The sequence below is a fragment of the Cellulomonas aerilata genome (genome assembly GCF_007991755.1).
GTDB classification, from domain to species: Bacteria; Actinomycetota; Actinomycetes; order Actinomycetales; family Cellulomonadaceae; genus Pengzhenrongella; species Pengzhenrongella aerilata.
This window is the reverse complement of sequence record NZ_BJYY01000001.1, coordinates 510819-623923: the sequence shown is the minus strand read 5'-3', so window position 1 is coordinate 623923 and position 113105 is coordinate 510819. Positions and strand designations below refer to the sequence as shown.

Genomic DNA, 113105 nt, shown 5'->3' with positions numbered 1-113105 from the left:
GCCGGCGTGGTCGTGGCCGGCATGGTCGTGGTCGGCATGGTCGTGGTCGGCGTGCGGGTCGACGCGGTGCACCGCGCCCACCCCCCACGCCGGCTCGCGCGGACCCGCGTCCGGCACCCGGGGCTGCGCCGTGGCACCCCGGGCCCGGCGCCCGGTCGGGCGCGCCCCTGCGTCGGGCCCGGCGACCTGCGCGGACACCGCGCCGAGGTGGACCAGGGCGCCCGCGTCGGCGTGCAGCGTGGCGCGGACCGCGCACCCGGGCGCGTTCAGCGGAAGCCAGACGACGTGGTCCGGCATGTCGGTCACCACGACCGGCAGGACGACCGCGCCCGCGTCGGTCGACACCTGCACCAGCCCGCGGTCCGGCACGCCGACGCCCGCGGCGGTGGCGGCCGAGAGCCGGGCGACCGGGCGCTTGGCGGTGCCGGCCAGGAACGCCTCCCCGTCCTGCAGGCGCCCGGCGTCGAGCAGGGTGTGCCAGGACGCGAGCACCGCCTGCCCCGGACCGACGACGACCGGCTCCCGCGCCGGCTCCTGCGGTGGGGCGAGCCGGAGCCCGTCCCACGGGCCCAGGGCGTCCAGCTCGGCGTGGACGTCGGCCGTGGTGCGCAGGCCGAGGTCGACCCCCATCGCGTCCGCCAGCGCGTCCAGGACCCGGTGGTCGGCCATCGCGGTGGAGGACAGCGCCTGGGCGAACGCCCGGGGCCGGCCCTCCCAGTTCAGGTACGTGCCCGCCTTCTCCGACGGCGGCGCCACCGGCAGGACGACGTCGGCCCGCTCGGTGACCGCGGAGCGGCGCACCTCCAGCGACACCACGAACCGGGCCCGGTCCAGGGCGGCGGTCGCGAGCGACGGGTCCGGCAGGTCGGCCGGGTCGACGCCGCCGACCAGCAGCCCGGCGATCTCCCCGGCGGCGGCCGCGGCGAGGATCGCCCCGGTCGCCCGTCCGGGGGTGGCGGGCAGGCTCTCGACGTCCCACTGGGCGGCGAGGTCGACGCGGGCGCGGGCGTCGGCCACCGGACGCCCGCCGGGCAGCAGCGCGGGCAGCGCCCCCGCCTCGACGGCGCCCCGCTCCCCCGCCCGGCGCGGGATCCAGGCGACGCGGGCACCCGTCCGCTGCGCGAGGCGCAGGACCGCGGACAGCCCGCCCGGCACACCGGCCAGGCGCTCCCCGACCAGCACGACGGCACCCGGGGCGGCCAGTGCGGCCGCGGTGTCCGCGAGCGGTCCGGACGGCGCCCGGTCGGTCACCGCGTCCAGCACCTCCGCCTCGGTGCCCGGGGCGGCGGGCACGAGCGTCCCGGACAGCCGCTCCAGGCCCCGGCTGGCCAGCGGCGCGACCGAGAACACCCGGGTGGCGCCGGCGAGCACGCCCTTGCGCAGCCGCAGGAAGGTGACGCCGGCCTCCTCCTCGGCCTCGAGCGCGACCAGCAGCACCGCAGGTGCGGTCTCCAGGTCGGCGAACGTGACGGTCACACCGGCGCCAGCGACGTGCGCCCCGAGGAACGCCTCCTCCTCCGCGGAGTGCGGCCGGACGCGGTGGTCGACGTCGTTGGTGCCCAGCGCCACCCGGGCGAGCTTGGCGTACGCGTAGGCGTCCTCCACCGTCAGCCGCCCGCCGGGCAGGACCCCGACGCCGCCGGACCGGCGGGCCGCGGCCAGCCCGTCCGCGGCGATCTCGAGCGCCTCGGCCCAGCTGGCCGGGACGAGCTCGCCGGAGGCGTCGTCGCGCACGAGCGGGGTGGTGACCCGGTCCGGGGCGGACTGCCAGGTGAACGCGAACCGGTCCTTGTCGGTGATCCACTCCTCGTTCACCACCGGGTCGTCCCCGGCGAGCCGGCGCAGGACCACGCCGCGGCGGTGGTCGATGCGGATCGCGGACCCGCACGAGTCGTGCTCCGCGATCGACGGCGTGGAGACCAGGTCGAACGGGCGGGCGCGGAACCGGTAGGCGGCGTTGGTCAGCGCGCCGACCGGGCAGATCTGGATGGTGTTGCCGGAGAAGTACGAGGCGAAGGGCCGGCCCGACTCGTCCGCCAGCGCCGGGCCGCGCGGGGCGTCCCCGGCTGGGGCGAACGCGTCCGCGGTGGTCCCCTGCGGGACCTCGCCGACCGTCCCGGGCAGCTCCCCGGCGAACCCGAGCACCTCGGGGGAGAACGTGCCGATCTGCTGCGCGGCGCCGCGCTGCTGCAGGTCGATGAACGGGTCGCCGGCGATCTCCCGGGAGAAGCGCGTGCAGCGCTGGCACAGGATGCACCGCTCGCGGTCCAGCAGGATCTCGGTGGAGATGGCGATGGGCTTGGGGAACGTCCGCTTGACGTCGACGAACCGGGTGGTCGCGCGCCCGTTGCTCATGGCCTGGTTCTGCAGCGGGCACTCCCCGCCCTTGTCGCACACCGGGCAGTCCAGCGGGTGGTTGATGAGCAGCAGCTCCATCACCCCGTGCTGGGCCTTCTCCGCGACGGCGGAGCTGCGCTGGGTCCGGACGACCATGCCCGCGGTGGCCTCGAGCGTGCAGGACGCCTGCGGCTTGGGCATCGCCTTGAGGTTGCCCTCCCGGTCGGGCGTGGAGACCTCGACGAGGCACTGCCGGCACGCGCCGACGGGCGCGAGCAGCGGGTGGTCGCAGAACCGCGGGATCTGGATCCCGACCTGCTCCGCGGCGCGGATGACCAGGGTGCCCTTGGGGACGGCGACCTCGACCTCGTCGATGGTGAGCGTGACGAGGTCCCCCTGCGGGGGCCTGGCCGCGAGGGCACCGCCCTCGCCGGGCGCCGTCTTCGGCGTGGTGGTCGTGGTCATCAGTGCGCCGCCCCCGCCAGCTGGGCCCCGCGACCGGCCTCGCGCGGGGTGTAGGGGAACAGCGACGACCGCTCCGGCGGGAACAGGACCGACGCGGGCGTGTGCATGCCGGCCTCGAACTCCTCGCGGAAGTACTTGATCGCGGACGTGATGGGCGACGTCGCCCCGTCCCCGAGCGCGCAGAACGCCCGGCCGAGGATGTTGTCGCACGTGTCCAGCAGCAGGTCGATGTCCTGCGGGGTGCCCTGGCCCGCCTCGAGCCGCCTGAGCACCTGCTTGAGCCAGAACGTCCCCTCCCGGCACGGGGTGCACTTGCCGCAGGACTCGTGCGCGTAGAACTCGGTCCACCGGGTCACGCACCGCACGACCGACGTCGTCTCGTCGAAGATCTGCAGCGCGCGGGTGCCGAGCATGGACCCGGCCGCACCGACCGACTCGTAGTCCAGCGGGGTGTCCAGGTGCTCCGCGGTGAAGATCGGCGTGGAGGACCCTCCCGGCGTCCAGAACTTCAGCTCGTGGCCGGCCCGCACGCCGCCGGCCAGGTCCAGCAGCTGGCGCAGGGTGATCCCGAGGGGCGCCTCGTACTGGCCGGGCCGGGTGACGTGGCCGGACAGCGAGAACAGCCCGTGGCCGGCGGACTTCTCGGTCCCCATGGAGCGGAACCAGGCCGACCCGCCGCGCAGGATGCCGGGCACCGAGGCGATGGTCTCGACGTTGTTGACGACCGTCGGCCGCGCGTACAGCCCGGCGACGGCGGGGAACGGCGGCTTGAGCCGCGGCTGCCCCCGCAGGCCCTCGAGCGAGTCGAGCAGCGCGGTCTCCTCCCCGCAGATGTAGGCGCCCGCACCGGCGTGCACGGTGATGTCCAGGCTGTACCCGCTGCCCAGGATGTCCTCGCCGAGGTACCCGGCCGCGTAGGCCTCCTCGACCGCCCGCTGCAGGCGCCGGATCACGTGCAGGACCTCGCCGCGGACGTAGATGAACGCGTGCCGGCAGCCGATCGCGTACGACGTGATGATCGACCCCTCGACGAGCGACTGCGGGGACGCCAGCATGGTCGGGATGTCCTTGCACGTCCCGGGCTCGGACTCGTCGGCGTTCACGACGAGGTAGCGGGGGCCGCCGTCCGGCGCCGGCAGGAAGCTCCACTTCATGCCGGTCGGGAAGCCGGCTCCCCCGCGTCCGCGCAGGCCGGAGTCCTTGACGGTGGTGAGCACCTCGGACGGGTCCAGCGCGAGCGCCCGGCGCAGGCCCTCGTAGCCGCCGTGCTGCTCGTAGCTGGCCAGCGTCCACGAGCGCCGGGCGTCCCAGTGGGCGCTCAGCACGGGCGCGAGCGGGGTCGGTGCCGCCATCAGGACTCCTTCTCCGGGCGCGCCGGCGTCGAGCCGGGGGCCTGCGTGGTCGCCGCCGACGTGTCGGCCGGCGTGGTCGGGGGGCGTTCGGCGCTGGACTGCGGCTGGCCGGCGGCGGGAGCGCCGTCGGCCGGCGCGGCGGCGGCGTCGGCCGGCACGTCGAAGGACGGGGCGGTCCACCCGCGCGAGCGCGCGAGCTTCGTGCCCCGCAGCGTCGCCGGACCGGCGCCGACGCCCTCGTCGGCGCGGCCGTCCGGGAAGCCGGCCAGCACCCGGGACATCTGCTTGAACGAGCAGACGCTGCTCGCGCCGCGGGTGGGACGGACCTCCTCGCCCGCGATCAGCCGGTACACCGTCGACACGGCGCTCTGCGGGGTCTGGTTGTCGAAGAACTCCCAGTTCACCATCATCACCGGCGCGTAGTCGCACGCGGCGTTGCACTCGATCCGCTCGAGGGTGACCTTGCCGTCCGGCGTCGTCTCGTCGTGGCCGATCCCGAGGTGGTGGGTCACCTCCTCCCAGATCGCGTCCCCGCCCATGACGGCGCACAGCGTGTTCGTGCACACCCCGACGGTGTACTCGCCGTTGGGGTGCCGCTTGTACTGGGTGTAGAAGGTCGCCACCGCGGACACCTCGGCGTTGGACAGGCCCAGGGTCCGCGCGCAGAACGCGATGCCGGCCGGGCTGACGTACCCGTCCTGGGACTGCACGAGGTGCAGCATCGGCAGCAGTCCGGACCGGGGGTCCGGGTAGCGCGCCATGATGGCAGCGGCGTCCGCCCCCAGGCGCTCCAGGGTCGCCTCGTCGTAGCCGGCCATCAGCGGTCCACCCCTCCCATGACGGGGTCCAGCGACGCCACCGCGACGACGACGTCGGCGACCTGGCCGCCCTCGCACATCATCGAGACGGCCTGCAGGTTGTTGAACGACGGGTCCCGGAAGTGCGCCCGGTAGGGCCGCGTGCCGCCGTCGGAGACCAGGTGCGCGAGCAGCTCGCCCCGGGGCGCCTCGACGGACTGGTAGACCTGCCCGGCCGGGACGCGGAAGCCCTCGGTGACGAGCTTGAAGTGGTGGATCAGCGCCTCCATCGAGGTGCCCATGATCTCGCGGATGTGGTCCAGCGAGTTGCCCATGCCGTCCGCCCCGATCGCGAGCTGCGCCGGCCAGGCGACCTTCTTGTCGGCGACCATGACCGGTCCCGGGCCGCTCGCCTGCAGACGGTCCAGGCACTGCTCGACGATCCGCATGGACTGGTAGCACTCCTCGATCCGCAGCACGACGCGGCAGAACGCGTCCTCGTCGGTCGACGTCGGCACGTCGAAGTCGTACGTCTCGTAGCCGCAGTACGGGGACGCCTTGCGCACGTCGTAGGGCAGGCCGGTCGAGCGCAGCACCGGACCGGTGATCCCGAGCGCCATGCACGCCGACAGGTTGAGCTGCCCGACGCCGACCAGGCGGGCCCGGAAGATCGGGTTGGCGAGCATGAGGTCCTGCAGCTGGCCCATGTAGGTCCGCACCCCGACCAGCGCCTCGCGCACGGTGTCCAGCGCACCGGGCGGGATGTCCTGCGCGACGCCGCCGGGGCGGATGTACGCGTGGTTCATCCGCAGGCCCGTGATCAGCTCGAAGACCCTGAGGATCTCCTCGCGCGCGGTGAAGCCGACGGTCATGATCGTCGTCGCGCCGAGCTCGTTGCCGCCCGTCGCCAGGCACACCAGGTGGGACGAGATCCGGTTGAGCTCCATCATGAGCACCCGGATGACCGTGGCCCGCTCGGGGACGTCGTCGGTGATCCCGAGCAGCTTCTCCACCGCCAGGCAGTAGGCGGTCTCCTGGAACAGCGGTGCGAGGTAGTCCATGCGCGTGCAGAACGTGACGCCCTGCGTCCAGGTGCGGAACTCCATGTTCTTCTCGATGCCGGTGTGCAGGTAGCCGATGCCCGCACGCGCCTCGGTCACCGTCTCGCCGTCGATCTCGAGCATGAGCCGCAGCACGCCGTGCGTGGACGGGTGCTGCGGACCCATGTTGACGACGATGCGCTCCTCGCCCAGGCGCGCAGCCTCCTCCGCGATCTCCGACCAGTCGCCGCCGGCCGCCTCGTAGGAGGGCGCCGGACGGCGGTCGTCGACCAGTCCCGGCGTGGCACGGGTGCTGCCCGTGCGGGTGCTGCCGGCGCGGGTGCTGCCGCCGCGCGTGCCGCCGGTGCGGGAGCGGCCGCCCGTGCGGCCGGGGGTGGGGGACGGAGCCATCAGCTGTACGCCCTTCTCTGGTCCGCCGGCGGCACGGTGGCGCCCTTGTACTCCACCGGGATGCCGCCGAGCGGGTAGTCCTTGCGCTGCGGGTGCCCGGGCCAGTCGTCGGGCATCTCGATGCGGGCCAGGGCCGGGTGACCGTCGAAGACGATCCCGAAGAAGTCCCAGGTCTCGCGCTCGTGCCAGTCGTTCGTCGGGTACACCGACACCGTGGACGGCACGTGGGGGTGGGCGTCCGGGACGGCGACCTCGACCCGCAGGCGACGGCCGTGCGTCACCGAGACCAGGTGCATGACCGAGTGCAGCTCGCGTCCGGACTCGTGCGGGTAGTGCACGCCGGACACCCCGAGGCTGAGCTCGAACCGCAGGTCGGGGTCGTCGCGCAGCACCTGGCACACACCCAGCAGGTGCGCCGGGGTGACGTGGAGGGTCAGCTCCCCACGGTCGACGACGACCTTCTCGATCGCCGCGTCGAAGCCCGGACCGCCCTCGTCGAGCACCTCGGCGAGGACGTCGACGGCCTCGTCGAACCAGCCGCCGTAGGGCCGCTCGCTGGCGCCGGGCAGGGCCACCTGCCGGACGAGCCCGCCGTAGCCGGAGGTGTCCCCGCCGTCGGCGGCGCCGAACATGCCGCGCCGGACGTCGACGACCTCGATCGCCCCGCGCCCGCCCCGCTCCGGCGCGGCCGGCGCGTGCTCCTGCTGCGCGGCCTCCACCCCGGCGTGCACGACGGCGTCGCGCTCCACCGGCGAGGCGTCCACGTGCCGGCCGGCGGGCGGGGTCTGCGCCGGGGCGGCCTTCGCCGCCACCGGGTTGGCGGGGTCCACGGGCTGGTCGCTCACCGCAGCAGCCCCTTCTGGTGCGCCGTGGGGGTCGCCGCGAGGGCGGCCGCCTCGGCGGCGCGCGCCGCCTCGCGCCGGTTGGCGCCGAGCGGCTCCGCCTGGATCTGGTCGTGCAGCGCCAGGATCGCGTTGATGAGCATCTCCGGGCGCGGCGGGCAGCCGGGCAGGTAGATGTCCACCGGGACGATGTGGTCGACGCCCTGGACGATCGCGTAGTTGTTGAACATGCCGCCCGACGACGCGCACACGCCCATCGCGAGCACCCACTTGGGCTCGGGCATCTGGTCGTAGACCTGCCGGACGACGGGCGCCATCTTCTGGCTGACCCGGCCCGCCACGATCATCAGGTCGGCCTGGCGCGGGGACGCCCGGAAGACCTCCATCCCGAACCGGGAGATGTCGAACCGGGGCGTGCCGGTCGCCATCATCTCGATCGCGCAGCACGCCAGCCCGAACGTCACCGGCCACAGCGACCCCTTGCGGAAGTAGCCCGCCAGGTTCTCCACCGTCGTCAGCAGGAAGCCCGACGGCGCCTCCTCGATGCCCATCAGGCGTCCCTCCCTGTCCGCTCCATCGCCGACCCCACCGTCCTCAGTCCCACTCGAACCCGCCGCGGCGCCACTCGTAGACGAACGGCACGGTGATGAGCAGCAGGAACGCCATCATGGCGACGAGCCCGTACAGGGCGACGTCGGCGAACGCGACGGCCCACGGGTAGAGGAAGACCACCTCGATGTCGAAGATGATGAAGGTCATCGCCACCAGGTAGTACTTGATCGGGAACCGGCCGCCGCCGATGGCGTGCGGGGTCGGCTCGATCCCGCACTCGTAGGCCTCGAGCTTGGCCTGGTTGTAGCGCTTGGGGCCCACGAGCACGCTGCTCGCGACGCCACCGAGCGCGAGCACGGCCGCCACGGCCATCAGCACCAGGATCGGCAGGAACGGGTTCATCGTCGAACTCCTCGGGTCGTGCTCATGCCGCCGGGACCACCCGTGTGAGCCCGGCGATCACGCGGTCCACCATGTCGCCGCCGTGCGGCTCGTAGCAGTCGGACAGCAGCTTCAGCGTGAACCGCATGACGAGCGGCCGCGGCAGCCCGTAGCGGGTGCACAGCCGCATCACCTGCGGGTGCTCGATGATCCGCACGAAGTACCGGCCCAGCGTGTAGAACCCGCCGAGGTCCTCGCGCATCGTCCGGGCGTACGTCGCCAGCGCGCGCTCGCGGCCGTCGGCGGTGGTGCGGGAACGGGCCTGCACGACCGCGTCGGCGGCGACCCGGCCGGCCTGCAGCGCGTAGGCGATGCCCTCGCCGTTGAACGGGCTCACCATGCCGCCCGAGTCCCCCACGAGCATCAGCCCGCGCCCATACAGCGGCGTGCGGTTGAACCCCATCGGGAGCGCGGCGCCCTGCACCGGACCGACCTGGTTCTCGGGCGTGAACCCCCACTCGGCGGGCGCGTTCGCCATCCACCGCGCGAACAGGTCCTTGTAGTCGACCTTGGTGGCGTTCGGCGTCGAGGAGACGCTGCCCAGGCCGACGTTCGCGGTGCCGTCGCCGAGCGCGAAGATCCAGCCGTAGCCCGGCATGAGGTTCGAGCGCCCCGGGGCGCCGTCCCACAGCTCCAGGTGGCTCTCCATCCACGCGTCGTCGTGGCGCGGGGTGCGGAAGTAGGTCCGCACGGCGACGCCCATCGGGCGGTCCATCCGCTTCTCCAGGCCGAGCGACAGGCCCAGGCGCGCCGAGACGCCGTCGGCGGCGATGACGACGGGTGCGCGGTACTCGACGGCGTCGCCCGCGCGGCGGCCGGCGTCGTCGACGGGGCGGGCCGTGACGCCCACGACCCGGCCGGTGCGCTCGTCGACCAGCGGGCCGGTCACCTGGGTGCGCTCGAGCAGCTTGGCCCCGGCGGCGCGGGCGTGGTCCGCGAGCGCGTGGTCCAGGCTCATCCGGCTGCGCGCCAGCCCGTAGGACGGGTAGCTGGACAGCTCCGGCCAGGGCAGCTCGAGCCGGTGGCCGCCGCCGATGACGCGCAGCCCCTGGTTGCGGATCCAGCCGTCGCCCTCGCGCAGCGGGACGCCCATCGAGACGAGCTCCTTGACCGCCCGCGGGGTCAGGCCGTCGCCGCAGACCTTGTCGCGCGGGAAGGACGCCTTCTCCAGCAGCAGCACCGTGAGCCCCGCGGAGGCGCACCAGAAGGCGGCCGCGGACCCGGCGGGTCCCGCACCCACGACGATGACGTCGGCGTCATCGTTCCAGCCACCAGCCACGAGTCGCCTCACCTGTGAAGACGTTCACGAACTACAGCGACGCCCACTCTAGTCAGGCACTACGGCACTGTCTGCCAAGGCATGCCTCACCGCCCGGACGGACGACCGGCCGTGCCCGCGCAGTGCGACGCCAGTGCGACGTCAGCGCGACGTCAGCGCGACGCCGGCAGCGAGGACGCGAGCTCGCGCTCCACGCTCGGCACGACATCGCGCGCGACGGTGCGCCGGCCCACCGCCACGAAGGCGAGCCACACCGACAGGCCACCGACCCCGAATCCGGCGATCACGTCGACCACGTAGTGCCACCCGAAGTAGACGGTCGCGAGCGCCGTGAGGGCGACGAACACCCACATGGCGATGCGGACCACCCGCGGCATCCCGACCAGGTGGGCGATCAGCGCGGCGGTGAAGACGATCGACACGTGCAGCGACGCGAACGCGGCGATGCCGTGCACGGACTGGGTCGCGTGCGGTCCGGCGAGCACCTCCAGCCGGTTGTTCCAGAGCGCGTTCTGCAGGTCCGAGACGGCCGTGGAGGGCAGGTCGGCGAACCGGAACCGCTCGACGTAGATCGGCCCGAGGGACGGCACGGCGTAGTAGCTGACGGTCCCGATGATCCAGTTGAAGCTCAGCGCGGTCGCGTACCAGGCCCCGCGGGCGAGCTTGGTGGACCACACCAGGGCCGCGGCCAGCGAGAACGGCACGAACGTGAGGAAGAAGATGTAGACCCACGACAGGACGTCGGCGGCGACGCCCGTGCCGAGCAGCTCGTGCAGGACGTTGCCGGGCTGGTGCCCGAACGCGAAGAACGCGTCGGTCCGCACCAGGGTGGCGTCCGAGAGGTGCTGGCGCACGAACGGCAGGAAGCTCTTGAGGTTCCGGTAGGCCACGTAGGCCACGTAGAAGGTGGCGAGCCCGGCCGCCACGACGGCGAGCCGCGACACCGGCCACCGCTCGCGGAGCACCTCGAGGGTCGCGTCGCGCAGCCGCCGGCCGGCCGGACGCCGGTGCAGGACGCGAGGCACGACGTCGAGCGCGATCATGGCGAGGATGATGAGCGGCAGGCGCACGTAGCTCGGGCCGAGGAACCCGTCGGGGTCGCGCAGCGGCAGCCCGGCGAGCACCGCGACCAGCACGGCGAGCGCGCCGAAGCCGAGCGACACCGCGAGGCCGACGCCGAACAGGCTCAGCCAGGAAGGGCGTCTGTCGACGACTTCACGCATCATGGAACCTCTCTCATCGGCAGCAGCGCACGGTGCACCGCCCAGGTGACCGGTGAGTGCACCGGCCAGCAGGACGGCCGATCTCGGCCCCGTCCCCGGCACCGCAGGGAGCATCCGCTTGCACCAGTCCTTGATCCCATCGTCGCAGATGCATCGCGCTGTGGGGCGTCCGGGACCCGGACGGGTACGCGGTGTCGCCGCCGTGGTGGCCCTCTCGGCCGTCGTGTACCTGGTCACGTGCTGGGTGCTGCGCGATTTCGTGACGGACGACTCATGGATCTCGGTGCGCTACGCGGAGAACCTCGCGGCCGGTGCGGGCCCCGTCTGGAACCCGGGCGGGCCACGGGTCGAGGGGTTCAGCAACCCCCTGCTGGTCGGTCTCGAGGCGCTCGCCGCGGCCGCCGGCTGGGACGCGCTCGCAGCCGCGCGGACGCTCGGGGTGCTCTCCGGCCTGGCCTGCCTCGTGCTGGTCGCCGTGGGCGGGCGGGCGGTGGTCGGTGCCCGCGCCGCCGCGGTGGGCGGGGTGCTGACGGCGGTCAGCGCGCCGTTCGCCCTCTGGGCGGTCGGGGGCCTGGAGACGACCGCGACGGCGGCGGTGCTGACGGCCGGTGTCCTGCAGGTGGCCCGCCCCGACGGAGGGCGCCCCGTCCTCGCCGGCGCGGTGCTCGCCGTCCTGCCGTGGCTGCGCCCGGAAGGGCTGCTCGTGGTGCTCGCCGTCGCCGTCGCGGCCGAGGCCCCCGGGCTGCTGCGCCGCGCCGGACGACGACGGGCGGCACGGCGCCTGGCGCTGGTGGCCGGGCTGCCCGTGCTCTCGCAGGTCGTCCTGGAGCTCGTGCGCCTGGGTATGTACGGGCACCTCCTGCCGAACTCGGTGCTCTACAAGTCCGGCACCGGGGAGACCTTCGGGGTGCTGGCCAGGTTCGTCGGCCACTCCCAGCTCGTGCTCGTGCTGGCCGCCGTCGGGGTGCTGCTGCTGCGCCGGCGCGCGCTCGTGCTGGCCGTCCCCGCCCTGGTGCACGTCGCGGGGTCGATCGGCACGAAGGACAGCGCCAACTCCTGGAGCCGGTTCTTCATGCCGGTGTGGCCGCAGGTCGCGCTGCTCGCCGGGGTCGCGGTGGTCGGGCTCGCGGCCCTGCTCGCGCCCCGCGTCCGAGCCCGCCTCGCCGACCGGCCGTCGGGCACGTCCCTCGCCGTCACCACCACCCTGGCCGCCGTCGTGGCCGGCGCGGTGTCGCTCGTGCTGCCCGGCGCCGTCCCCGAGGTCGCGTCCTGGCAGGAGCGCTACACGGGCTGCCGGGTCGCCGCCCGCGAGGACGCCGCCCGGTGGCTCGTGACCAGCACCCCGTCGGACACGCTGTTCGCCGTCTCGGACGCCGGGTACGTCCCGGCACGGGCCGGCGGGCGACCCGCGGTCGACAGCTTCATGCTCAACGACCCGCTGATCCAGCGGACCGGCCCGCTCAGCTCCTCCGAGCGTGCCGACATCGTGCACGCGCGGCGTCCGGACGTCCTGCTGCTCGCCAGCCGGGACGCCGAGCGGTTCGACCCCGTCTACCCGACCGACCGCAGGATCGGCGAGCACCCCGACGCCGCCGCATTCACCCTGCGTCACGTGGCCGGCGGCACGGACTGCGGGTACCACCTCATGGTGCTGGCCCGATGACGCGGTGGCCCCCGGACGAGGCGCGGGCAGGTGGCGCGGCCGCCGTCGCGGGTCCGGTCGGCACGCTCGCGCGCCCCGGCGGCGCGACGACGCGGTCGGCGCCCCCGGCACGACCCCCACGCCCCGCCGGGCGGACCGCGTCGTCCGGCGACCTCGGGGCGGCGGCGGCCACGGTGCTGTGGCCGCTCGCCGTCCTGGCCCTCGTCCAGGTCGCGCTGCGCGCGGCCCTCGGGCCGGCGAACGACCTGGAGATCCTGTGGCGCGCCGGCCGCCGGCTCCTGGCGGGCGGGCCGCTCTACGACCCGGAGCACGCCTTCATCTACCCGCCGGTCGCCGGCTGGGTGCTGGCCCCGCTCGGCGCCCTGCCGTTCCGGGTCGCGGTCGCGGTCGTGGTCGTGGTGAGCACCGCGGCGCTCGTCGCTGCGGCGCTGCTGCTCCTGCGCCTGGTCGGCGTCCCGGCGCGGTCCCCGGTGACGGCCGGCGTCCTGCTGCTGCTGGCGGTGAGCCGCCCCGTGGACGGGCTGCTCACCCAGGGCAACCTCGACGTCGTCCTCGTGCTCGGCGAGGTGGTCGTCATCGCCTGCCTCGTGACGCGGCGCGACGTGGCGGCCGGGCTCGTGCTGGGTGCGGCCTGCGCCGTCAAGCCCACGCTGGCCCCGATGGTGCTCGGCACGCTCCTGCTGGGCCGGACCCGGGCGACGGTCGTGGCGGTGGCGTCGGCAGCGGGGCTCACGCTCCTGGGGTTCGCGACCGTCCGGGACGCCGGGACGTTCGTCGGCGACGTGCTGCCGCTGCTCGCCGACGGCAACCGCGCCGTTCTGCACCAGTACGACCGGTCGCTGCGGGGCGCCGCCGAGATCCTCGGCGTGCCGGACGGCGTCGCCCTCGCGGCACGGGCCGCCGTGCTCGCACTCGCGGTCGCCGTCGCCGTCGTGGTCAGCCGGCGGCGACGTCGTGGCCCGCTCGCGGCGCTGGAGGTCATGCCGGTGCTGCTGCTCGGCGGGCTGCTGGCGTCGTCGTTCAGCTGGCCCAACTACTCCCTGTACCTGCTGCCGCTGCTGGTCGCCGTGGTCCTCCCCGGCGCCCTGGCGCGGGCGTGGCCGGTCTGGGCCGGCGTGTTCGTGCTGTGGACCGCCGACGAGTGGCCGTCGCTGCAGCGGGGTGAGACGGTCGACGCCGTCGTCGCCCTGCGTCCGACCTGGGGGTGGCTGCTGCTGCTCGCGGGGTGCGCCTGGGCGGCGCTGCGCACCGCGGCCGGCCGGCCGCGCGCCGCCGGCCACGACAGGGAGCAGCACACCGCATGAGCACCAGGCAGTCCCTGACCGGGTGGGGCGGCACCGCGCCGAGCGTCGCGTGCGTCGTCGAGCCCGACGACGCCGAGGGCGTCGCGGCCGCGGTCGCCGCCGGCCGGGACGGGCGCGCGGGACGGGGCGGGCGCGGCGTCGTCGTCCGCGGCCTGGGACGCAGCTACGGGGACGCCGCGCAGAACGCGGGCGGCACCGTGGTGAGCCTGCGCGGCCTGCAGCGGGTGCTGTCGGTGGACGTCGAGGGCGCGGTGGTCGCCGTGGAGGCGGGGGTGTCGCTCGACCACCTCATGCGCACCATGCTGCCGCTGGGGCTGTTCGTGCCGGTCACCCCCGGGACGCGGCACGTGACCGTGGGCGGCGCGATCGCGGCGGACATCCACGGCAAGGACCACCACGTGCGCGGCAGCTTCTCCCGCCACGTCGCCGACCTGGACCTGCTCCTGGCCGACGGGACCGTGCGCCGCCTGACCCCCGAGCGCGACCCCGACCTGTTCTGGGCGACGGTCGGCGGGATGGGGCTGACCGGGGTGATCCTGCGCGCGACGCTGCGGATGCTGCCGGTCGAGACGTCGTCGGTGGTCGTCGACACCGAGCGCGCCACCGACCTGGACGACCTCATGGTCCGCATGACGCAGGACGACGACCGCTACACGTACTCCGTGGCCTGGGTGGACTGCCTGGCCCGCGGCGGTGCCCTGGGACGCTCCGTGCTGACCCGCGGCTGGCCCGCGCGACGCGACCAGCTGCCGGCCCGGGCGCAGGGCTCCGCGCTGCGGTTCGGTCCCCGCCGGCCGCCCGCCGTGCCGCTGACCGCACCCGTCCCGCTGGTCAACCGGGCCAGCGTCCTGGCCCTCAACGAGACCTGGTTCCGCAAGGCGCCGCGGACCCGCACGCGCGACGTGCAGGGCATCGCGCCGTTCTTCCACCCGCTGGACGTCCTGGAGTCGTGGCCGCGCGTCTACGGCGGCCGCGGGTTCGTGCAGTACCAGTTCGTCGTCCCCTTCGAGGCCGGCGACGTCGTCCGGCGGTGCCTGGAGGTGCTGCACCGGCACGGGGTCGTGGTGTCGCTGGCGGTGCTCAAGCGGTTCGGTCCGGGCAGCCCGGCGCCGCTGTCCTTCCCCATGCCGGGCTGGACGCTCGCCATGGACCTGCCGGTGGTCCCCGGCCTGGGCGACGTGCTGGACCGGCTCGACGGGCTCGTGCTCGGCGCGGGCGGACGGCTGTACCTCGCCAAGGACGCCCGCCTCGCGCCGGACGACCTGCCGCGCATGTACCCGATGCTGGACCGCTGGCGGCAGGTGCGCCGCAGCGTCGACCCCGACGGCGTGTTCGCGTCGGATCTCTCGAGGAGGCTGGGCCTGTGATGGACGCCGTCGGAACCCCGCAGTCGGTCCTGCTCCTGGGCGGGACGTCCGAGATCGGGCTCGCCACCGTCCGGGCGCTGGTGGCCCGGCGTCCGGCCCGGGTCGTGCTGGCCGCCCGCCCCTCCGCCGCACGGGACGACGCCGCCGCCGCGCTCGGCGCCGCGGGGCACGCGGTCACCGCGCTGGACTTCGACGCGCGGGACACCGGCACGCACCCGGCCGTGGTGGACGCCGCCTTCGCGGACGGTGACGTCGACGTCGCGGTCGTGGCGTTCGGCGTGCTCGGCGACCAGGAGCGGGCGTGGCAGGACCACGACGCCGCGCTGGAGATGTTCGCGGTGAACACCACGGCGGCGGTGAGCGTGGGCGTGCTGCTCGGGGCGCGCATGGCGGCGCAGGGGCACGGCGCCGTCGTGGCGCTGTCCTCGGTCGCGGGCGAGCGGCCCCGGCGCTCCAACTTCGTCTACGGCGCCAGCAAGTCGGGGATGGACGCGTTCTACACCGGGCTGCGCGAGGCCCTGCGGCCCGACGGCGTCCGGGTGCTCGTCGTGCGGCCCGGGTTCGTCCGGACGGCGATGACGGAGGGGCTCAAGCCCGCGCCCCTGGCGACCGACGCGGACGCCGTCGCGACGCTCGTGGTGGCTGCGCTGGTCGCGGGCAAGGAGACCGTATGGGCCCCCCCGCCGCTGCGCTGGGTCATGAGCGCGTTGCGCCACGTCCCCGCGCCGATCTTCCGGCGTCTGCCGATCTGAGGGCGGGGGCGTCGTTGGTGCCCGCGCCCTGGGGTCAGGTCACAGGGGCGGCGCGCTCGCGCGGCGGGAAGACGTAGGTGCGGAAGGTCCAGAAGCGGAACAGCGTCGCCAGGGCCATCCCCACCACGTTCGCCGACACGTTGTCGGCCACCGCGCTGCGCAGCCCGAGCACGTCGCGCGAGACCAGCAGGCACCCCACCTGGATCCCCCCGGCGAGCACGCTGAACAGCACGAACAGGGCGTACTCGCGGCCGATCCGGGACCCACGGCGGTGCCGCCAGGTCCACCACCGGCTGCCCGCGAACGCCACCGCGATCGCGGCGGCCGAGGAGACCACCTTCGCCAGGACCGACGGCGTCCCGGCGCCGAGCAGCAGGGCGTTGAAGAGCAGCACGTCGACGCCGTAGGCGGCGAGCCCGACGACGCCGAAGCGCGCCGCCTCGCCGAGCCGGACGGGGCTCACGAGGGGCTCGCCCCACGGCTCACGAGGCGCTCGACGGGGCCGCTCACGAGGCGCTCACGAGAAGGTCGCGGCCACCAGCGTGGCGGCCCACAGACCGCCGAGGACCAGCAGCATCCGGTCGTGCAGGATGATCTCCTCCGGCTCCTCGCCGTGACCGGCGTCGACGTTCACCGCGTAGCGCAGCAGCGCCAGGACGAACGGGACGATGGACACCATCCCCCACATCGAGTCCCGGTCGACCTGCACCTGGAACGCCCACAGCGCGTAGGTCGCCATGACCAGCGCCGCCGCCGCGGTCCACACGAAGCGCAGGTAGCTGAGGCTGTAGGACCGCACCACCTCGCGCACGACGGCGCCGTCCCGGTCGCCCCGCATGGCCTCGGCGTAGCGCTTGCCCGCCGCGACGAACAGCGAGCCGAACCCGGCCGCGAGGAGGAACCAGGCCGACGGCGGTATCCCGGAGCCGATGGCACCCGCGAGCGCGCGCAGGAGGAACCCGGACGCGACCGCGCCGAGCTCGAGCACCGGCTCGCGCTTGAGCCACAGGCAGTACGCCAGCTGGATGACGATGTAGGTCGCGCCCACCAGCACCAGGTCCAGGCTCCGCAGGGACGCGAGCAGGAGTCCACCGACGATGAGCGCGGCGGCGAGCGCGACCGCCGTCGACGGGGCGACCGCGCCGCTGGCGATCGGGCGGAACCGCTTGACCGGGTGCGCGCGGTCCACCTCGACGTCGCGGACGTCGTTGACCAGGTACACCCCGGAGGACAGCAGGCAGAACATGACGAAGGCGCATCCGACGCCGACGAGGGCGTCGGCGGTGAGGATGTCGGCCGCGGGGAGCAGCGGTGCCACCACGAGCAGGTTCTTGACCCACTGGCGGACGCGGAGGGCGGTGACCAGCCCCCCGCCGACCGGGATCGCGGTGGTCGTCATGAGGTCCACCTCCGTGCGGCGGTCGCGGTGACGGCGCCCAGCACGGTGCCCGCGAGCACGTCGGTCGGGTAGTGCGCCCCCACGACGAGCCGCGAGACCCCCATCAGCGGCAGGAGCACCAGCGTCGTCCGGGTGCGCAGGAGGCCGCCGAAGACGAGCGCCGCCGCGGTGGTCGAGGCGGCGTGCGACGACGGCATGCCCCACCGTCCCAGCCCGGGGACGACGCGCAGGTCCGCGTGCTGCGGACGGGCACGGCGCGTGAGGCGTTTGAGGAGGATGCCCGCCCCGTGCGCAACGACCACGACCCCCGTGCCGCGCAGCCACTCGTGCCGGCGGGGCCGGTCGACCAGCGCGCCGACGGCGCCCGCGGTCACCCAGGCGACGGCGTGCTCCCCGGCGGCCCCGAGGACGCGTGCGCCGGCCAGTGCACGCGGCCCCCCGAGCGCTCGTTGGACGGCGAGCAGGACCCGGAGGTCGGCGGTGGTGTGCGGCACTCATCCACGATCCCTGCTCCGGCTGGCGCACGCCACCCGCGGACGGGGTCGCTCAGCGGGATGGGTCGCTCAGCGGGCGGGGTCGCTCAGGCGGGCGGGCGCGTCCCGCGGTGCAGCGCGACGACGCCGCCGGTGAGGTTGCGGTACGCGACCTCGGTCCAGCCGGCCTGCCTGAGCCGCCGACCGAGCTCGGCCTGGTCCGGCCACGCGCGGATCGACTCCGCGAGGTAGGTGTACGCGTCGGTCTCCTTCGAGACCGCACGCGCCACCCGGGGCAGGGCTCGCATGAGGTAGTTCTCGTAGACCGTCCGGAACGGGGTCCAGGTCGCGTGCGAGAACTCGCAGACGACCAGGCGGCCGCCGGGTCGCGTGACGCGCAGCATCTCGGTGAGCGCCAGGTGGGTGTCGACGACGTTGCGCAGGCCGAACGAGATGGTCACGGCGTCGAACGACGCGTCGGCGAACGGCAGCCGGGTGGCGTCGCCGTTGACGAACCCGAGGTCCGGCCGGCGACGCTTGCCCACCTCGAGCATCCCGAACGAGAGGTCGCACGGGACGACCTGCACGCCGCGGTCCGCGAGCGGCGCGCTGGACGTCCCCGTGCCGGCGGCCAGGTCCAGCACGCGGTCGCCGGGGCCGACGTCCAGCGCCTTGAGCGTCGCGCTGCGCCACGTCCGGTCCTGCCGGAGGGACATCACGTCGTTCGTCAGGTCGTAGCGGCCGGCGATGCCGTCGAACATGCTGGCGACCTCGTGCGGCTGCTTGTCCAGGCTGGCGCGCGACATGTGCTCATCGTCTCAGGTCATGGGCGCTGCTCCGCGCCACGACGCCGTCGGGCCCGACATACGCTGGCGAGCGATGACCGCCGAACCGACCCAGGACGCCGTCCCCCAGCACCTCGTGGTCCGGACGGTGGCGGTCGACCATCCCGGTGACCTGCTGGACCTGCTCCCGGCGACGGCGCCGCTCGCGTGGGTCCGCCGCGGCGACGGGGTCGTCGGGTGGGGCGAGGCGCTGCGCATCACCGTCTCGGGCGTGGACCGCTTCGCCGACGCCGAGCGGGCGTGGCACCAGGTGCTGCGGCACGCCGTCGTGCGCGACGAGGTCGGCCTGCCGGGCACCGGCCCGATCGCGTTCGGGTCCTTCGCCTTCGACTGGCACGCTCCCGAGCCCACCGCAGGCGGGCTGGTGGTGCCCCGCGTGGTCGTCGGCCGCCGCGGCGGCACGACCTGGCTGACCACGATCGAGACCGGCGCGACCATCGGCGCCGCCCCGACGCTCGCCCGCGTCGCCGGGGGGCGCGAGCCCGTCCTCGCGCCCGGTGAGGTCGTGTACGCCGACGGCGCCGTCCCGGCGGACGGATGGCGCGACGTCGTCGCCCGCGCGGTCGGCGCCATCCGCGCCGGCCGCGTCGACAAGGTGGTTCTCGCGCGCGACGTCGAGGCCCGCACCGCCGAGCCGGTCGACCCGCGGTGGGTGCTGGGACGCCTCGCCGACGCCTACCCGACCTGCTGGACGTTCAGCGTCGACGGCCTGCTCGGCGCGACGCCGGAGCTGCTGGTCCGCAGCGACCGCGGTCTGGTCACCTCGCGCGTCCTGGCCGGCACCATCCGCCGCACCGGCGACGACGACGCCGACCTCGCCCGCGCGGCGACCCTCGCGCACTCGTCGAAGGACCTCGAGGAGCACGAGTACGCGGTCCGGTCGGTGGCGGACGCCCTGGCGCCGTTCTGCTCGTCCACCAACGTGCCCGACGTGCCGTTCGTCCTGCACCTGCCCAACGTCCTGCACCTGGCCAGCGACGTGACCGGCGTGCTGCGGGGGTCCGGCGCCGTCACGCCGTCGAGCCTGACGCTCGCCGGCGCGCTGCACCCCACGGCCGCCGTCTGCGGGACCCCGACCATGGCCGCCCGCGAGCTCATCACGGAGATCGAGGGCATGGACCGCGGCCGCTACGCCGGTCCGGTCGGATGGGTGGGCGCCGACGGCGACGGCGAGTGGGGCATCGCCCTGCGCTCGGCCGAGCTCGGCCCCGCCGATCCGCACCGGCTACGGCTGTTCGCCGGGTGCGGCATCGTCGCGGCGTCCGACCCTGCCGCCGAGCTGGCGGAGTCCGAGGCGAAGCTCGAGCCGATGCGGTACGCGCTGGGGAGCGACTGAGGCGCTCGGGTCCGGCGCGGCGCCGGCGGTGCGCGCCCGACTCCTGTCCACAGGTGGCCCGAGCTCCTGTCCGTGCGGCGGGGCCCGTTGGTACGGTCGCGGCCAGCCGTCACGGAGGGGTGGGCATGCACCTCAGTCGTCGCATCGCCGCGGGCGCGCTCGTCGTGGTGGGCGCGCTGGCTCTGGCCGGCTGCACCGGCGGCGAGCCGGACGCGCAGGCACCGACCACGTCCGGGCGCGGAACCGTCAGCCCCAGTCCGTCCGCCAGTCCCACGCCCAGTCCGACGGCAACTGCGACACCACCGGCGTCGCCTCCGCCGCCCCCGGCCGACCTGGCGCGGACGGACGAGGTGGGCGCGGCTGCAGCGGCGACGTACTTCCTGACGCTCTACGCGTACACGATGCAGACCGGTGACGTCAGCGCGTGGGATGCGATGAGCTCTCCCGGTTGCGGGTTCTGCTCGCGCACCCGTGACTTCGCTCTCGGCGTCTCGGCGGCGGGCGAGACCTTCACGGGCACGGATATCTCGGTGTCGAGCACGTTCGTCTACCCGTTGGACCCCTTGCTTGAGGCCTATCCCGTTGACGCGACCTTCACGCAGGCAGCCGGGGAGCACCGGAACGCCCAAGGTGAGCTGCTGAGCACTAGTCCGCCGGACAGCGGGACGTTCGGGGTCGATGTCACCCGCGTGTCCGGAGGCTGGAAGGTCCTGGCAGTGACTGCGCAGGACGACTGATGCGCGGACGTTTCTCCCGAATCGTGGCCGCCACCACGGCGACGTGGCAACTAGTCGGCGGGATGCAGCTGACAACGGTCGAGCCGCCGATCACCCGAACGTTCCTCGATCAGGACACCGCGGTGGTGCGAGCCCGTCAGGGGTTCTCGCCTACCGAGCACGGCAGGCCCGACGCTGGCCCGCGAACTGAGGAGTATCGCCGCTCCCCTGCGTTGATCTGCGGCATCGACAACGAGTTGCGAACGCTGCTTCGCTTGGTCGTCGACTGCACAGCTCCGGTCAACCGAGTCCTCTCGGCTGCGAGGTGCGCGCCGGGGGAGATAGCGCTGGACCCGCTGTTCCGCCGCACTCAAGACCCCAGCACGCCGGGCAGGTGGACGAACTGGGACATGATCGACTCCGGTTGCGTCTCGCAGGAGCAGATCAGCGCAGCGGTCGCAGAGGCGTTCCAACGCCTGCCCCTCTCACCGTCCCACCTGTCCGTCCAGCCGCCGTCCGGTTGGACCCTCGTGAACGCCGACACGGTGGCGTTCGCGGACGACGCGGAGCAGACGTTGCCGACCACGGTGCTGGGCCTCGCCGTCACGATCCGCGCCGTGCCCGCGACCTTCACCTGGACGTTCGGCGACGGCTCGGCGCCGCTCGTGACGACGGAGCCCGGTCGTCCGTGGCCGGATCACACGATCGCCCACCGGTACACCGCCGAGGGCACGCGGACCATCAGCCTCACGACCACCTGGACCGCCACGTTCCAGATCGGCGGGTCGCCCGAGTGGTCACCGGTCGACGGCACTGCGATCACCACCTCGGCTGCACCACCCGTCACCGTGTACGAAGCCCGCTCCCGACTCGTCAGCGAGTCGGCAGGCTGAGCAGCTGGGGCGCACCCGGACACCCGCCGGGTGCAGCCGTCCACAGCCGGCGCTCGGACCTGTTCCGGCGAGCGACCGGGTTGGTACCTTCGCGCCAGCCGTCACGAAGGGGTGGGTATGCGCCTCGGTCGTCGCATCACCGTGGCCGTCGTCGTGGGCGCTGTGACCCTTGCGGGCTGCACCGGTCGCGAACCGGAGGTGGTCGAAACCCGGGACACAGGAAGCGGGACCGTTGCACCCCGCCCTTCGCCCGGTCCGACCACCTCCCCGACCGCAACGCCGGCCACCCCCTCGCCTCCCGCTCCCCCTCCCGATCTGGCGCGAGCCGACGAAGCCGGGGCAGCCGCCGCGGCGCAGTACTTCGTGTCGCTCTACTCGTACACGATGCAGACCGGTGACACGGCAGCATGGACCCAGATGAGCGCGGACGTATGCGGCTTCTGCGGTCGCATCAAGGCGGACGCCGAAGCGATCGCCGCGAACGGCGAGACGTACGTTGGAGGCGACATCCTGCTGAGCGAGGTGACCGTTCTCCCGCAGGACGAACTGGTCGGAGGCTTCCCGGTGGACGCGTCATTCACCCAAGCACCGGCGCGCCACACTGATGCCGAGGGAACAGTGATCAACGAGACTGCGGGCGACTCGGGACCAGTTCGTATCGACACCCTCAACTCAGCCGGCTCATGGCGAGTCCTCGCCGTGGTGGTCGGGGGCTTGCAAGAATGACCAACTCTCTGCGCCTTGCCGTCAAGGTTGTGGCCGCTTCAGCTGCCACGCTGCTGCTCGCTTCGCCCGCAGCCGCCCTCACCGGAGACGACAACTGGCGGGCGAAGACCGACCGCGACGCATACCTGGTGGGCGGCACGCGGGCGGCGCCGTCGAACCAAGATAGCGGCTCGTCCGGTAGGTCCAACTCCGCATCCTCCGCCGAGTTTCGCCGCACCCCCATTTCGTTGTGCAGTCCCGGAAAGGAACTCGGGACCCTCCCCCGACTCGGCGTGGATTGCCCGGCCAGTTCGGCTTTGGTCATCACCGTCGACTGCGAACCCGACAGCGTTTCCGTGGACCCGCTCTTCCGTCGATCGCCAGATCCGTTCACTGCCGATGGCTGGGGTGAGTGGGAGATGGTCGACAACGGGTGCCTGTCGGTCGCCGACATCGGCGCGGCGGTCGCGCAGGAGTTCCGGCGGTTGCCGCTGACCCCGTCGACCCTGTCGGTCCAGCCGCCTTCCGGGTGGACGCTGGTCAACGCAGACACGATCGCGTTCGCCGACGACGACGACACGCAAACCCTGTTGACGACAGTGCTCGGGCTTGGCGTGACGATCCGGGCGACACCCGACACGTTCACGTGGTCCTTCGGGGACGGGTCCCCCGAGCTCACGACGAGCGATCCCGGTCGCCCATGGCCCGACCACACGGTCGCCCACAGGTACACCAGCGAGGGCATGCACGCCATCAGCCTCACGACGACGTGGGCGGGCACCTTCCAGGTCGCTGGGTCATCGACGTGGGCACCCGTCGACGGTACGGCCACCACGACGTCGACCAGCCCGCCCCTCACGGTGTACGAGGCGCGATCGCGCCTAGTCAGTGAATCCGCCGGCTGAGTCTCGGCCAGCGAACCCAATGCTGAAGGTTCGGCGCCGGCTCAGGACGACTTCGCCGCTGAGTCGCTCTTCTCCGCCGGTTTCACCAAGTTTCGCAACCTCTGACGCCATTCGTCCGCCACCCGCCCCCATGCGCCCTTCGCGTGCCGTCGTCCACACGGCTTCCTCGATCTCTCGATCATGTCAGTGGCCGCTCGTAGAATCGAACCCAGAGCAACGGCGAAGCGGCCGGTGAATCTTCGGAGCGCATCCGAGCCGTGGCGACAGGAGGGAGCATCGAGATGGCGGTCGATATGCCCCCTCCCCCGACACGCGAGGCACCATGGCGGGTGGATGCGTCTTGCCTCCCCACGGAATACGCGCACGCACTCGAGTCGATCCTCGCCGGGGTAGACGAATTGGCCGGACTGGGAACCGGCGCGTTGGACGGGCCGATGGCCGCGACCGTGACGACCGCTCTGGCTTCCCTGACGAGTCGGCTCGAGGTCCTGAGCGCCCGCATGCTGCCGGTGGTCGAGGTGGACGGCCTGTGGGCGCTCGGCGGTGCGCGTTCGTTCTCGCGCTGGGCGGCGACCGAGTACCGCTGGAGCCTGCGGACCGCGCAGGCGCGTGTGCGGCTGGGACGCGCCCTTCGTGAGGACCTCCCTCTGACTGCCCAGGCCGCGACGGCGGGGGACGTCGCGGCCGAGGACGCACAGATCCTGGCGGCCCTCGCTCCGACCACCGAGAGGCGTCGCGAGGCGCTCGCCGACCGGGAGAGCGAGTGCAACGAGGCCTTTCTCGTCGAGCACGCCGCGAGGATGCCGGTCGACCAGTTCCGTTTGCTCGCCCGCCACTGGTCGGCGGCCGTCGACCCCGATGCGGACGATCGCGGGTACGTCGAGGCGTCGGACCGCGAGTTCGTCCAGGTCGACCGGCTCGGCGACGGGTATCACCTGGCCGGGTACCTCACCGTCGAGCACGGCCAAACACTGAGGGCTGCCCTGCGCGCGATCACGCCGGTTCCGGCCGCCGACGACACCCGCACCACGGGCCAGCGCCGTGCGCAGGCCCTCGGTGACCTGGCTCGGGTGGTCCTCGACCACGGGCTGACGGGCACGGGACGGGCTGTGCGCCCTCACATCGGGGTGCTCGTGCCCTACGAGACCATGTGCGCCCTCGCTGCGGGAGCTGCTCGGGCGACGCCGGCGAGCCCGGAGGTCGGGTCGACCAAGGATTGGCGGGCGGTTCGCGACACGACGCTCAGGGCCGAACGTCCCGCCTCCCGGCCCGGGGTGCCGCAGCAGCGCTCCGCACCGCGGCTGACGGCCGACATGCTGATCGGCCTCGGTACCAGCTCGGGGCCGGAGTTCCAGGACGGCACGCCTGTCCCACGCGCGCTCCTGGACAGGCTGGCGTGCGACAGCGAGATCAACCGCTACGTGTTCGGACCGGACTCCGAGCTCCTCGACGTCGGCCGGCGACATCGGACCTTCACCGGCGCGCTGCGCACCGCCATCATCGCCCGAGACCGGCACTGTCGATTCCCGGGATGCCACGCGCCGCCCGCCATCTCCGAGGGACACCACGTCCAGCACTGGAGTCGCGACCACGGCAGCACGTCGGTCGAGAACGGGATCCTGCTGTGCTGGCACCACCATGACGTCGTGCACCGCAAACGCATCGAGATCCATCGACGCGGCAAGCGGTGGGTGTTCGTGGACGACGCAGGGCAGGAGCTGACGGAGTCGTAGCGACGCCGGTGCGGAGCGAGACAGCAGCCGACGCGCAGGGGTGATCCATGGGCGGGCGACCACCGAGGGGCTTGCGACCCGGTAGCAGTGGCATCAAGTACGCCGCTCCTCGGGGGAACACCGCCTCCCATGCGCCTCGACGCCACCGAGGGATCACCTCGATGGCGCCGAGGAGCGTGTGCCCTCAAATGCGACGTGAACCACCTGACCGACCGAAGCGCAATCCGACCGGGCGGGCGGCCCGCCAGGTCCACCCGGTCGGCCCGGTCGGCCCGGTCGGCCCGGTCGGCCCGGTCGGCGGGCGTCGCTCGATCAGCCCTGGTTGCCGAACGGGTCGGACGGGTCGATGCCCGATCCCGGGAAGCCCGGCAGCACGCCCCGGTCCGAACCGTCGTCGGACGAGCCGCTCGGCTCGTCGGCCGGCACCGCCGTCTCCCGCGCGGCGAGCGTGACGGTCACCTCCAGGGACTCGCCGTCGCGCACGACGGTGAGCTTCGCGGTGTCGCCGGCGGTGCGCTCACGGACGTACGCCGTCAGCGACTCCGAACCTCCGACGGCATCGCCGTCGATGGCGACGATGGCGTCACCGGCCTGCAGGTCGGCGGCCGCGGCCGGCGAGCCGTCGGTCACCTCCTGGACCACCGCGCCGCGTCGGGAGACGTCGTCGGCGGTGGCGGTGCCGTCGGTGAGCGAGACGCCGAGGAAGGCGTGCTCCGCGGTGCCGTCCTCGATCAGCTGCTGCCCGACGCTCTTGGCGAGGTTGACCGGGATGGCGAAGCCCAGGCCGATCGAGCCGGTCTGCGAGCCGCCGCTGGAGAGCGTCGCGATCGACGACGTGATGCCGACGACCCGCCCCTGGGCGTCGAACAGCGGTCCACCGCTGTTGCCGGGGTTGATCGCGGCGTCGATCTGGATGGCGTTGGTGACCACGACGTCGGACGTGCTGGTCGCCTCGGCCGACGACGCGGACACCGGGCGGTCCACCGCCGAGACGATGCCCGTGGTCACCGTGTTGGCCAGGCCGAGCGGGTTGCCGACCGCCATGACCGGGGCGCCGACGGTGACGCCGTCGGAGTCACCGAGCGCGGCCGGGGACAGGTCGTCCGGGGCGTCGTCGATCTGCACGATCGCCAGGTCGGTGGACGGGTCGGTGCCGATGACGGTGGCCTCGTACAGGCGTCCGTCGTTCAGCGTGACCTGGACCGTGTCGTTCTCGGCGCCGCTGACGACGTGGTTGTTGGTGAGGATGTGCCCGGCGTCGTCGATGATGACGCCGGAGCCCTCGCCGCCGCCGCTCGCGGTGGAGACCTGGATCGCGACGACGGACGCGGCCACGCTCGCCGCCACCCTCTCCCAGTCCGGGTCGTCCGCGGTGGAGCCGGCCACCGGCACCGTGTCGGTCGAGGTCTGACCGATGGTGGCGACGGAGCTCGCAGTGGGGGACGACGTCGCGCCGTCCGCCCCGAACGCTCCGGTCAGACCTGCGGTCGCGACGCTGGCGAGCAGCGCCGCGGCTGCGGCCGTCCCGACGAGCGGCGTCCAGCGGCCGCGACGCGTCCTGGTGGCGACCGGCGCCGGGTGCTCCTCCCACCCGGCGAGCGGGTCGGGCGTCGGGCTCGCGGCCGGCTGCTGCGGGGTCCCGCCGAGCCACGCGGGCGTCGGGGTGCCTGCCTGCTGCTGCGGGGGGCTGCCGAGCCCGGCAGGGGTCGGTGCCCCGTGCGCGGCAGGAGCCGCGAGGGGCAGGGCCTGCGTGGGGTGCTCCGGGCTGCGGAACCCGGGGTGCTCGGCGTGCGGCGCGGCGTGGTGCTGCGGCTGCGGCGCCGTGTCGTCCCCCGCGGGCGGCGTGAACGGGAGCGGCTGCGTCGGCCGGTCCGGGTGGGCGGGCGCGACGGCGTCCTCGACGTGCGGACCGGTGGTGATCCGCTCCGTGGGCTGGTCGGCGCTCTGCGGCGTCGTCGGGGCGCCTGCACCTTCTGCTGCCCGGGGGGTCTCGTCGTGCTGGTCGTGCTCGGTCATGGTGGCCTCCTTCTCGAGGACCATGAGAGGACGGTGACCTGGGGCGACCCTCCAGAGCCGCTGGGAGTTGTCTGTGAGACCGGCCAGCTCAGCGCACAGCGTCCCGGACCGCCACCGCGATCTGCTCCTGCAGCGCCCGGCGGCGCGAGCGGTCCACCCGCACCTCGACCACGCTCATGCCCGGTCCGGGGGTGGCCAGCGCGACGGCGAGCTCGTCGGTGTCCCGCACGACCTGGTGGCGCACGCCGTACCCGGCGCACAGCGCTCCGAGGTCGGCGCCGTGCGGCGTGCCGAACACCCGCTCGAACACCGCGGCGTGCTCGGGCGCCCCGTGCTCGAGGGTGGCGAAGATGGAGCCGCCGTCGTCGTTGGCGACGAGGAGCTGCAGGTCCGGCTCGGGCTCGAGCGGCCCCCGCAGGAGTCCGCCGACGTCGTGCAGGAACGTCAGGTCACCGACGAGCGCCCTCACGTGGCCGCTCCGACCGGCCGCGCGGACCGCCAGCGCGGCACCGACGGCGGTGCTCACGGTGCCGTCGATCCCGGCCAGGCCGCGGTTGGCCAGCACGAGCGGCGCGCCGTCGGGCCAGGCCGCGACCAGGTCGAGGTCGCGGACCGGGTTGCTCGACCCCATGAGGAGCACGTCGTCGGGGCGGCTGGCGCGGGCGACCTCCCGCGCGAGCTGCGGCCCGGTCACCCGGGGACCGCTGCGCGAGCGTCGGCCTCGCGGCGCCGCGTCGATCACCGCGTCGAGCGCTGCCGTCGCCGCGACCCCGGCGGCCCGCCACCGGTCGAGCCACTCGCCCGGCCGGGACACCGGCGTGACCGGCACGCCGTCCCGCTCGCCGACCAGCCGGGGCGGGACGTCGGCCAGCACCGTGCTCGCGCGACGCGCCGCGTCCGGCCACGTCGCGCCGCGCGGTGCGATGACCAGCACCTCGACGTCGTCGCGACCGAGCAGCGCCTGCACCGGACGGGACAGCGTCGGGCGACCGAGTACGACCGCACGCCGGACGGCGCCGCCCAGGCCGGCCTCGCCGAGCAGCAGCCGGTACACCGGGATCGCGTTCGGGCCGCCGTGGGCGCCGGACGACGGCTCGGCCAGGAGCGGCCAGCCGTTGACCTCCGCGACCCGGCGGGCCACCGGTCCGGCGCCGTCACCGGCGACGACGACGGTGGGCACCACGTCGTCGGGCTGGCGACCGTCGGCCGGTGCCTCGGCGAGCAGCGCGGACCCGCCGCGCTCGTCGGGTGCGGTGGTCACGGCGCCGAGCGCGCCGCGCGGCACCACGGACACCAGCCCGTCGGACGACGGCTCGGGCCACGGGTCGCGCCCGCCGGCACCCGCGCCGCCACCGGCACCAGCACCGCCACCAGCACCGTGCGGTGCCAGCGGCTCGCGGTAGGCCAGGTTGAGGTGGACCGGTCCGGGGTCGCCGGACCGGGCACCGCGGGCCGCCGCGACCGCTCGCCCGACCAGCTGGCGCAGGTCGCGGGACTCCCCCGTCCGGCCGTCGGGGGCGGGGACGTCGACCGCGAAGCGGACCGCGGACCCGTAGATCCCGACCTGGTCGGTCGTCTGGTTGGCGCCCGTGCCGCGCAGCTCGTGCGGGCGGTCGGCGGTGAGGACGACGATCGGGACGCCGGAGTGGTGGGCCTCCAGGACGGCCGGGTGCAGGTTCGCCACCGCGGTGCCGGACGTCGTCACGACCGCGACCGGCCGGGGTCCGGGTGTGCCGTCGCCCTCGACGGCGGCGGTCCCGCGAGCCAGCCCGAGGGCGAGGAACCCGGCGTCGCGCTCGTCGATCCGCACGTGCAGGCTCACCGGGGGCGCACCGGCCGGACGGTCACCGTCCGGGAGCGCCGCGGCCGCGAGCGCGTACGCGAGCGGGGCCGACCGGGATCCCGGCGACAGGACGACGTCGCGCACGCCGAGGCGGGCGAGGGTCTGCACGAGCACCCGGGCCGCCGTCGTCGCGGGGGCCGGGGGCGTGCTCATGCGACCACCGTAGTTGCCGGTGCGGGGCTCACCGGACGAGCGCCTCGACCCGCGCGAGCCGGTCCAGCCAGCGCTCCGCGACGTCGTCGGGCGCCCGCACCGCGTCCAGCGTGCCGAGGCCGGGAGCGGGCCGGGCGACCGTGATCGCGCCGTCCTGCGGCAGCAGCGACACGTCGACGACGTCCGCGGTGAGGAGCTGCGCGGTCGCGAGGCCGCACGCGTACGGGAGCTCGGGCAGCGCCGCCGCGAGCGCGATCCCCGCGGCCAGGCCCACCGAGGTCTCCAGCGCGGACGACACGACGACCGGCAGCCCGACCCGCTCCGCGAGGTGGAGGCAGGCCCGGACCCCGCCGAGCGGCTGGACCTTGAGCACGACGACGTCGGCGGCCTCGGCACGCGCGACGGCCAGCGGGTCGGCGGCGCGGCGGATCGACTCGTCGGCGGCGATCGGGACCGACACGGTGCGCCGCACCGCGGCGAGGTCGGCGACCGACGCGACGGGCTGCTCGGCGTACTCCAGCCCGCCCGCCGCGCGGTCCAGGACCCGCAGCCGCTGGACGGCGGTCGGCACGTCCCAGGCGGCGTTGGCGTCCACCCGGATCGCCCCGCCCGGACCGAGGGCGTCGCGGACGGCCTCCAGCCGGGCGATCTCCGCGCCGACGTCCTGACCGGGCTCGGCGACCTTGACCTTGGCGGTGCGGCAGCCGCCGGACCCCAGGACGATCCGGTGCGCCGTCTCGGCGTCGACGGCGGGAACGGTGACGTTGACCGGGATGCGGTCACGGACCGGGGCGGGGAAGCCGTCGGAGGCCGCCTCGACGGCTGCCCGCCACCACGAGGACGACTCCTCGTCGTCGTAGTCCCAGAACGGGCTGAACTCCCCCCACCCGGCCGGGCCCCGCACCAGCACGCCCTCGCGGACGGTGAGGCCACGGAACCGCGTGCGCATGGGGATCGCGTAGACGAACCGGTCCGCGGCGGGAGGGCGGGGCACGGGCACGAGGGGCTCGGGCACGAGGGGCACGCGGTCGAGGGGCACAGGATCCGGGTCGGGCGTCGCGGGCACCCGCCCAGGCTAGGTCGCGGCACCGACACCCCCGCCGCCCGCACGCGGCAGCGCGATTAGGGTGACCGCCGTGAGCGACGTCCCCTCCCCCGTGTCCGCCGGGTTCGACCCCACGCGCTGGCGCACGGTCGCCGGCTTCGAGGACCTGACCGACCTCACCTACCACCGCGGGGTCGAGCGGCACGACGACGGGTCCGAGCGGGACCTGCCCGTCGTCCGGGTCGCGTTCGACCGCCCCGAGGTCCGCAACGCCTTCCGACCGCACACCGTGGACGAGCTGTACCGGGCGCTGGACCATGCGCGGATGACCTCCGACGTCGGGACGGTCCTGCTCACCGGCAACGGCCCCAGCCCCAAGGACGGCGTCTGGGCGTTCTGCTCCGGCGGTGACCAGCGCATCCGTGGGCGGGACGGGTACCGGTACACCGGCAGCACCGACGCGCAGACCGCCGACGCCATCGACCCCGCACGCGCCGGACGACTGCACATCCTCGAGGTGCAGCGCCTCATCCGGACCATGCCCAAGGTCGTGGTCGCGGTGGTCAACGGCTGGGCAGCGGGCGGTGGGCACTCGCTGCACGTGGTCGCCGACCTGTCGATCGCGTCCCGCCAGCACGCCCGGTTCATGCAGACCGACGCCAACGTCGGGTCGTTCGACGGCGGCTACGGGTCCGCCTACCTCGCGCGGCAGATCGGGCAGAAGCGTGCCCGGGAGATCTTCTTCCTCGCGCGCGAGTACTCCGCCCAGGACGCCGAGCGGTGGGGCGCGGTCAACGAGGTCGCGGACCACGACGACCTCGAGGACCTCGCGCTGGAGTACGCCCGGATCATCGCGACCAAGTCCCCGCAGGCGATCCGCATGCTCAAGTTCGCCTTCAACCTGGCCGACGACGGCCTGGCCGGTCAGCAGGTGTTCGCGGGCGAGGCGACGCGGCTGGCGTACATGACCGACGAGGCGGTCGAGGGCAGGGACGCCTTCCTCGAGCGGCGCGACCCCGACTGGTCGCGGTTCCCGTACGCGTTCTGACCGGCGACCTCAGCCCAGCGTGACCGCGACCTCAGCCCAGCGTGACCGACCCGGTGCCGTTCGGCACCAGCTCGACCCACGTCTTCCCGGGCGCGAGCTGCACCGGCTGCCCGTCCGCCCCGACCAGCGCGAGCGGCGTGGCGAGGTCGTCCTTGCTCCAGGTCGCGGCGACCGTCCTGCCGCCGGTCGCGACGAGCGCCTCGCCCGTGCCGGTGAGCCTGGTCTCGGGGACGGGGCTGCCGGCCGGGTCGGTCGTGCCGGAGTCGATCAGGTCGACGCGCAGCACGACGACGTTCGTCGCCGCGAGCCGCGCCCCGGACGCCGCGTTCGCCGGCGTGCCGGACTCCGACCGCAGCCACGTGGCCGTGGCGGCGTCCCACGTCCACGAGGGCTGCGACGAGCGCGACATCGTCAGCGCGACCGTCCCGGCCGGGGTCCCGCTCGCCGCGGCGGTGGCCAGCTCGGGTCGCCGCGCGATCCGGAACTGCTCGCCGGGCGATGCCTGGTGCCCGGCGTCGGCCTGGGACAGGAACGTCGCCGGGGTGCCGAACACGTTGTGCGGCGCCGCGCGTCCCCGCGTCCGGTAGAAGCCCGGGTCGCCCTCGTCGTGGCTGACGATCTGCAGCCCGGCGTCGGCCAGCGCGCGCACGAAGCCCGGCTGACCGCCGGAGAACGCCATGACGCCGTGCAGGGGCGCGGCGATCGCCGGGTCCATCGGCCGGACGGAGCGGATCGGGCCGACCTCGTCGGGGACGACCGAGTGGTAGACCGCGACGAAGCGCGTGACACCGCCCTCGACGACCTGCTCCCAGACGACGTCGGCCTGGTCCAGGCCGGTCTGCGGACGCACCTCGGGCGGGTTCTCGATCTTGACCGCGAGCGCCGGGCGGTTGACGACGTCGGCGGCGGCGACCCCGGTGAGGGGCCATGTCGGCGGCACGACCGGCTGCGGCGGCGACACCTTGTCCGCGGCGATGTCGGCCGCCCGGGTGGAGGGCACCGGCGCCTCGGTCGGCTCGTCGGAGCAGCCGCCGAGAGCCAGGACGAGGCCCAGTGCTCCGGTGAGGAGCAGGCGGGGGGCGGACGTCCGAGCGAGGGTGTGCACGACGAAAGGCTCCTCTTCGTACCGACCCTGGTGCCGGCGGTCGGCGGTCACTCTACGACGGCCCCTACCCTGACCCGGTGACCCGAGCCCTGCGCGCCGTCCCGGCGGGGCTGGACCGCGTCGACGAGCTCACCGCCGCACTGCGGGCCGCGCTCGACGGGTCGGGCCCCGCGGTGCTGCCGGTCGCCGGCGCGACCGCGCCGGCCCCCTTCGCCGCGCCGGCTCCCTCCATCGCGCCGGCCCCCTCCACCGCGGCCGCCTCCACCGTGCCGGACGACGTCGCCGTCGTCGTCGCGACCTCGGGCTCCACCGGCACCCCGCGCGGCGTCATGCTGTCGGCCGGCGCGCTGCGTGCGTCCGCGCAGGCCACCGACGCCCGGCTCGGCGGCCCGGCGCAGTGGCTGCTGACGCTGCCGCCCGAGCACGTCGCCGGCCTGCAGGTGGTCGTCCGGTCGCTCCTCGCCGGGACCCGCCCGGTCGTGCCGGCACCCGGCAACTTCCGGCCCGACGCGTTCGCCGCGGCCACCGCCCGGCTCACCGGCGACCGCCGCTTCGTCTCCCTGGTGCCCACCCAGCTGCACCGCCTGCTCGACGACGCCGCCGGACGCGCCGCGCTGCTGACCTACGACGCCGTCCTGCTCGGCGGGGCCGCGACGCCGCCGGCGCTGCTGTCCCGTGCCCGCGACGCCGGCGCGGCGGTGGTCACCACGTACGGCATGTCCGAGACCTGCGGCGGGTGCGTGTACGACGGCGTCCCGCTGGACGGCGTGCGCGTGCGCCTGTCGGCCGACGACGCCGTCGAGCTCGCCGGTCCCGTGCTCGCGACCGGCTACCTGGGACGCCCCGACCTGGACGCGGACGCGTTCACGTTCGACCACGACGGCGTCCGCTGGCTGCGGACCTCCGACCTGGGCCGGTCGGACGGCGGGCGGCTGACGGTGCTGGGCCGGGCGGACGACGTCCTGGTGACCGGCGGGGTCAAGGTGGCACCGGCGGCGGTGGAGCGCGCGCTCGCCGAGCTGCCGGGCGTCGGCGAGGCCTGCGTCGTCGGCGTGCCGGACGCCGAGTGGGGGCAGGCCGTGGTCGCCGTCGTCGTGCCGCGCGCCGGCCGCCGGGCCCCGGACCCGGCCGAGGTCCGCGCGCACGTGGCGCGTACCCTGGGGTCGCCCGCTGCGCCGCGGCACGTCGTCGTCGTGGAGGGGCTCCCCCTGCGCGGTCCCGGCAAGGTCGACCGCCGAGCGGTCACCGACCTCGCCACCGCACGTCTGGGACGGCCCGGCCGGAGCGCGGGCACCTGACCGCACGCCCGAACGGAGCCACCATGCCCACCACCGCCGAGTGGATCGCGGGTGCACGCCCTCGCACGCTGCCCGCCGCCGCAGCCCCCGTGCTCGTGGGCAGCGGCGCGGCGGCGCACGCGGCGGACTGGGGCGCTCGCCAGACGCTCCTCGCGCTGCTCGCGTTCGGGGTCGCGGCGGCGCTGCAGGTGGGCGTCAACTACGCCAACGACTACTCCGACGGCATCCGCGGCACGGACGTCGACCGCGTGGGCCCGATGCGGCTGACGGCGTCCGGCACCGCGCGCCCCGACGCGGTCAAGCGCGCCGCGTTCGTGGCGTTCGGTGTCGCCGCCCTGCTCGGGCTGGCCGTGGTGCTGCTCTCGGGGCACCTGTGGCTGCTCGCCGTCGGGGCCGCGTCCATCCTCGCGGCGTGGTTCTACACCGGTGGACGCCGCCCGTACGGCTACCGCGGGCTGGGCGAGGTCGGCGTGTTCGTGTTCTTCGGCCTGGTGGCGGTCCTCGGCACCACCTACGTGCTCGTCGACACGGTGACCGGCCCTGCCGTCGCCGGCGCGGTCGGCGTGGGCCTGCTGGCGTGCGCGCTGCTCATGGTCAACAACCTGCGCGACGTGCCCACCGACTCCCTGGTCGGCAAGCGGACGCTCGCGGTGCGCCTGGGTGAGCACCGGGCACGGCGCGTGTACGGCGCGATGCTCGCCGTGCCGTTCGTGCTCGCCGTGGGCTGCGCGTTCGTCGCGCCGTGGTCGCTGCTCGTGCTCGCGCTCGTCCCGCCCGCCGCGCTGCTCGCGATCACCGTCCGGGCCGGCGCCCGCGGGGCCCTGCTCGTGCCGGTCCTGGCCGGGACGGGGATGCTCGAGCTCGGCTACGGCGTGCTGCTCGGGCTGGGCCTGGCCGTCAGCTGACCGGGGGGCAGCAGACCGGCGAGGCAGCTGGCCACCGAGGCCCAGCCCGGGGCGTCACCGACCGACCACGACCACCGGGTTGGTGAGGGTGCCGACCCCGGCGACGTCGACCGTGACGACGTCACCCTCCGCGAGCGTGAAGGAGCTGTCCGGGACCAGCCCGGTCCCGGTGAGCAGGACGACGCCGGCCGGGAAGTCCAGGGCGCGGGTCAGCCAGTCCATCAGGTCCGGGAAGGTGCGCTTCATCTGGTCGGTCGCGGTGGTGCCCTCGAACACCGTCTCGCCGGCCCGGTCGATCCGCACCGACACCCCGAGCGGCCCGTCCCCGAGCTCCCACGCCGGGACGATCCCCGGACCCAGCGCGCAGGACCGGGTGTAGACCTTGGCCTGCGGCAGGTAGAGCGGGTTCTCGCCCTCGATGGAGCGGCTGCTCATGTCGTTGCCGGCGACGTACCCGAACAGCTCCCCGCCGCTGTTCACCACGAGCCCGACCTCCGGCTCGGGGACGTCCCAGCCGGAGTCGACCCGGATCCCGACCGGCTCGCCGTCCGGCACGACCCGCTCGGGCGTGGACTTGAAGAACACCTCCGGGCGGTCCGCCTCGTAGACCAGGTCGTACATCGACGCGTGCGCGGACTCCTCGGCCCGCCCGTCGCGGCTGCGCCGGTACGTCACCCCGGCCGCCCAGACCTCCTGACGGTCCACGGGCGCCAGCGGGCGCACCCCCTCGGCCGTCCCGTCGCCCGGTCCGGCCGGGTGGGTCGCGCCCTCGACGACGGACCGCGCCTCGGCGAGCGGCAGGGCGAGGAGCTCGGCGAGCGTGACGGGCAGCGAGCTGTCGACCGTGGCGCCGTCCTGGGTGCGCCGCACCACCCACCGCGGTCCGTCGGCGGCCGGGAGCTGGACGAGGAGTGTGGTCACGAGGGAGAACCTCCGGTGGTGAGGACGTCGAGGAGCCGCGAGGCGGCCGAGGCGCGCAGGCGGCGCACCGAACCCGGCGAGAGCCAGGCGACATGGGGGGTCACGAGGACCCGGGGGTCACGCAGCAGGGGGTCGTCGGCGGCCGCCGGCTCCTGCCACCAGACGTCCAGGCCGACGCCGGCCAGCCGGCCCTCGGCGAGGGCCGCCTCGAGCGCGGTGCGGTCGACCAGCCCCGCGCGCGCGGTGTTGACGAGGAACGACCCGGGCGCCATGAGGGACAGCGCATCGGCGCCGACGACGCCCTCGGTCGCGGAGGTCAGCGGCGCGTGGACGCTGACCGCGGTGCTGCCCCGCCACAGGTCCTCGAACGCCACCGGCTCGGCCCCGGCCGCGCGGACGTCGTCGTCGGCGACGAAGGGGTCGTGGGCGAGCACCCGCATCCCGAACGCCCGGGCGCGGACGCCGACCTCCCGGGCGATCGCCCCGAAGCCGAGCAGGCCGAGCGTGCACACGCCGACCTCCAGGGGGTCGGGCAGGTCGCCGCGGACCGGCCACTCGCCGCGGGCGGCGGCGGCGGACCACGCGGGGACCCCGCGCAGGAGGGACAGCAGGAGCGTGGTCGCGTGGTTGGCCACCTCGGCCGAGCCGTAGTCCGGGACGTTCCGGGCCTCGATCCCCAGCGTCCGGGCGGCGGCGAGGTCGACGTTGTCCATCCCGATGCCGTACCGGAACAGGGCCTTCACGTCCGTGTCGGCCGCTGCCCGCAGCACGCGCTCGGTGATCGGGGCGTACTGCACGAGCAGCCCCACCGGGCGGTGCGAGCGCAGGGCCTCCAGGACGTCGTCCTCCGTCCGGCACTCCGCGTGCACCACCCGGTAGCCGGCCGGCTCGAGGGCCGCGCGCTCGAGGTCGGCCGGGCCCATGTCGTTGTCGGTGATGAGGACGGTCGGTGTCATGTGGGCGGCCCCTCCGTCGCGGCCGTGGTCGAGCGCTTGAGGAACGAACGTTCTCCGTGGACGGCGAGCTCGGCGAGCACCGCGTCCGGGTCGCCCGCCTCGATGACGTCGAGCAGGTGCCGGTGGCGGTCGACGTGCTGGGTCAAGGTCTCGAACTCGTGCTCGCGGGTGTAGAGGTTGCGCGCCATGCACAGCATCAGCTGCTGCTGGACGGCGGCGTAGGAGTCGTCCAGCCGACCGTGCCCGGCCAGCGCGACGATCGACGCGTGGAACACGTAGGCGTGCTCCACGAGGCTGCCGCGGTCCTCGTCACGCGCGTCCCGCTCCATGCGCTCGAGGGCGTCGCGGCACGCCGCCAGCCGTGCGGGGTCGCGCACCGGGATGCCGAGCTCGACCGCGAGGCGCTCCAGGGCGGACCGCAGCGTGAGGATCTCGAACACGTCCTGGTCGGTGAGGATCGTCACCGTCGAGCCGCGTCGCGGCCGGGTCTCGATCAGGCCCTCGTGCTGCAGCAGCCGCAGCGCCTCGCGCAGCGGCGGCCGGCTGATGCCCAGCTCCTCGGTGAGCCGCTCCTCGATGAGCCGGTCCCCGGGGGCCAGCCGCCCGGACAGGATCATCTTGCGGATCTCCTCGGCGGCCAGGTGCACGAGGCTCGGCGCGTCGATCCGGGGGCCGGCCGGCTCCCGGGGCGCGGTGAGCACGGGCGCCGTCAGCGCCGTGGTGGACCCCACGAGGGGCTTGGCGGTGGTGTTCACGGGACCTCCCACGGGCCGCGGGGACGACGGCGTCCAGGACGAGCGTGACGCAGATCCGGCCCTTGCGCCTCTTGTGTCGTCTGTTGTAGACAATAGGCCATAGCGCGACGGCGGGCTACACCCTGGGACTCCACTCCGGGGCGGACCACCGGCGCACGCCCGCCCCGCCCGAGAGGAACCCATGTCGCTCTCCGAGCACGTCATCGCCGAGGTCGCCAAGGCCGACCGCAACGATCTGAACAGCCTGTACAAGCACCTGCGGGTCGCCGACGTCGCCGACGCCCTGGACGGGATCGGCTACTTCAACCTCACGCTCATGTCGCCCGAGCTGCGGCCGCTGTGGAGCGGCATGCGCTTCTGGGGGCAGGCCGCGACCATCCGGTGCGTCCCGTCGAACAAGCCCATGTGGAAGCTCGACTCGACGCAGGACATCGTCGAGGCGCACCGCCTGTGGTTCGAGCGGTACGGCCACAAGAACCTCCCCGACGACCTCCCGCCCGGCCACGTGATCGTTATGGAGTCCGGCGGCGGCCCCGAGGTGGGGTTCTGGGGCTCGGAGAACACGATGGCCGCGGTCGGCAAGGGCGCGGTCGGCATCATCACCGACGGCTACTGCCGGGACACCGGCGAGGTCGTCCTGCAGCGCGGCCCCGTGGTCGCCCGGCACCGCGGCCGCACGATCATCCCGGGACGCATCGAGGTCGTCGAGGTCCAGGGGACCATCGCCTGCGGCGGCGTCCAGGTCCGCCCCGGCGACATGGTGGGCAGCGACGACGACGGCGTCGTCGTCGTGCCGCAGGAGGTCGCCGAGGAGGTGGCCACCCACGCCCGGGCGATCCTGCTCGCCGACATGCGTGCCCGGAGCCGGCACTACGCCGCCCAGGGCAAGCCCGCCGACGCGTCCATCGACGCCGACGCCGTCCTCGCGTACTACGCCGACCTCTGACCCGAGGGGACACCGATCTCATGGCAGCGTCGCCTGGGACCAGCAGCATCGGCTTCGCCGGGCTGGGCAACATCGGCCGCCCGATGGCGGCCACCCTCCTGCGCGCAGGATGGTCGCTCACCGTGCTGGACACCTCGCCCGAGAAGGCCGAGGCGCTCGAGCGTGACGGCGCCCGGGTCGCGGGCTCCGTCGCGGACCTCGGCGGGTGCGACACGCTCGTGCTCGTCGTCCCCGACGACGCCGCCGTGGGGTCGATCCTCGAGGGGCCGGACGGCTGGCTCGCGGCCGGCGGTGACGGGCGCACGGTCGTCGTGCACAGCACGATCATGCCGGAGACCGCAGCACGGCTCGCCACCGTCGCGGCCGAGCAGGGCGTCGCGTTCCTCGACGCCCCGGTCAGCGGCGGCGCCGAGCGGGCCGACAAGGGCGACCTGACCATCATGGTCGGCGGCGAGGCCGACGACCTGGAGGCCGCGCGGCCCCTGCTGGAGGCCATGGGCAGCGAGGTGCTGCTCGTCGGTCCGGCCGGGGCCGGGGCGGCGACCAAGCTGGCCAACCAGCTCATGATGCTGTCCGCGCTCGCCGGTGCCATGGAGGCCATGGAGCTCGCCGCCGCGCACGGCGTCGACGAGGACACCGTGCTGCGGTCGGTGGCGTCGAGCACCGGCGACTCGTGGGTCACCCGCAACTGGGGCTTCTTCGACCGGCTCGTCGAGTCGTACGAGGCGGGCGGGACCCCGCCGCGCGAGCGGCCGTGGAGCAAGGACCTCTTCGAGGTCGTCGCCGCCGCGCGCGCCGTGGACCTGCGCGTGCCGGTCGCCGCGCTGATCGCGCAGACCCTCGCCGACCGGGTGGAGACCCACGCCGCCCAGGCGCGGGCAGGCCGAGGAGGTGCGTCGTGACCACCAAGGACTCGAGGCTGACGGGCGCGGGCGTCCGTCGGCGCGGTGACCGGACCTCGGTGCTGCCCGACGTCGACGACCTGACCGACCCGGGCTCCTCGCACGGGCGTCGCGCGAGCGGGCAGGCGCGACGCGAGGCCCTCGCGGCGTACGGCTTCCTCACCCCGTGGCTGGCCGGGATGCTCCTGCTGACCCTCGGTCCGATGGCCTACTCCCTGTACCTGTCGTTCACGAGGTACAACCTGCTCACCCCGCCCGAGTGGCAGGGCCTGGCCAACTACCAGCGGATGCTCGTGGACCCGCGGTTCAAGGCGTCGGTCGGGGTGACGCTGGAGTACGTCGCCGTCGCCGTCCCGCTCATCCTGATCGTCTCGATGCTCGTCGCGATGGTGCTCAACCAGGGCATCCGGTTCCTGCCCTTCTACCGGGCGTCGTTCTACCTGCCGTCCCTGGTGGGCGCGAGCGTCGCGATCTCGATGCTGTGGCGCACCATGTTCGGCGGCGACGGCGTCTTCAACGCCTTCCTCGCCCGGCTGGGCATCGAGGGGCAGAGCTGGATCGGCAACCCCGACACCGCGCTGTACTCGCTGGTCGCGCTCAGCGTCTGGACGTTCGGCGCCCCGATGATCATCTTCCTCGCGGGCCTGCGGCAGGTCCCCAAGGAGCTCTACGAGGCGGCCATGGTCGACGGCGCCGGCCCCCTGCGGCGCTTCTTCAGCATCACGTTGCCGACGCTCACGCCGCTCATCTTCTTCAACGTCCTGCTGACGACCGTCAACGCCTTCCAGGCGTTCACCCCGGCGTACGTGATCAGCAACGGCAACGGCGGACCCCTGGACTCGACGCTCTTCTACACGCTCTACCTCTACCAGCGCGGCTTCACGCAGCTGGAGATGGGGTACGCGTCGGCCATGGCGTGGGCGCTCACCGTGGTCCTGGGTCTGTTCACCGCCTTCATGTTCGCCACCGCCCGGTTCTGGGTCTACTACGGAGACGAGAGATGACCACGGCCACCCCCAGCCCGACCTCCGCGACGCCGGCGCTGCTGCGCCCCGTCTTCCCGCGCCGGCCCTCGCGCAACCGGGTCGTCATCTCGCTCGCGCGCCACCTCAGCCTGCTGCTGGTGCTGGTCGTCGTCCTGTACCCCCTGCTCTGGATGGCCGGGGCGTCCGTGCGACCGAGCAACGAGGCGTTCGGGACGCTCGGCCTGTGGCCCTCGAACTTCACGCTGGAGAACTACGCGACCGGTTGGAGCTACGGCAGCCTCAACTTCTCCCGGTACTTCGTGAACTCCCTGGTGATCTCGGTGCTGTGCATCATCGGCAACGTCGTCTCCTGCTCGCTCGCCGCCTACGCCTTCGCCCGGCTGGAGTTCCCGTTCAAGCGGGTCATGTTCGCGCTCATGCTCGGGACGCTGCTGCTGCCGTACCACGTGACGCTCGTGCCGCAGTACGTGCTCTTCAACAACCTGGCGTGGATCAACACGATCCTGCCGCTGACGGTTCCCAAGTTCCTCGCCACCGACGCGTTCTTCATCTTCCTGATGGTGCAGTTCATCCGGACGCTGCCGCGTGAGCTGGACGACGCCGCCCGGCTGGACGGCTGCGGCCACGTGGGCATCTTCCGCCGGGTGATCCTGCCGCTGTCGCTGCCGGCCCTCGGGACCACCGCGCTGTTCACCTTCATCCGGACCTGGGACGACTTCCTCGGCCCGCTCCTGTACCTCAACGACCCGGCGAAGTGGACCGTCACCCAGGGGCTCAACGGGTTCCTGGACGCCACGGGCGAGTCCGCCTTCGGTCCCCTGTTCGCGATGGCGACGCTGTCGCTCGCACCGATCGTCGGCTTCTTCCTAGTCGCGCAGAAGCTGCTCATCGAGGGCATCGCCACCAGCGGGCTCAAGTGACCCGCACGCCGGCGTCACGCCCCGGCACCGTCCCGACCCCCTCCTTCCCGGCCGCTCGACGAGCCGCCGTCCGTGCACCACTCGAGAGGAAACGATGATGTCTCCACACACCCGTCCGCGGCGGCGCGCGCTCGGCCTCGTCGCCGGCGCGGCGACGTTCACGCTCGTCCTGACCGCCTGCTCCGGCGGCACCCGCGTCGGTGAGACGACGCAGGAGTCGGCCGCGCCCGAGGCCTCCGGCGCCGAGGCCGGCCTCGGCGACGTCGAGGGCACGCTCCGGATCGCCTACTGGGGCTCGGGGCCGCGTGTCGACCTCACCAACGGCGTCTCGGACCTGTTCGTGGCCGAGAACCCGGGCGTCACGGTCGAGCCCGAGTCCGCCGACTTCGCCGCGTACTTCGAGCGGCTCAACGTCCAGGGCTCCAGCGGCAACCTCCCCTGCGTGCCGCAGATGCAGGGTCGCCAGCTGGCCTCGTACGCCACCCAGGGCGCGCTCATGGACCTGGACCCGCTCATCGAGTCCGGGGCGATCACGGTGCCCGACATCCCCGAGGAGGTCATCGACACCGGCCGCGGCCCCGACGGGGGGCTCTACTTCATCCCCTACGGCGCCGCCTACGACGCCGTCGAGATCAACGCGACGCTCGCCGAGCAGGCCGGCGTCGGGCTCCCCGAGGAGGGCTACACCTGGGAGGACTTCGGGGAGTACATCACCGAGGCCCAGGGGTCGCTGCCCGAGGGCATCGCCGCCGCGAACCTCGGCGGCGGGCTGCCGAACTACTTCATCGCGTGGACCCAGGCCCGCGGGGAGGAGATGTTCGAGGACGACCAGATCGCGTTCTCCGAGGAGACCCTCGCCGAGTTCTGGACGTTCTGGGAGGACCTGCGCAACGCCGGCGCCACCAGCACCGCGCAGCAGCGCGCGGAGGAGCCGCCGCAGACCGAGCAGCGCTACGTCGCCCAGGGCAAGGTCATGCTCGACAGCGTCCCGGGCAACGCCCTGACGCCCGGGCAGGCGACCCTGTCGGGCCTGGCGCCGGGTCAGGAGCTGACCACCGTGGCGATGCCGTCCGGCGAGGGCGGCTCCGGGAACGTGCTGTTCACCTCGGGCTGGGCCATCTCGGCGAACTGCGACAACGTCCCCACCGCGGCGGCCTTCATCGACTTCTGGGCCAACAACGACGAGGCGGCCGCGCTGTTCGCGTCGAACAACGGCGGGGTGACGAACACCCGGCACCTGCAGCAGCAGCTGGACAACCCCGAGCTGCCCGCGCTGAAGAAGCACGAGCTCGAGCTGTACCAGCAGGTCATCGAGGCCAAGCCGCCGACGGTCAGCTACCCCGCGGGGTACCAGGCCAACTTCGAGACGGCGTTCAACCGTGCCTACGAGACGGTCTCGCTCGGCGGGACCAGCCCCGAGGACGCGGCGGCCGCCTTCATCGCCGAGGTCAACGCGGCCTTCGGGGCGCAGTGACGCAGCGCTGACCCGGTGGTCCGGCGCGCTCCGGCGCGCCGGACCACCACCGGCGGCACCGACCGAGTCGAGGAGAGGCACGAGTGGATCAGGACAACGGACCCGGGGCCGGCGACGGCGCCCTGGCGGGGATGGTGGTCCTCGACCTGACGCAGGTCATGGCCGGGCCCTACTGCACGATGGTGCTGGCCGACCTCGGCGCGGACGTGATCAAGGTGGAGAACCCGGACTCGGGGGACCAGACGCGGCGGTCCTGGGGGCTCTCCGGGATCGGCGAGGACAGCCTGGCGTTCATGGCGCTGAACCGGAACAAGCGCAGCGTCGCCCTGGACCTGAAGTCGGCGGAGGGCCTGGAGGCGTTCCTGCGCCTGGTGCGCACCGCCGACGTCGTGGTCGAGAACTGGCGGCCCGGCGTCGCGGCACGGCTCGGCGTGGACTACGCGACGCTGGCCGAGATCAACCCGGCGATCGTCTACGCCAGCATCTCCGGGTTCGGGCTCACGGGCCCGTACGCCGCCCGGCCGGGCTACGACCTCATCGCGCAGGCGATGAGCGGCGTCATGAGCATCACCGGGGAGCCCGGCGGCCGGCCGGTCAAGTCCGGCATCCCGGTCGCGGACCTCGGGTCGGGGCTGTTCTGCGCGATCGGCATCCTCGCCGCGTGGATCAGCGCCCGCAGCACCGGGCGCGGGCAGAGCGTCGAGGCGTCGCTGTTCGACTCGGCCCTCGCGCTCGCCGTGTGGGAGTCGACCGAGCTGTGGCAGACCGGTCGCACCCCGCAGAAGACCGGGTCGGCGAACCGCATGTCGGCTCCTTACCAGGCGCTGGCCACGAGCGACGGGTACGTCACGGTGGGCGCGAACAACCAGCGCCTGTGGCAGCGGCTGTGCACCGCGCTGGAGGTGGACGGGCTGGTCACCGACCCGCGCTTCGCCACCAACGTCGGCCGGATGCAGAACCTCCCCGAGCTCGTCGCGGCGCTGGAGGAGCGCACCACGCAGCGCCCCACCGCCGTGTGGGTCGACGTCCTGCTGGCTGCCGGTGTCCCGGCCGGTCCGATACAGGACTACCGGCAGGTGCTCGAGGACGACCCGCACGTGAAGGCGCGCGGCATGGTCGCGGAGATGGAGCACCCGGTGGAGGGGCGCGTGCGGGTGCTGGCCTCGCCGCTGCGGCTCAGCGCGACACCGCCCACGATCCGCCGCCCGCCGCCCCTGCTCGGCGAGCACAACGCCGAGGTGCTGGGCCGCGAGCCGGCCGACCTCGAGGCGAGCACCGAGCGATGACCGACGACGCGGACGGTGCGGAGCCCGGCGTCCGGGTGCACCGCGCAGGGGACGTGCTGCACGCCGTGCTGTCCAACCCGGCCCGGCGCAACGCGATCACCTGGGCCATGTACGACCAGCTCCTCGCGATGTGCGAGCGCGTCGACGCCGATCCCACGCTGCGCGTGGTGGTGATCCGCGGTGACGGTCCCGCGTTCGCGGCGGGGACGGACATCCGCGGGTTCCGCGACTTCACCGACGGGGCGCAGGGAGTCGCCTACGAGCACCGGGTCGCCCGGGTGCTCTCCGCGCTCCTGGCGCTGCGGGTGCCCGTGGTCGGGGTGGTGTCCGGTCCAGCCGTCGGCGCCGGGCTCGCGGTCGCCGCCACCTGCGACGTCCTGGTCGCGACGCCGGACGCCCGGTTCGGCGTCCCGGTGGCCCGGACGCTGGGCAACTGCGTCCCGGCCGCGGTGGTGGCCCGGCTGCAGCACCGGCTCGGGGTGTCCCGGGCGATGACCCTGCTGCTCACCGCGCGCCTGCTCGGCGCCGAGGAGGCGCGCGAGAGCGGGTTCGTGCACGCCGTGGTCGCGCCGGACGCGCTGGAGGAGACCGTCGCCGACCTCGTGTCCCGGCTCGCCGGCAACGCGCCGCTGAGCGTCGCGGCGATGAAGGAGATGGACCGGCGGCTGCACGCGGCCGCCCTGGCCGTGCAGGCCGACGACCTGCTCGAGCGCTGCTACGGCAGCGCCGACTTCCGCGAGGGCGTGGCGGCGTTCCTCGAGCACCGAGCACCCACCTGGAGGGGACGATGACCGAGAGCGGCCGACACCGGACCGTGGACGCGCACCAGCACTTCTGGGAGGTCGCGGCCGAGGAGCAGTCCTGGCGCACGTCCGCGCACGCGTCCATCGACCGCGACTACGGGCCCGACGACCTCGCGCCGGAGCTGGCGGCCGCCGGCGTGGACGCCACCGTGCTCATGCAGTCGGTCGACAGCGCGCAGGAGAACGACCGGCTCGCCGCCTACGCGGCCGCGACCCCCACGGTGGCCGGGGTCGTGGGATGGCTGCCGATGCAGGACGCGGACGCCGCCCGGCGCGAGCTCGACCGCGCCGGCGACGCCACGTGGTGCGGGGTGCGCTGCCTCGTGGCGCGGGACCCGATGGAGTGGCTGTCCAGCCCCGCGTCGCTCGCGCTGTTCCGCGAGGTCGCGTCCCGCGACATGGCCTGGGACGTGGTCCCGGTGACCGCCGAGCAGGTGGAGGCCGTGGTGCGGCTGGCCCAGGCGGTGCCCGAGCTGCGGGTCGTCGTCGACCACCTCGCGCGGCCGCCGCTGGACACCGGCGGCCGGCAGCCGTGGGCGGACCTGGTCAGCCGGCTCGCGGCCTGCCCGGGCGTCGCGCTGAAGGTGTCCGTCGGCATCGACGCGCTCACGGCGTGGCCGTCCTGGCAGCCGCAGGCCCTGCGTCCCTACGTCGCGCACGCGCTGGAGTCTTTCGGCCCGGACCGGCTGATGCTGGCCAGCAACTGGCCGGTCGTGCTGCTGCGGGCGACGTACGGCCAGGCGTGGTCCGACCTGCGCGGGGCGCTGGCCGAGGCGGGGGCGTCCGACGACGACCTCGCGCTGGTCGAGGGCGGGACGGCCGACCGCTGGTACGGCCTGACGGCGCGGGCTGCGGCCCACCCCGGGGCGCCGGCATGACCGACGGCGCAGGCGTCACCCCGGCCGTCGTGCTGCGGATCGGCGAGCGAGTCCCGGTCGTCGCCGCCGACGCCTGGGTCGCCCCGGGCGCGGTCCTCGTCGGCGACGTGCGCCTGGGCAGCCGGGCGAGCGTCTGGTACGGCTGCGTCCTGCGCGCCGACGGCGCGCGGATCGAGGTCGGCGACCGGTCCAACCTGCAGGACGGCACGATCGCGCACGCGGACGAGCACGGGGGCGTCGTCGTCGGCGCCGACGTGTCGGTCGGGCACCGGGCGGTGCTGCACGGCTGCACCGTGGGCGACGGCAGCCTGGTCGGGATGGGCGCCGTCCTGCTCACGGGCTCGCGGGTGGGCGCCGAGAGCCTGGTGGCCGCCGGCGCCGTCGTCCGGGAGGGCATGGAGATCCCCCCGCGGTCGCTGGTCGCCGGGGTGCCCGCCGTCGTGCGCCGCCCGCTGTCCGACGACGAGCTCGAGCGGCTGCGCGTGAACGCGCTCACCTACCTCGACCTGACCGCCGTGCACCGCAGCGCGCAGGCCCTGCCGACCTCCGGAGACGACCGTGACCGAGCCTGAGCGCACCCCACCTGCGGCCGGGGCCCTGCCGCCCCTGCCCCTGTTCGGGCTGCTGCGCGCCCCCCGGGAGATCCTCCTCGGCGTCGGGCAGCGGGCCGCGGTCCCCCGCGCCGTGCTGCGCCACGGCACGAGGGCGACCGTCGTCACCGACCCGCGGCTGGGCGCCGACCCCGCCCTGCGCGACCTCGTGGACGGCCTGCGCGCGGCGGGGGTCGAGGTGGACGTCTTCGACCAGGCCCTGCCCGAGGTGCCCGTCGACCAGGTCGAGGAGGCGACCCGGCAGGCCCGTGCGCACGCCGCCGACGTCGTCGTCGGGTTCGGCGGCGGCAGCTGCCTCGACCTGGCCAAGGTCGTCGCGCTGTGCCTCGCGCACGGCGGCCGCCCCCAGGACTACTACGGCGAGAACCGCGTCCCCGGTCCGGTGGTCCCCGTCGTCGCGGTCCCCACCACCGCGGGCACCGGGTCGGAGGTGACGCCGGTCGCGGTGCTGGCCGACCCCGAGCGCACGATGAAGATCGGGATCTCCAGCCCGCACCTCATCCCGGCGGCCGCCGTCTGCGACCCCGAGCTGACCGTGTCGTGCCCGCCGGGGGTCAGCGCGGCGGCCGGGGCGGACGCCCTCGTGCACTGCCTCGAGGCGTACACCGCCGTCCGGCGCCCCCCGACGCCCGACCTGTCCACCGACCGCGTGTTCGTGGGCAAGGGCGAGCTGACCGACGCGTTCGCGCTGCTGGGGATCCGCCAGGCCGCGGCCCACCTCGCCCGGGCGTGCTCGCACCCCGACGACCTCGCCGCCCGCTCGGGCATGATGCTGGCCGCGCTCGCCGGCGGCCTCGCGTTCGGGACGGCGGGCACCGCGGCCGCGCACGCCCTGCAGTACCCCGTCGGCGGACTGACCCACACCCCGCACGGCATCGGCGTGGGGACGCTCATCCCGTACGTCATGGCCTTCAACCTCCCCGCCCGCACCGCCGAGCTGGCGGAGGTCGGCCGGGCGCTGAGCTCCGGGGTGCCCGGGGGCACGCCGGCCGCCGCCCGGGAGGGCAGGGACGACGGCGACGGCAGCGACGACACGACGCGCGCGCATGCCGCCGTCACCGCGGTCGCCGACCTGCTCGCGTCCGTCGGCATCCCGCGGACGCTGGACGCGCTCGGGATGCCGGAGGACCGGCTCGCGTGGGCCGCGCACGAGGCGATGAGCGCCCGACGCCTCGTCGAGAACAACCCGCGACCGCTGGACGAGGCGGCCGCGCTGAGCATCCTGCGTGCCGCCCACCGCGGGGACCTGTCCCCGGCCGGACCGGTCGAGCAGCACGACGACGCAGCGCACGACGACGCCGTGCCGACCGGTGCGCGCCCGAGCCCGAGCAGAGGGGTGGCCTGACATGACGACCACGACCGGACCGACCGGCCTGCTGGTGGGCGGCGCCTGGCGCCCCGCGGCGTCCGGCGCCACCTTCGACGTCCAGGACCCGGCCACCGGCGCGGTGGTCGCCTCGGTGACCGACGCCGGACCGGACGACGCGCTCGACGCGGTGGAGGCCGCCGTCGCCGCGGCCGCCGGCTGGGCCGCGACACCGCCGCGGCAGCGGGCGGAGGTGCTGCGTCGCGCGTGGCAGCTGATGACCGACCGGGCCGAGGAGCTGGCGCTGCTCATCTCGACCGAGAACGGCAAGGCGCTCCCCGACGCGCGGTCCGAGGTCGCCTACGCCGCGGAGTTCTTCCGGTGGTACGCCGAGGAGGCGGTGCGGATCCCCGGGCGCCTGTCCACCGCCCCGAGCGGGGCGAACCAGATCCTCGTGCGGCACGAGCCGATCGGCGTCGCGGTGCTGATCACGCCGTGGAACTTCCCGGCGGCCATGGCGACCCGCAAGATCGCGCCCGCGCTGGCCGCCGGGTGCACCACGGTCCTCAAGCCCGCCGCCGAGACCCCGCTGACCGCGCTGGCCGTGGCCGACCTGCTCACCGAGGCCGGCGTCCCGGCGGGCGTGGTCAACGTGGTGACCACCACCGACCCCGGCCCCGTCGTGGACGCGATGCTGCACCACCCCGCGGTGCGCATGCTGTCGTTCACCGGATCCACCGAGGTCGGCAAGATCTTGCAGCGCACGGCCGCCGACCGGGTGCTGCGCTGCGCGCTGGAGCTCGGCGGGAACGCGCCGTTCCTCGTCCTGGCCGACGCCGACGTCGACGCCGCCCTCGACGGGGCGATGGTCGCCAAGATGCGCAACGGCGGTCAGGCGTGCACCGCGGCGAACCGGTTCTACGTCCACCGGTCCGTGCACGAGCGGTTCACGGCCGGCCTCGCCGCCCGCATGGGCGCGATCCGGGTGGGGGACGGCAAGCAGCCCGGGACCGAGTGCGGCCCGCTCGTGGACCGCCCGAGCGTGGACAAGGTCGTCCGCCTGGTCGACGACGCCGTGGCGCGCGGGGCCCGCGCGCTCGTCGGCGGCCGGGCCGGTGACGGGTGCTTCTACCCGCCGACCGTCCTCGTCGACGTGCCCGCCGACGCCGCCGTCCTGCGCGAGGAGGTCTTCGGCCCGGTCGCGCCGGTCGTCGTCGTCGACAGCGACGAGGAGGCGATCGCGGCCGCGAACGCCACCGAGTACGGGCTCGTGTCCTACGTCTACTCGGCCGACCTCGGCCGGGCGCTGCGGGTGGCCGACCGGCTGGAGGCCGGGATGGTCGCGGTGAACCGCGGGCTCGTCTCCGACCCTGCCGCGCCGTTCGGCGGCGTCAAGGAGAGCGGGCTGGGCCGGGAGGGAAGTGGGGAGGGGTTGCTGGAGTACACGGAGACCAAGTACGTCGCCGCGAGCTGGTAGGCGGCGCACCGAGCACGGCACGTCACGCACGACGACCACCACGCACGACGACCACGCACGACCCACGTCGAAGGAGACAGACGAGCATGACCACGACGAGCGACAACGGCACGAGCACGAGCCCCGCCACGGGGACCACCAAGACCAAGCAGGAGCTGGTGGCCCTGTTCCAGGGGCTGCGGGTGTCGGACGTCCGCGACGGGCTGGACTGGATCGGCATGCCCAACAAGGGCAGCGTGCACCGCGACATTCAGTCCATCGCCGAGGGCATGAAGTTCTGCGGGGCGGCGTTCACCGTGCGCTCGCGGGTCAGCCAGAAGCAGGTCCCGCAGATCGTCGGCGAGGACTACACCAAGTGGGCCCGCGAGTACTGGTACGGCGAGGTCATGCACTCCCCGTGGGACGCCGAGCTGGAGCCCGGCGACATCGTCGTGCTCGAGTCCCCGGACTGCGGCGTCGGGGAGATCGGGTCCTACAACTCCCTCGACTGGCACATCAAGGGCGCCGCGGCGGTCGTCACCTCCGGCGGCTGCCGGGACCGCGACGAGTGCCGGGCGCAGGGCGTGCCGATCTTCGCGCAGTACCGCAACCAGGCCATGACCCAGGGCCGGGTGGAGTACGAGGCCGCCAAGATCCCGGTGAGCGTCGGCGGGGTCCAGATCAAGCACGGCGACATCGTGCTCGGGGACGGCGACGGCGTCATCGCCGTGCCGTTCGAGGTGGCCGAGCAGGTGGCGCAGTACGCCCGGCAGGAGAACGAGAACGACAAGGCGGGCCGCCGGCGGATGTACCAGACGCTGGGCTGGGAGCTCGACGAGAGCGTCCGGTGACCGGACCGCACTGCACGCGGGTGCCCGCGTGACGCAGGGCGACAGCGGGCCGGGGCGCACCGAGCTGGTGCGCTCCGGACCGCTGGCCACCATCACGTTCGACAACCCAGGCCGGCGCAACGCCCTGACGTCGGCCATGTACGCCGACCTGCGGCGGCACTGCCTCGACCTGGCCGCCGACCCGACGGTCCGCGTCGTCGCCGTCCGCGGGGCGGGCGGGGCCTTCGCGGCGGGGACGGACGTCGCGGACCTCGAGGTCATCGCCGACGGGGCGGACGGCGTCGCCTACGAGGCCGAGATCACCGCCGTGCTGGACGCGGTGCGGGCGCTGCCGGTGCCCGTCGTGGCGCTCGTCGACGGACCGGCGGTCGGGGGCGGTCTGGCGATCGTGGCCTGCTGCGACCTCGTCTACGCGACCCCGGCCGCGGTCTTCGGGGCGCCGGTCGCCCGCACGCTCGGCAACTGCGTGTCACCGGCGACGACCGCCCGGATGCGCGCCGCGCTGGGACGCGCCCTGGCGACCGAGCTGCTGCTGACCGGGCGGCTGGCCACCGCGGACGAGGCGCTCGCCGCCGGGCTGGTGCGGACCGTCGCGCCCGCCGAGAGGCTGGACGCGGTCCTGGCGGAGCTGGTGGAGCGCGTCGTGGTGTGCGCGCCGCTGTCCGTCGCCGCGGCCAAGACCTTCGGCCGGCGCCTGGACGACCTGGCCGCGGCGGTGCGCTCGGACGACGTCTACACCGAGGTGTACGGCAGCGCGGACTTCCACGAGGGGGTGCGGGCCTTCCGCGAGCGCCGCCGCCCCGCGTGGGCCGCCGGGGCGTCCGGACCGTGAAGCGCCCGTCCCCGGCCGTCGTCCACCACGGCCGGCCGCAGCACTGGGTCGGGGTCAACTTCTGGTCCCGCACCGGCGGCCCGCTCATGTGGCGGTCCTACGACGGCGACGTCGTGCAGTCCGAGCTCGAGACCATGCGCGCCCACGGCATGACGGTGACGCGCTCCTTCTTCTACTGGCCGGACTTCCACCCCACCCCGGACACCATCGACGAGGGGCTCGTCGACCGCTTCCGGGACTTCCTCGACCGGCACAGCGCACTGGGGATGAGCAGCATCCCGACGTTCCTCGTCGGGCACATGTCGGGCCAGAACTGGGACCCGGCGTGGCGCGGCGGGCGGCACCTGTTCCGGGACGTGTGGTTCGTCGCCCGCCAGGCCTGGTACGTGCGCGAGCTCACCGCCCGGCTGCACGACCACCCGGCCGTGGCCGGCTGGCTGCTGACCAACGAGATCCCCATCTACGCCGACTGGCGCTCCCGCGGCGACGACGTCCTGGACCCCGACGAGGTGAGCAGCTGGTCGCAGATCCTCCTCGACGCCGTGCGTGCCGGCGGCGGGACGCAGCCGGTGAGCATCGGCGAGGGCGCGTGGGGCGTGGAGGTCACCGGCCGGGACAACGGCTTCCGCGTCCGCGACCTCGCCCCGCTCGTCGACTTCCTCGGGCCGCACGTGTACCGGATGGAGACCGACCAGTCCCGTCAGCTGCTGGGCGCCGCCTTCGTCTGCGAGCTGCTGCACCGCTCGGGCAAGCCCGTCGTCATGGAGGAGTTCGGGGTCACCTCGGACTACACGAGCGACGAGAACGGCGCCCACTACTACCGCCAGCTGCTGCACCACACGCTGCTCGCCGGGGCGACCGGGTGGCTGGCGTGGAACAACACCGACCTCGACCACCTGTACCGGCAGGCGCCCTACACCCACCGGCCGTTCGAGCAGCACTTCGGCCTGGTCGACGCCGCGGGCGTCCCCAAGCCGCAGGCCCGCGAGATGCGGGACTTCGCCGCGCTGCTCGAGCGGGTCGACGTCGCCCGGTGCTCGCGCCCGGACTCGTCGATCGCCCTGGTCGTGTCGAGCTGGCTGGACAACCAGTACCCGTTCACCGACCCGTCCGACGGCCCCACCATCGCCGCCACGCTGCGGCAGGCGTACGTCTCGGCGCGCCACGCGGACCTGCCGGTCGTCCTCGTGCGGGAGGCCGACGCCGTCCTGTGGCAGCCAGGCACCGCGCGCGACCTGGCCGACGGCGTCGCCCGCGGCGGGGTGCAGTACGGGCGCGCCGTCGTCCCGCGCGACGGCCGGGTGGAGCTCGAGGCCGGCCAGCTCGACCCGGCCGCCGAGGGACCGGGCCTGCCCGACGACGCCGCGCTCTACCTCGTCCCGTCCGTCAAGCACCTCACCTCCCCGACGTGGGTGCAGCTGGGCAGGCTCGCCCGGGGCGGGGCCACCGTCTACTGCTCGTACTTCACCGGCACGCACCCGAACCAGCGCGGGCCCTGGTGGCCGACGATGCACGAGCTGTTCGGGGTCCGGAAGCTGACCCGGTACGGCCTGGTCGACGCGATCGAGGACGACGTCGTGGAGCTCCGCTTCGAGACCCCGTTCGGCGGGATCCCGGCCGGGGAGACCCTGCGGTTCCGCACCGCGGGCACCGAGGACTCCCGGGCCTACCTGCCGGTCGAGCCGGTCGGCGCCGAGGTCGTCGCCCGGGACGGCCGGGGACGCCCCGCACTGCTGCGGCACCGGCTCGGGGACGGGCAGGCGGTGCTGTGCACCTACCCGCTGGAGCACATGGCGTCCCTGCTGCCGGCCGTGAACCCCGACGCGACCTGGCGCCTGTACGCGGCGCTCGCGGCGGAGGCCGGCGCCCAGCCGGCGGTCCGGGTGGACTCCCCGGACGTCGTCGTCGGCGAGCTGGTGCACGAGGACGGGCACACGCTCGTGTGGCTGGTCAACATGACCGACGCCGAGGCCCGCGTCCGGCCGGTGCTCGCCCGGGGGACGCTGGCGCCGCTGGACGGGGGCCCCGAGGTGACCACGGTGGAGCTGGCGGCCTACGGGGTGCAGGTCCTGCGGCTGGTCGTGCCGGACGACGTCCGCCGGCCCGGCTAGGGCCGGTCGCGGCCCGGCTCGTCGTCCGGGACGGGCGGCGCTGCGGCACCGGACCGGGCGGCGTCGTCCAGGGCGTCCTCGTGCGCGGCGTCGGACTCCGCCGCGGCCGGGAACCGGCGCCCGCCGCCGGCGCGCCGGGCGGCGCGCTCGGCCAGGTGGACGGCGGCCGCCTCCCGCTGCCGCGCCAGCAGCACGTACGAAAGGCCCCACGCCGAGAACGTCGCCACGAGGAGCAGCAGCCACGTGCGCAGCCCGGCCCAGTACCCGAGCGCGAAGCACGCGGCCAGCAGCCCCAGGCGGAGCGCGGAGTAGGTCACCAACGGCATCCGTTCAGCGTAGGCCCGTCACGCCGCCGCCCCGGACATAGTCTGGAGGCATGCGGAACCTGCTGTTCCTGGTCCTGGTGGGACTGGTGGTCTACACGATCATCGACGTGATCAAGAGCGACCGCGACGAGCGCTCGGGCGTGCCCGCGCCGCTGTGGATCCTGCTCATCGTCGTGCTGCCGGTGGTGGGCTCCATCGGGTGGCTGGTGGCGAGCCGGACCGCCAGGTCCCGCCGTCCGGACGGTGGTGCGGGCGGCGGCGGGGGCGGCATCGGCCCCACGCCGCCCACCCGGGGGCCGCGCCGCCCGAGCGGCCCGGTCGCGCCCGACGACGACCCGGAGTTCCTCTGGCGCCTGGAGCAGCAGCAGCGCCGCGCGCAGGGCGGCCAGCCCGGTGGCCCCGGCGGCGCGCACCCCGACGCGGCCGACGGCGACGCGTCCGGCAACGGGCACGACGCGCCCGGCCCCCGCACCAGCCCGTAGGGCTCGCGCTCAGGAGCCGGTCGACAGCCCCGAGTACGAGTGCAGGCCCGAGAAGAACAGGTTCACCAGCGTGAAGTTCGCGATCACGCACGCGAAGCCCACGACGACGAACCAGGCCGCGCGGCGACCGCCCCAGCCGCGCGTCGTGCGCGCGTGCAGGTACGCCGCGTAGACGGTCCAGATCACGAAGGTCCAGACCTCCTTGGGGTCCCAGCCCCAGTACCGGCCCCACGCGTGCTCGGCCCAGATGGCGCCGGCGATCAGCGTGAACGTCCACAGGACGAAGCCGACGGCGTTGAGCCGGAACGACAGCGCCTCCAGCTCGGTCGGCCGCGGCACGGCCTCGAGCCAGCGCCACCGGTTGCCCGCCAGCGCCGCCGACCCGTGGTCGCGCGAGTCGCGCAGGAGCTGCAGGACGCTCGCCGCGGCCGCGACCATGAACACCCCGGTGGAGGTGATCGCGACGCCCACGTGGATGACGAGCCAGTAGCTGTCCAGCGCCGGCTGGACACCGTCCGCGCGGATGTAGAAGACGAGCAGCCCCAGGGCGAGGGCCAGGACCGTGAAGCCGGACACCAGCACGCCGAGGAACGGCAGGTCCCGCCCGCGCAGCACGACGGCCAGCACGACCACGGCGACCAGCGTGCCGACCAGCGTGAACTCGTACATGTTCGCCCACGGCGTCCGCTGCGCCGCCAGGCCGCGCAGCACGACCGCCAGGACGTGGAGCACGAGCCCGAGCGCCGTCGTGGACCGGGCGATGCCGCGGGCGCGCGACCGGCGCCGTGCCTCGCCGGCCCCTGCGGTGCCGACCGTGCCGCCCGTGCCGACCGTGCCGACCGTGCCGGTGGGCGCCCGGTCGGCGACGAGCGTGCCGCCGGCGACGCCGGGCCGGGCGGCCGGACGTGCGGCCACGGCCCGGCGCGTGCGCGGGACGCGCTCGGCGAGCGCCGCGAGGTCGAGGGTGTAGGCGACCAGCGCGACGGTGTACACCGTCGCCGCCGCCCACACCAGGTTGGTGCTCAGGTCACCGAGCTCGGCGGGGGTCATCGTGCTCCTCGTGGTCGCGTCGCCGCGTGCTGCGTGTGGTCAGGTCCCTGCGTCGAACTGTCCCCGCCCGTGCCGGGGGACGCCAGCCCGTCGGAGCGGTCCACCGCCGCCCCGTCCTGCGCCACGGCGGCCATGACGGCGTCCAGCTCGCGCTGCAGGCCGACGTCGTCCCCGCGGGCCAGGGCGGCGCCGGTGACGTGCGTGCGACCGTCCGGCCCCGGGACCGCCCGCAGCCAGACCCGCCGGCGCGGCGTGAACAGCGACAGCGCCAGCCCGCCCAGCGCGAGCAGCGAGAACACCAGGACGAACGGGAGCGTCGGGTCGTGGCGCAGGTCGAGGGCGACGAAGCGCAGGGTCGAGTCGTAGGTGAGCGAGCCCAGGCCGTCCGGCAGGGTCACCGTCTCGCCGGGCCGGACGTACAGGGTGACCGTGCCGCCGTCGGCGTCCACCGCCTGCTCCAGCCCCGCCTCGTCGAGCTGGTAGACGTTCTGCGGCACGCCGTCGTCGAGCCCCAGGTCGCCGGACCACACCGACAGGACGAGCAGCGGGTCACCGGGCAGCGGGTGCACCGACCGCCACAGCCCGGGTGCGGACTCCAGCGCGGTCGGCAGCAGGAAGCCGACCATCCCGATCTGCGGGCCGGTGGACACGTCCGGCACCTTGATCACGCCGCGGGACGTGTAGACCTCGTCCTGCGGCAGGAACGGCACGGGGCCGGCGAACGCGACCTCGCCCGCGGCGTCCCGGACGGTCACCTCCGGTGCGTACCCGTTGCCCTGCAGGTAGACCTTCGCCCCGCCCGCGGTGAGCGGGTGGTTGACCCGGATGGAGTCGGCCCGCTGCGACCCGTCCGCCTCCCGGACGGTGACGTCGGCCCGGAAGTAGCGCGACGCCAGCGTCTGGGGGTCGAACTCCGCCGTGAACCCGTCCAGGGTCAGCGAGAACGGCTCCAGCGAGGCCGGGTCGAAGCCGGTGCCGCTCTCGAAGGTGTCGTAGCCGACGACGGCGTTCGCGAAGCCGCGGCCCTGCAGGACGATCGCCTGGCCGCGGTAGTGCAGGAACTGGCCGGTGCCGACCGACACCAGCAGCCCGAGCAGCGCCAGGTGGAAGACGAGGTTGCCGCTCTCGCGCAGGTAGCCGCGCTCGGCGGCGACGGTCGTGCCCGCGGCCTCGGGGCACACGTCGACGCGGAACCGCGGCAGCCGGCGCCACCGGCCGCGCAGCGCGTCGGTCGCCACCTGGGCGACCCGCTCCGGGGACGACGTCGTCTCCAGCGCGGCCTGGGCCGGGAAGCGGTCGAACCGCCGCGGCGTGCGCGGCGGACGCGCCCGCAGGCCCCGCAGGTGCACCGACGTGCGGGGGACGATGCAGCCGACGAGCGAGACGAACAGCAGCAGGTAGATCGCCGAGAACCAGACCGACGCGTAGACGTCGAACGCGCCGAGGCGGTCCAGCCACTCCCCCAGCGTGGGGTTGTCGGCGAGGTACTCGGCGACCCGGGCGGGGTCCTGCGGGCGCTGCGGGAGCACCGACCCGGGGACGGCGGCCACCGCGAGCAGCATGAGCAGCAGCAGCGCGACCCGCATGCTGGTCAGCTGCCGCCAGGTCCATCGCAGCCACCCGAGGACGCCGAGCCGCGGCAGGACGACGCCGTCGCCGGGGCCTCCGGGGGTGTCGGGGCTGCCTGGGTCGCGGGGGGTGCCGGACGTGTCCGGGCTCCCGGGTCCGCCGGAGCCGCCGTCCGCGTCGCCCGGGCCGACGAACGCGTCGTCGATGCCCTCGGGCCGGTAGGTCGCCATCAGACCACCGGCCGGAAGCCGGCGACGAGGCCCTGCAGGGACTGCGTCCAGGCGCCCCACAGGCCGGTGACCAGGGCGAGCCCGATGAGGATGAGGAGTCCGCCGCCGAGCCGGGTGATGGCCGGACGGTGCCGCCGCAAAAAGGTCAGCGCGGCCGAGCTGCGCTGCATGCCGAGCGCGATCGCGAGGAACGGCAGCCCGAGCCCGAGGCAGTACGCGACCGACAGGGTCGCCCCGCGCGCGGCCGACCCGTCCTCGAGCGACAGCGCGAGCACGGCGGCGAGCGTCGGGCCGATGCACGGCGCCCAGCCGAGCCCGAACACCACGCCGAGGACCGGCGCGCCCCACAGCCCCGCGGCGGGGCTGACGTGCAGGCGCCGCTCCTGCTGCAGGAACGGCACGAACCCGAGGAACGCCAGTCCCATGAGCACCACGACGACGCCCAGGACGCGCGTCAGCGGGTCCTCCCAGCGTCCCAGCAGGGCGCCGAGCGACCCGGCGAGCGTGCCGACGGCGACGAAGACGAGGGTGAACCCGGCGACGAACAGGGCGACCCCGGCGAGCAGGCGGCTGCGGCTGGCGGTCGCGCGCGCGGAGCCGTCCCGGCCCAGCCCGCTCTGGCCGACCGAGGCGCCGCTCATCCCGCCGAGGTAGCCCAGGTAGCCGGGCACCAGCGGCAGCACGCACGGCGACGCGAACGACACCAGCCCGGCGAGCAGGGCGACCGGGACGGCCAGCAGCATCGACCCCGAGAACGCGGTGGTCGCGAACTGGGAGCCGACGTCCGCGGCGGACCCGGCGAGCATCACACGCCGGCCGGTGCCGGCTCGGCGAGCAGGTCGTCCACCATCGCACGCAGCGTGGAGCCGTCGGCCAGGCCGAGCACGCGCCCGGCGACGCGGCCCTCGCGGTCCAGCACGACCGTCGTGGGGACGGCCTGCAGCGGCACCTCGCCCTGCAGCGAGGCGATCGCGGTGCCGTCGGTGTCCGCGAGGGACGGGTACGGCACGCTGAACGTGCGCTCGAAGGCCTGCGCCGCACCGGCGTCGTCGGTCCCGTTGATGCCGAGCAGGTGCACGCCCCGGTCGGCGTAGTCGGTCGCGAGCGCGACCAGGTCCGGCGCCTCGGCCCGGCACGGCGGGCAGGCCGCGTACCAGGTGTTCAGGACGACGACGTCGCCGCGCCAGTCGGCCACGGAGACGGGTGCCCCGGAGAAGTCGGTGCCGGCGACGACGACGGCGTCACCGCGGTCCTCCGGGGCCCAGGTGCGGGTGCTGCCGTCCCCCGAGACGTACCCCGCCTCGGCGCCGGTGTCCGTCCGGCCGTCGGCGGCGGGCTCGGCGGTGCAGGCCCCGAGCGTCAGCGCGAGGGCCAGGGCGAGGGGGACGGCGGCAGGGAGGGTGCGCGCACCGGCCCGCCGCCGGCTGCCGGTCCGGCTCATGCGCCCGGGACCTGGGTCGCCCCGGGCAGCAGGTCGGCCGCCGGCTCGGTGTAGTGCAGGCCGACCAGCCGGTCGTCCTCGAAGCGCAGGGAGGTCAGCGACGCCAGCGTGCACTCGCGCCGGCGCGGGTCGTGCCACAGCCGCCGCCCGGTCAGCGCCAGGCGCGTCACCCACACCGGCAGCTGGTGGCTGACCAGGACCGCCTCGTGACCGCGCGCGGCCTCGCGGGCGGTGTCGACGACGGCCAGCATGCGGGCCACCTGCGCGGTGTAGGGCTCGCCCCAGGACGGCCGCAGCGGGTTGACCAGCAGCGGCCAGTGCCGCGGGTTGCGCAGCGAGCCGTTGCCGACGCCGACGGTCAGGCCCTGGAACCTGTTCTCCGCCTCCAGCAGCCGCTCGTCGGTCCGGATCGGCAGGTCGAACGCTCGGGCGATCGGGGCGGCGGTCTCCTGCGCGCGCTCCATCGGCGAGGCGAGCACGGCCACGACGTCGGCGTGCTCGCCGGCCAGGTGCTGGGCGACCCGCTCCGCCATGGCGACCCCGCGCTTGGACAGGTGGTAGCCGGGCAGCCGCCCGTACAGGACGCCGGCGGGGTTGTGGACCTCGCCGTGGCGCAGCAGGTGGATCGTGGTCGCGACCATGGGAACAGTCTCGCAAACGCGCCCGGGTGCTGGACCGCCCGGGGACGTCCGCGGGGTGTGAGATCCGTCAGGCCGGGGTGAGCGCGTCGCGCACGGCCGACATCGCCTCGCCGAGGGCGCGGAGCTGGTCGTCGGTCAGCACGTCGACGAGGTGCGTGCGCACGGCCGTGACGTGCCCGGGGGCCGCGGACTCCAGCCGTGCGTAGCCCGCGTCGGTCATGGTGCAGTTCACCCCGCGGCCGTCGGCGGCGCACGCCTCCCGGCGCACCAGCCCGGCCGCCTCCAGCCGCCGGACGGTGTGCGTGATGCGGCTGCGCGAGTGCGCCAGCCCGTCGGCGAGCAGCGACATGCGCAGCGTGCGGCCCTCGGCCTCGGACAGCCGCACCAGCACCTCGTACTCGCTCAGCGACAGGTCGCTGTCACGCTCGAGCTGGCGCCCCAGCGCCTCGTTCAGCCGCGCGGTGCCCACGAGGAACGCGCGCCAGTGCTCCTGCTGCTCCGCCGTCAGCCAGTGGACCTCGCTCACCGACGTCGACATGTCGTGCGACCTCCCTCCGTCCCACCCGGGACCCTCTTCTGGACCGACCCTTGCGCTTGTCGAGCAAGCATAGTAGAAATGTCAACTATCGGGTCGTTGCAGATTCAACGATCCCCCACCACGTCCCCCGGAGGAACCATGAGCACCATCACCGCCCTGCCGACCGAGTCGCTCACCGGCACCTGGGTCATCGACGCGTCGCACAGCGAGGCCGGCTTCACCACCCGTCACGCCGGCATCGCCAAGGTCCGTGGCTCCGTGGCCATCACCGAGGGCACCATCGTCGTCGGCGACGACCTGACGACGTCGTCCGTCACCGCCGTGCTGGACCCGGCCACGATCGACACCCGTGACGCGAACCGCGACGGCCACCTGCGCAGCGGCGACTTCTTCGACACCGAGGCGTTCCCGACCTGGACGTTCACGTCCACGTCCGTCGTCGCCCAGGGCGGCGAGTACGTCCTCACCGGCGACCTCACCATCCACGGCGTCACGAAGACCGTCGAGCTGGCCCTGGAGTTCAACGGCACCGCGACCGACCCGTTCGGCAACGCCCGCGCCGGGTTCTCCGCCACCACCAAGATCTCCCGCAAGGACTTCGGCCTCACCTGGAACGCCGCGCTGGAGACCGGTGGCTTCCTGGTCAGCGACGACGTCAAGGTCTCCCTCGAGATCTCGGCCATCAAGCAGGCCTGAGCCCTCTCGACGGCACCGAGCAGCACCCGCACGACCGCCCGGGGGCGGGGAGCCGAGCGCTCCCCGCCCCTCGGCGCGTGGGGCCTCAGCCCAGGCGCTCGCTCTTGCGGCGGTCGTGGTAGGCGAGGATCTGCAGCTCCGAGCCCAGGTCGACCGTGCGCAGGTCGACGTCGGCCGGCACGCGCAGCGCCCGCGCCGCGAAGCACAGCACGCCGGTGACGCCCGCCGCGACGGCCCGGTCGCAGACCTCCTGGGCGACGTCCGCGGGCGTGGCGATGACCGCGATGGTGGCCCCGGTCTCGGCGACGACCGCCTCGAGCTCCTGAGCCGGACGGACGGGCAGGCCCGCCACGGTCGTGCCCACCACCCGGGGGTCGGCGTCCACGAGCCCGGCGACGACGAAGTCGCGCCCGGAGAACCCGGTGTAGTTGGCCAGCGCGTGCCCCAGGTGCCCGATCCCGATGATCACCACGCGCCGCTGGCTGGTCAGCCCGAGCGCGACGGCGATCTGCCGGCTCAGGTGCGCGACGTCGTAGCCCACGCCGTTGGTCCCGTGCGACCCCAGGTGCGACAGGTCCTTGCGCAGCTGGGCCGGGCCGACCCCGGCCAGCACCGCCAGGGACCGCGACGACGTCAGGACCACGCCCTGCTGGGCGAGCACGTGCAGCGCACGCAGGTACACGGGCAGCCGCGCGACGGTGGCGGGCGGCACCTCGCGGGCGCGGGCCGGGCGCGCCGGGCGCGCGGTCGGACCGGCCTCGCCCGGGCGGGGTGTGCTGACGGCGCTCACGGCGGCTCCCTCGCGCGGCTGCCTCGCCGCCGCAGCCAGGCTAGGGGCTCGGACGCGGGGCGGCGAGGGCCTTGCGCAGGCGACCGGCGTCGATCCGCCAGAAGCCCCGCGGCACGCCGTCGACCGTCACCACCGGCACCTGCTCGCCGTACTCGCGCTGCAGCGCGCCGCCGTCGTGCGCGGCCGCGGCGTCCACGTCGACCTCGGTCCAGGTCTCCCCCGCGTCGGCGGCGACCTCCCGGACCACCTCGCGGGCGGTGTCGCACAGGTGGCAGCCGGCACGGCCGTAGAGCACCACCCGGGGGGCGCTGGTCGTCATCGGGCAAGCCTAGGGCCGCTCGTTACAGTGATCGCGTGCCCGAGCCCACGCCCGCCGCGACGACGCCGGCCGTGGCCGCCTTCTTCGACGTCGACAACACGATCATCCGCGGGGCCAGCGCGTTCCACCTGGCCGCCGGGCTGCACCGGCGCGGGTTCTTCAGCCTGCGCGACCTCGTGTGGGCCGGCGCGATGAACGCCCGCTACCAGCTGTTCGGCGAGAACAAGGACCAGATCGACGAGATCCGGTCGTCCGCGCTGGGGATCATGACCGGTCACTCGGTCGCCGAGGTCGTCGCCATCGGCGAGGAGGTCTACGACCAGGTCCTGGAGCTGCGGATCTTCCCCGGCACGCGGGCGCTGCTGGACCGGCACCTGGCCTCCGGGCACCAGGTCTGGCTGGTGACGGCCACCCCGGTCGAGATCGGCGACCTGATCGCGCGCCGGCTGGGCGCCACCGGGTGCGTGGGCACCGTCGCGGAGCACCAGGACGGGTTCTACACCGGCCGGCTCGTGGGCGACCTGCTGCACGGGCAGGCCAAGGCCGGCGCCGTCCTGGCCCTCGCGGAGCGGGACGGCATCGACCTGGCGGCGTCCTTCGCCTACGGGGACTCCACGAACGACGTGCCGATCCTGTCCGCGGTGGGCAACCCGTGCGCGATCAACCCCGACGCGCGGCTGCGCCGGCACGCGAAGGCGGAGGGCTGGCCGATCCGGGAGTTCCGCGGCCGGCGTCACGCGGCCACGCGTCACGGCCTGCGCGGCGCGAGGTGGGCCGGGGCGGCGTGGGCGGTGGGCCTCGTGCTGCGCTCGGCCCGCCGGGCCGTGCGCGGCTGACCGCGGCAGGCCCGGCACGCCCTGCCGGCAGCCACCGGCAGCGCTCCGCCCGGATGCACCACGGGCGGGCACCACGGGCCCGGAGTGGGGCCCGGACACACCACGGGCCCGGCATGTCTGCCGGGCCCGGAGTCCTACTTCTTGTTGCGGCGCTGGTGGCGCGTCTTGCGAAGCAGCTTGCGGTGCTTCTTCTTGGCCATGCGCTTGCGGCGCTTCTTGATGACGGAGCCCATGGCATCCTCACAATCTCGGGTGTGCTGGTCGGTTCGACACGCGGCGCGGTCATGTCGTCCACGCACGGAAGTCCGGTGACACCCTACCCGCTCGCAGCCCGTCCCTGCGACGCAGCCCGGGCGCCCCCGCTCAGGACGAGAGCCGGTCACCCTCGATGTAGGCCGTCGCCAGGTAGTGGTCGAGCGCGTCCTTCGGCACCCGGAACGAGCGGCCGACGCGCACGGCCGGCATCTCACCGGAGTGCACCAGCCGGTACACGGTCATCTTGGAGACGCGCATGATCTCGGCGACCTCGGCCACGGTGAGGAACCGCACGCGGGGCTGGTCGCTGGACATGGGGCGCTGGGTCCTCCGGGACGTGCCGGCGCTCACGCCGACGGCAGGCGTCCCACCGACGGCGGGACGCGTCGATCACCCTAGGGCAGGTGGGGCTGGTGGGAAAGAGGAGGCCCACGGGGCGTGGGCCGGCCAGGTGACGGCACGGAGCCGGCCGGGGACGGCAGGGAACGGCGCGGGTGACGGCCCCCGTCACTTGCGCCGCTCAGTCGTTCAGCGGGTCCAGGCCGTGGTACGGGAAGACGGCCTGCCGGGTCGCACGGACCGCGCGGTCCAGGTCGTCGTCCGGGTTGTAGCCCCGGGACCAGGGCCGGTAGGAGAGGTCCGCGCCGTCGGTCATCGTGGTCGGCGCCGGGACGCCGGACAGGGTCTCCACCGTCCGCTGCCAGCCGTCCGGGATCGGCGTCGCCGGGTCGATGTCGGCGTGCGCGGCGATGGCGATGAGGTGCGCCCACACGCGCGGCACGACGTCGAACAGGTCGTACCCGCCGCCCCCGAGCGCGAGCCAGCGACCGTCCGACACGTCGTGGGCAAGCACGTGCAGGCGCTCGGCCACGTGCCGCTGGCCGTCGACGCTGACCGCCAGGTGCGCGAGCGGGTCGCGGCGGTGCGCGTCGCAGCCGTGCTGGCTGACCAGGACGTCGGGCCCGAAGGCGCGCACCACGGGCTCGACGACGGCATCGACGGCGCGCAGCCAGCCGGCGTCCCCGGTGCCGGCCGGCAGCGCGACGTTCACCACGGTGCCCTCGGCGCCGGCACCGCCGACGTCGGACGGGTGGCCCGTGCCGGGGAACAGCGTGCGCCCGCTCTCGTGCACCGAGATCGTCAGCACGCGGGGGTCGTCCCAGAACACCCGCTCCACGCCGTCGCCGTGGTGGGCGTCCACGTCGACGTACGCGACGCGCTCGGCGCCGTCGTCGAGCAGCCCGCGGATCGCGACCGCGGCGTCGTTGTACACACAGAACCCGGCCGCTGACCCGGGCATCGCGTGGTGCATGCCGCCGGCGATGTTGACCGCGTGCGCGGTCTCCCCCGCCCACACGGCACGGGCCCCGGCGAGGCTGCCGGTGACGATCCGCGCGGCGGCGTCGTGCATGCCGGCGAACACGGGGTCGTCCTCGGTGCCCAGCCCGCGGCTGAGGTCGTGCCGGCCCTCGCTCGACGCGGCCCGGACCGCGGCCAGGTAGCCCGCGTCGTGGACCGTGAGCAGCTCCTCCTCGGACGCCGGCTCGACGTCGACCATGCGCACGCCCTCGCGCTGCAGGACCCCGAGCGCCCGGGCGAGCGCGATGGTCACGTCCAGGCGCAGCGGGGACATGGGGTGGCCCGGTCCGAAGCTGTATCCCAGCAGCGCGGGGCACCACACCACGCGCACGGAGTCGGCCATGCGGTCACGGTAGCCGTGCGGCACGCCGGGCAGCACACCGACCGGTGCGCCCGGACCGCGGCGGCGTGCCAGAGTTGCCCGGTCATGTCGGTCGGCGCAGGTGGATGGCGGTGAGATGCGATGCAGCTGCCCCGCCTCGCCGTCGACAACGACCTGCGCCGGATGCGCGACCGCGTCCCCGGGCGCGACGGCCTGGACCGCCTGGCGCGGCAGTCACCGGCGCGGCTGGCCATCGGCGTCTTCGCCGCGGTCGTCGCGGTGTTCACCGCGCTGCTGTCGATGCCGATCGCCACGGCGGACGGCCACCGCGCGCCGTTCGTCGACGCGCTGTTCACCGCGACGTCCGCGGTGTGCGTGACGGGACTGGTCACGGTGGACACCGGGACCTACTGGTCCACGTGGGGCCACGTGCTCATCCTCATCGGCATCCAGATCGGCGGCCTGGGCGTGATGACCCTGGCCTCGATCCTCGGCCTGGCGGTCTCCCGGCGCATCGGCCTGACCCAGCGGCTGCTGGTCAGCGCGGAGACGAAGACCGGCCGGCTCGGCGAGGTCGGGTCGCTCCTGCGGGTCGTCATCCTGACGTCCACGTCGTTCGAGCTGGCCATCGCGGTGATCCTCGTGCCCCGGTTCCGGATGCTCGGCGAGGACTGGGGCGAGGCGATCTGGCACGGCATCTTCTACGCCATCTCGGCGTTCAACAACGCCGGCTTCATCCCCACCGAGGAGGGCCTCAACCCCTACCTGTCGGACTGGTGGGTGCTGATGCCGATCATCATCGGCGTGTTCGTCGGGTCCCTCGGGTTCCCCGCGCTGCTCAACCTCCTGCAGCTGTGGCGCACCCCGCGGCGCTGGAGCCTGCACGCCAAGCTCACGCTCACCACGAGCCTGGCGCTGGTGGTGTTCGGGTCCGTGGTCGTCGCCGCGTACGAGTGGACGAACCCGAGGACGTTCGCCCCGCTGGACTGGGACGGGACGCTGCTCGCGTCGCTGTTCGCCGGTGTCATGCCGCGGTCCGGCGGGTTCTCCACCGTCGACGTCGGTGCGATGCGCGAGGGCACCTGGCTCATCAACGACGCGCTCATGTTCGTCGGTGGCGGGAGCGCGTCCACCGCCGGGGGCATCAAGGTGACGACGCTCGCGGTCATGCTGCTGGCGATCGTCGCCGAGGCGCGCGGCGACCGGGACGTCGAGGCCTTCGGGCGCCGCATCCCGCGCGAGCAGCTGCAGGTCGCCATCGCCGTCTCGCTGGTGAGCGCGACGATCGTGCTGGTCTCGAGCCTGGCGATGCTCGCGATCACCGGGGAGACCCTCGACGTCATCCTGTTCGAGGTGATCTCCGCGTTCGCCACCGTCGGGCTGTCCACCGGCCTGACGCCGGACCTGCCGGACGCCGGCAAGTACGTCCTCGCCGCGCTGATGTTCGTCGGCCGTACTGGCACGATGACGCTCGCGGCGGCCCTCGCCCTGCGCAGCCGCCGCCGCGTGATCCGTTACCCCGAGGAGAGGCCGATCATTGGCTGACAGCACCCGGTTCGACCGCGGCAGCAGGAGCGCGGGCGCGACCGCGAGGTCCGGCAAGGACTCCGGCGTCCTGGTGATCGGGCTCGGCCGGTTCGGGTCGTCGATCGCCAGCACCCTGGACGGCCTCGGCCAGGACGTCCTGGCCGTGGAGCGCTCCCCGGAGCTGGTGGCCCAGTGGTCCGGACGCGTCCCGCTCGTCGAGGCCGACGCCACCAACCCCGAGGCGCTGGACCAGCTCGGCGCGCGCGACTTCCCGGTCGCCGTCGTGGGCGTCGGGTCCTACCTCGAGGCAAGCGTGCTGATCACCGGCAACCTCGTGGACCTGGGGACCCCGCAGATCTGGGCCAAGGCGATCTCCAACGAGCACGCCCGCATCCTGCAGCGCATCGGGGCGCACCACGTCGTCCTGCCCGAGGCCGACGCGGGCGCCCGGGTGGCGCACCTGGTCTCGGGCAAGATGCTCGACTACATCGAGGTCGAGGACGGCTTCACCATCGTCAAGATGCGGCCGCCGCGCGAGACGCAGGGCTTCACGATCGCCCAGACGAAGATCCGCGAGCGCTACGGCGTCACGGTCGTCGGCGTGAAGTCGCCCGGCCAGGACTTCGTCTACGCCGAGCCCGACACCCGGATCTCCCCGGACGACCTGCTCGTGGTGTCCGGGCACGCGGACCTGCTGGAGAGGTTCGCCGCGCGCCCGTGAGCGCACCGCGCACGGCGACCGCCCGCGCCCGGTCCGCACCAAGGTCGACCACCGCACGAAGCTTGACCACCGGACCACGCCCACGCACGACGGCGGCCCCGGGGGGACATCCCCCGGGGCCGCCGTCGTCGTGCCGGCCGGTCAGGCCGTCAGCACCGGGCCGTCAGCCGGCCGCCCGCGCGGGGCGGAACATGAACTGGTCGAACCGGTACAGGAACGCCGCCACCGCCTCCCGCGAGATCGACTCGGTGGGGCCGAACGTGCCGTCCGGACGGCCGGTCGTGATGCGCGCCCGGTCGAGCCACGCGATCGCGTCGGCGAAGTCGGACGTCGGCGAGACGTCCGGGAACCGCGGCGCACCGGCCACGGCCGGCTCGTCGGCGAGGCGGTAGAGGAACGCCGCCACCGCCTCCCGCGAGATGGGATCGGTCGGCCCGAAGGTCCCGTCCGAGTACCCCGTGGTGAGCCCCTCGTGCGCCATCCACTCGATGGCCGCGTAGAAGGGGCTCGTCGACGGCACGTCCGGGAACGTCGGGTCGGCGTCCGCGGCCGGCGTCCAGCCGTCACCGGCGTACCGGTGGAGGAACGCCGCCACGGCCTCGCGCGAGATCGACTCCGTGGGGCGGTAGAAGACCTCGCCCCCGACCCGCGTGCCCGTGCTGATCCGCCGCTCGGCCATCCACCGGATCTCGTCGTGGAAGTCATGGCCAGCCACGACGTCGACGAAGTCGGGCACCGGGAGGGCGTCCGGCTGGTACGCCGCGAGCAGGCGCTCGCGCTCGGTCCGGCTGATCGGGATGACCGTGCCGTGACGCGGGCTGGACGGCAGGTCGGCCGTCGGGATGGACGTCCAGTCGCCGGAGGCGATGTCGTTCGTCTCGAAGGCCATGTATCCCTGGCCGCCGTGGTACGAGGGCTGGTCGATGAACATGTACCAGTGCGACGGGTCCTTGTTGTCGCGGAACGCCAGGGGTCCCTCGCCCTGGGTGAACGTGCCACCCCAGGGGTTGGGCTGACCGACGCCCACGTTCTCCTTGACGAGCTGCCACGGCGACGAGGTCGTCGTCGGCAGGCTCCCGGTGACCACGGCGCTCAGGTCGGTCGAGCGCTCCTGCCGGACCGTGAACGGCCCCTCGTCCTTGATGAACCGGAAGTAGGTGTCGCCGTCCTGGACGATCGTCGCGTCGATCATGCCGCGGCCCGGGCCACGCCGGACGTCGACCCACGGCTGGGGCTCGCTGAAGGTCACGAAGTCCCGCGTGGTCGCGTACATCATCCGGTTGTAGGTCGTCGTCACGTCGCGCGACGCCTCGTCGGTCGTCTCGTACAGGTTCGAGGCCCAGTAGACGACGTAGTGGCCCGCCTCGGCGTCGTAGAACGCCTCGGGCGCCCACGTGTTGCCGGCGAAGTCGGACGAGACCTCCACCGCGCGCGGCTCGGACCAGCTCACCAGGTCCGTGGACTCCCACACGACGATGTTCTGGCTGCCCGACTCCTGCGCCCGGCCGAAGTCGAACCGGCCGTACAGGTCGTGCATGTTGAGGTCCGTCGCGATGAGGAAGAACCGGTCACCCTCCGGCGAGCGGATGATGAACGGGTCACGGACCCCCTCCTCGCCGACGTCGGACCGGAGCACCGACTCCTCGTCGTTGAGGGACTGCCAGCTGAGCGGGCTGTTGCCCTCGCTGACGGAGAAGTAGACCTCCTCGAAGGTGGTGTCCGTCTCCCCCTTGAAGAACGGGAAGAAGTACGCCTCCTTCTCCTCCTGCACGGGCATCGGCTGCACGACGGCGACCAGCGTCCGGGAGGCGGTGACGGTCCCCTTCGTGGCCGTCACCGTGAGGGTGACCTCGGTGGCGGGGCTGCCCGTCGCGGGACGGGTGACCACGCCGGTGGCCGAGACGACCGCCGGCGCGCTCGAGGCCCAGGTGAGGGTCGAGCCGTCCGCGCCCGTCGTCGGCAGCGTGATGTTGCCCCGGACGTCGGTCAGGTTCGGGACCGCCACGGCGGCGAGGTCGGCCTGGACCGCCTCGGCGTCCGTCGCCGCGCCGTACTCGGCCTGCAGCGCGGCCCACTCGGCCGCGGTGATCGGCAGGACGGTGCCGTGCCGGAGCCGGCTGCCGAACGAGTACTCGCCGTCGGGGACCATCGTCCACTCGCCGGTGCTGAGGTCCGTGGTGGTGAACGGCACGTACCCGCGCCCGCCGCCGGTGTACTCGTCGATGAACATGTACCAGCGCTCCTCGGTGTTCGACTTGAACACCAGCGGGCCCTCGCCCGCGCTGATCCCGGGGCTGGTCGCGGTCGCCGCGCCGATGCAGTCGGCGACGAGCTCGTAGTCGGTCGAGAGCAGGTCGGTCGACCTCTCGGCGGTGATGAACTTCGAGCAGGGCGTGCTCGAGGTGGTGTTCCGCTCGTCCTTCGTGAAGCGGTAGTACGCGCCGTCGTGCGCGATGACCGTGGAGTCGATCACGGAGTAGCCCGGGTCGATCCAGACCGTCGGCTCACTGAAGGTGTGGAAGTCCTCCGTGGTCACGTACAGCATGCGGTTGTAGGCGTCGCCCGCGTGCCGGGGGTCGTCCTCGGCGTACAGCTTCGACGCCCAGAACACGACGTAGGCGTCCAGCTCGGTGTCGTAGTACGCCTCCGGCGCCCAGGTGTTGCCGGCCTCGGCCGGCGCGACCTCGGCGAGGCGCCCCGGCGTCCAGTTCACGAGGTCGGTGGACTCCGAGATGAAGATGGACCGGCTGCCCTGTCGCTGCACCTCGTCCCAGCTGCCGCTGGCGCCCTCGAACATCCGCAGGTCCGTGGCGATCTGGAAGAACTTGTCGCCCTCCGGGGACCGGATGATGAACGGGTCGCGCAGGCCCTTCTCGCCCGCGTCGGACGTGAGCACGGGCTCGCCGTCGTTGAGCGGCGTGTAGTGCAGGGGGTCGTCGCCCTCGCTGAGGGAGTAGTAGACCTGCTCGCCCCGCTCGAGGCCCTCGCCCATGAAGTGCGAGAACAGGTAGCCCTCGTACTCGGCCTGCACCGGCAGCGCCGCCACGACGGCGGTGAAGGTGCGGGTCGCGACGCCGGTGCCGAGCGTCACGGTGGCCGTGAGCTCGACGGTGGCCGCGGCCGAGCCGGTGGCGGGACGCGTCACCTCGCCCGTCGTGGCGACGACGGCCGGGTTCGACGACGTCCAGGCGACGGTCGTGCCGTCGGCGCCCGTGGTCGGGAGCACGAGGTCCCCGCGCACGTCCTCGACGCCGTGCACCGCGAGCCCGGCGGCGGCCGCGTCGACGCGTGCCTGATCGGCGGGCTGAGGCACCACGGTGACCGTGAACTCGGCCTCCGCGGTGGCGCCGCCCCGGCTCAGGGTCGCCGTGAGCGTGGCGGTCGCGGCCGGCTGGCCGTTGGCCGGCCGAGTCACGACGCCCGCGGCGGTGACGACGTCGGCGTCCGAGGTCTCCCACGTGATCGCCGAGCCGCCGGGGGTGGTCGTCGGCAGGCTCAGGTCGCCGGTCACGGCGGACGTGTCACCGATCGTGAGCGCGGCGGCGTCGGCGGCGACCGCCGCTTCCGCGTCGATCCCGCCGAGCTCCGCGACCTCGTCGGGTGTCAGGGCGCGGTCGTAGATGCGGAAGTCCTGGACGGCACCCTTGAAGAACGGGTCGGCGGGGTAGAGCGACCTGCCGATGAAGTTCTCCGTCGTCACGCCGTCGCCGATGTCGCCGGGCGTGATCGTGATGTCCTCGTTGCGCGCGACCTCGACGCCGTCCTCGTAGAGGATGCCGGTGCCGTCGGCGAGCGTGTACGTGAGGTGCTTCCAGACGGCCCGCTGCAGGTTGCGCCCCGGCTCGGTGGTCTGCTCGGTCACCCAGTTCGCGGTCGCGATGCTCACTCGGAGCGGGTCGCCCTCCGCGAAGAGATACCCGTCCCCGAAGCCCGTCGCGGTGTCGGTGTTGCCGAGCCCGTAGATGAAGTAGGCCCCCGCCTGGGTCGGGTCGATGCGCACGTCCAGGGCGACGCTGATCGAGTCCAGGCCGGCCATGAGGTTGTCCGGCAGGTCGACGTAGTCGTCGACGCCGTCCAGCACGAGCCCGTCGGGGCTCAGGGTGGCACCGCCCATGAGGGTGGCGTCCTTGCCGTTGCCCGAGGCGTCCGGGACGGCTGTCCCGGTCCCGGTCCCGGTGAGCGCGTAGTGCGCGACCAGCCCGTCGGTGGGGGCCGCCGAGGCGGCGCTCATCGGGAGCGCGGTCATCACCCCGCACGCCATTGCCGCGGCCGTGAAGGCCGCTGTCCGTCGATGCTGCATCGAACGGGTGTCCTCTCTGCTCACACGTCGACGTGCGTCGTCGCACGTCGTAGGTCGTAGGTCCTGCGGGGCGTGCGCGCCGGCGCGCACGCCGACGGCCGGCCGGGCCGGCGGGTCACCCCACCGGCCCGGCCGGCGCGCGGTCACCCTGCCGGCGGCAGGGCGTCGTAGCGGTGCAGGAAGGCTGCGACCGCCTCGCGGGTGATGGACTCGGTCGGACCGAAGGTGCCGTCCGCCCGGCCCTCGGTGATTCCCGTGCCGGCCAGCCACGCGATCGCGTCCGCGAACGCGCTGTCGGCGGGCACGTCGGGGAACGACTCGGCATCCGGCACGGCGGGCGAGCCCGCCATGCGGTGGAGGAACGCCGCGACCGCCTCGCGGGTCACGGGCTCGGTCTGCCCGAAGCTCCCGTCGGCGTTGCCCCTCGCGTATCCCATGGACTGCATCCAGCCGATCTCCGTGAAGAACGTGTCCTCCGGGCGGACGTCGGTGAACGGCGGGTCCGTGGGCACGTAGCTCGGCGAGCCGGCGTAGCGGTGGAGGAACGCCGCCAGCGCCTGTCGGCTCAGCGCCGCCTTCGGCTGGAAGAGCGTCTGGCCCCCTACCTCGGACCCGGTCGACAGCCGGTTGTCGGCGAGCCAGCGGATGTCGTCGTAGAACGGCTGGCCCTCCACCACGTCGGCGAACGTCGGGCCGACGAGGTCGGACACGCCGAGCCGCAGGAAGGTGATCGAGTTCGCCGGGAAGCTGTAGGTGAACTCGGATCCCAGGCCCGTGATCTCACGGGACACCGGCACGACGTTGTCCGGGTCCTCCTTCGTGTTGGTGGCGGTCAGCGAGTCCGCGGTCATCTCGATCGCGGTGCCAGTGCCCTCCACCTCGACGTCGGTGATGCTCACGTCGGTGGCGATCGTGGCGGGCGACGAGTTGACCACCTTGACGAGCAGGTCGTCCGTCTCGGTGTCGCGCGTCACGACGTGGTGCAGCACCTCGGTCGGGACGGCGTCGGAGTACTCCAGGTGCAGCTCGCCGTCCAGGAACAGCCGGACGGTCGGGCCGTCGACCTCGACGCGGATGTCGTACGTCTGGCCGGTGACCAGCTGCACGTCCTCCTTCGCCGCGACCTCACCCTGGCGCGCGCCGTCGGCCCGCTCCAGGACGGACCGGGTGTTGCCCCAGCCGCCCAGGTTCCACCAGTAGAAGTCCTGCGCACCGTTGGCCGCGAAGCCGACGAGGAACCCCTCGTTGCCGGCGAGCTTGGTGGCCTCGAGCTCGAAGGAGTAGTTCGTCCAGTCCTGGCCGTAGGCGTCGGGCGCCAGCGAGCGGGCGTCCTCGACCGTGGTGGACGACTGCACGTACCGACCGTCGGTCACGGCCCAGGTGCCCCGCTCGGGCGTCCAGTCGGCGGCGCCGTCGGAGAAGTCCTCCGCGTACAGCACCTCGCCCGACTCGGCGGTGACCTCGAGGTTGTCGTAGGCGGCGCTCGTCGCCCACGTCGACAGGAACACGCCGCCCGAGACGTCCTCGGTCGGCACCTCGATCTCCTCGGTGTCGAACTGGCTCGGCACGACCTGGTCCCCGCGGTTCGTGGAGAACAGCTGCTGCACGTGGTAGTTAGGCGTGCCCCAGGACTCGTCGTTGTCGAAGTAGATCATGTTGGCGTCACGCCACTGCACGTAGTCCTCGTTGGCGAAGATCGGTGCGTAGGACGCCATCTTGACGATGTCGGAGTTGCGCTCGAGGCCCGTCATGTAGGCGGCCTCGGCCATGGCGTTGTAGAAGGTGTTGCCGCGCGACGCGTACTCACCGATGAAGACGCCGGGACCGCTGCGGTCGTATGAGTCGTACCGGTGGGTGTTGGCGAGGAACCAGTCCGGGTCGTTGTAGTAGTGCTCGTCGACCAGGTCCACCTCCTGCTCGGCGGCGAAGTCCCACAGCTCGTCGAAGAGCGCGCCCTGCGAGGCGAAGCTCGAGTTGGAGGCGATCTTCATGTCGGGGTACGCCTCGCGGATGGCGTCCTTGAAGAGCGGGAAGTTGGCGAAGTACTCCCGCTGAGAGTCCTCGTTGCCCAGCCCGATGTACTCGAGCCCGAAGGGCTCGGGGTGGCCGAGCTCGGCGCGCACGGCGCCCCACACGGTGTCGGCGGAGCCGTTCGCGAACTCGATGAGGTCCAGGGTGTCCTGGATCAGCATGTCGAGCGTCTCGGGGTCCGTCGTCGCGGGCGGGCCGCCGCAGGCGTTCGTGCCCACCGGCAGGACGGGCAGCGGCTCGGCACCGAGGTCCTCGGCGAGCATGAAGTACTCGAGGTAGCCCAGGCCGAACGTCTGGTTGTAGCCCCACCAGTTGAAGTTCGTCGCCCGCTCCTCGAGGGGACCGATGGTCTCCTTCCAGAAGTACGCCCGACGCCGGTCCTCGTAGTCGCTGTCCGCGTAGTTCGTCCACGTCCCGGCGATGACGCAGCCACCGGGGAACCGCAGGAACGACGGGTCGAGCGCGGCCAGCTTGTCGCCCAGGTCCTTGCGCAGGCCGTACTCGCCGTTGACGGGGCCGTCGAACTGCTCGTCCGGCATGAGGGAGACCATGTCGAGCGCGAGCGCGCCGGCCGCACCAGCGAGCACCGTGAAGCGCCCGGACGTCGTGGAGCCCGTGGCGGTCAGGGTCGCGGAGTACTGCTTCCACTCGTCCGACCCGTCGACGGCGACGGTGCCGGTCGCGTAGGTCGTGGTCCCGGCGGCGTCCTCGACGGCGACGGTCAGCGTCTGGGCTGTCGCGGACCGGGCCCACACCGAGAACTCGTAGTCGTTGCCGGAGACGACGGGGACGCCCTCGCGGGTGTTGAAGCCCCCGTTGCGGACGCCGGCGCCGGCGCCGGAGGTCTCCAGGTCGAGGTAGAACCGGTTCGTCTCGTTCAGGCGGCCCTCGTCCGACACCACGGCGGTGGTGGCCGCCGCGCCGTTGCGCTCGACCACGTCCCACCCGGTCATGCCGGTGTAGTCCTGGTTGTCCGAGCTGTCGAACTCGAAGGACCGGTTCCGGACGAGCTCGGCGTACAGCCCGCCGTCGCCCGCGTAGTTGATGTCCTCGTAGAACAGCCCGTACAGGTCCGGGCTCATCTCGACGTCGGTGGCGTCACCGTCGATGGTGAGCCCGCCGGAAACGACCGCGGGCGGCTCCGGCTCCTGGCTCGGCATCGAGGGCGCGGGCGTGATCGCGAAGTAGTCGAAGGTCACCGTGTGCGGCGCCGCGGCGCCCGCCGCGAAGGCGTACAGGCCGACCTGCGTGATGTCGAAGCCGACCGTCTTCTCGGCCGCCACGACCCAGGCGTCGTCGGCCCAGTAGCTCGTGGTGAGCGTGTCGCCCTCGCGCTCGAGGCGCAGCGTCTCGCCGGTGGATCCGGGACGCGAGACGAACGAGGAGGCGAAGGCCCCGCGGGTCTCGACGGCGCTCTCGATGACGACCGGACCCTCGGGGACCGTGTCGACGTGCGCAAGACCGGAGCGGACGTAGTTGTCCAGGTCGTCGAGCGCGAGGAATCCCGCGCCCTGGAAGTTCTGGTCCACCGCACCCTCGAACGAGGTCACCGCCGTGAAGTCGCCCACGGGCACCTCGAGCAGGAAGACGTTCGGGGCGGAGTTGTTGGTCTGGTGGGTGTCGCCGGACATCGACGTCAGGGTCAGCTCACCGGCCTCGGCGTCGCGGGACCAGTTGTCGGTGGACTCGTTCAGGACGGTCCAGTGCTCGTCGAGCGCCGCGGTGTCGAACTCGTCGACCCAGGCGCCGTCGGGCAGCACCTCGGCGGGCGCGGCCGCCACGGCGGCAGATGCGCCACCCAGGAGCGTGGCTCCCAGGGTGAAAACGGTCAGCGAAGCGAGACCGGCTGACGCGCGGACCCGATCGTGGGAAACAATCATGGTGCTCCTACCACTTGGCAAAGGTGTGCGGGGGCCCGTCGGCGGGCGTCGTGCGGGGGGTCTCCTCTCCGTGCGCGGTCACCGATGCGCGCCGGCCGCACGTCGGGAGGTCGCACCCTCCCGACGTGCGGCCGTGTGGCGCGGTGTCGGCGGACAGTCGGTCGGCGGACGGGTCAGTGCCGGCGGACCACCAGGACCCGCTGCAGGATCACGAAGGCGAGCAGCAGCGCGCCGATCACGATGCGGGTCCACCAGGAGCTGAGGGTCCCCTCGAACGTGATGATGGTCTGGATGAGGCCGAGGATGAGGACACCGAACACGGACCCGAGGACGAAGCCGCTCCCGCCGGTGAGGATCGTGCCGCCGATGACGACGGCCGCGATGGCGTCCAGCTCCATGCCGACACCGGTGAGCGAGTAGCCCGACCGGGAGCCGACCGCGAACAGGAAGCCACCGATCCCGGCGCAGGTCCCGCTGATCACGTAGACGAGCACCTTGGTGCGCGCCACGGGCAGTCCCATCAGGGTCGCGGACTGCTCGGCACCGCCGATCGCGTACACCGTGCGCCCGAACCGGGTGTGGTGCAGCACGTAGAAGCCGACCGCCACGACGAGGAGGGCGATGATGACGCTCGGCGTCAGCGACCACGTCTCCCCGAGCGGGATGCGCGTGCTCGACAGCCACACGATGGTCGGGTCGGTGATCGTGATGGACGACAGGCTGATCACGTAGGACAGGCCGCGGGCCAGGAACATCGCCGCCAGGGTGGCGATGAAGGGTTGGACGTCGAAGACGTGAATCATCACCCCGACCACGAGCCCGAGCACCGAGCCCACCACGATGATCAGCGGGATCACGACGGTGGCCGGCCACCCGGACTGCAGCAGCGACGCGCCGAGGATGCCCGAGAGGGCGACCACCGCCCCGACCGACAGGTCGATGCCGCCGGTGATGATGACGAACGTCAGACCCACCGCGAGCACGATGAGGTGGGAGTTGTTGATGAAGAGGTTCGACACCACGCGGCCGGACAGGAAGTTCTCGTAGCGGCTGCCGCCGCCGACGAGCATGAGCGTGAACACGACGAGCGTGCCGACGACCGGGAGGAACCGCCGGTCGAGTCCGCCGCGGCCACCGGCGAGGCCGGCGACACGGCCGAGCACCCCGGTCTTGCCGGGACGGACGAGCTGGTCTGCGGACATCAGGCCGCCACCTCCACGGGCTTGGACTCGACGGCGGCCGGACGCGGCCCCTGCGGGCGGCGTGACGCCATCGTGCGGCGCACGACCGGCGCCTGCATGAGCACGACCGCGATGACGACGATCGCTTTGAACAGCGGGGTGACGGACGGCGAGATGCCGAGGATCGTCACGGTCAGGGTGAGCGTCTGGATGATGAAGGCGCCGATGAGCGTGCCGCCGAGGGAGAACTTGCCGCCTGCGAGCGACGTGCCGCCGATGACGACCGCGAGGATCGCGTCCAGCTCGATGAACAGGCCGGCGTTGTTCGCGTCGGCGGCCATGACGTTCGAGCTGATCATGAGGCCGGCGATCCCGGCGAACAGGCCGGTCATCGCGTAGACCGTCCAGACGATGCTGCGCGACTGCACGCCCGCGAGGCGGCTCGCCTCCGGGTTGATGCCGACGGCCTCGATCAGCATCCCGAGCGCGGTGCGCCGGGTGAGCACCGCGACCAGGGCGAAGATCCCGCCGGCGATGAGGATGGACACGGGCAGCCCGAGCCAGAACCCGGAGCCGATCACCCGGTACGCCGGGCTGGTGATCGTCGTGATCTGGCCCTCGGTGATGAGCATCGCGATGCCGCGGCCGGCGGTCATGAGCACGAGCGTCGCGATGATCGGCTGTATCCCGAGCACGGAGACGAGGAACCCGTTCCACACCCCGAGGACGAAGCACAGCGCGAGGGCGATCCCGACCGCGACCAGCACGGTGGACAGCGCCTCGGGGTTCGGCGACGACCCGATGAAGCTCAGCGCCACGGCGCCGGAGATGGCCACCACGGCGCCGACCGACAGGTCGATGCCGCGGGTCGCGATGACGAGCGTCATCCCGAGCGCCACGAGGAGCAGCGGCGCGCTGTTGCGCATGATGTCGATGAGGGCGCCGAAGAGGTGCCCGTCCTGCACGCGGACGCTCATGAACGACGGCGTGTTGATGGTGTTGGCCACGAGGAGTGCCACGAGGGCGACCAGCGGCCAGAAGAGCCGGTGTCGTACGAGCTGCATCAGGAGGTCCCCCCACTGGCGATGAGCTCGACCACGTCATCGAGCGTGGTCGAGTCGTCGTTGTCGATCTCGGCGACCTTCCTGCGGTCGCGCATGACGGCGATCCGGTGGCTCAGCCGGAGCACCTCGTCCAGCTCGGCCGAGATGAACACGACGGCCATGCCGTCGGAGGCCAGGCTCGCGACGAGCCGCTGGATCTCCGCCTTGGCGCCGACGTCGATCCCCCGGGTCGGCTCGTCGAGGATGAGCAGCCTGGGCGCGGTGGCGAGCCACCGGCCGAGCAGCACCTTCTGCTGGTTGCCGCCGGACAGGTTGCGCACGAGCGCGTCCGGGTTGGCCGGCCGGATCCCCAGCGCGGCGATGTACTTCGAGACGACCTCGTCAGCCTTGCGCGCCGGGATCCGGCGGGCCCAGCCGCGGTCGGCCTGCAGCGCCAGCATGAGGTTCTCGCGGACCGTGAGGTCCCCGACGATGCCCTCGGCCTTGCGGTGCTCGGAGGAGAACGCGATGCCCTGCTTCATGGCGGCGCGCGGCCCGCGCATGCGGCCCTGCTTGCCCGCCACGGCGAGCTCGCCCGCGTCCGCGTGGTCGGCCCCGTAGAGCAGCCGAGCGAGCTCCGTGCGGCCCGAGCCGAGCAGACCGGCCAGGCCCACGACCTCGCCCTCGAACAGGTCGAGGTCGAAGGGTTCGATCGCGCCCCGGCGCCCGAGACCGATCGCCTGGAAGACCGGCTGGGCGCCGGTGCGGGCCGCCGTCGTGCGCCTGGGCGCGTCCTCGAGCTGCTCGAGTACCTCGAGCGACTGCCCGATCATCTTCGACACCAGCTGGCGGCGCGGCAGCTCGCCCACGAGGTACTCGCCCACGAGCTGGCCGTTGCGCAGCACGGTGAGGCGGTCCGAGATCGCGTAGATCTGGTCGAGGAAGTGCGAGACGAAGAGGATCGCGACGCCCTGGGCGCGCAGCACCCGCATGACCGAGAACAGCTGCTGGACCTCGCCCGCATCGAGGCTCGAGGTCGGCTCGTCGAGGATGAGGACCTTGGCGTCGACGACCATGGCGCGCGAGATCGCGACGAGCTGCTGGACCGCGAGCGAGTGCGAGGAGAGCAGCGACCGCGGGTCGATGTCCAGGCCGAGCTGCGCGAGGTAGGTGGACGCCTCGCGGCGCAGCCTGCGCCAGTCGATCCGGCCGCCGGTGCGGGGCTCGTGACCGAGCATGATGTTCTCGGCGACCGACAGGTTCTCGCAGAGGTTGACCTCCTGGTACACCGTGCTGATGCCCGCGGCCTGGGCCTGGGCGGGGCCGGTGAAGGTCTGGGGCACCCCGAAGACGGTGATGCGGCCCGAGTCGATCCCGTACACGCCGGTCAGGGCCTTGATGAGGGTCGACTTGCCGGCGCCGTTCTCCCCCATGAGGGAGTGGACCTCACCCGGGAACAGCCTGAAGTTGACGCCGTCGAGAGCCTTGACGCCGGGGAACTCGATCGAGATCCCGGTCATCTCGACCGCAGGCGAGGGGGTTGTCATCGTTGACCTTCCGTGCGGGGGGGGTGACGACACCCGACCGGCCGCGCGCGGCGCGGCGGCCGGTCGGGCGGGTGCGATCAGTACTCGCGGGTCGGCAGGGCCTCGGCGGCTGCGGCCTGGTCGAACGCCTTGTCCTCGACCACGATGCGCTTCTCCACCGGGTTGCCGGCGACGACGTCCTTGATGATGTCGGCGAGGTCCGGGCCGAGCAGCGGGTTGCACTCCACGATGTAGTTGATCTTGCCGTCGACGAGCGCCTGCATCCCGTCCTTCACGGCGTCGATCGTGACGATCTTGATGTCCACGCCGGGCTGGAGCCCGGCCGCCTCGATCGCCTCGATGGCGCCGAGGCCCATGTCGTCGTTGTGGGCGTAGACGAGGTCGATGTCCGGGTTGGCCTGGAGGAAGCCCTCCATCACCTGGCGGCCCTCGGTCCGGGTGAAGTTCCCGGTCTGCGAGGCGATGATCTTGATGTTCGGGTTGCCCTCGATGGCGGACTCGAAGCCGGCCTTGCGGTCGACGGCGGGCGCGGCACCGGTCGTGCCCTGGAGCTCGACGACGTTGAGCGGCTCGCTGCCGAGGTTGTCCACGACCCACTTGCCGGCGGTCTCGCCCTCGAGCACGAAGTCGGAGCCGATGAACGACTCGTAGAGCGTCTCGTCCTGCGAGTCCACCGAGCGGTCCGTCAGGACCACGGGGATGTCGGCGGCCTTGGCCTCCTCCAGCACGGCGTCCCAGCCCGACTCGACGACCGGGGAGAACGCGATGACGTCCACGCCCTGGGCGATGTAGGACCGGATCGCCTGGATCTGGTTCTCCTGCTTCTGCTGCGCGTCGGAGAAGCTGAGGTCGAAGCCGTTCTCCTCCGTCAGCGTGTCCTGGATGGACTTCGTGTTGGCGGCGCGCCAGCCGCTCTCCGCGCCGACCTGCGAGAAGCCGACCGAGATCAGGTCGCCGTCGCCGCCGCCGGAGTCGCCGCCCGCGCCGGCGTCGCCGCCCCCGGAGTCGCCGCCGCCGCACGCGGTGAGGCTCAGCGCCATGATCCCCGCGGCGCCGGCCGCGAACATCCGCTTGGTGAAGTTGGTGGTCTTCATGCTTCTCCTCCTCGAGACGCGTCTGCCGGCTGGTTCATCGATGACCCGGTGCGCACGGCAGCGCGGTGTCTTCTGCGACCCGCTGCGGTCATGTTAACGCTCACATAGGTGGGGTCCAACCCCTCTGGGTCACGGCTTCGTAACGCCGCGGGCGGCCACCGTCGGGGCTGCCCCCCACGCCGGACGCACGTCGGACCCGGACCGCCGCAGCGGTCCGGGTCCGTCGTCCGTGCGGGCGGGGAACCAGGGGGCCGACCCCGCCTACAGCCTCTGCGCGAGCCGGTAGTACGCCTGGTTGGTGCGGACCTCCCGTGCGAACGACCGGCGGGTGGTCTCCTCGTCGATGACCAGCAGCTCGGTGCGGGCGATCTCGGCGAAGTCCTCGAACACCTCGACGCCGACCTGGGTGGTGAGCACGGTGTGGTGCGCACCGCCGGCCGTCAGCCACGCCTCCGCGGACGTGGTGAAGTCCGGGCGCGGCTTCCACACCGCACGCGCGACGGGCAGGTTCGGCAGGTCGGCGTCCGGCGGGACGACGTCGACCACGTTCGCGGTGAGCCGGAACCGGTCGCGCATGTCCGCCATCGCGACCACCACGCCGGGGCCGGCGTCGGTGTCGAAGACCAGGCGGACGGGGTCCTCGCGGCCGCCGATGCCCAGCGGGTGCACCTGGAGCGAAGGCCGCGCGGTGGTCAGCGTCGGGCAGATCTCGAGCATGTGGGCCCCGAGGATCTTCTCCTCGCCGGGCACCAGGTCGTAGGTGTAGTCCTCCATCAGCGAGGCGCCTCCGGCCAGCCCCTGCCCCATGACCTTTGCGGCGCGGACGAGGATCGCGGTCTTCCAGTCCCCCTCGGCGCCGAACCCGTACCCCTGAGCCATCAGGCGCTGCACCGCCAGGCCGGGCAGCTGACGCAGGCCGCCGAGGTCCTCGAAGTTCGTCGTGAACGCCCGGGCCCCCAGCCCCTCCAGGAAGGTGCGCAGCCCGGCCTCCTGCCGCGCGCCGTAGCGCAGCGACTCGTGCCGCTCGCCGCCGGACCGCAGCTCGGGGACGACGTCGTACAGCTCCTCGTACTGGGCGACCAGCGCGTCCACCTCGGAGTCGGCGACGGCGTCGACCATCTCGACGAGGTCGTTGACGCCCCAGGTGCTCACCTCGACGCCGAACCGCAGCTGCGCCTCGGTCTTGTCGCCCTCGGTGACCGCGACGTTGCGCATGTTGTCGCCGAAGCGCGCCAGGCGCAGCTCGTGGGTGGCCTTCCACCCGGCGGCGGCGCGCACCCAGGTGCCGACGCGCGAGCGCACCGCCGGGTTCGACACGTGACCCGCCACGGTCTTGCGGGCGACGCCGAGCCGGGTCTGGATGTAGCCGAACTCCCGGTCGCCGTGCGCGGCCTGGTTGAGGTTCATGAAGTCGAAGTCGATCTCCGCCCACGGCAGCTCCACGTTCGCCTGCGTGTGCAGGTGCAGCAGCGGCACGCGCAGGGCGTCGAGCCCCGCGATCCACATCTTCGCCGGCGAGAACGTGTGCATCCACGCGACGACGCCCAGGCACCGGTCGTCGGCGTTGGCCTCCAGCGCGAGGCGGCGGATCGCGTCCGAGCTCTTCAGCACCGGCTTCCACACGACCTCGACCGGGACCTCGTCGGACTCGCCGAGCGCGCGGGCGATCGCCTGGGACTGCTCGGCGACCTGGCGCAGGGTCTCCTCGCCGTACAGGTCCTGGCTGCCGGTGAGGAACCAGATCTCGCGGTCGGCGTAGGGCTTGGTCATGGGTGCTCCTGGCTGGGCGGGCGGGGCGGGCGGGCTGGCTGGGTGGACGGGCGCGGGTGGGGTGGTCCGACGGGGCAGGCTCAGGCCTGGCCGTAGACGTTCTGGTAGCGCTCGTACAGGGAGTCGACGTCGGACTGCGCGATCGCCAGCGGCTCGCCGAGCTGGCGGGCGACGTGCACCGTGCGCGCCACCTCCTCCGCCATCACGGCGGCCTTGACCGCGGCCCGGGCGTCCTTGCCGATGGTGAACGGGCCGTGGTTGCGCATGAGCACGGCCGGCGACCGGCTGCCCTGCAGCGTCTCGACGATGCCGCGACCGATGGAGTCGTCCCCGATGAGCGCGAACGGGCCGACCGGGATGGGGCCGCCGAACTCGTCGGCCATCATCGTCAGCACGCACGGGACCTCCTCGCCGCGAGCCGCCCACGCCGTCGCGTAGGTGGAGTGCGTGTGCACCACGCCGCCGACCCTCGGCATGTGCCGGTAGACGTACGCGTGCGCCGCGGTGTCGGACGACGGCGACCCCTCGCCGTCCACCAGCCCACCGTCCAGGTCGCACACGACCATCGCGGCGGCGGTGAGGTCGTCGTACGTCACGCCGGACGGCTTGATGACGAGCAGGTCGTCCGGCCCGGGCCCGGCGGCGGGGTCGACGACGACGCGCTGGGACACGTTCCCGGCCGTCCACACCACCAGCCCCCAGCGGGGCAGCTCGGCGTGCAGGGCGGCGACGACGTCACGGGTGCGCGCGACGGCGTCGCGGACCTCGCTGCCGTACGCGTCCAGCGTCTGGGCGGTCATGGGCGGTCTCCTGCCTGGGTGACGGTCATGTCGGTGGTCGTGCTCAGAGGTCGATCGCGGCGGCGGCGCGCTCGATCGGCAGCCCGGCGACGAAGCGCTCGCGGAACGTCGCGAACCCCTCGACGTCGCCGCGGTCGGGCTCGACGACATCGACGGAGGCCTCGGCGAACACCGCGGTGCGCAGGTAGGTGCCCAGGTCCTGCTCGCTCGCCGCGCAGAGGTAGGACGCGAGCAGGGCCATCCCCCACGGTCCGCCCTCGCTCGCCGTGCGGGAGACGCCGACCGGGGCGCGGACCGCCGCGGCGAGGAGCCGCTGGGCGACGCCCGCGGTCCGGAACAGGCCGCCGTGGGCGAACAGCGTGTCGACCTCGACGCCCTCCTCCTCCAGGACCCGCATGCCCAGGCTGAGGGTGGCGAACGCGCCGAGCACCTGCGCGCGCACGAGGTTCGCGAGCGTGAGCCGGCTGCCCGGGGTGCGCACCACGAGCGGGCGGCCCTGGTCGAGCCCGGTGATGGGCTCGCCCGCCAGGTAGTTGTAGGCGAGCAGGCCGCCGCCGTCGGCCTCGCCGTCCAGCGCCTCGCGCAGCAGCGTGCCGAAGACGGCGTCCGGGTCGGTCGGGTGCCCCAGGGCGGCGGCGAACCGGCCGAACACCTCCGCCCACGCACCGAGCTCGCTGGCGCCGTTGTTGCAGTGCACCATCGCCACGGGGTCGCCGGCCGGGGTCGTGACGAGGTCCAGCTCGTGGTGCACGCGCTCCAGCGGCCGCTCGAGCACGACCATCGCGAAGATCGACGTGCCGACGCTGACGTTGCCGGTCCGGGGCGCGACCGCGTCGGTCGCCACCATGCCGGTCCCGGCGTCGCCCTCCGGCGGGCACAGCGGGACGCCGGCCTGCAGCGTGCCGGACGGGTCGAGCAGGGCCGCGCCCTCCGCGGTCAGCGTGCCGGCCCCCGTCCCCGCGACGAGGACCTCGGGGAGGAGGTCCCGGAGCCGGAACCCCGGGCGGCGCGCGGCCACGTGCTCGTCGAACCGGGCGAGCAGGCGGGCGTCGTAGTCCCTGGTCGCCGGGTCGATCGGGACGACGCCGGACGCGTCCCCGACGCCGAGGACGTCGCGGCCGGTCAGCCGCCGGTGGACGTAGCCGGCCAGCGTCGTCAGCGTCCGGACCTGCGGGACGTGCGGCTCGTCGTCGAGGATCGCCTGGTAGAGGTGCGCGATCGACCAGCGCAGCGGGATGTTCTGCCCGAACAGCTCGGTGAGCTCGCTCGCCGCGCGCCCCGTGCTCGTGTTGCGCCAGGTGCGGAACGGCACGAGCAGCTCGCCGTCACCGTCCAGGGCGACGTAGCCGTGCATCATCGCGGACACGCCGAGGGCGCCGACCGTCGTGGGGCGCAGGCCGTGCCGGCGCTCGGCGTCGTCCAGGAGCGAGGCGACGCAAGCCCGCAAGCCGGCCCAGACCGCGTCCACCGCATAGGTCCACGTGCCGTCGACGAGCGCGTTCTCCCAGTCGTGGCTCCCGGTGGCCAGGACCGTGCCGCGCGGCCCCACCAGGCATGCCTTGATGCGGGTCGAGCCGAGCTCGATCCCGAGGGCGGTGTCGCCCCGGTCGATCGCCCACGACGGAGTCGCGGTCGAGGAGGAGGTGACCGAGGGCGGGGTCGCGCTCGGGTCGCTGCCCGGGGTGTCGACGGCCATGTCGCTCCCGTCCGTGTCGGGGTGGGCACCCGGTCGCGGCGGCGCGACCGACGGGTGCGCCCCGGCGGTCACCGGCGGGGCACGACGATGTTAGCGCTCACACCAGCGTCGTCCAAGCGCCGACGATCAGCCGTGCGGCGGCCCGGAGCTCTCCCGGACCACGAGCCGGGGCGCGACCGTGTCCGGATGGGGGTCGCCCCCGTCGATGAGGTCGAGCAGCACGGCGAGGCACCGGGCGCCGAGCTCGCGGAAGTCCTGCCGGACGGTGGTCAGCGGCGGGACGAAGTGGGCGGCGCCGTCGACGTCGTCGAAGCCGACCACCGAGACGTCCCCGGGGACCCGCACCCCCGCCTCGGCGAAGGCGTGCAGCAGGCCCAGGGCCAGCTGGTCGTTCGCGGCGAAGACCGCGGTCGGCAGCCCGTCGGCCAGCAGCCGCCGGCCCGCCCGGTAGCCGCTGTCCGCGCTCCAGTCCGCCGGCAGCGCCGGACCCGGCTCGACGCCCGCGGACCGCAGCTCGTCCTCCCAGCCGCTGACCCGACGGCGCGCGTCCAGCCAGTGCGCCGGACCGGCGACGTGGACCACGCCGGTGTGGCCCAGGTCGAGCAGGTGCCGCACCGCCGCCCGGGCGCCGGCGTACTGGTCGACGGCGACCGTGCGCGGTCCCGGCCCGGGCAGCACCGGCGGCCCGACCATGACGACCGGCACCGCCGAGGCGAACCGGCGGACGGCGTCGACGGCGTCATCGTGCCCCGCCACGACCACGACCCCGTCGACGCCCTGGTCCAGGAAATGCTCCAGCGCGCGGCGCATCGCCTCGGCCTGCCACCGGGCGACCGTCGCGACGCTGACGAACCGGCCCGCGTCCCGTGCCGCGTTCTCGATCGCGATGAGCGTGCTGGTCGGCCCGAACAGCGCGGACCCGGACGTGACGACGCCGATCGTCCCCGTCCGCCGCGTCACCAGGGCACGCGCAGCCGTGTTGCGCCGGTACCCGGTGGCCTCGATCGCGTCCAGCACCCGCTGGCGCGTCTCCTCCCGGACGGACGGGTGGTCGTTGAGCACCCGGGACACCGTCTGGTGCGAGACGCCGGCGACCGCGGCGACGTCGCTCATCGCCGGTGGGCGGGCGGACGGGCGGACGGGCGGGCGGACCGACGGGCGGACGGCCGCCAGGTCGGACGAGCGGGCGGGAGGGTCGGCGGCGGGGCGCGGGGCGACGGGCGTGGACATGCCGGCTACTGGGCGCCGAGCTCGACGGACCGGTCCCGGGCCGCCTCTGCGGCGGCGATGAACGCCGCCCGCACGCCATGGGCGTCGAGCTCGCGGACGCCGGCGACCGTGGTGCCACCCGGGGACGACACCCGCTCCCGCAGGACGACCGGGTGCTCGCCGGTCTCCTGGACCATCGCCGCCGAGCCGAGCACGGTGGCGACCGCGAGCTCGCGCGCCCGGTCCCGGGTCAGGCCCAGCAGCACCCCGGCCTCGGCCATCGCGTCGATCACGTAGAACACGTACGCAGGGCCGGAGCCGGAGATGGCGGTGACCGCGTCCAGGTCCTTCTCCGGTGCGCGGACCACCAGGCCGGTGCGGGCCAGGACCCGCTCGGTGACCGCGAGGTGCTCCTCGCCCGCGTGGGTACCGGCGCTGATCGCGCTGGCGCCCCGACCGATGACCGCCGGGGTGTTGGGCATGACGCGGACGACCGGCGTGCCGTCCGGCAGCCGCGCCTCGTAGAACGCGCATGTCAGGCCCGCGGCGACGGAGACGACCAGGGTGCCGGGCCGCAGCACGTCGCGGATCTCCCCGAGCACGCCGGCGACGTCGTGCGGCTTCAGCGCGACCAGGACCACGTCCGCCCAGCGGGCGACCTTCGCGTTGCCGTCCGCGGCCCGCACGCCGTAGCGCTCGGACAGCTCGTTGGCGCGGACCGCCGAGCGCTCGGTCACCCGGACGTCCTCGTCCGTCCACCCGGCGCGCAGCGCAGCGGACACGACCGTCTCACCCATGACCCCGCCGCCGAGCACGGCCAGCCGGGGTGTCGTCACGTCGTCCATCTCGTCCCTCCCACCGCGCGCCGCCCACGCCCGGGCGGGCGCGACGTGCGGGCCCAGACTAGGTGCGGCCCGGGTCCTGGGCGGCGCTGCGGCGTGGGTCGGTACACGAGGGTCAGTGAGCGAGCGTCAGTACGGGTAGGCGGCGTAGACGTCCCGGACGACGTCGGCCGGACCGGTCGCCTGCAGCACCACCGTGCCGTTGGACCACGTGACCGTCCCGCTGCCGTCCGCGGCCTGGGTCAGCGTCCAGCCCCCGACGACGGCGCCGCCCACCTGCACCTCGCCCGACGTCGGCCCGCCGTCGGTCACCGGGACCGCGGTCGCACCGGCGGCGGTGGTCGCCGCCGCGAGCGCGGTCGCGGCGTCGGCGTCGGACTCCCACTGCCCGGCGGTGACGGTGACCGTGCCGGCCGCGCCGTCGGAGTAGTCCAGGCGGTACCCCTCGAGCGCCCCGGCCGCGAGCAGGGCCGGCTCCTCGACGAGCGACGTCAGCGCGTACCCGAGGACCGAGCTCGGCAGGGAGTCCGCGAACGGGCTCACCGGCGCGCGCTCGACGGGCGCGATCGTCGGCGTCGGCGACGGCAGGACGACCGTCTCGGGCGCGACCGCTCCCGGCTCCCGGTCACCGTCCAGCAGGCCGAGCGCCAGGGCCGTCCCACCCACGACGACGAGAACGCCGGCGAGGACGGCGAGCAGCACGCGGCGGCGCCGACGGCGCGGCGGCCCGGGGGTGGCTGCGGCGGCGTCCGGGGCGGAGCGGTCCGGGGTGGCGGACCCCCGGGTCGTGGGGTCCCCGGTCACGGGGTCCGGGGTCGTGGGGTCCGGGATGGCGGCGCCGTCGCCGGCCCCCGCCGCGGCGGAGCCGCCGGGACCGCCCCTGGCCTTGCTCATCGCTCCCCTCCCGGGTGTGCCGGGGTGCTCGCGCCCGGTCCACATCGGCGCGAGCCTACGCACCCCGTGCACCGCAGCTGTGCACCCTCCGCGGCCATGTCGGACGCGGCGGCTACCGTCGGCGCCATGGCTTCCCCCGCGAGCACCCGGCGCACCGACCGCACCCCCCGACCCGGGTACCGGTGCGCCGAGTGCGGCTGGACCACGTCCAAGTGGGTGGGCCGCTGCGGGGAGTGCCAGGCGTGGGGCAGCGTCGCCGAGGAGGCCGGCCCGGGTGGCGGCGCACCGCGGACGGCCACCACCGCCGCGCGCACCCCGGCGCTGCCCATCGGCGAGATCGACGTGGAGCTGGCCCGGGCTCGGCCGACCGGCGTCGAGGAGCTCGACCGGGTGCTCGGCGGCGGGCTCGTCCCGGGCGCGGTCGTCCTGCTCGCGGGTGAGCCGGGGGTCGGCAAGTCCACCCTCCTGCTCGACGTGGCGGCGCGGGCCGCCCGCGGTGGACGGCGGGTCCTGTACGTCACCGGGGAGGAGTCGGCCGGTCAGGTGCGGCTGCGCGCGGAGCGGATCCGGGCGGTCGACCCGAACCTGCTGCTCGCAGCCGAGACCGACCTCGGCACGGTGCTCGGGCACGTCGACCAGGTCGCCCCCGACATGCTGGTCGTCGACTCGGTGCAGACCATCGCGTCGGCGCAGGTGGACGGAACGGCGGGGGGCGTCTCGCAGGTCCGTGAGGTCGCCGCGGCGCTCATCGCCGTCGCCAAGGAGCGGGACATCCCCACGGTCCTCGTCGGCCACGTGACCAAGGACGGGTCCATCGCCGGCCCCCGCACCCTCGAGCACCTCGTGGACGTGGTGTGCCAGTTCGAGGGCGAGCGCCACTCGCGCCTGCGGCTCGTCCGGGCGACCAAGAATCGCTACGGACCCACGGACGAGGTCGGCTGCTTCGACCTGTCCGAGACGGGCATCGTCGGGCTGACCGACCCGAGCGGGCTGTTCCTGTCCCAGGCGCTGAACCACGTGGCCGGCACCTGCGTGACCGTGACCCTCGAGGGGCGCCGGCCGCTCGCCGCCGAGATCCAGTCGCTCGTGGCCACGAGCGGGCTCGCCAACCCCCGCCGGACGACCAGCGGCGTGGACTCCAGCCGCCTGGCGATGGTGCTCGCGGTGCTGCAGCAGCGGGTCGGGGCGCGGCTGGCGGAGTTCGACGTGTACGTCTCCACGGTCGGCGGCGCCCGGGTGGTCGAGCCGTCCGCGGACCTCGCCGTCGCCCTGGCGACGGTCAGCGCACGGGAGAACGTGCCGCTCAAGCCCGGCATGGTCGTCATGGGCGAGGTGGGCCTCGCCGGGGAGATCCGGCCGGTCACCGGGGCCGCCCGGCGGCTGCAGGAGGCGGCCCGGCTGGGGTTCGTACGGGCGATGGTGCCGCGCGGGTCGCTCGCGCCCGGCCAGGCGCCGGCCACGATGGCGGTCACCGAGGTCGCCGACCTCCACGAGGCGGTGCTGCTGAGCAGCAAGCCGCGGGACGCCTCCGCGGCCAGGCGACCGGCAGCCGGGCCGGTCCGACCCCGGCTCCACCAGGTCGACAGCGGCCCCGCGTAGGATCCGGACGTGGCCACGCCCTCCCTCACCCCCGACGACCTGCTGCGGACGACGCTGGCCGCCGTCGCGCCGGGCGGGGAGCTGCGCGACGGGCTCGAGCGCATCCTGCGCGGGCGCACCGGGGCCCTGGTCGTCCTCGGCTTCGACCGGACGGTGGAGTCCATCTGCACCGGCGGCTTCGTCCTGGACGTGGAGTTCTCCGCGACCCGCCTGCGTGAGCTCGCCAAGATGGACGGCGCCGTCGTCCTGGACAAGGACGCCACCCGCATCCTGCGCGCAGCGGTGCAGCTGCTGCCCGACCCGTCGATCGAGACCACCGAGTCCGGCACGCGGCACCGCACGGCCGAGCGCGTCGCCAAGCAGACCGGCTTCCCGGTCATCTCGGTCAGCCAGTCGATGCGGATCGTCGCGCTGTACGTCGGCGGGCTGCGCTACGTGCTGGAGGACTCCGACACGATCCTGTCCCGCGCGAACCAGGCGCTCGCGACCCTCGAGCGCTACAAGGCGCGCCTCGACGAGGTGAGCGGGACGCTCTCGGCGCTCGAGATCGAGGACCTGGTCACCGTGCGGGACGTGTCCGCCGTCGTCCAGCGGCTGGAGATGGTGCGCCGGATCTCCGAGGAGATCGCCGGCTACGTCGTCGAGCTCGGCACCGACGGCCGCCTGCTCGCGCTGCAACTCGACGAGCTGATCGGCGGGATCGGCGCCGACCACGAGCTGGTCATCCGCGACTACGTCGAGACCTCGCGCAAGGAGCTGGAGTCGGCCGCCGTGCAGGCGGCGCTCGCCGAGCTCAACTCCACCGAGCTGCTCGACCTCGCGCACATCGCCCGGATCCTGGGCCTGCCCGGCGGCGGCGACGCCCTCGACGCCGCGGTGGGGCCGCGCGGGTACCGGCTGCTGTCCAAGGTGCCGCGGCTGCCCGGGGCGATCGTCGACCGGCTGGTCGGGCACTTCGGCGGCCTGCAGAAGCTGCTGGCCGCGGGCATCGAGGAGCTCATGGCCGTCGACGGCGTTGGTGAGCAGCGGGCCCGCGCGGTGCGCGAGGGCCTCTCCCGGCTCGCGGAGTCGAGCATCCTCGAGCGGTACGTCTAGGCCGTCGGGAGTGCGCCGCGTCCGCTGCCCCGGCAGGTCCGCCCGTCACGTAGGTGCCGGGCACCGGCAGCCGTGCGGCTACAGCAGCGCGAACACCACCGGCACGGAGCTGACCGTGCCCAGCGTCGTCACGGCCTGGTAGGTCCCGGGGCGCGGCTCCGGCAGACCTGCGGGGCAGCCCTCAGCTGTGCGGGTCCGCTCCCAGGTCAGCTCGGCCGTGTCCGCCGCGCCCGCCCCGAGCAGCAGCTGCCGGGAGGCGGTGTCGGCGGTGGCGCAGTCCTTGCTGGACCAGATCCGGTCCGGGCCGGAGGTGATGAGGATCTCCCGGTTGGCGTCCCCGGCGTCGACGGTGCACGGGACGTCGCCCACGTTGGTGATCGTGGCCGTCAGGACGGGCCGCGTGGCGGCGTCGTAGATCTGCCCGCTGGCGGTCAGCGTGACCTGCAGCGCGTCCGCGACGCAGTCCACCGGGGTGGCCGGAGCCGCGTCGGCGTCGTCCTCGGCGGCCCTCTCGTCGGCGCGCTCGCCGGAGGACTGCTCCTCCGCCCGGTCCTCGGGCTGCTCGGCCGCGCTGGCGGCGGCGTCCCCGCCGTCCCCCAGGAACCGGGCGGCGATCGCCCATCCTGCGGCCGCCACCAGCAGGAGGAGCGCCACGACGACCAGCCGGCGGACCCAGTAGACGCGCGCTCGCTGGGGACCCACGGGGTGCAGGACCGTGCTCATCGCCCCTCCTCGTGGAGCCGGTTCGCTCCGTCGCCGTCCGGCTCGACCACCGCTCCCACGCTACGTCGGCGCGTGACGGCGCCCCCCGGCGGCGCGCCGACGGCGCGCCGACGGCGACGTCACTCGTCCGGGCGTACGGCGCGCCGTGCGGCACGATGTCGCCCGTGCCGTCGTCCCCCCTGACCGACCGGGTCACCGTCTGGTTCGGTGAGCACCGCCGTGACCTGCCGTGGCGTGCGCCGGACCGCACGCCGTGGGGCGTGCTGGTCAGCGAGGTGATGCTGCAGCAGACCCCGGTGGTGCGCGTCCTGCCCGTGTGGGAGCAGTGGCTGCGGGTGTGGCCGGTGCCGGCCGACCTCGCCGCCGCCGGCACGGCCGACGTCCTGCGCGCCTGGGGGCGGCTGGGCTACCCGCGGCGGGCGCTGCGCCTGCAGGAGTGCGCCCGGGCGATCACCGAGCGGCACGACGGCGTCGTGCCGAGCGACGAGGACGAGCTGCGTGCGCTGCCGGGGATCGGCTCGTACACGGCCGCCGCGGTGGTCGCGTTCGCGTACGGCGGCCGGTCCGTCGTCCTGGACACGAACGTCCGCCGGGTCCTCGCGCGCGCGGTCGACGGCGCCGCCCTGCCGTCGCCCGCGCATACGGTCGCCGAGGTGCGCCGGGCGACGGCGCTCGTCCCGGACGCCCCGGGGGACGCCGCGGCCTGGGCCGCCGCGTCGATGGAGCTGGGCGCCGTCGTCTGCACCGCCCGGGCGCCGCGGTGCGGCGCCTGCCCGGTCGCGGACCTGTGCCGGTGGCGCGCGGACGGGTACCCGCCCGACCTCCACGCCGCACGCCGCCGGACGCAGGGCTGGGCCGGCACGGACCGGCAGGTGCGCGGCCGGGTCATGGGGCTGCTGCGCGACAGCGTGGGGCCCGTCCCGCTCGTGGAGGTGGAGCGGCTCGCCGTCGAGGGCACCGACCGGCCGCGGCTGCAGCGGTGCGTGGACGGGCTCGTCGCAGACGGCCTCGTCGAGGTGGTCGGCGACGACGAGCCCGCCCTGCGCCTGCCGGCCTGAGGGCTACTCGAGCTCGATCAGCATCCTCGTGTTGCCGAGCGTGTTCGGCTTGACCCGCGCGAGGTCGAGGAACTCCGCGACGCCGTCGTCGTGCGAGCGCAGGAGCTCGGCGTACACGTCGGTCGGGACGGGGGTGCCGTCGATCGCGGTGAACCCGTGCGCGGTGAAGAAGTCGACCTCGAAGGTCAGGCAGAACAGCCGCCGCAGCCCGAGATCGCGGGCGCGCTGCACCAGCGCGTCGAGCAGCGCGTGCCCGACGCCCCGGCCGCGCCACGCCGCGTCCACCGCGAGCGTGCGGACCTCGGCCAGGTCCTGCCACATGACGTGCAGCGCCCCGCAGCCGATCACCTCGCCGTCCGCCTCCGCCACGAGGAACTCCTGGACGGACTCGTAGTAGCCGACCATCTCCTTGGCGAGCAGGATCCGCTCGTTCGCGTACGGCGCCACGAGGTCGGCGATGGCCCGCACGTCGGCGGGCAGCGCGGGGCGCACGGTGAAGGGGGCGGCGGTCACGCGCCCACGCTAGCGGCGCGGCGTGCACCGCCCCGGCGTCCGCTCGTCGGACGCATGCTTCAGCGAGGCACCCGGTACCCTGCCCCGCCGGACCGCGCCGCCGCCCGGACCGCCGCCGCGGGCCGCCCACCCGCACGCGACCCGTGCGCGTCCCACGCCCCGGTGTCCATCGCGGTCCGGGACCGCTCGGCGCTGGTCGGCATGGTGGCCGCGACGACGTCGAGCAGCCGCGAGGCGGTGAGCTCGTCGGTCACCACGTCGGTCACCACCCCGGAGCGCAGCGCGGCGAGCAGCGGCACGACCTTGTTGTCGCCGGCCACGACGCACACCCGCCGCGGCACCCGGTGCAGCTCGTCCGGCGTCGGCCCGGTCGCCCGGGCGTTGAGCGCGACGTCGGCGTAGCTGCCGTCGGCCCGCAGGAACACCGTGCACACGTCCCCGACGACGCCCTCCTGGTGCAGGGTCTCCACGTCGGCGTCGTCCAGGTAGCCGGCCGCGTACACGTGGCTCGGCACCGCACCGGCCACCGCGCCGACCGAGAACAGGGCGATGTCTGCACGTCGTTGCACGTCAAGGACCCGCCGCACCGATCGCTCACGCCACATCGCGGCCTTCGTGTCGGGGAAGTCGAAGAACGCCGGGACCGGGAAGTGGTGCACCGCCGCGTCGAACGCGGAGCCGAAGCTGGAGATGAGGTCGCTGGCGTACTCGATCCCGCTGGTGCGGGTGTTGGCCGCCCCGTTGAGCTGCACCACCGCGCTGCCGCGGGTGGGCTTGTGCACCAGGTGCCGGCTGACGGCGGCCAGCGTCGTCCCCCAGGCGACGCCCATCACCATGTCGGAGTCGAACCACGAGGCGAGCAGCTTCGCCGACGTGAGCGCGACCTGGTCCAGCCGGTCGATCTGCGCGGCGGAGTCCGGGACCGGCACGACGTACGCGGCGATCCCGAACCGCGCGCCGAGCAGCTGGCCCAGCCCGGGTGCGCGGGTGCTCGCAGGCCGCAGGGTGATCTCGACCAGCCCGGAGTCCCGCGCCCGCTTGATGAGCCGGGACACCGTCGACCGGGACGTGCCCAGCTGACGCGCGATGACCTCCATCTTCATGTCCTGGAGGTAGTACATCGACGCCGCCCGCAGGACGTCCTGCTCACGCTCCTGCACCGACGGTCACCCCTTCGTGATGCACATACGTGCAGGTTGCTTGCGCGTCCGTTCGTGCGGTGGAAAGCATAGGCCCCGTCGCACGCAGGGCGCCCCGACGACGTCCCGACGCAGGTCAGCGTGCAGGCACGGGTCGACCTGACCCGCGCCGGCGAGGAGGACGAAGTGAAGACAGCCGCACTCACGGCCCAGGCCCGCAGCGCCGCGCTGACGGAGCTGGAGCGGAGCACGAGCTCGGGTCACGAGCTGGACGTCCTGGTGATCGGCGGCGGGGTCACGGGCGCCGGCATCGTCCTGGACGGTGTCACCCGCGGCCTCAAGGTCGGGATCGTCGAGGCGCAGGACTGGGCGAGCGGGACGTCGAGCCGGTCCAGCAAGCTCGTGCACGGCGGGCTGCGGTACCTGCAGATGCTCGACTTCCACCTCGTGCGCGAGGCCCTTACCGAGCGCGACCTGCTCCTGCGGCGCCTGGCGCCGCACCTGGTGCGCCCCGTGTCGTTCCTCTACCCCCTCGAGCACCGCGTCTGGGAGCGCGCCTACGTCGGCGCCGGCGTCGCCCTCTACGACACCCTGGCCAGCATCAACGGCCGCCGTCGCGCGCTGCCCATCCACCGGCACGTGACCCGCAAGGGCCTGGAGAAGCTCTTCCCCGACCTGCGTCACGACGCCGCCATCGGCGCCGTCCGCTACTGGGACGCCAGCGTCGACGACGCCCGCCTGGTCTCCACCCTGATCCGCACCGCGGTGTCCTACGGCGCCCACGCGGCGTCCCGGACCCAGGTCGTGGCCATGACCACCACCGAGGGCGGGACCGTCACCGGCGCCACCGTCGAGGACCTGGAGACGGGCCGGACGTTCGACGTGCGCGCGCGGCACGTCGTCAACGCGACCGGCGTGTGGACCGAGCAGACCGAGTCGCTGGCTGGCACCGACGGCGGGCTGCGGGTGCTGGCCTCCAAGGGCATCCACATCGTCGTGCCGCGGGACCGCATCGCCGGGGACGTCGGCCTGATCCTGCAGACCGAGAAGAGCGTCCTGTTCATCATCCCGTGGTCGCGCTACTGGGTGATCGGCACCACCGACACCGCGTGGCACGAGGACCTCGTGCACCCGGTCGCCAACGCGGCCGACATCCAGTACGTCATCGACCACGCCAACGCGGTGCTGTCGCACCCCATCGCGCGCGAGGACGTCATCGGCACCTGGGCGGGCCTGCGCCCGCTGCTGCAGCCGGGGACGAAGGCCGGCACGTCGTCGGCCAAGGTGTCGCGCGAGCACACCACCGCCTCGCCGACGCCGGGACTGACGGTGATCGCCGGCGGCAAGCTCACGACCTACCGGGTGATGGCCAAGGACGCGATCGACTTCGCGATCGGCGGGCGCGCTCACACCCTGCCGTCCATCACCGACACCATCCCGCTGGCCGGGGCGGAGGGCCTGCAGGTGCTGCAGCGTCAGGCACCCACGATCGCCCGCCGCTACGGCTGGTCCCGCGCGATGCTCGACCACCTGCTGCACCGGTACGGGTCCCTGCTGCCCGAGCTGACCGCCATGGTCGACGAGGACCGCACCCTGGGCGACCGCCTCACGGGTGCCCCGGCGTACCTGAGGGTCGAGATCGCCTACGCGGTGACCCACGAGGGGGCTCTGCACCTGGACGACATCTTCATGCACCGCACCCGGCTCAACTACGAGCAGGCGGACCGGGGGCTGGGGGCCATCGACGAGATCGCCGACATCGTCGCGCCGCTGCTCGGGTGGGACGAGGCGACCCGCTCGGCGGAGATCGCCGCCTACACCGCCCGCGCCCAGGCGGAGGCAGCCGCCGAACTCCAGCCGGACGACGCCGCGGCCCAGCGCGCGCGGCTGGCCGCCACGGACATCACGCCGCTGCGCGAGGTGAGCCCGGCCCTGTGACCTGACGTCGGTGCGGGGGGGGCACCGGCGGCACGTCCCGGTCCGACGGCGGGCCGGGAAGCACGCGACAAGGACGTCCCGTCAACCCTGAGAGGTCAATGTGAGAGAAGCTTTCGTATCCGAGGTCGTCGGGACAGCGTTCCTGATCCTGCTCGGAGCCGGCGTGGTGGCCAACGTCATCCTGCCCAGGACCAAGGGGTTCGGCAGCGGCTGGCTGGTGATCAACTTCGGGTGGGGTCTGGCGGTGTTCGCCGGTGTCTACGCGTCGGCGGGCTCCGGCTCGCACCTGAACCCGGCCGTGACGCTTGGCCTGCTCGCCAACGGCGCCGACGAGTTCGCGGACGGCGTCGAGGCCAACCTCACCTCCACGCTCGTCTACATCCTCGCGCAGCTCATCGGTGCGTTCATCGGTGCCGTGCTGGCCTTCCTCGCGTACAAGAACCACTTCGACGAGCCGGCCGACCCCGCGGTGAAGCTCGGTGTGTTCTCCACCGGCCCGGAGATCCGCTCCTACGCCTGGAACTTCGTCACCGAGGTGATCGGCACCTTCGTGCTGGTCTACATCGTCATCCAGTTCGGCAGCACGCCGTCCGGCCTGGGCCCGCTGGCGGTCGCCCTGCTCGTCGTGGGCATCGGCGCGAGCCTCGGCGGTCCGACGGGGTACGCCATCAACCCGGCCCGTGACCTGGGGCCGCGCATCGCGCACGCCATCCTGCCCATCAAGGGCAAGGGCTCCAGCGACTGGGCGTACTCCTGGGTCCCGATCGCCGGGCCGATCGTCGGTGGCGTGCTCGCCGGCCTCGCCGCGCGCCTGGGCTGACCGCGGGGAGGCACACCCACCGGTCGTGCCGGCGCACCGACGCGCCCGGCCGACCCTCACCACCCGCCCACCCGGCGGCCTGCAGACGACCACCACCAGAAGGGCAACGACGCACCATGGCTGACTACGTCCTCGCGATCGACCAGGGCACCACGAGCACCCGCGCGATCGTCTTTGACCACTCCGGGCTCATCGTCGAGACCGGGCAGATCGAGCACGAGCAGATCTTCCCCAAGGCCGGCTGGGTCGAGCACGATGCCAACGAGATCTGGCGCAACACGCGCGAGGTCGTGGGCCTCGCGCTGACCCGGGCGAACCTCACCTTCCGCGACATCGTCGCCGTCGGCATCACCAACCAGCGCGAGACCGCGGTGGTGTGGGACCGGACGACCGGCCAGCCGGTCTACAACGCGATCGTCTGGCAGGACACCCGCACCCAGAAGATCGCCGACGACCTCGGCGCCCTCGGCGGCGGCGCGGACCGGTACAAGGACAAGGTCGGGCTGCCGCTCGCCACGTACTTCTCCGGTCCCAAGGTCAAGTGGATCCTGGACAACGTCGACGGCGCCCGGGAGAAGGCGGAGCGGGGCGACCTGCTGTTCGGGAACACCGATGCGTGGGTCGTGTGGAACATGACCGGCGGGGCCGACGGCGGCATCCACGTCACCGACCCGACGAACGCCTCGCGCACCATGCTGATGAACCTCGACACGCTCTCGTGGAACGAGGAGATCGCGGCCGACATGGGCATCCCGATGTCCATGCTGCCCGAGATCCGCTCCTCCTCCGAGGTCTACGGCCACGGTCGCGAGGGCGGCATGGTCCCGGGTGTGCCGATCGCCGGCATCCTCGGCGACCAGCAGGCGGCGACCTTCGGGCAGGCGTGCTTCGAGGTCGGCAACGCCAAGAACACCTACGGCACCGGCAACTTCATGCTGCTGAACACCGGCACCGAGCCGATCCTGTCTAAGAACGGGCTGCTGACCACGGTCGGGTACAAGATCGGCGACCAGCCGACCGTGTACGCCCTCGAGGGCTCGATCGCCGTCTCGGGGTCGCTGGTGCAGTGGCTGCGCGACAACCTGGGCCTCATCTCCTCGGCCCCGGAGATCGAGAAGCTCGCGGCGACCGTGGAGGACAACGGCGGCGCGTACTTCGTCCCGGCGTTCTCGGGCCTGTTCGCCCCGTACTGGCGGTCGGACGCGCGCGGGGCGCTCGTCGGCCTGACCCGGTACGTCAACAAGGGACACATCGCCCGCGCGGTGCTGGAGGCCACGGCCTTCCAGACCCGCGAGGTGCTCGACGCGATGAACGCCGACTCCGGCGTCGACCTCACCGAGCTGAAGGTCGACGGCGGCATGGTCGCCAACGAGACGCTCATGCAGTTCCAGGCCGACATCCTCGGCGTGCCCGTCATCCGGCCGAAGGTCGCCGAGACGACCGCCCTGGGCGCGGCGTACGCGGCCGGCATCGCGGTCGGGTTCTGGAACGGCGAGCAGGACGTCATCGACAACTGGGCCGAGGACAAGCGCTGGACGCCGTCGATGGACGACGCCGAGCGCGACCGCCAGTACCGCCTGTGGAAGAAGGCCGTCACCAAGACCTTGGACTGGGTCGACGAGGACGTGAAGTAGCCCCACGCCCCACCGCGGCCCCGCCCCCGCGGCCCCGCCACCCCGGCCGCCGCGCACCGCGCGCATGACCGCGCGCATGACCGCCGAGTGCGACGTTCCGCCCCCGTCCGGCTTGCCGGAAGGGAACGGAGCGTCGCACTCGGCGTGTGGGGGGCAGGCGGGTGGTCGCCTCAGCGCAGCCAGGCGCCCCCGTTGACGTCGATCACCGCGCCGGTGACGAACCCGGCGCCGTCCGAGGCGAGGTAGAGCGCCGCCGCGGCGACGTCGGCCGGCACGCCCGGGCGGCCGACCGGGATGCCGGCGATCGCCGCGCGCTGAGCGTCGGCCGGGGTGAACGTCTCCTGGAACGGCGTCTCGCCGATGAAGCCGGGCGCGATGGAGTTCACCGTGATCCGGCGTGAGCCGAGCTCCTTGGCCAGGCCGCGGGTCATGCCGTCCATGCCGGCCTTCGCGGCGGCGTAGGCGACAGCTCCCGGACCGCCGCCGTTCTGCCCGGCCTGCGAGCTGATCGAGATGATCCGGCCGCCGTCGGGCATGTGCTCCAGCACCGAGCGGGTCACGTAGAACATGCTCGTCAGGTTGACGTCGAGCACGGCGTGCCAGTGCTCGTCCGACATCGCGGCGACCGGGACGCGCCCCACGAGGCCGCCGGCGTTGTTGACCAGGACGTCGATGCCGCCGCCCAGTGCCGCTGCGGCCCGCCCGACGACGTCGTGCACGTCGGTGCTGTTCGTCGCGTCCAGCGGCAGCGCGACCGCGGTGCGGCCGAGCGCCTCGATCTCGGCCACCACGGGGGCGGCGTCGTGGGTGCGGTAGGTGACCGCGACGTCGGCGCCCGCGCGGGCCAGGGCGACCGCGATCTCGCGGCCGATCCCGGTGCCCGCTCCGGTCACCAGCGCGCGCAGGCCGGTCAGGTCGGTGCTCGACGCCCGGCTCATCGGTCGACCCGGGCGCCGCCGCCGCCGGCGAGCTTGAGGACCTCGGCCTTGGTGACCATGGTCGTGTCGCCCGGGGTCGTCATCGCCAGCGCGCCGTGGGCGGCGCCGTACTCCACCGCCGTCTGCAGGGACTGGCCGTCCAGCAGCCCGTAGATCAGGCCGGAGGCGAAGGAGTCGCCACCGCCGACGCGGTCGAGGATCTCCAGGCGCTCGCGGTGCGTGGACTGCACGACGCCGGTCTCGCGCGACCAGGCGAGCGCGCCCCAGTCGTTGATGCTCGCCGAGTGCACGGTGCGCATCGTGGTGCCGATCACCGCGAAGTTGGGGTACGCGGCGGCGGCCGTCTCGATCATGGCGGCGAACTTGTCGACCTCGAGCGCCGACAGGCTCTCGTCGACGCCCTCGACCTCGAAGCCGAGGGAGGCGGTGAAGTCCTCCTCGTTGCCGATCATGACGTCGATGTGCTTCGCGATCTCCTTGTTGACCTCCTGCGCCTTCGCCAGGCCGCCGATCGCCTTCCACAGGCTCGGCCGGTAGTTCAGGTCGTAGGAGACGACCGTGCCGTACTGCTTGGCCTTGGTGACCGCCTCGACCACCGTGTCCGCGGTGCTCTCGCTGAGCGCCGCGAAGATCCCGCCGGTGTGCAGCCACCGCACCCCGAGCTCGCCGAACAGGTGGTCCCAGTCGACGTCGCCCGGCTTGAGCTGGGACACGGCGGTGTTGCCGCGGTCGGAGACCCCCACCGCGCCGCGGACGCCGAAGCCGCGCTCGGTGAAGTTCAGGCCGTTGCGCACGCCGCGGCCGATCCCGTCGTACGGAGCCCAGCGGATGAACTGGGTGTCGAGCCCACCGGTCAGGATGAAGTCCTCGACCAGGCGCCCGATCTCGTTGTCGGCGAGCGCGGTCACGATCGCACCGCGCAGGCCGAACGCCCGGCGCAGGCCGCGGGTGACGTTGTACTCACCGCCGCCCTCCCACGCCCTGAACTGGCGGGCGGTGCGGATGCGCCCCTCGCCCGGGTCGAGGCGGAGCATGACCTCGCCGAGGGAGACCGCGTCGTAGCGGCACTCGGAGGCGGGACGGATGGTCAGGGCGGACGTGGACTGCTCGGTCATGAAGGATCCTCGGTGATCGTCAGGGGACGGGAGCGGGGGCGGGGTCAGGCCTGCGTGAGCGCGACGGCCTCGGCGGTGAGGGTCCGGATGCCCTCGAAGTCGCCGGCCCTGACGCGGTCGCGCGGGACCATCCAGGAGCCACCCACGGCGGCGACGGACGCGATGGCCAGGTACTCGTGCAGGTTCTTGGGTCCGACGCCGCCGGTGGGCACGAAAGACACGCCACCGAACGGCGCGGCGAGCGCCGCGATGGCAGGGGCGCCACCGGAGGTGCCGGCGGGGAAGAACTTCACCGTCGTCAGGCCCAGCTCGAGGGCAGCCTGGATCTCCGTGGCGGTGACCGCGCCGGGCAGGGCGAGGACGCCCTTCTCCTGGCAGCGCTCGACGACGGCGCGGCTCAGCCCCGGCGAGACGACGTAGGAGGCGCCCGCCGCGACGGCCTGGTCGACCTGCTCGGGGGTCAGCACCGTGCCGGCACCGAGGAGGATGTCACCGCGGTCGGCCATGGCGCGGATCGAGTCCTGCGCCGCGGCGGTGCGGAAGGTGACCTCCGCGACCGGCAGACCGCCGGCGACGAGGGCGGCGGCCAGCGGGTCGGCGTCCTTGGCGTCGTCCAGCACGACGACCGGTACCAGACGTGCGGCACGCAGGGAGGTCAGCACATCCATGAGGCTTCCGTTTCGCTAGGTGAAATGCATGTATCGTTCTGCGGAACAAGGGTGGCACACCGGGCGCCTGGGCTCAAGGCTCGACGGCGGGTCGTGCAGATCACGACGTCCCGGTGGCGGCGGTCGGGGCGGCGCAGGCCCTCACGGGAGGCGCAGGCCGGCGGGGAGGAGCGGCGGCAGGACGGTGCGGACCTGCTCATGCAGCCACTCCACGCGCTCGGGGCTCATCCGCTCGACCGGGGCCGTCACGCTCACCGCGGCAACGGCGGCGCCCGAGCGCAGGAGCGGCACCGCGACGCAGCTGATGCCGGGCTCGTTCTCCTCGACCTCGGTCGCGTAGCCACGGGCGCGCGCCCGCTCCAGGACCTCCCAGACGTGCCCGGGCTCGGCCCCGTCGACCTCCCCGGCGGCCCTGACGTAGCCGGCGAGCATGGAGCGGTCCGTGCCACGGAACGCCAGCAGGGCCCGCCCCAGCGCGGTCGTGACGGCGGGGCTGCGACGTCCCACGGCGGACCACACCCGGACCGATCGCTCCGGCTCGACCTTGTCCAAGTAGACGACGTGGGTCCCGCTGAGCACGCCGAGGTGCACGAGCTCGTCCGCGGCGTTGCAGAGCGCGACCAGCGCCGCGTGGAGCAGCACGGGCAGGTTCTCGTCGCTGAAGAAGTCGTCCGACAGCTGGGTGGCGGCCGGTCCGAGCACGTACCCGCCGGACGCCGGGTCCTGGGTGACGAACCCCCGGAACCGCAGCGCCGCGAGGGCGCGATGGGCGGTCGACTTGTTCAGGCCGAGCTCGGTGGCGAGCTCGGCGAGGCCCATGCCCCGCGCCCCGGCGCGGGCCAGCAGCTGCAGCGCCAGCAGCGCCCGGTCGACGCTCTCGACCGGGGACGCCCCGTCGCCGGACGGCTCCGTCATCGCAGCTCCTCCCCGTGCGGTCACCTGCGGTCGGCTGTGGTCGACATGTCGGCTGTGGTCGGCCGACGTCAGCCCAGCGCGGGGTACGCCGCCTTGGGCAGGTGGTAGGCCAGGTCCTGCGCGACCTCGACGGCCTCGTCGAGCTCGAGCCGGTGCTCGGCCACGAGGCGGGCGAGGTAGCCGGCGTCGATCCGGCGCGACAGGTCGTGCCGGGCCGGGATGGAGAAGAACGCGCGGGTGTCGTCCACGAAGCCGGTCGTGTTGTAGAACCCGGCGGTCTCGGTGACGAGCTCGCGGTAGCGGCGCATGCCGTCGGGCGAGTCCAGGAACCACCACGGCGCCCCGAGCTTCATCGCCGGGTAGACCCCGGCCAGGGGGGCGAGCTCCCGGGAGAACACCGTCTCGTCGATGGTGAAGACGATGAGGCGCAGGTGGGGGTCGTGCCCGAACCGCTCCAGCAGCGGACGCAGGGCGTAGGTGTACTCGGCCTGCACCGGGATGTCGTAGCCGACGTCGGCACCGCGCGCGGCGAAGACGCTGCCGCTGTGGTTGCGCGCCACACCGGGGTGCAGCTGCATGGTCAGGCCGTCCTCGGTGGACATCCGCGCCATCTCGGTCAGCATGTGGCCGCTGAACGCGGTCGCCTCCGCGGCCGTGACCTCGCCGCGCAGCGCGGCGTCGAAGATCCGTGCGGCGTCGGCGTCGCTCAGCGGGGTGGTGTCGGCCAGGAGGTGCCCGTGGTCGGTGGCGCGGGCGCCGGCGGCGACGAACGCCCGGCGCCGCTGCTCCAGCGCGCGCAGGTACCCGGTGTAGGAGTCGACGGCGACGTCGGCACGCTCGGCGAGCAGCCGGACGTCGTCCGCCCAGCCGTCCCGGTCCACGAACAGCAGCGCGTCGGGACGGAAGGTCGGGACGATCCGCTGACCCCACCCCCGCTCGGCGAGCGCGGCGTGGTCGGACAGCGTCGCGGTCGCCGGGTCGGTCGTGGCGAGGATCTCCAGGTCGAACCGGTCGAACAGCGCCAGCGGGCGGTACTCGTCGGTCGCCAGCTTGGCGGAGATCTCGTCGTAGAGCGTGTCCGCGGTCTCGGCGGACGGCCGCGCGCTGAGCCCGAAGACCTCCACGAAGACGTGCTCGAGCCAGTACCGGGTGGGGGTGCCGCGGTAGAGCTTCCAGTTCGCGCAGAACGTGCGCCAGATCGCGCGGGGGTCGGTCTCGACCGCGCCGCCGTCCTTGCGCGGGACGCCCAGCGCGTCGTGCGGGACGCCCTGGGAGACGATCATCCGCACCAGGTAGTGGTCGGGGACGACGAAGACCTCGGCCGGGTCGCCGAAGTGCGCGTCGGCGTTCAGGGCCGCCGCGTCGACGTGCCCGTGCATCGACACGATCGGCAGGTCGCGGGTCTGCGCGTACACGGTCCGGGCGATGTCACGGGTGACCGCGTCCGCCGGCAGGGCGCGGTCGGGGTGCAGCGTCCAGGCACCTGCGGACGGAACGGTCACTGGAGACCTCCACGATGAGACTGAGTGAAACGCGATGAACGCTGATTCTCACGCATCGGTGCTGCTCAGGCAAGGGCACGCACCCGAGCGGGACCGCTCTTGCCGATGTCCCATGAAACGTGATGCAATGCGTTTCACCTGCACGCGCACCACAGCACACCATCCCGTGCACGAACCCGCACACCACCGGAGGGCCCGTGGTCACGCTGCGCGACGTCGCGCGAGCTGCCGGCGTCTCCGCCGCGACGGCGTCGCGGGCTCTGGCCGCCGAGCCCGGCGCGGTGGCGACCGACCGCCGCGAGCGGGTCCTGCGCGCGGCCGACGAGCTCGGGTACCGCCGGCCCGGGGCGACGGCGTCGGGGCCCCCGTCTCGACGGGTCGGCGTGATCGTGCCGGACATGGAGAACCCGTTCTTCTCCGGGGTGGTCAAGGGCATCGGGCACCGCGCTCGCGACGCCGGGGTCACCGTGTTCGTCGCGGACTCCGACGAGGACTCGCGGGTGGAGGCCGACCTCGTGCGGCAGCTCGCCTCGCAGGTCGACGGCCTGGTGCTCTGCTCGCCCCGGATGTCCGACGACGCCCTCGCCGCGCTGCCCGGGGACCTGGCGGTCGTCCTGCTGAACCGTGAGGCGCCCGGGCTGCCGTCGATCGTCGTGGACAACTCCGACGGCGTGCGGCAGGCGCTCGAGCACGTGCACGCGCTGGGGCACCGCCGGATCGCCTACGCGGGCGGGCCGGTCGACTCCTGGTCGGACCGCGAGCGCCGACGCGGTCTGGCCGCGGCCGTCGCGGCCCTCCCCGACGTCGACGTCGTGCAGCTGGGCCACTTCCCGGCCGCCTTCTCCGGCGGCGTCGCCGCGGCGGACCTCGTCGTGGCCACCGGTGCCAGCGCGGTGATCGCGCACAACGACCTGGTGGCGCTGGGGGTCCTGGACCGGCTGCGCGCCCGCGGGGTCGACGTCCCCGGCCGCGTCTCGGTGGTCGGGTTCGACGACGTCCCGGCCGCGACCCAGGTCTCCCCCGCCCTCACGACCGTCGGCATCCCGATCCGGACCCTCGGCCGCACCGCGGTCGACCTCCTCCTCGAGCTCGCGCCCCGCCCCGCGGGCCCCCGCCCCACCCCGCAGGTGCGGCGCATCGCCGTCTCCCTCGTGGTCCGCGGCTCCACCGGCCCGGCCCCGGCACCAGGCCCCCGTACCGACCTGACCCTCCCGACGAAAGCTGGCCACGCGTGACGACCCCCGACTCCCTGCCCCGCCTGTCGCTCGCCACCCTCGGTCTCCTGCCCACCGGGGACGCGGTGCACGGGCCGTCCGTCGACCCGCGGGCGGCGACGGTCGGGATCGTCCACCTCGGCGTCGGCGCGTTCCACCGTGCGCACCAGGCCGTCTTCACCGAGGAGGCAGCGGCGGCGGCGGACGAGACGACGTGGGGCATCCTCGGCGTGACCGGGCGCAGCCCGCGGGTGGCCGAGCAGCTGGTCCCGCAGGACGGTCTGTACGGCGTGCTGACCAAGGGCCGCGGGACGACCTCGCTGCGGGTCGTCGGCTCCATGCGCGGCGCCGCGTCGCTGACGGGGGACTCCGAGCGTGTGCTGGCCGCCATCGCCGCGCCGAGCACGCACATCGTCTCCTCGACGGTCTCGGAGAAGGGCTACCGTCGCGCCGCGACCGGCAACTCTGACGTGGCCGACCCGGACCTGGCCGCCGACGTGGGTGCGCTCACCGCCGAGCTGACCGGCGGCAGCGCGGGGGCCGCGTGCCGTACGCCGGTCGGCGCGCTGGTCCGCGGCCTGGCGCGTCGTCACCGCGACCACGGCGCGCCGCTGACGGTGGTGTGCTGCGACAACATGACGGACAACGGCCGGGTGGTCGAGCGCCTCGTGCACGGCATCATCGACGCGGTCCCCGGGCGTGAGGCCGCGGTGCTGCGCGCATGGGTGCAGGACAGCGTCCGGTTCCCGGTGAGCATGGTCGACCGCATCACGCCGGCCACCACCGACACCCACCGCACCGAGGCCCAGGCGCTGTCGGGCCTGCGGGACGAGGCGCTCGTCGTGGCCGAGCCCTTCCTGCAGTGGGTGATCGAGGACCTGTTCGCCGGTCCCCGGCCGCGGTGGGAGCTCGTCCCGGGCGCCACGATCACCGACGACGTCGCGCCCTACGAGCGCGCCAAGCTGCGGATGCTCAACGGCACCCACTCGACCGTCGCCTACCTGGGCGCCCTCCGGGGGCACCGGCTGATCGACCAGGCGGTCGTGGACCCGGAGGTCGGCGAGCTGGCCCGGCGCCTGCTCGACGAGGACGTCATCCCGACCCTGACCCCCCCGGCCGGCCTGGACCTGGCCCGCTACCGCGACGACATCCTCGAGCGCTTCGCGAACCCCAGCACGGGGTACACCACCCTGCAGGTGGCCGCGGACGGCTCCCTCAAGGTGCCGATCAGGCTGCTGAGCGTGATCGCCGACCGGCTCGAGGCCGGCGTCGTGGCGGACGCCGCGATCCGGTCGGTCGCGGGCTGGCTGGCCTTCGTCGCCCGCGGCCGGGACGTCGACGGTGGGACGCTCCCGCTCGAGGACCCCATCGCGGACCGGCTCCGCGCCGCGGCCGCGGGCTCCGCCGGCGGCCTGGTGGACCGCATGCTCGAGCTCGAGGACGTGTTCCCCGAGGCCGTGCGTGAGCACGACGGCGTCCGCACCGCACTGCGCGCGGAGGTCGCCGACCTGCTCCGGATGGTCCCCGCGGGCTGACCCGCACACCCCGAGACGCTCACCGGGCGCCCGCGGCTCGAGCCTGCGGCGGCGGACAGCAGCACGACGAGGGCACAAGACTCGGACGCCGCCGGCGTCCGGCACCCGTCCGCCAGGCCCTGCGCCGACGGACGGTGACCGCAGCATCGCGAACTGCAGGAAGGACGAACCATGACGCTACGCAACGAGGTGTACGAGGCCGATGTCGTCCACACCGGACCCGGACGGCTGCTGCGTGTCAGCGCGGCGGAAGCGGCGGCGCTCGGGCCGTTCGACGGGAGCAGCGCGGAGGGTGGGGGCGGGTACGTCCTCGAGGGGCCCCTGACCGCCGCCAACGCCGCCGCCCTGCGCACGGCCTTCCCCCACCTGCGGCCCTCGTTGATCGGGAACCAGCGGACGTCGGTGGGTACCGGTGACCGGCTCGGCCTGGCCACCCCGGGTCACGTCCGCGCCTTCACCGAGTCGGGTGCCGGTGTGGTCCCCGTCTTCGCCCAGCAGTCGATCCGGGAGATGGACCGCCTCGGCCGTGACGCTCAGAGCGTGATGGACGCTGCCACCTTCGGCTGCGTCGAGGCAGGCTGGGAGGGCGCGGTCGGCGCCGACTGCGACCACATCAAGACGACCGAGGGCATCGACCGCGGGCTCGCCGCCGGCTTCACGATGTTCACCCTGGACCCGGGCGACCACGTCGTCGACATCCGGGGCGGCGTGAGCCAGGCGCAGGTCGACGCGCTGCCGTGGGCCGAGCTCGAGGACGACCTCGCCTCGTTGCGCGCGCGGTACGTCGGCACGACCCTCGACCTGGGCGACCGGCAGCTGACCGTCGGCGAGGACGAGATCGTCGCGGCAGCCGTCAAGTACAGCGGGTGCGTCGTCGACGCGCGCCGCCTCTACCGCCACGTCATGGACAACGCGCGGCACGACGTCGAGGTGGAGATCGCCGTCGACGAGACGGACTACGTCACCAGCTTCGTCGAGCACTACTACCTCGCGGCCGAGCTCCGTCGTCTCGGCGTGGAGTGGGTGAGCTTCGCGCCCCGGTACGCCGACGGCTTCGAGAAGGGCGTCGAGTACCTCGGGGACCCGGAGGCGCTGAGGGCGAACCTCTCCGGGCACCGGGCCGTCGCCGACGTGCTGGGCGGGTACAAGATCTCGCTGCACTCGGGGTCGGACAAGTTCAGCGTGTACCCGCTGGCGGTCGAGGCGACGGGTGGCCGGATCCACCTCAAGACGTCGGGGACGAGCTACCTGTGCGCCCTGGAGGTCGTCGCGAGGTCTGCTCCCGAGCTCCTCGCCGAGATCTGGGACGTCTCGCGACCGTCCTTCGTCCGCGCGCGCGCCTCCTACCAGGTGTCCGCCGACGTCGAGAAGACCCCGGTGCGGCTCGACGGCGTGGACCTGACCGAGCTCGTCGGGACCTTCGACTCCCGCCAGATCCTCCACGTGGGCTACGGCGACTCGCTCAACGCCGTCGGCGCGGACGGTCGGCCGCTGCGGGACCGTCTGCTCGAGGTGCTCGTCGACCACCACGACGACTACGCCTCCGTCCTGGGAGACCACCTGGGCCGGCACATCGCCCCCTTCGCCGCGGCCGCCGGTCACGCCCGGTGAGCTCCCCGGGCTGACCTCGCGGGGCTGACCCGTCGCTGCACGGCGCGGCCCCCTGACCGATCCTTCCGGTCAGGGGGCCGCGGTGGTCCGGCCCGGGGTCCGGTCAGGTGACCGTGCCGAGCTGCCAGGGGATGAACTCCTCCTGCCCGAGCGCCAGCTCCTCGCTCACCGTGACCTCGCCGGACGCGACCGCGATGATCCGCTCGAAGATCTCGTCGCCGACCTCGGTCACGCTCGCCGTCCCGTCGACGATCCGGCCGCAGTTGAGGTCCATGTCCTCGGTCATGCGCTCGTACATCTCGGTGTTCGTGGCGAGCTTGACGACCGGCGTCGGGCGGGCGCCCAGGACGGACCCCCGCCCCGTGGTGAAGCACACGACGGTCGCCCCGCCGGCGACGATCCCGGTGACCGACACGGGGTCGTAGCCGGGGGTGTCCATGAACACCATGCCGCGCTCGGTAACCGGCTCCGCGTACTCGTAGACGGCCGACAGGTCCGCCTGCCCGGCCTTCGCCACGGCACCGAGGGACTTCTCGAGGATCGTCGTCAGGCCGCCCGCCTTGTTGCCGGGCGACGGGTTGTTGTCCAGGCTGCCGCCGCCGGCCGCCGCGTACTCCTGCCACCACTCGAGCCGGTCGAGCAGCTTGCGGCCCACGGCCTCGGACACCGCGCGGCGCGTGAGCAGGTGCTCGGCCCCGAACACCTCGGGGGTCTCGGCGAGGATCGACGTGGCGCCCGCGGCGACCAACCGGTCCGAGGCGTGCCCCAGCGCCGGGTTCGCAGTGATGCCGGAGTAGCCGTCCGAGCCGCCGCAGTTGAGGCCGAGCACGAGCTCGCTGATGGGGGCCGGCTCGCGGCGGCGCTGGTCCAGCACCGGGAGCATGGCGTTGATCTTCTCCACGCCGGCCCGCACGGTCGCCCGGACGCCGCCGGTGTCCTGGATGGTCAGGGTCTCCACGAGGGTGTCGTCCGGCAGGTCCAGCCCCTCGACCAGCGAGGTCACCGGGATCATCTCGCAGCCCAGGCCCAGGACCAGGAGGCCGCCGAAGTTCGGGTGCCGGGCGTACCCGCGCAGGGTCCGGACCAGCATGTCGGAGCCCTCGCTGCCGGGCACGAGCCCGCAGCCGCTGCCGTGGGTGAGCGCGACGACGCCGTCGACGTCCCCGTAGGCGTCCAGCGACATCCCGGCGAACTGGGCGGCGATCATCTTCGCCGTCGACGCCGAGCAGTTCACCGAGGTGATGACCCCGATGAAGTTGCGGGTGCCGACCTTGCCGTTGGACCGCCGGTAGCCCTGGAACGTGCGCGTCTCGCCCACCGGCGCGGGCAGCGCGGTGCGGACGGTCCCGAACTCGTGGTGCCGGGCGGTGTCGTCCATGCCCAGGTTGTGGCCGTGCACGTGGTCACCGGGCGCGATGTCGGCCGTGGCCAGGCCGATGGACTGGCCGTACTTGTGCACCGCCGAGCCGGCCGGGACGGTCCGCACGGCGAGCTTGTGGCTGCGCGGGACGTCGCCGGGCAGCACCATCTCGCCGTGGTCGGTGAGCACGCGGGTCCCGGCCGGCAGGTCCCGGGTGGTGACCGCGACGTCGTCGTCGGGGCGCAGCAGGAGGGCGCAGTCGGGGAGGGCGAGAACCCCCGGGTGGGTGGTGGTCATGGCCAGGCCTCCAAGAGCCTCACTGCGGGGTGGACGGTGGCTCCCAGCACGGGCGGTGCGCCCGCCGGGGCGGCGTGACGGGACGTCGGCGTCCTGGGTCGGACCCCATGGTAAGCGCAATCCGGCCCCGCCCGTCAGGGCCGTCCCACGAGCAGGCACGCCGGGCGGGCGGTCGCTGCGCCGGGGCCGCGCCCGGCGTCACCAGTCGTGCAGGGTGCCGTCGAGCAGCCGGTTCACCGGCAGGTACGCCGGAGCGTACGGGAAGGTCGCGGCCAGGTCCTCGTCGTACTCCACGCCCAGACCCGGGTTCTCACCGGGGTCGAGGAGGCCGTCGGTGAACGTGTAGCTCGTCCGGAAGACCTCCAGCGTCGTGTCGTTGTGCTTCATGTACTCGACGATGCCGAAGTTGTGCAGCGCGATGCTCAGGTGCAGCGCCGCCGCCATGCCCACCGGGGAGATGTCGGTGGGGCCGTGGAAGCCCGACTTGATCCCGTAGACCGCGGCGAAGTCCATGAGCTTCTTCATCGCGGTGATGCCGCCGCCGTGCGTGACCGACGACCGCACGTAGTCGATGAGCTGCTCGGTGATCAGCGTCTGGTAGTCGTACACGCTGTTGAGCACCTCGCCGATGGCGAGCGGCGTCGTGGTCATCGCCCGGACGCGGCGCAGCGCCTCCTGGTTCTCCGCCGGCGTGCAGTCCTCGAGCCAGAACAGGTCGTGGGGCTCCAGCGAGCGGCCGACCTGAGCCGCCTGGTTCGGGGTGAGCCGGTGGTGGGCGTCGTGCAGCAGCGGCAGCTCCGGACCGAACTCCGCGCGCACCGCCTCGAACACCCCGGCGATGTGCCGCACGTAGAAGCCGGTGTCCCAGCCCTCCTCGACCGGGACCGCGGTGCGTCCGGCGGGCTCGTAGTCGTACTTCTGCCCGCGCGCCTGGTCCGTGCCGACGCCGTACACCTTCTTCAGCCCCGGCACGCCGGTCTGCACCCGGATCGCTCGGAACCCCTCGTCCAGGTGGTTGCGCATCGAGTCGAACAGCGCCTCGAGCGTCGAGCCCGAGGCGTGCCCGTACGCCAGGGCGCCACGGCGGCTCCGTCCGCCGAGCAGCTGGTAGACCGGCAGGCCGGCCACCTTGCCCTTGATGTCCCACAGCGCCATGTCGACGGCGGCGATCGCGGTCATCGTCACCGGTCCGCGGCGCCAGTACGCGCCGCGGTACAGGTACTGCCACGTGTCCTCGATGTCGTGCGCCTCACGGCCGACCAGCAGCGGGGCCACGTGGTCGCGCAGGTAGGACTCGACGGAGCGCTCGCGCCCGTTGAGGGTGGCGTCCCCGAGCCCGACGACGCCGTCGGTGGTGGTCAGCCGCAGCGTGACGAAGTTGCGCCCCGGGCTGGTCACCAGGACGTCGACCTTCTCGATCTTCATGGGGTCCGTCTCGGTGTCGCGCGCCCGGCGCAGCCGCGCCGGTGCGGGCGTGGCGTCTCGTCGTCGAAACGCTGATGAGTGAGGGTCGCAACGATCATGACGGAGTCGGTCACAGCAGCGCAAGAGCCGGAGCGCGCATGAGCAGCCAGGACGGTGCGCACCGTCAATCCAGGTCCAGTCAAGGTCACGATTTGGTGACGCAGCCTTGACGTTGCGCTGCAAGCGATTGCAGAGTGTGCCCAGCGCCACACCGAGGTGGTCGCCCGACGAGGGGAGCAAGGCCAGTGCCGGTCAGCGCCCGTGATGTCGCCCGAGTCGCCGGGGTGTCGGTGTCCACCGTCTCCCGCGCGCTGACCCGGCCCGACGACGTCGCCCCCGAGACCCGGACGCGGGTCCTCGACGTCGCCCGGGGCCTGGGGTACCTGCCCAACCCCGCGGCCCGGTCCCTCATCACGGGGCGCACGGGCAACATCGGCCTGGTCGTGCCGGACCTCGAGAACCCGTTCTTCGCCTCCATCACCAAGGGCTTCCACGCCCGCGCCCGCAGCTTCGGCTACGCGGCCTTCATCGCCGACTCCGACGAGGATCCGGCGGCCGAGCCCGAGCTGGTGCGCAACCTCGCCAAGCAGGTGGACGGGCTGGTGCTCTGCTCGCCCCGAGGGCCCGAGGAGGTCATCGCCGGGATGGCGCGGGACTGCCCCCTGGTCCTCGTCAACCGCACGTGCGGCGACGTCGCGACCGTGACCGTCGACGACCACGACGGAGTCCGGCAGGCGATGGTGTACCTGCAGGCGCTCGGGCACCGGCGCATCGCCTTCGCCGGGGGGCCGCGGGCGTCCTGGTCCAACGCCCGCCGGCTGTCCGCGTTCCGGTCGGTCGGCGCCCAGCACCCCGACACCGAGCTCGTCGAGCTCGGCTTCTTCAGCCCGCACGTCTCCGGCGGCACCGCTGCCGCGGACCTGCTCATCGCCAGCGGGGCGACCGCCGCGCTGGCCTACAACGACCTCGTGGCGTTCGGCCTGCTCGAGGGCCTCCGGCGCCGCGGCGTCGTCGTGCCCCGCGACATGAGCCTGGTCGGCATCGACGACATCCCGATGTCCGGCCTGGCCCACCCGGGCCTGACCAGCGTCGGGACACCCCTCGTCAACGTCGGTCGCGCCGCGGTGGACACCCTGGTCGCGATGGTCCGCGACCCGACCGCACCGGCCCTGCACCAGGACGACCTCCCGGTGCAGCTGGTCGTCCGGGGGTCCACGGCGCCGCGCCGCACGGCTCCGGCCCACGCGGGCCCCGGCTGACCCCGTCCCACCTGCTTCCCACCACAACCGAGGACGAGGTCGTCCTCGGTACGACAAGAGAAGAGATCACCCTATGCGAGCCACCCGACCACTCCACCTCATCGCGAGCGTCGCGACGCTCGGCCTCCTGCTCGGGGCGTGCAGCGCCCCGAACGCGGACGCCCCCGCCGCCCCGGCCGAGAGCGCCGCCGCCGGCGACGTCCCCGAGACCCCGTCGGCCGCCGTCGACCTGAACATCCTCGACGTCGGCGGCGTCCAGAAGGTCATGGGCGCGGCGATCGAGGACTTCGCCGAGGAGAACCCCGACATCGTCTCGTCCGTGACGTTCGAGACCGGCGGCGCCCCCGACCTCGTCGGGACGCTGAAGCCGCAGGTCGACACCGGGAACCTGTCGATCGACCTCGTGCTGACCGGCAACGACGGCCTGTCCTCCGGGATCACCGAGGACCTCTGGGTCCCGCTCGTCGACGACTTCGGCGACCGCCTGGGCAACCAGGAGAACTACATCGAGCCGGCCGCGGCGATGCAGGAGCTCGCGCAGAACTACGGCGTCCTGCTCACCTGGACCCCCGGTGGCCCGCTGATCAGCTACAACCCCGACGCCGTCCCCGAGGCCGACGTCCCGGCGAACCCGGAGGAGATCCTCGCCTGGGCGAAGGCCAACCCCGGCAAGTTCGGGTACGCCCGCCCCGCCAACAGCGGTCCCGGCCGCACCTGGCTCCAGGGTCTGCCGTACATCCTGGGCGACTCCGACCCCAAGGACCCCGAGAACGGCTGGGACAACACCTGGGCGTACCTCAAGGAGCTCGGCCAGTACGTCGACAACTACCCGACGGGTACCGGCCAGGTCATCACGAACATCTCCGACGGGACCTGGTCGATGACCCCCATCACGATGGGCTGGGACATCGAGCCGCGGGTCGACGGCCGCGCGCCGAACACGCTGGAGGTCGCGACCATGGACGAGTTCACGTGGATCAGCGACTCCCACTTCGCCGTGATGCCCAAGGGGCTGTCGGCGGACAAGCAGTCGGCCATCCTGCTCATGCTGAACGACCTCCTCACGCCGGAGCAGAACGCGAAGGCGTACGACAACGGCTACCTGTACCCGGGCCCGTCCATCGAGGGTGCGACGCTGGACAAGGCGCCCCAGGAGATCCAGGACGAGATCTCCGAGTTCGGCCGTGACTGGTACGACGCCGAGATCGAGGACCACACGATCGAGACGCAGCTCGACGCCGAGAGCATCGTCAAGGCGTTCGACATCTGGGACCGCGAGGTCGGCGCCGGGAAGTTCGAGGCCCAGTAACCATGGCCATCGCCGCAAGCAAGTTCGAGTCGCTGGAGCTGCGGAACGTCGGTCGCAGCTTCGGTGGTGCCAACGCCCTGGTCGACCTCAACCTGACGGTGCGTGCGGGCGAGTTCATCGCCCTGCTCGGCCCGTCGGGCTGCGGGAAGTCCACCGCGCTGAACTGCCTCGCCGGGCTCCTGCCGCTCACCCACGGCGAGATCCGCATCGACGGCGAGCGTGTGGACACGGTCGCCGCCGAGAGGCGCGGGTTCGGGATGGTGTTCCAGAACTACGCCCTCTTCCCGCACCTGACGGTCGAGAAGAACATCGCCTTCGGGCTGCAGATGCGCAGCGTCGCCAAGCCCGAGATCAAGCGCCGCGTCGCCGAGGCGCTCGCCCTGGTCAAGCTCGAGCAGCACGCCAAGAAGCTGCCCGGGCAGCTCTCCGGCGGTCAGCAGCAGCGCGTGGCGATCGCCCGCGCCGTCGTGCTCGAGCCGCGCCTGGTGCTCATGGACGAGCCGCTGTCCAACCTCGACGCCAAGCTCCGCCTGGAGATGCGCACCGAGATCCGTCGCCTCCACCAGTCCCTGGGCCTGACGACGATCTACGTCACCCACGACCAGGAGGAGGCCCTGTCCATGGCGGACCGCCTCGTCGTCCTGCGCGAGGGACGCGTCCAGCAGGTCGGCACCCCCGAGGAGCTCCACAACGCGCCGGTGAACTGGCACGTCGCGGACTTCATGGGGTACCGGAACCTCATCGACCTGGAGGTCACGGCCGTGAACGGCGATGCCGTCGTGGTCGAGGGTCGCGGCCTGACGCTGCGCGGCACCGCTGTGGAGCGGGCCACCGTCGGCGACACCGTGCGGGTCGCGATCCGCCCGGAGGACCTCGTCGTGGTCTCGCCGTCGGTTCCCGTGCGGGGTGGCAACTCCACCACCGCGACCGTCTCGGTCGTGGAGTACCACGGCCGCGAGTTCGCGGTCGGCGTCATCACGCCCGGTGGGCAGGCGCTGCACGTGCGCTCGGACTTCCCGCCGGCGATCGGGACCGCCGTCGAGCTCACCGCGAGCCCGGAGCGCGTGCGGGCCTACCCGGCCGAGCTCGTCGACCCCTCCACCCTGTCCGTGGAGGAGCGGGAGCTCGAGGAGGTGCGTCGATGAGTGCCCCGGCCGTGGGTCGGGGCAAGCGGGCGCAGACGACCAGGTCGACGGCGAGCCTGCGGCACCGGCTGGCCGAGCGTGGGGTGGACAAGTCCCTGCTCATGCTGGTGCCGGCGATCATCTTCGCGATCGCGCTCTTCGTGTACCCGTTCAGCTACGGGGTCGGGCTCACGTTCCAGCCGTCGCTCGCCACGCAGGACCAGTGGGGCGCGGGGATCTGGTCGAACTACGTCGCGTTCTTCCGTGACCCGTTCGTCTTCGACTCCATCTACCTGACGATGCGGCTGGCGCTGCCGGTCGCGCTGTTCAACGTGCTGGTCTCGATCCCCGTCGCCTTCAAGCTCCGCCACAGGTTCCGGGGCAAGAAGGCACTGACCATCCTGCTGGTCCTGCCGATCACGCTCGGTACGGTGCTCACCGCGCAGGGCATGCTCATCTTCGCCGGGCGCCAGGGATGGCTGAACCGCTTCCTCGTCTCGACCGGCCTCGTCGACGAGCCGCTCACCCTGGTGAACAACTACTGGGGCGTGCTGTTCTCGCTGATCATCTCGGGCTTCCCGTTCGCCTTCCTGCTGATCTCCTCGTACCTGTCGGGCATCGACCCGTCGATCGAGGCCGCAGCCAAGAC

99 protein-coding genes (2 of these 99 cut by a window edge) are annotated in these 113105 nt (G+C 73.7%); 45 read left to right on the top strand and 54 right to left on the bottom strand.

Annotation, left to right across the window (positions count from 1 at the left end):
• The 9 genes from CAE01nite_RS02790 to CAE01nite_RS02750 form a co-directional block, all read right to left on the bottom strand.
• Positions 1-2802, bottom strand: the 5' portion of a protein-coding gene (locus tag CAE01nite_RS02790; RefSeq protein ID WP_146899507.1) for an NADH-quinone oxidoreductase subunit G. 114 nt of this gene lie to the left of the window's left edge; only the first 2802 of its 2916 coding nucleotides appear in the window; it begins with the start codon at positions 2800-2802; the stop codon falls past the left edge of the window.
• Positions 2802-4154 carry an NADH-quinone oxidoreductase subunit NuoF gene (gene nuoF, locus CAE01nite_RS02785; RefSeq protein ID WP_146899504.1) on the bottom strand — a complete coding sequence of 451 codons (1353 nt, stop codon included), beginning with the start codon at positions 4152-4154 and terminating at the stop codon, positions 2802-2804. Before nuoF ends, CAE01nite_RS02790 begins: the two co-directional genes overlap by 1 nt.
• A complete protein-coding gene (gene nuoE / locus CAE01nite_RS02780; RefSeq protein WP_146899501.1) occupies positions 4154-4972 on the bottom strand; it encodes an NADH-quinone oxidoreductase subunit NuoE in 819 nt (272 codons plus the stop codon). The genes nuoF and nuoE overlap by 1 nt, the downstream gene beginning before the upstream one ends.
• Positions 4972-6402, bottom strand: a complete 1431-nt coding sequence (locus CAE01nite_RS02775) for an NADH-quinone oxidoreductase subunit D (RefSeq protein ID WP_146899497.1) — start codon at positions 6400-6402, stop codon at positions 4972-4974. Before CAE01nite_RS02775 ends, nuoE begins: the two co-directional genes overlap by 1 nt.
• Positions 6402-7121: an NADH-quinone oxidoreductase subunit C gene (locus tag CAE01nite_RS02770; protein WP_222595803.1), complete on the bottom strand. Its 720-nt coding sequence runs from the start codon at positions 7119-7121 to the stop codon at positions 6402-6404. The genes CAE01nite_RS02775 and CAE01nite_RS02770 overlap by 1 nt, the downstream gene beginning before the upstream one ends.
• 122 nt (positions 7122-7243) lie before the next feature.
• The gene (locus CAE01nite_RS02765) at positions 7244-7795 is read right to left on the bottom strand and encodes a NuoB/complex I 20 kDa subunit family protein (protein ID WP_146899494.1); all 552 of its coding nucleotides are present in this window, start codon (positions 7793-7795) and stop codon (positions 7244-7246) included.
• A gap of 43 nt (positions 7796-7838) precedes the next feature.
• On the bottom strand, positions 7839-8198 hold the full coding sequence (locus tag CAE01nite_RS02760) for an NADH-quinone oxidoreductase subunit A (RefSeq protein WP_146899491.1): 360 nt from the start codon (positions 8196-8198) through the stop codon (positions 7839-7841).
• A gap of 22 nt (positions 8199-8220) precedes the next feature.
• The gene (locus CAE01nite_RS02755; RefSeq protein WP_246130953.1) at positions 8221-9528 is read right to left on the bottom strand and encodes a geranylgeranyl reductase family protein; all 1308 of its coding nucleotides are present in this window, start codon (positions 9526-9528) and stop codon (positions 8221-8223) included.
• A 140-nt stretch (positions 9529-9668) separates the two neighbouring features.
• A complete protein-coding gene (locus CAE01nite_RS02750; protein ID WP_222595797.1) occupies positions 9669-10742 on the bottom strand; it encodes a phosphatase PAP2 family protein in 1074 nt (357 codons plus the stop codon).
• A 199-nt stretch (positions 10743-10941) separates the two neighbouring features.
• Here CAE01nite_RS02750 and CAE01nite_RS02745 point away from each other — a divergent pair, with 199 nt between their 5' ends.
• Genes CAE01nite_RS02745 through dprE2 form a run of 4 tightly spaced genes read left to right on the top strand, consistent with a single transcriptional unit; the run spans position 10942 to position 15825 of the window.
• On the top strand, positions 10942-12402 hold the full coding sequence (locus CAE01nite_RS02745) for a DUF8728 domain-containing protein (RefSeq protein ID WP_146899486.1): 1461 nt from the start codon (positions 10942-10944) through the stop codon (positions 12400-12402).
• Positions 12399-13706 carry a glycosyltransferase 87 family protein gene (locus CAE01nite_RS02740; RefSeq protein ID WP_146899483.1) on the top strand — a complete coding sequence of 436 codons (1308 nt, stop codon included), beginning with the start codon at positions 12399-12401 and terminating at the stop codon, positions 13704-13706. The genes CAE01nite_RS02745 and CAE01nite_RS02740 overlap by 4 nt, the downstream gene beginning before the upstream one ends.
• Positions 13703-15073, top strand: a complete 1371-nt coding sequence (dprE1, locus tag CAE01nite_RS02735) for a decaprenylphosphoryl-beta-D-ribose oxidase (protein ID WP_146899480.1) — start codon at positions 13703-13705, stop codon at positions 15071-15073. Before CAE01nite_RS02740 ends, dprE1 begins: the two co-directional genes overlap by 4 nt.
• A complete protein-coding gene (gene dprE2 / locus CAE01nite_RS02730) occupies positions 15073-15825 on the top strand; it encodes a decaprenylphospho-beta-D-erythro-pentofuranosid-2-ulose 2-reductase (RefSeq protein WP_222595796.1) in 753 nt (250 codons plus the stop codon). Before dprE1 ends, dprE2 begins: the two co-directional genes overlap by 1 nt.
• A gap of 34 nt (positions 15826-15859) precedes the next feature.
• On the opposite strand, the gene CAE01nite_RS02725 is transcribed toward dprE2, so the two are convergent.
• The 4 genes from CAE01nite_RS02725 to CAE01nite_RS02710 form a co-directional block, all read right to left on the bottom strand.
• Positions 15860-16288 (bottom strand): GtrA family protein, encoded by a 429-nt coding sequence (locus CAE01nite_RS02725; RefSeq protein WP_146899474.1) that lies wholly within the window; start codon positions 16286-16288, stop codon positions 15860-15862.
• Positions 16289-16342: 54 nt separating this feature from the next.
• Complete coding sequence (locus CAE01nite_RS02720) at positions 16343-17224, bottom strand: decaprenyl-phosphate phosphoribosyltransferase (RefSeq protein ID WP_146899471.1); 882 nt, start codon at positions 17222-17224, stop codon at positions 16343-16345.
• Positions 17221-17718, bottom strand: coding sequence for a phosphatase PAP2 family protein (locus tag CAE01nite_RS02715; protein WP_222595795.1), 498 nt, complete (start codon positions 17716-17718; stop codon positions 17221-17223). Before CAE01nite_RS02715 ends, CAE01nite_RS02720 begins: the two co-directional genes overlap by 4 nt.
• Positions 17719-17804: 86 nt before the next feature.
• Positions 17805-18503 carry a demethylmenaquinone methyltransferase gene (locus tag CAE01nite_RS02710; protein WP_146899469.1) on the bottom strand — a complete coding sequence of 233 codons (699 nt, stop codon included), beginning with the start codon at positions 18501-18503 and terminating at the stop codon, positions 17805-17807.
• Between the two features lie 73 nt (positions 18504-18576).
• Between CAE01nite_RS02710 and CAE01nite_RS02705 the strand changes: the two genes are divergently transcribed.
• From CAE01nite_RS02705 to CAE01nite_RS02680, 6 genes are all read left to right on the top strand, one after another.
• Positions 18577-19878 (top strand): isochorismate synthase, encoded by a 1302-nt coding sequence (locus CAE01nite_RS02705; protein WP_146899466.1) that lies wholly within the window; start codon positions 18577-18579, stop codon positions 19876-19878.
• 125 nt (positions 19879-20003) lie between these two features.
• A complete protein-coding gene (locus CAE01nite_RS02700) occupies positions 20004-20615 on the top strand; it encodes a DUF6318 family protein (RefSeq protein ID WP_222595794.1) in 612 nt (203 codons plus the stop codon).
• Entirely contained in the window at positions 20615-21487 is an 873-nt protein-coding gene (locus tag CAE01nite_RS02695; RefSeq protein WP_146899460.1) for a PKD domain-containing protein, read from the top strand. The genes CAE01nite_RS02700 and CAE01nite_RS02695 overlap by 1 nt, the downstream gene beginning before the upstream one ends.
• A gap of 117 nt (positions 21488-21604) precedes the next feature.
• Positions 21605-22213 carry a DUF6318 family protein gene (locus CAE01nite_RS18310; protein ID WP_222595793.1) on the top strand — a complete coding sequence of 203 codons (609 nt, stop codon included), beginning with the start codon at positions 21605-21607 and terminating at the stop codon, positions 22211-22213.
• Positions 22210-23097 carry a PKD domain-containing protein gene (locus CAE01nite_RS02685; protein WP_186816386.1) on the top strand — a complete coding sequence of 296 codons (888 nt, stop codon included), beginning with the start codon at positions 22210-22212 and terminating at the stop codon, positions 23095-23097. Before CAE01nite_RS18310 ends, CAE01nite_RS02685 begins: the two co-directional genes overlap by 4 nt.
• Before the next feature lie 281 nt (positions 23098-23378).
• The gene (locus CAE01nite_RS02680) at positions 23379-24830 is read left to right on the top strand and encodes an HNH endonuclease signature motif containing protein (protein WP_146899452.1); all 1452 of its coding nucleotides are present in this window, start codon (positions 23379-23381) and stop codon (positions 24828-24830) included.
• Between the two features lie 312 nt (positions 24831-25142).
• On the opposite strand, the gene CAE01nite_RS02670 is transcribed toward CAE01nite_RS02680, so the two are convergent.
• The 3 genes from CAE01nite_RS02670 to CAE01nite_RS02660 all read right to left on the bottom strand — a co-directional run bounded on the left by CAE01nite_RS02670 (position 25143) and on the right by CAE01nite_RS02660 (position 29791).
• Positions 25143-26870 carry a trypsin-like peptidase domain-containing protein gene (locus tag CAE01nite_RS02670; RefSeq protein ID WP_146899449.1) on the bottom strand — a complete coding sequence of 576 codons (1728 nt, stop codon included), beginning with the start codon at positions 26868-26870 and terminating at the stop codon, positions 25143-25145.
• Positions 26871-26934: 64 nt separating this feature from the next.
• The gene (gene menD, locus CAE01nite_RS02665; RefSeq protein ID WP_146899446.1) at positions 26935-28842 is read right to left on the bottom strand and encodes a 2-succinyl-5-enolpyruvyl-6-hydroxy-3-cyclohexene-1-carboxylic-acid synthase; all 1908 of its coding nucleotides are present in this window, start codon (positions 28840-28842) and stop codon (positions 26935-26937) included.
• A 28-nt stretch (positions 28843-28870) separates the two neighbouring features.
• Positions 28871-29791: an o-succinylbenzoate synthase gene (locus tag CAE01nite_RS02660; RefSeq protein WP_146899881.1), complete on the bottom strand. Its 921-nt coding sequence runs from the start codon at positions 29789-29791 to the stop codon at positions 28871-28873.
• Positions 29792-29978: 187 nt separating this feature from the next.
• On the opposite strand from CAE01nite_RS02660, the gene CAE01nite_RS02650 reads away from it, so the two are divergent.
• On the top strand, positions 29979-30935 hold the full coding sequence (locus CAE01nite_RS02650) for a 1,4-dihydroxy-2-naphthoyl-CoA synthase (RefSeq protein ID WP_146899443.1): 957 nt from the start codon (positions 29979-29981) through the stop codon (positions 30933-30935).
• Positions 30936-30966: 31 nt separating this feature from the next.
• Here CAE01nite_RS02650 and CAE01nite_RS02645 read toward each other — a convergent pair whose 3' ends face one another.
• Positions 30967-32040 (bottom strand): DUF3048 domain-containing protein, encoded by a 1074-nt coding sequence (locus tag CAE01nite_RS02645; RefSeq protein WP_146899440.1) that lies wholly within the window; start codon positions 32038-32040, stop codon positions 30967-30969.
• Positions 32041-32117: 77 nt separating this feature from the next.
• On the opposite strand from CAE01nite_RS02645, the gene menE reads away from it, so the two are divergent.
• Complete coding sequence (menE, locus tag CAE01nite_RS02640) at positions 32118-33338, top strand: o-succinylbenzoate--CoA ligase (RefSeq protein ID WP_146899438.1); 1221 nt, start codon at positions 32118-32120, stop codon at positions 33336-33338.
• Positions 33339-33361: 23 nt separating this feature from the next.
• The gene (locus tag CAE01nite_RS02635; protein WP_146899436.1) at positions 33362-34243 is read left to right on the top strand and encodes a 1,4-dihydroxy-2-naphthoate polyprenyltransferase; all 882 of its coding nucleotides are present in this window, start codon (positions 33362-33364) and stop codon (positions 34241-34243) included.
• 54 nt (positions 34244-34297) lie between these two features.
• On the opposite strand, the gene CAE01nite_RS02630 is transcribed toward CAE01nite_RS02635, so the two are convergent.
• The 3 genes from CAE01nite_RS02630 to CAE01nite_RS02620 are packed head-to-tail and all read right to left on the bottom strand — an operon-like array spanning position 34298 to position 36875.
• Positions 34298-35164 (bottom strand): fumarylacetoacetate hydrolase family protein, encoded by an 867-nt coding sequence (locus tag CAE01nite_RS02630; RefSeq protein WP_146899433.1) that lies wholly within the window; start codon positions 35162-35164, stop codon positions 34298-34300.
• Complete coding sequence (locus CAE01nite_RS02625) at positions 35161-36087, bottom strand: C-terminal binding protein (protein ID WP_443092689.1); 927 nt, start codon at positions 36085-36087, stop codon at positions 35161-35163. The genes CAE01nite_RS02630 and CAE01nite_RS02625 overlap by 4 nt, the downstream gene beginning before the upstream one ends.
• Before the next feature lie 29 nt (positions 36088-36116).
• The gene (locus CAE01nite_RS02620) at positions 36117-36875 is read right to left on the bottom strand and encodes a GntR family transcriptional regulator (protein ID WP_222595792.1); all 759 of its coding nucleotides are present in this window, start codon (positions 36873-36875) and stop codon (positions 36117-36119) included.
• A gap of 181 nt (positions 36876-37056) precedes the next feature.
• Here CAE01nite_RS02620 and CAE01nite_RS02615 point away from each other — a divergent pair, with 181 nt between their 5' ends.
• The 14 genes from CAE01nite_RS02615 (at position 37057) to CAE01nite_RS18420 (ending at position 52237) form a co-directional block, all read left to right on the top strand.
• Positions 37057-37821, top strand: coding sequence for an RraA family protein (locus tag CAE01nite_RS02615; RefSeq protein ID WP_146899425.1), 765 nt, complete (start codon positions 37057-37059; stop codon positions 37819-37821).
• A 20-nt stretch (positions 37822-37841) separates the two neighbouring features.
• Positions 37842-38723, top strand: a complete 882-nt coding sequence (locus tag CAE01nite_RS02610; RefSeq protein WP_146899422.1) for an NAD(P)-dependent oxidoreductase — start codon at positions 37842-37844, stop codon at positions 38721-38723.
• A gap of 62 nt (positions 38724-38785) precedes the next feature.
• The gene (locus CAE01nite_RS02605) at positions 38786-39727 is read left to right on the top strand and encodes a carbohydrate ABC transporter permease (protein ID WP_371862883.1); all 942 of its coding nucleotides are present in this window, start codon (positions 38786-38788) and stop codon (positions 39725-39727) included.
• On the top strand, positions 39724-40629 hold the full coding sequence (locus CAE01nite_RS02600; RefSeq protein WP_146899419.1) for a carbohydrate ABC transporter permease: 906 nt from the start codon (positions 39724-39726) through the stop codon (positions 40627-40629). The genes CAE01nite_RS02605 and CAE01nite_RS02600 overlap by 4 nt, the downstream gene beginning before the upstream one ends.
• A 97-nt stretch (positions 40630-40726) precedes the next feature.
• Entirely contained in the window at positions 40727-42103 is a 1377-nt protein-coding gene (locus tag CAE01nite_RS02595) for an ABC transporter substrate-binding protein (protein WP_186816385.1), read from the top strand.
• Between the two features lie 83 nt (positions 42104-42186).
• A complete protein-coding gene (locus CAE01nite_RS02590) occupies positions 42187-43389 on the top strand; it encodes a CaiB/BaiF CoA transferase family protein (RefSeq protein WP_246130952.1) in 1203 nt (400 codons plus the stop codon).
• Positions 43386-44180: an enoyl-CoA hydratase gene (locus CAE01nite_RS02585; protein WP_146899413.1), complete on the top strand. Its 795-nt coding sequence runs from the start codon at positions 43386-43388 to the stop codon at positions 44178-44180. Before CAE01nite_RS02590 ends, CAE01nite_RS02585 begins: the two co-directional genes overlap by 4 nt.
• Complete coding sequence (locus CAE01nite_RS02580) at positions 44177-45070, top strand: amidohydrolase family protein (RefSeq protein WP_146899410.1); 894 nt, start codon at positions 44177-44179, stop codon at positions 45068-45070. The genes CAE01nite_RS02585 and CAE01nite_RS02580 overlap by 4 nt, the downstream gene beginning before the upstream one ends.
• Entirely contained in the window at positions 45067-45642 is a 576-nt protein-coding gene (locus CAE01nite_RS02575; protein ID WP_146899407.1) for a gamma carbonic anhydrase family protein, read from the top strand. The genes CAE01nite_RS02580 and CAE01nite_RS02575 overlap by 4 nt, the downstream gene beginning before the upstream one ends.
• Entirely contained in the window at positions 45629-47026 is a 1398-nt protein-coding gene (locus CAE01nite_RS02570) for an iron-containing alcohol dehydrogenase (RefSeq protein ID WP_246130951.1), read from the top strand. The genes CAE01nite_RS02575 and CAE01nite_RS02570 overlap by 14 nt, the downstream gene beginning before the upstream one ends.
• A 1-nt stretch (position 47027) precedes the next feature.
• Positions 47028-48464 (top strand): NAD-dependent succinate-semialdehyde dehydrogenase, encoded by a 1437-nt coding sequence (locus CAE01nite_RS02565; protein ID WP_146899405.1) that lies wholly within the window; start codon positions 47028-47030, stop codon positions 48462-48464.
• Between the two features lie 86 nt (positions 48465-48550).
• On the top strand, positions 48551-49294 hold the full coding sequence (locus CAE01nite_RS02560) for an RraA family protein (protein ID WP_146899402.1): 744 nt from the start codon (positions 48551-48553) through the stop codon (positions 49292-49294).
• Positions 49295-49322: 28 nt separating this feature from the next.
• Complete coding sequence (locus CAE01nite_RS02555) at positions 49323-50126, top strand: enoyl-CoA hydratase-related protein (RefSeq protein WP_186816384.1); 804 nt, start codon at positions 49323-49325, stop codon at positions 50124-50126.
• Positions 50123-52237, top strand: a complete 2115-nt coding sequence (locus CAE01nite_RS18420; RefSeq protein ID WP_246130950.1) for a glycoside hydrolase 5 family protein — start codon at positions 50123-50125, stop codon at positions 52235-52237. Before CAE01nite_RS02555 ends, CAE01nite_RS18420 begins: the two co-directional genes overlap by 4 nt.
• Here the strand turns inward: CAE01nite_RS18420 and CAE01nite_RS02545 are convergent.
• The gene (locus tag CAE01nite_RS02545) at positions 52234-52563 is read right to left on the bottom strand and encodes a DUF4229 domain-containing protein (protein WP_146899396.1); all 330 of its coding nucleotides are present in this window, start codon (positions 52561-52563) and stop codon (positions 52234-52236) included. The two genes, CAE01nite_RS18420 and CAE01nite_RS02545, sit on opposite strands and share 4 nt — an antisense overlap.
• A gap of 50 nt (positions 52564-52613) precedes the next feature.
• Between CAE01nite_RS02545 and CAE01nite_RS02540 the strand changes: the two genes are divergently transcribed.
• A complete protein-coding gene (locus CAE01nite_RS02540; RefSeq protein ID WP_146899393.1) occupies positions 52614-53045 on the top strand; it encodes a PLD nuclease N-terminal domain-containing protein in 432 nt (143 codons plus the stop codon).
• A gap of 9 nt (positions 53046-53054) precedes the next feature.
• On the opposite strand, the gene ccsB is transcribed toward CAE01nite_RS02540, so the two are convergent.
• The 6 genes from ccsB to CAE01nite_RS02510 all read right to left on the bottom strand — a co-directional run bounded on the left by ccsB (position 53055) and on the right by CAE01nite_RS02510 (position 58514).
• On the bottom strand, positions 53055-54095 hold the full coding sequence (gene ccsB, locus CAE01nite_RS02535) for a c-type cytochrome biogenesis protein CcsB (protein WP_146899390.1): 1041 nt from the start codon (positions 54093-54095) through the stop codon (positions 53055-53057).
• Positions 54092-55894, bottom strand: coding sequence for a cytochrome c biogenesis protein ResB (gene resB, locus CAE01nite_RS02530; protein WP_146899387.1), 1803 nt, complete (start codon positions 55892-55894; stop codon positions 54092-54094). The genes ccsB and resB overlap by 4 nt, the downstream gene beginning before the upstream one ends.
• Positions 55894-56700, bottom strand: coding sequence for a cytochrome c biogenesis CcdA family protein (locus CAE01nite_RS02525; protein WP_146899384.1), 807 nt, complete (start codon positions 56698-56700; stop codon positions 55894-55896). The genes resB and CAE01nite_RS02525 overlap by 1 nt, the downstream gene beginning before the upstream one ends.
• Complete coding sequence (locus tag CAE01nite_RS02520; protein ID WP_146899381.1) at positions 56700-57335, bottom strand: TlpA family protein disulfide reductase; 636 nt, start codon at positions 57333-57335, stop codon at positions 56700-56702. Before CAE01nite_RS02520 ends, CAE01nite_RS02525 begins: the two co-directional genes overlap by 1 nt.
• Positions 57332-57976 (bottom strand): histidine phosphatase family protein, encoded by a 645-nt coding sequence (locus tag CAE01nite_RS02515; RefSeq protein ID WP_146899378.1) that lies wholly within the window; start codon positions 57974-57976, stop codon positions 57332-57334. The genes CAE01nite_RS02520 and CAE01nite_RS02515 overlap by 4 nt, the downstream gene beginning before the upstream one ends.
• Positions 57977-58043: 67 nt before the next feature.
• Entirely contained in the window at positions 58044-58514 is a 471-nt protein-coding gene (locus CAE01nite_RS02510) for a MarR family winged helix-turn-helix transcriptional regulator (RefSeq protein ID WP_146899375.1), read from the bottom strand.
• Between the two features lie 138 nt (positions 58515-58652).
• Here CAE01nite_RS02510 and CAE01nite_RS02505 point away from each other — a divergent pair, with 138 nt between their 5' ends.
• The gene (locus CAE01nite_RS02505) at positions 58653-59210 is read left to right on the top strand and encodes a YceI family protein (RefSeq protein ID WP_146899372.1); all 558 of its coding nucleotides are present in this window, start codon (positions 58653-58655) and stop codon (positions 59208-59210) included.
• 85 nt (positions 59211-59295) lie between these two features.
• Here the strand turns inward: CAE01nite_RS02505 and CAE01nite_RS02500 are convergent, their stop codons facing one another.
• Positions 59296-60000, bottom strand: coding sequence for a redox-sensing transcriptional repressor Rex (locus CAE01nite_RS02500; RefSeq protein WP_146899369.1), 705 nt, complete (start codon positions 59998-60000; stop codon positions 59296-59298).
• Positions 60001-60040: 40 nt separating this feature from the next.
• Positions 60041-60319 (bottom strand): glutaredoxin family protein, encoded by a 279-nt coding sequence (locus CAE01nite_RS02495; RefSeq protein WP_146899366.1) that lies wholly within the window; start codon positions 60317-60319, stop codon positions 60041-60043.
• A 35-nt stretch (positions 60320-60354) separates the two neighbouring features.
• Here CAE01nite_RS02495 and CAE01nite_RS02490 point away from each other — a divergent pair, with 35 nt between their 5' ends.
• Positions 60355-61155, top strand: a complete 801-nt coding sequence (locus CAE01nite_RS02490; protein WP_146899364.1) for an HAD family hydrolase — start codon at positions 60355-60357, stop codon at positions 61153-61155.
• 134 nt (positions 61156-61289) lie between these two features.
• Here the strand turns inward: CAE01nite_RS02490 and CAE01nite_RS02485 are convergent, their stop codons facing one another.
• The 3 genes from CAE01nite_RS02485 to CAE01nite_RS02475 all read right to left on the bottom strand — a co-directional run bounded on the left by CAE01nite_RS02485 (position 61290) and on the right by CAE01nite_RS02475 (position 63112).
• Positions 61290-61388, bottom strand: coding sequence for a 30S ribosomal protein bS22 (locus tag CAE01nite_RS02485; RefSeq protein WP_003792170.1), 99 nt, complete (start codon positions 61386-61388; stop codon positions 61290-61292).
• A 130-nt stretch (positions 61389-61518) separates the two neighbouring features.
• On the bottom strand, positions 61519-61725 hold the full coding sequence (locus CAE01nite_RS02480; protein WP_146899361.1) for a helix-turn-helix domain-containing protein: 207 nt from the start codon (positions 61723-61725) through the stop codon (positions 61519-61521).
• Between the two features lie 205 nt (positions 61726-61930).
• Complete coding sequence (locus tag CAE01nite_RS02475) at positions 61931-63112, bottom strand: acetoin utilization protein AcuC (RefSeq protein WP_146899358.1); 1182 nt, start codon at positions 63110-63112, stop codon at positions 61931-61933.
• 162 nt (positions 63113-63274) lie between these two features.
• On the opposite strand from CAE01nite_RS02475, the gene CAE01nite_RS02470 reads away from it, so the two are divergent.
• Both CAE01nite_RS02470 and CAE01nite_RS02465 read left to right on the top strand, forming a co-directional pair.
• The gene (locus CAE01nite_RS02470; RefSeq protein ID WP_146899870.1) at positions 63275-64636 is read left to right on the top strand and encodes a TrkH family potassium uptake protein; all 1362 of its coding nucleotides are present in this window, start codon (positions 63275-63277) and stop codon (positions 64634-64636) included.
• Positions 64629-65339: a potassium channel family protein gene (locus tag CAE01nite_RS02465; RefSeq protein ID WP_146899355.1), complete on the top strand. Its 711-nt coding sequence runs from the start codon at positions 64629-64631 to the stop codon at positions 65337-65339. The genes CAE01nite_RS02470 and CAE01nite_RS02465 overlap by 8 nt, the downstream gene beginning before the upstream one ends.
• 163 nt (positions 65340-65502) lie before the next feature.
• On the opposite strand, the gene CAE01nite_RS02460 is transcribed toward CAE01nite_RS02465, so the two are convergent.
• The 12 genes from CAE01nite_RS02460 to CAE01nite_RS17970 all read right to left on the bottom strand — a co-directional run bounded on the left by CAE01nite_RS02460 (position 65503) and on the right by CAE01nite_RS17970 (position 85626).
• The gene (locus tag CAE01nite_RS02460) at positions 65503-69585 is read right to left on the bottom strand and encodes an immunoglobulin-like domain-containing protein (RefSeq protein ID WP_146899352.1); all 4083 of its coding nucleotides are present in this window, start codon (positions 69583-69585) and stop codon (positions 65503-65505) included.
• A 197-nt stretch (positions 69586-69782) separates the two neighbouring features.
• Positions 69783-73451 (bottom strand): alpha-L-arabinofuranosidase family protein, encoded by a 3669-nt coding sequence (locus tag CAE01nite_RS02455; RefSeq protein WP_186816383.1) that lies wholly within the window; start codon positions 73449-73451, stop codon positions 69783-69785.
• 272 nt (positions 73452-73723) lie between these two features.
• On the bottom strand, positions 73724-74752 hold the full coding sequence (gene yjfF / locus CAE01nite_RS02450; protein WP_146899346.1) for a galactofuranose ABC transporter, permease protein YjfF: 1029 nt from the start codon (positions 74750-74752) through the stop codon (positions 73724-73726).
• Complete coding sequence (locus tag CAE01nite_RS02445) at positions 74752-75795, bottom strand: ABC transporter permease (RefSeq protein WP_146899344.1); 1044 nt, start codon at positions 75793-75795, stop codon at positions 74752-74754. The genes yjfF and CAE01nite_RS02445 overlap by 1 nt, the downstream gene beginning before the upstream one ends.
• A complete protein-coding gene (locus tag CAE01nite_RS02440) occupies positions 75795-77321 on the bottom strand; it encodes a sugar ABC transporter ATP-binding protein (protein WP_146899341.1) in 1527 nt (508 codons plus the stop codon). Before CAE01nite_RS02440 ends, CAE01nite_RS02445 begins: the two co-directional genes overlap by 1 nt.
• A 77-nt stretch (positions 77322-77398) precedes the next feature.
• Complete coding sequence (locus CAE01nite_RS02435; protein WP_146899338.1) at positions 77399-78415, bottom strand: ABC transporter substrate-binding protein; 1017 nt, start codon at positions 78413-78415, stop codon at positions 77399-77401.
• Positions 78416-78676: 261 nt separating this feature from the next.
• Positions 78677-80185 (bottom strand): L-arabinose isomerase, encoded by a 1509-nt coding sequence (gene araA / locus CAE01nite_RS02430; RefSeq protein ID WP_146899336.1) that lies wholly within the window; start codon positions 80183-80185, stop codon positions 78677-78679.
• Between the two features lie 80 nt (positions 80186-80265).
• The gene (locus tag CAE01nite_RS02425; RefSeq protein WP_146899333.1) at positions 80266-80985 is read right to left on the bottom strand and encodes an L-ribulose-5-phosphate 4-epimerase; all 720 of its coding nucleotides are present in this window, start codon (positions 80983-80985) and stop codon (positions 80266-80268) included.
• Between the two features lie 43 nt (positions 80986-81028).
• Positions 81029-82681, bottom strand: a complete 1653-nt coding sequence (locus CAE01nite_RS02420; RefSeq protein WP_146899330.1) for a xylulokinase — start codon at positions 82679-82681, stop codon at positions 81029-81031.
• A 126-nt stretch (positions 82682-82807) separates the two neighbouring features.
• On the bottom strand, positions 82808-83911 hold the full coding sequence (locus CAE01nite_RS02415; protein ID WP_307724966.1) for a LacI family DNA-binding transcriptional regulator: 1104 nt from the start codon (positions 83909-83911) through the stop codon (positions 82808-82810).
• Positions 83912-83916: 5 nt separating this feature from the next.
• Positions 83917-84735 (bottom strand): pyrroline-5-carboxylate reductase, encoded by an 819-nt coding sequence (gene proC / locus CAE01nite_RS02410; RefSeq protein WP_146899327.1) that lies wholly within the window; start codon positions 84733-84735, stop codon positions 83917-83919.
• A 126-nt stretch (positions 84736-84861) separates the two neighbouring features.
• The gene (locus tag CAE01nite_RS17970) at positions 84862-85626 is read right to left on the bottom strand and encodes a hypothetical protein (protein WP_186816382.1); all 765 of its coding nucleotides are present in this window, start codon (positions 85624-85626) and stop codon (positions 84862-84864) included.
• Between the two features lie 126 nt (positions 85627-85752).
• On the opposite strand from CAE01nite_RS17970, the gene radA reads away from it, so the two are divergent.
• Entirely contained in the window at positions 85753-87225 is a 1473-nt protein-coding gene (gene radA, locus CAE01nite_RS02400; protein WP_146899325.1) for a DNA repair protein RadA, read from the top strand.
• A 9-nt stretch (positions 87226-87234) separates the two neighbouring features.
• Entirely contained in the window at positions 87235-88320 is a 1086-nt protein-coding gene (gene disA, locus CAE01nite_RS02395) for a DNA integrity scanning diadenylate cyclase DisA (RefSeq protein WP_146899323.1), read from the top strand.
• 78 nt (positions 88321-88398) lie between these two features.
• On the opposite strand, the gene CAE01nite_RS02390 is transcribed toward disA, so the two are convergent.
• Positions 88399-89043, bottom strand: coding sequence for a hypothetical protein (locus CAE01nite_RS02390; protein WP_146899320.1), 645 nt, complete (start codon positions 89041-89043; stop codon positions 88399-88401).
• Between the two features lie 155 nt (positions 89044-89198).
• On the opposite strand from CAE01nite_RS02390, the gene CAE01nite_RS02385 reads away from it, so the two are divergent.
• Positions 89199-90101, top strand: a complete 903-nt coding sequence (locus CAE01nite_RS02385; protein ID WP_146899317.1) for an iron-sulfur binding domain-containing protein — start codon at positions 89199-89201, stop codon at positions 90099-90101.
• 3 nt (positions 90102-90104) lie between these two features.
• Here the strand turns inward: CAE01nite_RS02385 and CAE01nite_RS02380 are convergent, their stop codons facing one another.
• Positions 90105-90614 (bottom strand): amino-acid N-acetyltransferase, encoded by a 510-nt coding sequence (locus CAE01nite_RS02380; RefSeq protein WP_146899314.1) that lies wholly within the window; start codon positions 90612-90614, stop codon positions 90105-90107.
• A 59-nt stretch (positions 90615-90673) separates the two neighbouring features.
• On the bottom strand, positions 90674-91774 hold the full coding sequence (locus CAE01nite_RS02375; RefSeq protein WP_146899312.1) for a sugar-binding transcriptional regulator: 1101 nt from the start codon (positions 91772-91774) through the stop codon (positions 90674-90676).
• Between the two features lie 165 nt (positions 91775-91939).
• Between CAE01nite_RS02375 and CAE01nite_RS02370 the strand changes: the two genes are divergently transcribed.
• The 3 genes from CAE01nite_RS02370 to glpK all read left to right on the top strand — a co-directional run bounded on the left by CAE01nite_RS02370 (position 91940) and on the right by glpK (position 96145).
• Positions 91940-93691, top strand: coding sequence for a glycerol-3-phosphate dehydrogenase/oxidase (locus tag CAE01nite_RS02370; RefSeq protein WP_146899309.1), 1752 nt, complete (start codon positions 91940-91942; stop codon positions 93689-93691).
• A 100-nt stretch (positions 93692-93791) separates the two neighbouring features.
• Positions 93792-94511, top strand: coding sequence for an MIP/aquaporin family protein (locus CAE01nite_RS02365; RefSeq protein WP_146899306.1), 720 nt, complete (start codon positions 93792-93794; stop codon positions 94509-94511).
• A 116-nt stretch (positions 94512-94627) separates the two neighbouring features.
• Positions 94628-96145, top strand: a complete 1518-nt coding sequence (gene glpK / locus CAE01nite_RS02360) for a glycerol kinase GlpK (protein WP_146899304.1) — start codon at positions 94628-94630, stop codon at positions 96143-96145.
• 170 nt (positions 96146-96315) lie between these two features.
• Here the strand turns inward: glpK and CAE01nite_RS02355 are convergent, their stop codons facing one another.
• From CAE01nite_RS02355 to uxaC, 5 genes are all read right to left on the bottom strand, one after another.
• A complete protein-coding gene (locus CAE01nite_RS02355) occupies positions 96316-97083 on the bottom strand; it encodes an SDR family NAD(P)-dependent oxidoreductase (RefSeq protein WP_146899301.1) in 768 nt (255 codons plus the stop codon).
• Positions 97080-98198: a sugar kinase gene (locus CAE01nite_RS02350; protein ID WP_146899298.1), complete on the bottom strand. Its 1119-nt coding sequence runs from the start codon at positions 98196-98198 to the stop codon at positions 97080-97082. Before CAE01nite_RS02350 ends, CAE01nite_RS02355 begins: the two co-directional genes overlap by 4 nt.
• Before the next feature lie 44 nt (positions 98199-98242).
• Positions 98243-98866 (bottom strand): bifunctional 4-hydroxy-2-oxoglutarate aldolase/2-dehydro-3-deoxy-phosphogluconate aldolase, encoded by a 624-nt coding sequence (gene eda, locus CAE01nite_RS02345; RefSeq protein WP_146899295.1) that lies wholly within the window; start codon positions 98864-98866, stop codon positions 98243-98245.
• A gap of 141 nt (positions 98867-99007) precedes the next feature.
• Positions 99008-99781: an IclR family transcriptional regulator gene (locus tag CAE01nite_RS02340; protein ID WP_146899292.1), complete on the bottom strand. Its 774-nt coding sequence runs from the start codon at positions 99779-99781 to the stop codon at positions 99008-99010.
• A 68-nt stretch (positions 99782-99849) separates the two neighbouring features.
• Complete coding sequence (gene uxaC / locus CAE01nite_RS02335) at positions 99850-101283, bottom strand: glucuronate isomerase (protein WP_146899289.1); 1434 nt, start codon at positions 101281-101283, stop codon at positions 99850-99852.
• A gap of 197 nt (positions 101284-101480) precedes the next feature.
• Between uxaC and CAE01nite_RS02330 the strand changes: the two genes are divergently transcribed.
• The 3 genes from CAE01nite_RS02330 (at position 101481) to CAE01nite_RS02320 (ending at position 105643) form a co-directional block, all read left to right on the top strand.
• Positions 101481-102518, top strand: a complete 1038-nt coding sequence (locus CAE01nite_RS02330; RefSeq protein WP_146899287.1) for a LacI family DNA-binding transcriptional regulator — start codon at positions 101481-101483, stop codon at positions 102516-102518.
• Positions 102515-104032: a mannitol dehydrogenase family protein gene (locus CAE01nite_RS02325; RefSeq protein ID WP_222595791.1), complete on the top strand. Its 1518-nt coding sequence runs from the start codon at positions 102515-102517 to the stop codon at positions 104030-104032. Before CAE01nite_RS02330 ends, CAE01nite_RS02325 begins: the two co-directional genes overlap by 4 nt.
• A 171-nt stretch (positions 104033-104203) precedes the next feature.
• A complete protein-coding gene (locus CAE01nite_RS02320; RefSeq protein ID WP_146899285.1) occupies positions 104204-105643 on the top strand; it encodes a tagaturonate epimerase family protein in 1440 nt (479 codons plus the stop codon).
• A gap of 103 nt (positions 105644-105746) precedes the next feature.
• On the opposite strand, the gene CAE01nite_RS02315 is transcribed toward CAE01nite_RS02320, so the two are convergent.
• Positions 105747-107300 (bottom strand): UxaA family hydrolase, encoded by a 1554-nt coding sequence (locus CAE01nite_RS02315; protein WP_146899282.1) that lies wholly within the window; start codon positions 107298-107300, stop codon positions 105747-105749.
• Between the two features lie 198 nt (positions 107301-107498).
• Complete coding sequence (manD, locus tag CAE01nite_RS02310; RefSeq protein WP_146899279.1) at positions 107499-108725, bottom strand: D-mannonate dehydratase ManD; 1227 nt, start codon at positions 108723-108725, stop codon at positions 107499-107501.
• Positions 108726-108958: 233 nt separating this feature from the next.
• Between manD and CAE01nite_RS02305 the strand changes: the two genes are divergently transcribed.
• From CAE01nite_RS02305 to CAE01nite_RS02290, 4 genes are all read left to right on the top strand, one after another.
• Positions 108959-110023, top strand: a complete 1065-nt coding sequence (locus CAE01nite_RS02305) for a LacI family DNA-binding transcriptional regulator (RefSeq protein ID WP_307724965.1) — start codon at positions 108959-108961, stop codon at positions 110021-110023.
• A gap of 73 nt (positions 110024-110096) precedes the next feature.
• Positions 110097-111332 (top strand): ABC transporter substrate-binding protein, encoded by a 1236-nt coding sequence (locus CAE01nite_RS02300; RefSeq protein ID WP_146899274.1) that lies wholly within the window; start codon positions 110097-110099, stop codon positions 111330-111332.
• Positions 111333-111334: 2 nt separating this feature from the next.
• Positions 111335-112477 carry an ABC transporter ATP-binding protein gene (locus CAE01nite_RS02295; protein WP_146899271.1) on the top strand — a complete coding sequence of 381 codons (1143 nt, stop codon included), beginning with the start codon at positions 111335-111337 and terminating at the stop codon, positions 112475-112477.
• On the top strand, positions 112474-113105 hold the 5' portion of the coding sequence (locus CAE01nite_RS02290; RefSeq protein ID WP_146899268.1) for an ABC transporter permease. Its footprint extends 313 nt past the window's final position; the window shows 632 of its 945 coding nt (coding positions 1-632); its start codon is at positions 112474-112476; its stop codon lies off the right edge, out of view. Before CAE01nite_RS02295 ends, CAE01nite_RS02290 begins: the two co-directional genes overlap by 4 nt.

Bases quoted from the DNA above. Each gene is read 5' to 3' on its own strand.
- CAE01nite_RS02760 (WP_146899491.1), bottom strand. From the start codon at position 8,198: ATGAACCCGTTCCTGCCGATCCTGGTGCTGATGGCCGTGGCGGCCGTG.
- resB (WP_146899387.1), bottom strand. From the start codon at position 55,894: ATGGCGACCTACCGGCCCGAGGGCATCGACGACGCGTTCGTCGGCCCG.
- CAE01nite_RS02600 (WP_146899419.1), top strand. From the start codon at position 39,724: ATGACCACGGCCACCCCCAGCCCGACCTCCGCGACGCCGGCGCTGCTG.
- CAE01nite_RS02495 (WP_146899366.1), bottom strand. From the start codon at position 60,319: ATGACGACCAGCGCCCCCCGGGTGGTGCTCTACGGCCGTGCCGGCTGC.
- CAE01nite_RS18310 (WP_222595793.1), top strand. From the start codon at position 21,605: ATGCGCCTCGGTCGTCGCATCACCGTGGCCGTCGTCGTGGGCGCTGTG.
- CAE01nite_RS02705 (WP_146899466.1), top strand. From the start codon at position 18,577: ATGACCGCCGAACCGACCCAGGACGCCGTCCCCCAGCACCTCGTGGTC.
- CAE01nite_RS02540 (WP_146899393.1), top strand. From the start codon at position 52,614: ATGCGGAACCTGCTGTTCCTGGTCCTGGTGGGACTGGTGGTCTACACG.
- manD (WP_146899279.1), bottom strand. From the start codon at position 108,725: ATGAAGATCGAGAAGGTCGACGTCCTGGTGACCAGCCCGGGGCGCAAC.
- CAE01nite_RS02480 (WP_146899361.1), bottom strand. From the start codon at position 61,725: ATGTCCAGCGACCAGCCCCGCGTGCGGTTCCTCACCGTGGCCGAGGTC.
- CAE01nite_RS02545 (WP_146899396.1), bottom strand. From the start codon at position 52,563: ATGCCGTTGGTGACCTACTCCGCGCTCCGCCTGGGGCTGCTGGCCGCG.
- CAE01nite_RS02520 (WP_146899381.1), bottom strand. From the start codon at position 57,335: ATGAGCCGGACCGGCAGCCGGCGGCGGGCCGGTGCGCGCACCCTCCCT.
- CAE01nite_RS02510 (WP_146899375.1), bottom strand. From the start codon at position 58,514: ATGTCGACGTCGGTGAGCGAGGTCCACTGGCTGACGGCGGAGCAGCAG.
- glpK (WP_146899304.1), top strand. From the start codon at position 94,628: ATGGCTGACTACGTCCTCGCGATCGACCAGGGCACCACGAGCACCCGC.
- CAE01nite_RS02390 (WP_146899320.1), bottom strand. From the start codon at position 89,043: ATGAGCACGGTCCTGCACCCCGTGGGTCCCCAGCGAGCGCGCGTCTAC.
- CAE01nite_RS02710 (WP_146899469.1), bottom strand. From the start codon at position 18,503: ATGTCGCGCGCCAGCCTGGACAAGCAGCCGCACGAGGTCGCCAGCATG.
- CAE01nite_RS02585 (WP_146899413.1), top strand. From the start codon at position 43,386: ATGACCGACGACGCGGACGGTGCGGAGCCCGGCGTCCGGGTGCACCGC.
- CAE01nite_RS02475 (WP_146899358.1), bottom strand. From the start codon at position 63,112: ATGGCCGACTCCGTGCGCGTGGTGTGGTGCCCCGCGCTGCTGGGATAC.
- CAE01nite_RS02685 (WP_186816386.1), top strand. From the start codon at position 22,210: ATGACCAACTCTCTGCGCCTTGCCGTCAAGGTTGTGGCCGCTTCAGCT.
- menD (WP_146899446.1), bottom strand. From the start codon at position 28,842: ATGAGCACGCCCCCGGCCCCCGCGACGACGGCGGCCCGGGTGCTCGTG.
- CAE01nite_RS02440 (WP_146899341.1), bottom strand. From the start codon at position 77,321: ATGACAACCCCCTCGCCTGCGGTCGAGATGACCGGGATCTCGATCGAG.
- eda (WP_146899295.1), bottom strand. From the start codon at position 98,866: ATGGATGTGCTGACCTCCCTGCGTGCCGCACGTCTGGTACCGGTCGTC.
- araA (WP_146899336.1), bottom strand. From the start codon at position 80,185: ATGACCAAGCCCTACGCCGACCGCGAGATCTGGTTCCTCACCGGCAGC.
- CAE01nite_RS02660 (WP_146899881.1), bottom strand. From the start codon at position 29,791: ATGCGCACGCGGTTCCGTGGCCTCACCGTCCGCGAGGGCGTGCTGGTG.
- CAE01nite_RS02415 (WP_307724966.1), bottom strand. From the start codon at position 83,911: ATGTCCACGCCCGTCGCCCCGCGCCCCGCCGCCGACCCTCCCGCCCGC.
- CAE01nite_RS02320 (WP_146899285.1), top strand. From the start codon at position 104,204: ATGACGCTACGCAACGAGGTGTACGAGGCCGATGTCGTCCACACCGGA.
- CAE01nite_RS02740 (WP_146899483.1), top strand. From the start codon at position 12,399: ATGACGCGGTGGCCCCCGGACGAGGCGCGGGCAGGTGGCGCGGCCGCC.
- dprE2 (WP_222595796.1), top strand. From the start codon at position 15,073: ATGGACGCCGTCGGAACCCCGCAGTCGGTCCTGCTCCTGGGCGGGACG.
- yjfF (WP_146899346.1), bottom strand. From the start codon at position 74,752: ATGTCCGCAGACCAGCTCGTCCGTCCCGGCAAGACCGGGGTGCTCGGC.
- CAE01nite_RS02625 (WP_443092689.1), bottom strand. From the start codon at position 36,087: ATGGGCCCGGCCGACCTCGAGCGCGCGGCCCTCGAGCCGGCCGGCTAC.
- CAE01nite_RS02485 (WP_003792170.1), bottom strand. From the start codon at position 61,388: ATGGGCTCCGTCATCAAGAAGCGCCGCAAGCGCATGGCCAAGAAGAAG.
- CAE01nite_RS02700 (WP_222595794.1), top strand. From the start codon at position 20,004: ATGCACCTCAGTCGTCGCATCGCCGCGGGCGCGCTCGTCGTGGTGGGC.
- CAE01nite_RS02385 (WP_146899317.1), top strand. From the start codon at position 89,199: ATGTCGCCCGTGCCGTCGTCCCCCCTGACCGACCGGGTCACCGTCTGG.
- CAE01nite_RS02680 (WP_146899452.1), top strand. From the start codon at position 23,379: ATGGCGGTCGATATGCCCCCTCCCCCGACACGCGAGGCACCATGGCGG.
- CAE01nite_RS02765 (WP_146899494.1), bottom strand. From the start codon at position 7,795: ATGGGCATCGAGGAGGCGCCGTCGGGCTTCCTGCTGACGACGGTGGAG.
- CAE01nite_RS02595 (WP_186816385.1), top strand. From the start codon at position 40,727: ATGTCTCCACACACCCGTCCGCGGCGGCGCGCGCTCGGCCTCGTCGCC.
- CAE01nite_RS02670 (WP_146899449.1), bottom strand. From the start codon at position 26,870: ATGGTCCTCGAGAAGGAGGCCACCATGACCGAGCACGACCAGCACGAC.
- CAE01nite_RS02610 (WP_146899422.1), top strand. From the start codon at position 37,842: ATGGCAGCGTCGCCTGGGACCAGCAGCATCGGCTTCGCCGGGCTGGGC.
- CAE01nite_RS02340 (WP_146899292.1), bottom strand. From the start codon at position 99,781: ATGACGGAGCCGTCCGGCGACGGGGCGTCCCCGGTCGAGAGCGTCGAC.
- CAE01nite_RS02515 (WP_146899378.1), bottom strand. From the start codon at position 57,976: ATGGTCGCGACCACGATCCACCTGCTGCGCCACGGCGAGGTCCACAAC.
- nuoE (WP_146899501.1), bottom strand. From the start codon at position 4,972: ATGGCCGGCTACGACGAGGCGACCCTGGAGCGCCTGGGGGCGGACGCC.
- CAE01nite_RS02420 (WP_146899330.1), bottom strand. From the start codon at position 82,681: ATGGCCGTCGACACCCCGGGCAGCGACCCGAGCGCGACCCCGCCCTCG.
- CAE01nite_RS02565 (WP_146899405.1), top strand. From the start codon at position 47,028: ATGACGACCACGACCGGACCGACCGGCCTGCTGGTGGGCGGCGCCTGG.
- CAE01nite_RS02575 (WP_146899407.1), top strand. From the start codon at position 45,067: ATGACCGACGGCGCAGGCGTCACCCCGGCCGTCGTGCTGCGGATCGGC.
- CAE01nite_RS02460 (WP_146899352.1), bottom strand. From the start codon at position 69,585: ATGACCGCGCTCCCGATGAGCGCCGCCTCGGCGGCCCCCACCGACGGG.
- proC (WP_146899327.1), bottom strand. From the start codon at position 84,735: ATGGACGACGTGACGACACCCCGGCTGGCCGTGCTCGGCGGCGGGGTC.
- CAE01nite_RS02295 (WP_146899271.1), top strand. From the start codon at position 111,335: ATGGCCATCGCCGCAAGCAAGTTCGAGTCGCTGGAGCTGCGGAACGTC.
- CAE01nite_RS02525 (WP_146899384.1), bottom strand. From the start codon at position 56,700: ATGCTCGCCGGGTCCGCCGCGGACGTCGGCTCCCAGTTCGCGACCACC.
- CAE01nite_RS02635 (WP_146899436.1), top strand. From the start codon at position 33,362: ATGCCCACCACCGCCGAGTGGATCGCGGGTGCACGCCCTCGCACGCTG.
- CAE01nite_RS02445 (WP_146899344.1), bottom strand. From the start codon at position 75,795: ATGCAGCTCGTACGACACCGGCTCTTCTGGCCGCTGGTCGCCCTCGTG.
- CAE01nite_RS02435 (WP_146899338.1), bottom strand. From the start codon at position 78,415: ATGAAGACCACCAACTTCACCAAGCGGATGTTCGCGGCCGGCGCCGCG.
- CAE01nite_RS02315 (WP_146899282.1), bottom strand. From the start codon at position 107,300: ATGACCACCACCCACCCGGGGGTTCTCGCCCTCCCCGACTGCGCCCTC.
- ccsB (WP_146899390.1), bottom strand. From the start codon at position 54,095: ATGACCCCCGCCGAGCTCGGTGACCTGAGCACCAACCTGGTGTGGGCG.
- CAE01nite_RS02505 (WP_146899372.1), top strand. From the start codon at position 58,653: ATGAGCACCATCACCGCCCTGCCGACCGAGTCGCTCACCGGCACCTGG.
- CAE01nite_RS02470 (WP_146899870.1), top strand. From the start codon at position 63,275: ATGCGCGACCGCGTCCCCGGGCGCGACGGCCTGGACCGCCTGGCGCGG.
- CAE01nite_RS02720 (WP_146899471.1), bottom strand. From the start codon at position 17,224: ATGACGACCACCGCGATCCCGGTCGGCGGGGGGCTGGTCACCGCCCTC.
- CAE01nite_RS02425 (WP_146899333.1), bottom strand. From the start codon at position 80,985: ATGACCGCCCAGACGCTGGACGCGTACGGCAGCGAGGTCCGCGACGCC.
- radA (WP_146899325.1), top strand. From the start codon at position 85,753: ATGGCTTCCCCCGCGAGCACCCGGCGCACCGACCGCACCCCCCGACCC.
- CAE01nite_RS02560 (WP_146899402.1), top strand. From the start codon at position 48,551: ATGACCACGACGAGCGACAACGGCACGAGCACGAGCCCCGCCACGGGG.
- CAE01nite_RS02695 (WP_146899460.1), top strand. From the start codon at position 20,615: ATGCGCGGACGTTTCTCCCGAATCGTGGCCGCCACCACGGCGACGTGG.
- nuoF (WP_146899504.1), bottom strand. From the start codon at position 4,154: ATGGCGGCACCGACCCCGCTCGCGCCCGTGCTGAGCGCCCACTGGGAC.
- dprE1 (WP_146899480.1), top strand. From the start codon at position 13,703: ATGAGCACCAGGCAGTCCCTGACCGGGTGGGGCGGCACCGCGCCGAGC.
- CAE01nite_RS02355 (WP_146899301.1), bottom strand. From the start codon at position 97,083: ATGAGCCGGGCGTCGAGCACCGACCTGACCGGCCTGCGCGCGCTGGTG.
- CAE01nite_RS02300 (WP_146899274.1), top strand. From the start codon at position 110,097: ATGCGAGCCACCCGACCACTCCACCTCATCGCGAGCGTCGCGACGCTC.
- CAE01nite_RS17970 (WP_186816382.1), bottom strand. From the start codon at position 85,626: ATGAGCAAGGCCAGGGGCGGTCCCGGCGGCTCCGCCGCGGCGGGGGCC.
- CAE01nite_RS02615 (WP_146899425.1), top strand. From the start codon at position 37,057: ATGTCGCTCTCCGAGCACGTCATCGCCGAGGTCGCCAAGGCCGACCGC.
- CAE01nite_RS02580 (WP_146899410.1), top strand. From the start codon at position 44,177: ATGACCGAGAGCGGCCGACACCGGACCGTGGACGCGCACCAGCACTTC.
- CAE01nite_RS02775 (WP_146899497.1), bottom strand. From the start codon at position 6,402: ATGGCTCCGTCCCCCACCCCCGGCCGCACGGGCGGCCGCTCCCGCACC.
- CAE01nite_RS02350 (WP_146899298.1), bottom strand. From the start codon at position 98,198: ATGACCGAGCAGTCCACGTCCGCCCTGACCATCCGTCCCGCCTCCGAG.
- CAE01nite_RS02750 (WP_222595797.1), bottom strand. From the start codon at position 10,742: ATGATGCGTGAAGTCGTCGACAGACGCCCTTCCTGGCTGAGCCTGTTC.